The 115,343-nt window shown below is 42.0% G+C and carries 121 protein-coding genes, 1 other RNA gene, 2 pseudogenes and 3 other annotated features (2 of these 127 running past the window's edge); of the genes and pseudogenes, 104 read left to right on the forward strand and 20 right to left on the reverse strand.

All coding sequences use genetic code 11. The annotated features are described in order from the left end of the window. From tig to CSV75_RS02130, 21 genes and pseudogenes are all read left to right on the forward strand, one after another. Nucleotides 1-363, forward strand: the final stretch of a protein-coding gene (gene tig, locus CSV75_RS02030) for a trigger factor (RefSeq protein ID WP_099674537.1). It extends 924 nt beyond the left edge of the window; 363 of the gene's 1,287 nt are visible here — the last part of the coding sequence; its start codon lies off the left edge, out of view; the stop codon is at nt 361-363. 210 nt (nt 364-573) lie between these two features. Further along, nucleotides 574-1,842, forward strand: coding sequence for an ATP-dependent protease ATP-binding subunit ClpX (gene clpX, locus CSV75_RS02035; RefSeq protein WP_099629780.1), 1,269 nt, complete (start codon nt 574-576; stop codon nt 1,840-1,842). Between the two features lie 129 nt (nt 1,843-1,971). Next, nucleotides 1,972-4,293: an endopeptidase La gene (gene lon, locus CSV75_RS02040; protein WP_099674538.1), complete on the forward strand. Its 2,322-nt coding sequence runs from the start codon at nt 1,972-1,974 to the stop codon at nt 4,291-4,293. Next, complete coding sequence (yihA, locus tag CSV75_RS02045; protein ID WP_099629782.1) at nt 4,290-4,871, forward strand: ribosome biogenesis GTP-binding protein YihA/YsxC; 582 nt, start codon at nt 4,290-4,292, stop codon at nt 4,869-4,871. Before lon ends, yihA begins: the two co-directional genes overlap by 4 nt. A gap of 129 nt (nt 4,872-5,000) precedes the next feature. Further along, entirely contained in the window at nt 5,001-6,377 is a 1,377-nt protein-coding gene (gene hemA, locus CSV75_RS02050; RefSeq protein WP_099674539.1) for a glutamyl-tRNA reductase, read from the forward strand. A gap of 221 nt (nt 6,378-6,598) precedes the next feature. Beyond that, nucleotides 6,599-7,429, forward strand: coding sequence for a cytochrome c biogenesis protein CcsA (gene ccsA / locus CSV75_RS02055; RefSeq protein ID WP_099674540.1), 831 nt, complete (start codon nt 6,599-6,601; stop codon nt 7,427-7,429). A gap of 15 nt (nt 7,430-7,444) precedes the next feature. After that, complete coding sequence (gene hemC, locus CSV75_RS02060; RefSeq protein WP_099674541.1) at nt 7,445-8,374, forward strand: hydroxymethylbilane synthase; 930 nt, start codon at nt 7,445-7,447, stop codon at nt 8,372-8,374. Then, complete coding sequence (locus tag CSV75_RS02065) at nt 8,367-9,149, forward strand: uroporphyrinogen-III synthase (RefSeq protein WP_099674542.1); 783 nt, start codon at nt 8,367-8,369, stop codon at nt 9,147-9,149. Before hemC ends, CSV75_RS02065 begins: the two co-directional genes overlap by 8 nt. Continuing rightward, nucleotides 9,130-10,110, forward strand: coding sequence for a porphobilinogen synthase (gene hemB / locus CSV75_RS02070; protein WP_099674543.1), 981 nt, complete (start codon nt 9,130-9,132; stop codon nt 10,108-10,110). Before CSV75_RS02065 ends, hemB begins: the two co-directional genes overlap by 20 nt. Nucleotide 10,111: 1 nt before the next feature. Next, nucleotides 10,112-11,407, forward strand: coding sequence for a glutamate-1-semialdehyde 2,1-aminomutase (gene hemL, locus CSV75_RS02075; protein WP_099674544.1), 1,296 nt, complete (start codon nt 10,112-10,114; stop codon nt 11,405-11,407). Nucleotides 11,408-11,706: 299 nt separating this feature from the next. After that, nucleotides 11,707-12,330: a hypothetical protein gene (locus CSV75_RS02080; protein WP_099672873.1), complete on the forward strand. Its 624-nt coding sequence runs from the start codon at nt 11,707-11,709 to the stop codon at nt 12,328-12,330. Nucleotides 12,331-12,557: 227 nt separating this feature from the next. Beyond that, nucleotides 12,558-12,775 (forward strand) — a binding site (T-box leader). Between the two features lie 53 nt (nt 12,776-12,828). Next, nucleotides 12,829-15,474, forward strand: a complete 2,646-nt coding sequence (locus CSV75_RS02090) for a valine--tRNA ligase (protein WP_099674545.1) — start codon at nt 12,829-12,831, stop codon at nt 15,472-15,474. A gap of 397 nt (nt 15,475-15,871) precedes the next feature. Continuing rightward, nucleotides 15,872-16,051, forward strand: coding sequence for a hypothetical protein (locus CSV75_RS16730; RefSeq protein ID WP_369825338.1), 180 nt, complete (start codon nt 15,872-15,874; stop codon nt 16,049-16,051). 12 nt (nt 16,052-16,063) lie between these two features. Continuing rightward, nucleotides 16,064-16,357, forward strand: a pseudogene (locus tag CSV75_RS16735) (GNAT family N-acetyltransferase); the annotation flags it as partial. Between the two features lie 18 nt (nt 16,358-16,375). Beyond that, nucleotides 16,376-16,633 (forward strand): hypothetical protein, encoded by a 258-nt coding sequence (locus CSV75_RS02100; protein WP_099674546.1) that lies wholly within the window; start codon nt 16,376-16,378, stop codon nt 16,631-16,633. 39 nt (nt 16,634-16,672) lie between these two features. Further along, a complete protein-coding gene (locus tag CSV75_RS02105; protein WP_099674547.1) occupies nt 16,673-17,023 on the forward strand; it encodes a hypothetical protein in 351 nt (116 codons plus the stop codon). Between the two features lie 195 nt (nt 17,024-17,218). Next, entirely contained in the window at nt 17,219-18,250 is a 1,032-nt protein-coding gene (locus tag CSV75_RS02110) for a S66 family peptidase (RefSeq protein WP_099674548.1), read from the forward strand. Between the two features lie 71 nt (nt 18,251-18,321). Then, nucleotides 18,322-18,867, forward strand: coding sequence for a hypothetical protein (locus CSV75_RS02115; protein ID WP_144034757.1), 546 nt, complete (start codon nt 18,322-18,324; stop codon nt 18,865-18,867). Nucleotides 18,868-18,887: 20 nt separating this feature from the next. Continuing rightward, entirely contained in the window at nt 18,888-19,406 is a 519-nt protein-coding gene (locus CSV75_RS02120) for a GrpB family protein (protein WP_099674550.1), read from the forward strand. Nucleotides 19,407-19,545: 139 nt separating this feature from the next. Beyond that, nucleotides 19,546-19,857, forward strand: coding sequence for a hypothetical protein (locus tag CSV75_RS02125; RefSeq protein WP_099674551.1), 312 nt, complete (start codon nt 19,546-19,548; stop codon nt 19,855-19,857). 134 nt (nt 19,858-19,991) lie between these two features. After that, complete coding sequence (locus CSV75_RS02130) at nt 19,992-20,585, forward strand: dienelactone hydrolase family protein (protein WP_099674552.1); 594 nt, start codon at nt 19,992-19,994, stop codon at nt 20,583-20,585. 50 nt (nt 20,586-20,635) lie between these two features. Here the strand turns inward: CSV75_RS02130 and CSV75_RS02135 are convergent, their stop codons facing one another. Next, nucleotides 20,636-21,220, reverse strand: a complete 585-nt coding sequence (locus CSV75_RS02135) for a helix-turn-helix domain-containing protein (protein WP_099674553.1) — start codon at nt 21,218-21,220, stop codon at nt 20,636-20,638. Between the two features lie 158 nt (nt 21,221-21,378). Here CSV75_RS02135 and CSV75_RS16775 point away from each other — a divergent pair, with 158 nt between their 5' ends. Further along, complete coding sequence (locus CSV75_RS16775) at nt 21,379-21,585, forward strand: DUF6980 family protein (protein WP_099674554.1); 207 nt, start codon at nt 21,379-21,381, stop codon at nt 21,583-21,585. A gap of 3 nt (nt 21,586-21,588) precedes the next feature. Then, on the forward strand, nt 21,589-21,756 hold the full coding sequence (locus tag CSV75_RS16195) for a hypothetical protein (RefSeq protein ID WP_158231567.1): 168 nt from the start codon (nt 21,589-21,591) through the stop codon (nt 21,754-21,756). Nucleotides 21,757-21,828: 72 nt separating this feature from the next. Here CSV75_RS16195 and CSV75_RS02145 read toward each other — a convergent pair whose 3' ends face one another. Genes CSV75_RS02145 through CSV75_RS02155 form a run of 3 tightly spaced genes read right to left on the reverse strand, consistent with a single transcriptional unit; the run spans nt 21,829 to nt 24,394 of the window. Next, on the reverse strand, nt 21,829-22,746 hold the full coding sequence (locus CSV75_RS02145; protein WP_099674555.1) for an MBL fold metallo-hydrolase: 918 nt from the start codon (nt 22,744-22,746) through the stop codon (nt 21,829-21,831). After that, complete coding sequence (locus CSV75_RS02150; protein WP_099674556.1) at nt 22,743-23,531, reverse strand: ATP-grasp domain-containing protein; 789 nt, start codon at nt 23,529-23,531, stop codon at nt 22,743-22,745. Before CSV75_RS02150 ends, CSV75_RS02145 begins: the two co-directional genes overlap by 4 nt. Further along, entirely contained in the window at nt 23,528-24,394 is an 867-nt protein-coding gene (locus tag CSV75_RS02155) for an ATP-grasp domain-containing protein (protein WP_099674557.1), read from the reverse strand. The genes CSV75_RS02150 and CSV75_RS02155 overlap by 4 nt, the downstream gene beginning before the upstream one ends. A 59-nt stretch (nt 24,395-24,453) precedes the next feature. Between CSV75_RS02155 and CSV75_RS02160 the strand changes: the two genes are divergently transcribed. The 34 genes and pseudogenes from CSV75_RS02160 (at nt 24,454) to CSV75_RS02325 (ending at nt 53,208) form a co-directional block, all read left to right on the forward strand. Beyond that, nucleotides 24,454-25,665, forward strand: coding sequence for a bifunctional folylpolyglutamate synthase/dihydrofolate synthase (locus tag CSV75_RS02160; protein WP_099674558.1), 1,212 nt, complete (start codon nt 24,454-24,456; stop codon nt 25,663-25,665). 98 nt (nt 25,666-25,763) lie between these two features. Beyond that, on the forward strand, nt 25,764-26,204 hold the full coding sequence (locus CSV75_RS02165; protein ID WP_099674559.1) for a type IV pilus modification PilV family protein: 441 nt from the start codon (nt 25,764-25,766) through the stop codon (nt 26,202-26,204). Further along, complete coding sequence (locus tag CSV75_RS02170; protein ID WP_099674560.1) at nt 26,201-26,680, forward strand: hypothetical protein; 480 nt, start codon at nt 26,201-26,203, stop codon at nt 26,678-26,680. Before CSV75_RS02165 ends, CSV75_RS02170 begins: the two co-directional genes overlap by 4 nt. 17 nt (nt 26,681-26,697) lie before the next feature. Beyond that, a complete protein-coding gene (locus tag CSV75_RS02175) occupies nt 26,698-28,194 on the forward strand; it encodes a hypothetical protein (protein WP_144034758.1) in 1,497 nt (498 codons plus the stop codon). A 20-nt stretch (nt 28,195-28,214) separates the two neighbouring features. Next, a complete protein-coding gene (locus tag CSV75_RS02180; protein WP_099674562.1) occupies nt 28,215-29,696 on the forward strand; it encodes a VanW family protein in 1,482 nt (493 codons plus the stop codon). A gap of 15 nt (nt 29,697-29,711) precedes the next feature. Then, nucleotides 29,712-31,379, forward strand: a complete 1,668-nt coding sequence (locus CSV75_RS02185) for a GspE/PulE family protein (RefSeq protein WP_099674563.1) — start codon at nt 29,712-29,714, stop codon at nt 31,377-31,379. Nucleotides 31,380-31,390: 11 nt separating this feature from the next. After that, on the forward strand, nt 31,391-32,428 hold the full coding sequence (locus CSV75_RS02190; RefSeq protein ID WP_099674564.1) for a type IV pilus twitching motility protein PilT: 1,038 nt from the start codon (nt 31,391-31,393) through the stop codon (nt 32,426-32,428). Nucleotides 32,429-32,430: 2 nt separating this feature from the next. Further along, the gene (locus tag CSV75_RS02195; protein WP_099674565.1) at nt 32,431-33,642 is read left to right on the forward strand and encodes a type II secretion system F family protein; all 1,212 of its coding nucleotides are present in this window, start codon (nt 32,431-32,433) and stop codon (nt 33,640-33,642) included. A gap of 117 nt (nt 33,643-33,759) precedes the next feature. After that, nucleotides 33,760-34,215 (forward strand): prepilin-type N-terminal cleavage/methylation domain-containing protein, encoded by a 456-nt coding sequence (locus CSV75_RS02200; protein WP_099674566.1) that lies wholly within the window; start codon nt 33,760-33,762, stop codon nt 34,213-34,215. A 113-nt stretch (nt 34,216-34,328) separates the two neighbouring features. After that, nucleotides 34,329-34,493: pseudogene (locus tag CSV75_RS16740) on the forward strand (prepilin-type N-terminal cleavage/methylation domain-containing protein); the annotation flags it as partial. A 361-nt stretch (nt 34,494-34,854) separates the two neighbouring features. Continuing rightward, a complete protein-coding gene (gene pilM, locus CSV75_RS02210; RefSeq protein WP_099674567.1) occupies nt 34,855-35,847 on the forward strand; it encodes a type IV pilus biogenesis protein PilM in 993 nt (330 codons plus the stop codon). Between the two features lies 1 nt (nt 35,848). Next, nucleotides 35,849-36,550, forward strand: a complete 702-nt coding sequence (locus CSV75_RS02215) for a PilN domain-containing protein (RefSeq protein WP_099674568.1) — start codon at nt 35,849-35,851, stop codon at nt 36,548-36,550. Further along, on the forward strand, nt 36,543-37,229 hold the full coding sequence (locus CSV75_RS02220) for a pilus assembly protein PilO (RefSeq protein ID WP_099674569.1): 687 nt from the start codon (nt 36,543-36,545) through the stop codon (nt 37,227-37,229). The genes CSV75_RS02215 and CSV75_RS02220 overlap by 8 nt, the downstream gene beginning before the upstream one ends. Nucleotides 37,230-37,240: 11 nt before the next feature. Further along, nucleotides 37,241-37,996 carry a prepilin peptidase gene (locus CSV75_RS02225; protein ID WP_099674570.1) on the forward strand — a complete coding sequence of 252 codons (756 nt, stop codon included), beginning with the start codon at nt 37,241-37,243 and terminating at the stop codon, nt 37,994-37,996. A gap of 91 nt (nt 37,997-38,087) precedes the next feature. Then, nucleotides 38,088-38,714 carry a hypothetical protein gene (locus CSV75_RS02230; protein WP_099674571.1) on the forward strand — a complete coding sequence of 209 codons (627 nt, stop codon included), beginning with the start codon at nt 38,088-38,090 and terminating at the stop codon, nt 38,712-38,714. An 84-nt stretch (nt 38,715-38,798) separates the two neighbouring features. Further along, on the forward strand, nt 38,799-39,395 hold the full coding sequence (locus tag CSV75_RS02235; protein ID WP_099674572.1) for a Maf family protein: 597 nt from the start codon (nt 38,799-38,801) through the stop codon (nt 39,393-39,395). Then, entirely contained in the window at nt 39,395-40,093 is a 699-nt protein-coding gene (radC, locus tag CSV75_RS02240; RefSeq protein ID WP_099674573.1) for a RadC family protein, read from the forward strand. The genes CSV75_RS02235 and radC overlap by 1 nt, the downstream gene beginning before the upstream one ends. Before the next feature lie 169 nt (nt 40,094-40,262). Further along, nucleotides 40,263-41,276, forward strand: coding sequence for a rod shape-determining protein (locus tag CSV75_RS02245; RefSeq protein WP_099674574.1), 1,014 nt, complete (start codon nt 40,263-40,265; stop codon nt 41,274-41,276). Between the two features lie 24 nt (nt 41,277-41,300). After that, a complete protein-coding gene (gene mreC, locus CSV75_RS02250) occupies nt 41,301-42,194 on the forward strand; it encodes a rod shape-determining protein MreC (RefSeq protein WP_099674575.1) in 894 nt (297 codons plus the stop codon). Further along, entirely contained in the window at nt 42,191-42,712 is a 522-nt protein-coding gene (mreD, locus tag CSV75_RS02255) for a rod shape-determining protein MreD (protein ID WP_099674576.1), read from the forward strand. The genes mreC and mreD overlap by 4 nt, the downstream gene beginning before the upstream one ends. 19 nt (nt 42,713-42,731) lie before the next feature. Beyond that, nucleotides 42,732-43,403 (forward strand): septum site-determining protein MinC, encoded by a 672-nt coding sequence (minC, locus tag CSV75_RS02260; protein ID WP_099674577.1) that lies wholly within the window; start codon nt 42,732-42,734, stop codon nt 43,401-43,403. A 1-nt stretch (nt 43,404) separates the two neighbouring features. After that, a complete protein-coding gene (gene minD, locus CSV75_RS02265; RefSeq protein ID WP_099629818.1) occupies nt 43,405-44,205 on the forward strand; it encodes a septum site-determining protein MinD in 801 nt (266 codons plus the stop codon). Nucleotides 44,206-44,305: 100 nt separating this feature from the next. Next, on the forward strand, nt 44,306-44,848 hold the full coding sequence (locus CSV75_RS02270; RefSeq protein ID WP_099674578.1) for a peptidoglycan DD-metalloendopeptidase family protein: 543 nt from the start codon (nt 44,306-44,308) through the stop codon (nt 44,846-44,848). Then, nucleotides 44,845-45,462, forward strand: coding sequence for a metalloprotease (locus CSV75_RS02275; RefSeq protein ID WP_099674579.1), 618 nt, complete (start codon nt 44,845-44,847; stop codon nt 45,460-45,462). The genes CSV75_RS02270 and CSV75_RS02275 overlap by 4 nt, the downstream gene beginning before the upstream one ends. 70 nt (nt 45,463-45,532) lie before the next feature. After that, nucleotides 45,533-45,609, forward strand: a sequence feature (ribosomal protein L21 leader region). 13 nt (nt 45,610-45,622) lie between these two features. Beyond that, nucleotides 45,623-45,931 (forward strand): 50S ribosomal protein L21, encoded by a 309-nt coding sequence (rplU, locus tag CSV75_RS02280; protein WP_085131022.1) that lies wholly within the window; start codon nt 45,623-45,625, stop codon nt 45,929-45,931. 6 nt (nt 45,932-45,937) lie between these two features. Beyond that, nucleotides 45,938-46,264 carry a ribosomal-processing cysteine protease Prp gene (locus tag CSV75_RS02285; protein WP_085131021.1) on the forward strand — a complete coding sequence of 109 codons (327 nt, stop codon included), beginning with the start codon at nt 45,938-45,940 and terminating at the stop codon, nt 46,262-46,264. A 12-nt stretch (nt 46,265-46,276) separates the two neighbouring features. Continuing rightward, the gene (gene rpmA / locus CSV75_RS02290) at nt 46,277-46,570 is read left to right on the forward strand and encodes a 50S ribosomal protein L27 (protein WP_083031825.1); all 294 of its coding nucleotides are present in this window, start codon (nt 46,277-46,279) and stop codon (nt 46,568-46,570) included. 225 nt (nt 46,571-46,795) lie between these two features. Continuing rightward, on the forward strand, nt 46,796-47,329 hold the full coding sequence (locus CSV75_RS02295; protein ID WP_099674580.1) for a Spo0B domain-containing protein: 534 nt from the start codon (nt 46,796-46,798) through the stop codon (nt 47,327-47,329). 3 nt (nt 47,330-47,332) lie between these two features. Beyond that, nucleotides 47,333-48,625 carry a GTPase ObgE gene (gene obgE / locus CSV75_RS02300; RefSeq protein WP_099674581.1) on the forward strand — a complete coding sequence of 431 codons (1,293 nt, stop codon included), beginning with the start codon at nt 47,333-47,335 and terminating at the stop codon, nt 48,623-48,625. A 31-nt stretch (nt 48,626-48,656) separates the two neighbouring features. Next, on the forward strand, nt 48,657-49,112 hold the full coding sequence (locus tag CSV75_RS02305; protein WP_029053700.1) for an ACT domain-containing protein: 456 nt from the start codon (nt 48,657-48,659) through the stop codon (nt 49,110-49,112). A gap of 31 nt (nt 49,113-49,143) precedes the next feature. Beyond that, nucleotides 49,144-50,028, forward strand: a complete 885-nt coding sequence (pheA, locus tag CSV75_RS02310; protein ID WP_099630009.1) for a prephenate dehydratase — start codon at nt 49,144-49,146, stop codon at nt 50,026-50,028. Between the two features lie 435 nt (nt 50,029-50,463). Then, nucleotides 50,464-51,594 carry a LysM peptidoglycan-binding domain-containing protein gene (locus CSV75_RS02315; protein ID WP_158231568.1) on the forward strand — a complete coding sequence of 377 codons (1,131 nt, stop codon included), beginning with the start codon at nt 50,464-50,466 and terminating at the stop codon, nt 51,592-51,594. Nucleotides 51,595-51,600: 6 nt separating this feature from the next. Further along, entirely contained in the window at nt 51,601-52,470 is an 870-nt protein-coding gene (locus CSV75_RS02320) for a phosphotransferase (protein ID WP_099674583.1), read from the forward strand. A gap of 12 nt (nt 52,471-52,482) precedes the next feature. After that, nucleotides 52,483-53,208: a YebC/PmpR family DNA-binding transcriptional regulator gene (locus tag CSV75_RS02325; RefSeq protein WP_099674584.1), complete on the forward strand. Its 726-nt coding sequence runs from the start codon at nt 52,483-52,485 to the stop codon at nt 53,206-53,208. 191 nt (nt 53,209-53,399) lie between these two features. Here CSV75_RS02325 and CSV75_RS02330 read toward each other — a convergent pair whose 3' ends face one another. From CSV75_RS02330 to CSV75_RS02345, 4 genes are all read right to left on the reverse strand, one after another. Next, the gene (locus CSV75_RS02330; protein WP_099674585.1) at nt 53,400-55,148 is read right to left on the reverse strand and encodes a GMC family oxidoreductase; all 1,749 of its coding nucleotides are present in this window, start codon (nt 55,146-55,148) and stop codon (nt 53,400-53,402) included. Between the two features lie 17 nt (nt 55,149-55,165). Then, entirely contained in the window at nt 55,166-56,005 is an 840-nt protein-coding gene (locus CSV75_RS02335; RefSeq protein WP_099674586.1) for a gluconate 2-dehydrogenase subunit 3 family protein, read from the reverse strand. A 74-nt stretch (nt 56,006-56,079) separates the two neighbouring features. After that, nucleotides 56,080-56,283, reverse strand: coding sequence for a twin-arginine translocase TatA/TatE family subunit (tatA, locus tag CSV75_RS02340; protein ID WP_099629827.1), 204 nt, complete (start codon nt 56,281-56,283; stop codon nt 56,080-56,082). A gap of 680 nt (nt 56,284-56,963) precedes the next feature. After that, nucleotides 56,964-57,587: a hypothetical protein gene (locus tag CSV75_RS02345; protein WP_099674587.1), complete on the reverse strand. Its 624-nt coding sequence runs from the start codon at nt 57,585-57,587 to the stop codon at nt 56,964-56,966. A 156-nt stretch (nt 57,588-57,743) separates the two neighbouring features. Here CSV75_RS02345 and CSV75_RS02350 point away from each other — a divergent pair, with 156 nt between their 5' ends. The 7 genes from CSV75_RS02350 to CSV75_RS02380 all read left to right on the forward strand — a co-directional run bounded on the left by CSV75_RS02350 (nt 57,744) and on the right by CSV75_RS02380 (nt 63,323). Then, a complete protein-coding gene (locus tag CSV75_RS02350) occupies nt 57,744-58,310 on the forward strand; it encodes an NADPH-dependent FMN reductase (RefSeq protein WP_099674588.1) in 567 nt (188 codons plus the stop codon). Nucleotides 58,311-58,430: 120 nt separating this feature from the next. Then, on the forward strand, nt 58,431-59,036 hold the full coding sequence (gene ruvA / locus CSV75_RS02355; protein WP_099674589.1) for a Holliday junction branch migration protein RuvA: 606 nt from the start codon (nt 58,431-58,433) through the stop codon (nt 59,034-59,036). A gap of 19 nt (nt 59,037-59,055) precedes the next feature. Continuing rightward, entirely contained in the window at nt 59,056-60,054 is a 999-nt protein-coding gene (ruvB, locus tag CSV75_RS02360) for a Holliday junction branch migration DNA helicase RuvB (RefSeq protein ID WP_099629831.1), read from the forward strand. Between the two features lie 18 nt (nt 60,055-60,072). After that, nucleotides 60,073-61,125, forward strand: a complete 1,053-nt coding sequence (gene queA / locus CSV75_RS02365) for a tRNA preQ1(34) S-adenosylmethionine ribosyltransferase-isomerase QueA (protein WP_144034759.1) — start codon at nt 60,073-60,075, stop codon at nt 61,123-61,125. Beyond that, nucleotides 61,126-62,265: a tRNA guanosine(34) transglycosylase Tgt gene (gene tgt / locus CSV75_RS02370; RefSeq protein WP_099674591.1), complete on the forward strand. Its 1,140-nt coding sequence runs from the start codon at nt 61,126-61,128 to the stop codon at nt 62,263-62,265. A 50-nt stretch (nt 62,266-62,315) separates the two neighbouring features. Next, complete coding sequence (gene yajC / locus CSV75_RS02375; RefSeq protein ID WP_099630010.1) at nt 62,316-62,579, forward strand: preprotein translocase subunit YajC; 264 nt, start codon at nt 62,316-62,318, stop codon at nt 62,577-62,579. 108 nt (nt 62,580-62,687) lie between these two features. Continuing rightward, nucleotides 62,688-63,323, forward strand: coding sequence for a DUF421 domain-containing protein (locus CSV75_RS02380; protein ID WP_099674592.1), 636 nt, complete (start codon nt 62,688-62,690; stop codon nt 63,321-63,323). Here the strand turns inward: CSV75_RS02380 and CSV75_RS02385 are convergent. Continuing rightward, nucleotides 63,320-64,837, reverse strand: coding sequence for a putative polysaccharide biosynthesis protein (locus CSV75_RS02385; RefSeq protein WP_099674593.1), 1,518 nt, complete (start codon nt 64,835-64,837; stop codon nt 63,320-63,322). The two genes, CSV75_RS02380 and CSV75_RS02385, sit on opposite strands and share 4 nt — an antisense overlap. Before the next feature lie 131 nt (nt 64,838-64,968). On the opposite strand from CSV75_RS02385, the gene CSV75_RS02390 reads away from it, so the two are divergent. The 12 genes from CSV75_RS02390 (at nt 64,969) to CSV75_RS02445 (ending at nt 80,515) form a co-directional block, all read left to right on the forward strand. Continuing rightward, the gene (locus tag CSV75_RS02390) at nt 64,969-65,280 is read left to right on the forward strand and encodes a post-transcriptional regulator (RefSeq protein ID WP_158231569.1); all 312 of its coding nucleotides are present in this window, start codon (nt 64,969-64,971) and stop codon (nt 65,278-65,280) included. Between the two features lie 130 nt (nt 65,281-65,410). Further along, on the forward strand, nt 65,411-67,678 hold the full coding sequence (gene secDF, locus CSV75_RS02395; protein ID WP_099674595.1) for a protein translocase subunit SecDF: 2,268 nt from the start codon (nt 65,411-65,413) through the stop codon (nt 67,676-67,678). Between the two features lie 73 nt (nt 67,679-67,751). Beyond that, complete coding sequence (locus tag CSV75_RS02400; RefSeq protein ID WP_099674596.1) at nt 67,752-68,108, forward strand: LapA family protein; 357 nt, start codon at nt 67,752-67,754, stop codon at nt 68,106-68,108. A 176-nt stretch (nt 68,109-68,284) separates the two neighbouring features. Then, a complete protein-coding gene (gene recJ, locus CSV75_RS02405; protein ID WP_483315690.1) occupies nt 68,285-70,639 on the forward strand; it encodes a single-stranded-DNA-specific exonuclease RecJ in 2,355 nt (784 codons plus the stop codon). Further along, nucleotides 70,630-71,142 carry an adenine phosphoribosyltransferase gene (locus CSV75_RS02410; RefSeq protein ID WP_099629840.1) on the forward strand — a complete coding sequence of 171 codons (513 nt, stop codon included), beginning with the start codon at nt 70,630-70,632 and terminating at the stop codon, nt 71,140-71,142. The genes recJ and CSV75_RS02410 overlap by 10 nt, the downstream gene beginning before the upstream one ends. Nucleotides 71,143-71,291: 149 nt before the next feature. Next, entirely contained in the window at nt 71,292-73,490 is a 2,199-nt protein-coding gene (locus tag CSV75_RS02415) for a RelA/SpoT family protein (protein WP_099674598.1), read from the forward strand. 15 nt (nt 73,491-73,505) lie between these two features. After that, nucleotides 73,506-73,946, forward strand: coding sequence for a D-aminoacyl-tRNA deacylase (dtd, locus tag CSV75_RS02420; protein WP_099674599.1), 441 nt, complete (start codon nt 73,506-73,508; stop codon nt 73,944-73,946). Between the two features lie 153 nt (nt 73,947-74,099). Continuing rightward, nucleotides 74,100-74,318, forward strand: a binding site (T-box leader). A gap of 74 nt (nt 74,319-74,392) precedes the next feature. Beyond that, on the forward strand, nt 74,393-75,655 hold the full coding sequence (gene hisS, locus CSV75_RS02425; RefSeq protein WP_099674600.1) for a histidine--tRNA ligase: 1,263 nt from the start codon (nt 74,393-74,395) through the stop codon (nt 75,653-75,655). A gap of 499 nt (nt 75,656-76,154) precedes the next feature. Then, on the forward strand, nt 76,155-77,924 hold the full coding sequence (aspS, locus tag CSV75_RS02430; RefSeq protein WP_099672918.1) for an aspartate--tRNA ligase: 1,770 nt from the start codon (nt 76,155-76,157) through the stop codon (nt 77,922-77,924). Nucleotides 77,925-78,000: 76 nt separating this feature from the next. Continuing rightward, a non-coding RNA gene (gene ssrS / locus CSV75_RS02435) (6S RNA) lies at nt 78,001-78,181 on the forward strand. A 133-nt stretch (nt 78,182-78,314) separates the two neighbouring features. Then, a complete protein-coding gene (locus CSV75_RS02440) occupies nt 78,315-79,082 on the forward strand; it encodes a tRNA threonylcarbamoyladenosine dehydratase (RefSeq protein WP_099674601.1) in 768 nt (255 codons plus the stop codon). A gap of 14 nt (nt 79,083-79,096) precedes the next feature. Then, a complete protein-coding gene (locus CSV75_RS02445) occupies nt 79,097-80,515 on the forward strand; it encodes an NAD-dependent succinate-semialdehyde dehydrogenase (protein ID WP_099674602.1) in 1,419 nt (472 codons plus the stop codon). A 47-nt stretch (nt 80,516-80,562) separates the two neighbouring features. Here the strand turns inward: CSV75_RS02445 and CSV75_RS02450 are convergent, their stop codons facing one another. Continuing rightward, nucleotides 80,563-81,105 carry a GDYXXLXY domain-containing protein gene (locus CSV75_RS02450; protein WP_158231570.1) on the reverse strand — a complete coding sequence of 181 codons (543 nt, stop codon included), beginning with the start codon at nt 81,103-81,105 and terminating at the stop codon, nt 80,563-80,565. A gap of 295 nt (nt 81,106-81,400) precedes the next feature. Next, nucleotides 81,401-82,669, reverse strand: coding sequence for a threonine ammonia-lyase IlvA (gene ilvA / locus CSV75_RS02455; protein WP_099674604.1), 1,269 nt, complete (start codon nt 82,667-82,669; stop codon nt 81,401-81,403). Between the two features lie 699 nt (nt 82,670-83,368). Between ilvA and yhfH the strand changes: the two genes are divergently transcribed. From yhfH to CSV75_RS02480, 5 genes are all read left to right on the forward strand, one after another. Beyond that, complete coding sequence (gene yhfH / locus CSV75_RS02460) at nt 83,369-83,500, forward strand: protein YhfH (protein ID WP_099627541.1); 132 nt, start codon at nt 83,369-83,371, stop codon at nt 83,498-83,500. 283 nt (nt 83,501-83,783) lie between these two features. Then, complete coding sequence (gene arr / locus CSV75_RS02465; RefSeq protein ID WP_099674605.1) at nt 83,784-84,200, forward strand: NAD(+)--rifampin ADP-ribosyltransferase; 417 nt, start codon at nt 83,784-83,786, stop codon at nt 84,198-84,200. Nucleotides 84,201-84,449: 249 nt separating this feature from the next. Next, nucleotides 84,450-84,872 carry a DUF948 domain-containing protein gene (locus CSV75_RS02470; RefSeq protein ID WP_158231571.1) on the forward strand — a complete coding sequence of 141 codons (423 nt, stop codon included), beginning with the start codon at nt 84,450-84,452 and terminating at the stop codon, nt 84,870-84,872. A 19-nt stretch (nt 84,873-84,891) separates the two neighbouring features. After that, complete coding sequence (locus tag CSV75_RS02475; protein WP_099674607.1) at nt 84,892-85,386, forward strand: DUF948 domain-containing protein; 495 nt, start codon at nt 84,892-84,894, stop codon at nt 85,384-85,386. Between the two features lie 218 nt (nt 85,387-85,604). Next, nucleotides 85,605-86,375, forward strand: a complete 771-nt coding sequence (locus CSV75_RS02480) for a CPBP family glutamic-type intramembrane protease (protein ID WP_099674608.1) — start codon at nt 85,605-85,607, stop codon at nt 86,373-86,375. Nucleotides 86,376-86,514: 139 nt separating this feature from the next. On the opposite strand, the gene CSV75_RS02485 is transcribed toward CSV75_RS02480, so the two are convergent. Beyond that, the gene (locus CSV75_RS02485; protein WP_099674609.1) at nt 86,515-86,952 is read right to left on the reverse strand and encodes a DUF948 domain-containing protein; all 438 of its coding nucleotides are present in this window, start codon (nt 86,950-86,952) and stop codon (nt 86,515-86,517) included. 5 nt (nt 86,953-86,957) lie between these two features. Next, on the reverse strand, nt 86,958-87,371 hold the full coding sequence (locus tag CSV75_RS02490) for a DUF948 domain-containing protein (RefSeq protein WP_233191610.1): 414 nt from the start codon (nt 87,369-87,371) through the stop codon (nt 86,958-86,960). 223 nt (nt 87,372-87,594) lie between these two features. Here CSV75_RS02490 and CSV75_RS02495 point away from each other — a divergent pair, with 223 nt between their 5' ends. Next, nucleotides 87,595-88,593 carry an EAL domain-containing protein gene (locus tag CSV75_RS02495; RefSeq protein ID WP_099674611.1) on the forward strand — a complete coding sequence of 333 codons (999 nt, stop codon included), beginning with the start codon at nt 87,595-87,597 and terminating at the stop codon, nt 88,591-88,593. 81 nt (nt 88,594-88,674) lie between these two features. Continuing rightward, nucleotides 88,675-89,427, forward strand: a complete 753-nt coding sequence (locus tag CSV75_RS02500; protein ID WP_099674612.1) for an SDR family NAD(P)-dependent oxidoreductase — start codon at nt 88,675-88,677, stop codon at nt 89,425-89,427. Nucleotides 89,428-89,563: 136 nt separating this feature from the next. Here CSV75_RS02500 and CSV75_RS02505 read toward each other — a convergent pair whose 3' ends face one another. Then, a complete protein-coding gene (locus CSV75_RS02505; RefSeq protein ID WP_099629857.1) occupies nt 89,564-89,989 on the reverse strand; it encodes a MarR family winged helix-turn-helix transcriptional regulator in 426 nt (141 codons plus the stop codon). A gap of 232 nt (nt 89,990-90,221) precedes the next feature. On the opposite strand from CSV75_RS02505, the gene CSV75_RS02510 reads away from it, so the two are divergent. Then, entirely contained in the window at nt 90,222-91,934 is a 1,713-nt protein-coding gene (locus tag CSV75_RS02510; protein ID WP_099636756.1) for a methyl-accepting chemotaxis protein, read from the forward strand. Between the two features lie 107 nt (nt 91,935-92,041). Continuing rightward, a complete protein-coding gene (locus tag CSV75_RS02515; protein WP_158231573.1) occupies nt 92,042-92,392 on the forward strand; it encodes a YolD-like family protein in 351 nt (116 codons plus the stop codon). A gap of 34 nt (nt 92,393-92,426) precedes the next feature. Here the strand turns inward: CSV75_RS02515 and CSV75_RS02520 are convergent, their stop codons facing one another. Beyond that, complete coding sequence (locus CSV75_RS02520; RefSeq protein WP_099629859.1) at nt 92,427-92,804, reverse strand: nucleotide excision repair endonuclease; 378 nt, start codon at nt 92,802-92,804, stop codon at nt 92,427-92,429. 119 nt (nt 92,805-92,923) lie between these two features. Between CSV75_RS02520 and CSV75_RS02525 the strand changes: the two genes are divergently transcribed. From CSV75_RS02525 to CSV75_RS02550, 6 genes are all read left to right on the forward strand, one after another. Continuing rightward, a complete protein-coding gene (locus tag CSV75_RS02525) occupies nt 92,924-93,541 on the forward strand; it encodes a DUF3298 and DUF4163 domain-containing protein (protein ID WP_099674614.1) in 618 nt (205 codons plus the stop codon). Nucleotides 93,542-93,628: 87 nt separating this feature from the next. Continuing rightward, nucleotides 93,629-94,639 carry a proline dehydrogenase family protein gene (locus CSV75_RS02530; RefSeq protein ID WP_099674615.1) on the forward strand — a complete coding sequence of 337 codons (1,011 nt, stop codon included), beginning with the start codon at nt 93,629-93,631 and terminating at the stop codon, nt 94,637-94,639. A 386-nt stretch (nt 94,640-95,025) separates the two neighbouring features. Beyond that, nucleotides 95,026-95,496, forward strand: coding sequence for a GNAT family N-acetyltransferase (locus CSV75_RS02535; RefSeq protein ID WP_099674616.1), 471 nt, complete (start codon nt 95,026-95,028; stop codon nt 95,494-95,496). A gap of 19 nt (nt 95,497-95,515) precedes the next feature. Then, entirely contained in the window at nt 95,516-95,734 is a 219-nt protein-coding gene (locus tag CSV75_RS02540) for a hypothetical protein (protein ID WP_099674617.1), read from the forward strand. Nucleotides 95,735-95,756: 22 nt separating this feature from the next. Beyond that, nucleotides 95,757-95,960, forward strand: a complete 204-nt coding sequence (locus CSV75_RS02545; protein ID WP_099674618.1) for a hypothetical protein — start codon at nt 95,757-95,759, stop codon at nt 95,958-95,960. 184 nt (nt 95,961-96,144) lie between these two features. Next, nucleotides 96,145-96,582, forward strand: a complete 438-nt coding sequence (locus CSV75_RS02550; RefSeq protein ID WP_099674619.1) for a hypothetical protein — start codon at nt 96,145-96,147, stop codon at nt 96,580-96,582. A gap of 30 nt (nt 96,583-96,612) precedes the next feature. On the opposite strand, the gene CSV75_RS02555 is transcribed toward CSV75_RS02550, so the two are convergent. After that, entirely contained in the window at nt 96,613-97,629 is a 1,017-nt protein-coding gene (locus CSV75_RS02555; protein ID WP_099674620.1) for a DUF1646 family protein, read from the reverse strand. A gap of 100 nt (nt 97,630-97,729) precedes the next feature. Here CSV75_RS02555 and CSV75_RS02560 point away from each other — a divergent pair, with 100 nt between their 5' ends. The 8 genes from CSV75_RS02560 (at nt 97,730) to CSV75_RS02595 (ending at nt 106,633) form a co-directional block, all read left to right on the forward strand. Further along, the gene (locus tag CSV75_RS02560) at nt 97,730-97,990 is read left to right on the forward strand and encodes a hypothetical protein (protein WP_099674621.1); all 261 of its coding nucleotides are present in this window, start codon (nt 97,730-97,732) and stop codon (nt 97,988-97,990) included. Between the two features lie 710 nt (nt 97,991-98,700). Continuing rightward, nucleotides 98,701-98,955, forward strand: a complete 255-nt coding sequence (locus CSV75_RS02565) for a hypothetical protein (RefSeq protein ID WP_099674622.1) — start codon at nt 98,701-98,703, stop codon at nt 98,953-98,955. Nucleotides 98,956-99,004: 49 nt separating this feature from the next. After that, the gene (locus CSV75_RS02570; RefSeq protein ID WP_099674623.1) at nt 99,005-99,874 is read left to right on the forward strand and encodes an energy-coupling factor transporter transmembrane component T; all 870 of its coding nucleotides are present in this window, start codon (nt 99,005-99,007) and stop codon (nt 99,872-99,874) included. Next, nucleotides 99,847-101,478: an ABC transporter ATP-binding protein gene (locus tag CSV75_RS02575; RefSeq protein WP_099674624.1), complete on the forward strand. Its 1,632-nt coding sequence runs from the start codon at nt 99,847-99,849 to the stop codon at nt 101,476-101,478. Before CSV75_RS02570 ends, CSV75_RS02575 begins: the two co-directional genes overlap by 28 nt. A gap of 3 nt (nt 101,479-101,481) precedes the next feature. Next, entirely contained in the window at nt 101,482-102,426 is a 945-nt protein-coding gene (locus tag CSV75_RS02580) for an AAA family ATPase (protein WP_099674625.1), read from the forward strand. Then, a complete protein-coding gene (locus CSV75_RS02585; protein ID WP_099674626.1) occupies nt 102,426-103,484 on the forward strand; it encodes a DUF58 domain-containing protein in 1,059 nt (352 codons plus the stop codon). The genes CSV75_RS02580 and CSV75_RS02585 overlap by 1 nt, the downstream gene beginning before the upstream one ends. Then, entirely contained in the window at nt 103,481-105,703 is a 2,223-nt protein-coding gene (locus CSV75_RS02590; RefSeq protein WP_099674627.1) for a transglutaminase-like domain-containing protein, read from the forward strand. Before CSV75_RS02585 ends, CSV75_RS02590 begins: the two co-directional genes overlap by 4 nt. Nucleotides 105,704-105,922: 219 nt before the next feature. Further along, the gene (locus CSV75_RS02595; protein ID WP_369825350.1) at nt 105,923-106,633 is read left to right on the forward strand and encodes an endonuclease V; all 711 of its coding nucleotides are present in this window, start codon (nt 105,923-105,925) and stop codon (nt 106,631-106,633) included. A 169-nt stretch (nt 106,634-106,802) separates the two neighbouring features. Here the strand turns inward: CSV75_RS02595 and CSV75_RS02600 are convergent, their stop codons facing one another. After that, nucleotides 106,803-107,231, reverse strand: coding sequence for a HEAT repeat domain-containing protein (locus tag CSV75_RS02600; RefSeq protein ID WP_099674629.1), 429 nt, complete (start codon nt 107,229-107,231; stop codon nt 106,803-106,805). 422 nt (nt 107,232-107,653) lie between these two features. After that, nucleotides 107,654-108,811, reverse strand: a complete 1,158-nt coding sequence (locus CSV75_RS02605) for a site-specific integrase (RefSeq protein ID WP_099674630.1) — start codon at nt 108,809-108,811, stop codon at nt 107,654-107,656. 989 nt (nt 108,812-109,800) lie between these two features. Here CSV75_RS02605 and CSV75_RS02610 point away from each other — a divergent pair. From CSV75_RS02610 to CSV75_RS02620, 3 genes are all read left to right on the forward strand, one after another. After that, on the forward strand, nt 109,801-110,277 hold the full coding sequence (locus CSV75_RS02610; protein WP_158231574.1) for a GNAT family N-acetyltransferase: 477 nt from the start codon (nt 109,801-109,803) through the stop codon (nt 110,275-110,277). Between the two features lie 125 nt (nt 110,278-110,402). Then, nucleotides 110,403-110,576, forward strand: coding sequence for a hypothetical protein (locus CSV75_RS16200; RefSeq protein ID WP_158231575.1), 174 nt, complete (start codon nt 110,403-110,405; stop codon nt 110,574-110,576). 18 nt (nt 110,577-110,594) lie between these two features. Then, nucleotides 110,595-111,593: a DUF4238 domain-containing protein gene (locus CSV75_RS02620; RefSeq protein WP_099674633.1), complete on the forward strand. Its 999-nt coding sequence runs from the start codon at nt 110,595-110,597 to the stop codon at nt 111,591-111,593. Nucleotides 111,594-111,981: 388 nt separating this feature from the next. Here CSV75_RS02620 and CSV75_RS02625 read toward each other — a convergent pair whose 3' ends face one another. Then, nucleotides 111,982-113,145: a tyrosine-type recombinase/integrase gene (locus CSV75_RS02625; protein WP_099674634.1), complete on the reverse strand. Its 1,164-nt coding sequence runs from the start codon at nt 113,143-113,145 to the stop codon at nt 111,982-111,984. A 17-nt stretch (nt 113,146-113,162) separates the two neighbouring features. Then, nucleotides 113,163-113,405 (reverse strand): MerR family transcriptional regulator, encoded by a 243-nt coding sequence (locus CSV75_RS16395; protein WP_199171284.1) that lies wholly within the window; start codon nt 113,403-113,405, stop codon nt 113,163-113,165. Nucleotides 113,406-113,927: 522 nt separating this feature from the next. Here CSV75_RS16395 and CSV75_RS02635 point away from each other — a divergent pair. Both CSV75_RS02635 and CSV75_RS02640 read left to right on the forward strand, forming a co-directional pair. Further along, nucleotides 113,928-114,140, forward strand: a complete 213-nt coding sequence (locus CSV75_RS02635; RefSeq protein WP_099674635.1) for a DUF7695 domain-containing protein — start codon at nt 113,928-113,930, stop codon at nt 114,138-114,140. Between the two features lie 212 nt (nt 114,141-114,352). After that, a protein-coding gene (locus tag CSV75_RS02640; protein WP_099674636.1) for an ATP-dependent nuclease crosses the window boundary here: on the forward strand, nt 114,353-115,343 show its 5' portion. Its footprint extends 926 nt past the window's final position; the window shows 991 of its 1,917 coding nt (coding positions 1-991); the start codon lies at nt 114,353-114,355; the stop codon falls past the right edge of the window.

Here is a 115,343-nt window from a genome sequence, read left to right on the forward strand (position 1 = left end):
ATCGATTCAGAAACGGATCGTATGATGCAGGACTTCGAACAACGTCTACAAATGCAAGGCATGAACTTGGATCTTTACTTCCAGTTCTCTGGTCAAGACGAGCAAACACTTCGTGATCAGATGAAAGACGACGCACTAAGCCGCGTACGCGTTTCATTGACACTTGAAGCAATCGGTGCTGCTGAAGAAGTAGAAGTGCCAGAAGAAGAAGTACTAGCTGAGCTTGAAAAAATGTCTGAGCAATTCGGTATGGACGTTGAGCAAATCAAGACTACTCTTGGTGGCACATCTGTACTGGAGAACGACCTTCGTTTCAATAAAACAGTACAACTACTTGTTGACAACGCAAAAATCATCGACTAATCTTTCTATATGAATGCAACAAGGTACGGGTTGTCCGTACCTTGTTTTTCTTAAATAAAAGAACTTCATGTATAGTCTTCCGGAAACTCCACAAGCTAGAACACAAATAACCATACATATCTGGCTGGTTGTAATCGGTCATTAAGTTCTAAATAGTTGATTAAGTCATGGTAATCTTGTAGTATATTGACTTGAATAGGGGTGAGCATAATGTTCAAATTTAATGATGAAAACGATAACCTTAGCTGTTCTTTTTGTGGGAAATCTCAAGAGCAAGTCCGCAAATTGGTAGCAGGTCAAGGTGTTTATATTTGTGATGAATGCGTTGAACTTTGTGCGGAAATCGTAGAAGAGGAAGTAGGTCTTGAAGAAGGCTTCGAGCTAAAAGATGTTCCGAAACCAAGAGAAATCCAAGGTATCCTCGATGACTATATCATCGGGCAAGATCGCGCAAAGAAATCACTCGCTGTAGCAGTGTACAATCATTACAAACGGGTAAATTCAAGCAGTAAAATTGATGATGTCGAGCTAGCTAAATCCAACATAGTCTTAATCGGCCCAACTGGTAGCGGTAAAACATTACTGGCACAAACATTGGCTCGTATTTTGGATGTGCCATTTGCGATTGCAGATGCGACTTCATTAACTGAAGCAGGCTACGTTGGGGAAGACGTAGAGAATATTCTCTTGAAATTAATTCAAGCAGCAGACTTCGATATCGATAAAGCTGAAAAAGGTATTATCTACATTGATGAAATCGACAAGGTAGCTCGTAAATCTGAGAACGCGTCGATTACTCGTGACGTATCGGGTGAAGGTGTGCAACAAGCCTTGCTGAAGATTCTTGAAGGAACGGTTGCGAGCGTTCCACCACAAGGCGGCCGTAAGCATCCTCATCAAGAGTTCTTGCAAATCGACACAACGAATATCTTATTCGTTGTAGGTGGAGCATTTGATGGAATTGAAGATATCGTTAAACGTCGTATCGGACGTAAAGTCATCGGCTTTGGTTCTGAATCCAAGCAAGAAATCAATGAAGAAGATAGCCTGTTGGCAAAATTGATTCCTGAGGATCTACAATCATATGGTTTGATTCCAGAATTTATTGGTCGTTTGCCGGTAATCGCAACGCTCGATACATTAGATGCAGATACATTGTATCAAATTCTAACAGAGCCCAAAAATGCGATCGTCAAACAATACCAGAAGATGGTCGAACTGGATGATGTAGATCTTCAATTTGAAGATGATGCATTGATCGAAATCGCAAAAGAAGCGATTGCTCGTAAAACGGGTGCACGTGGACTTCGCTCCATTATTGAAAATATCATGTTGGATGTAATGTACGATCTACCTTCACTTGAAGAAGTGAAGAAATGTATCATTACGAAGGACTCTGTTCTTGGTAAGTCTACTCCGATCTTGCACCGAGAAGATGGATCTGTATACGAATCAGATAACGAAAAAAATACCGCATAACGCCGAAAAGGCAAAAGGCCGGCTCCACCGATGCGTATCTTATACGTTCGGCAGTCGGCTTTTTCTTACATAGGATTTTATTTACGCATTACACATACATATACATAACTTATTTGGAGGTGGCTATTCATGCCGACGATTCAAAAACAGAACATCCCATTATTGCCACTTCGCGGAGTGATTGTTTATCCGACGATGCTATTACATATTGATGTTGGCCGTGAACGCTCGGTTTTCGCTATTGAACATTCATTAGCAGGTGATAGTCAAATTTTCCTTGCAACTCAGAAAGATTTGGGCTTGGAAAACCCTGAAATAGATGATTTATATGAAATAGGTACACTGGCGACTATCAAATCAATGACTCAATTACCAAATGGTACGTATCGTGTATTAATCGAAGGCATACATAGAGCAGCGTGGAGCAGTTACCAAGAAGCTGACCTGTATCCAGTTGTCAATGTCACATGTTATAAAGAAAGCGAAGAAAAAGACGCGGAAGCAGAAGCGCTAATGCGTTCACTTGTTGCACAGTTCAAACGATATGCGAAGAACAGCAAAAGAATTTCCGACGAAACACTGGAGACGGTTGAAAGCATTCAAGAACCTGGTAGGTTAGCAGATATGATCGCATCCAACTTGCCGTTAAAATTAACAGCAAAACAAGAAGTGCTTGAAATACTGGACGTGCCTGAACGTTTGGAATGGCTAATCAGTCGAATGTATAATGAACAGGAAATCATGGAACTTGAACAAAAAATTAATGAACGTGTGAAAGATGCAATGGAACGCACGCAAAAAGAGTTTTATTTACGCGAACAATTAAAGGCGATTCAAACAGAGCTAGGCGATAAAGATGGTAAAGGTCTTGAAGTGTCCGAACTAAAAAAGAAAATTGAAGAAGCGAATATGCCGCAATCTGTTAGAGAGACAGCAGAGCGTGAGTTGGAACGTTATGAAAAGATTCCTTCCGTTTCAGCTGAAAGTGGCATTATTCGTAATTATATTGAGTGGCTCATTATGCTGCCATGGACTCATGCGACAGAAGATCAATTGGATTTGTCTCGGTCAGAAGAAATTTTGAATCGTGATCATGAAGGGTTGGAAAACGTTAAAGAGCGAATTCTAGAGTATCTCGCAGTGCGTCAGATGACAAATTCTCTGCGTGGTCCGATTCTCTGCTTAGATGGTCCACCAGGAGTGGGTAAAACTTCATTGGCCCGTTCTATTGCAGAGTCACTAGGACGTGAATTTGTCCGCCTATCTTTAGGCGGTGTCCGTGATGAATCTGAAATCCGTGGTCATCGTCGAACGTACGTAGGCGCGATGCCTGGGCGTATTATCCAAAGTATGAAAAAGGCCGGCACTGTCAACCCAGTCTTCTTACTCGATGAAATCGATAAAATGTCTAATGATTTCCGAGGAGATCCATCGTCTGCTATGCTGGAAGTACTGGATCCTGAACAAAACAGTACTTTTAGTGATCATTATATAGAAGAGCCGTATGACCTTTCGAGTGTTTTATTCATTGCGACTTCAAATGATCTGGGGGCTATTCCCGGTCCATTGCGTGACCGTATGGAAATCATTTCGATTCCCGGTTATACAGAACAGGAAAAACAATCGATTGCGATCAATCATTTGATTCCGAAACAGATGAAAGAACACGGCCTCAAGAAGTCACAACTTCGTTTCCAGGAAGAAGCAGTTCTCGAAGTCGTACGTTACTATACACGTGAAGCTGGTGTCCGTTCACTTGAGCGAGAAATTGCCAGCATTTGTCGTAAAGCCGCGCGTCAAATTCTAGCAGGTGATAAAAAAAGTCTAACAGTGAGTCCGAAATCTTTAGAAGCCTTACTTGGCAAAAAGCGTTTCCGTTTTGGACAGGCAGAAACAGTCAATCAAGTAGGTATGGCAACTGGGCTAGCCTATACATCTGTGGGTGGAGATACATTGCAAATTGAAGTTTCATTATCACCAGGCAAAGGTAAGTTACTACTGACAGGGAAACTTGGGGATGTTATGAAGGAATCCGCACAAACCGCTTTGTCCTATGTGCGTTCCAAAGCCATGACATTTCAAATAGATCCTGATTTCCATGAAAAATGGGATATTCATATTCACGTTCCTGAAGGCGCCACGCCAAAAGATGGCCCTTCCGCGGGTATAACGATCGTAACGGCACTAGTATCCGCATTGACGGAACGCCCGATTCGCCGTGAAGTCGGTATGACAGGGGAAGTGACACTGCGTGGACGTGTATTACCAATTGGTGGACTAAAACAAAAAACGCTGAGTGCGCATCGTGCAGGATTGCGAACAATTATCATCCCGTCAGATAATGAACGTGATCTAGATGATATTCCAGATAGTGTAAGAAAAGAATTAACATTTAAACTCGTGTCGGATGCTCATGAAGTACTCGATATCGCTTTGGAGGAAAAGAAATGAAAGTCCATAACGTAGAAATGATTATGAGTGCGGTTCGTCCTGAACAATATCCAACAGAAGGTTATCCTGAATTTGCGTTGGCCGGCCGCTCGAATGTAGGGAAATCTTCCTTTATTAATAAAATGATTGGGCGCAAAAGTTTGGCGCGTACATCTTCAAAGCCAGGAAAGACTCAAACGCTCAATTTCTATAAAATTGAGGAAAAATTATTTTTTGTTGACGTACCGGGGTACGGTTACGCCAAAGTGTCGAAAACTGAAAAAGAAAAATGGGGCGGTATGATCGAACAGTACATTACATCACGAGAAGAATTGCGTGCGGTAGTGCAGATTGTTGATTTACGTCACCCACCGACAAAAGATGACTGCATGATGCATGATTTCCTTTCTCATTACAATATTCCGACGATTGTCATAGCGACAAAAGCAGATAAAATACCTAAAGGTAAATGGGAGAAGCATAAGAAAATCGTTCGTACAACATTTAACATGGAGATACACGAGCCGCTCATCCTGTTTTCCTCTGAAAAGGGTATTGGGATGGATGAAGCATGGCATGAAATTGAAAGTCGCATGTAAGTAACGATCTAATTTTATCGAATTGTTACATTATGGCTTCAAACGATGTTCACAATTTGCATTCCGACTAAAGCGCTATGTATGTTATAATGAGTATAAGAAAATGATTCTGAAAGGTGTGAGCACCTAATGTATACAGTCGTTGTCGGTGTTAATCACCGAACCGCCCCTGTCGAAATTAGAGAGAAGCTATCATTCGTCGAGGCTGATTTGCCACAAGCGATGCAAACATTGCAACAGCAAAAGAGCATCTTGGAAAATATCATTATTTCTACTTGTAACCGCACAGAAATCTATGCGGTGGTGGATCAGATTCATACAGGACGATATTATATAAAAAGATTCTTAGCTGATTGGTTTTCTATTCCCATGGAGGACTTTTCGAGTCACTTGATCATTCATGAAGAAGATGGTGCAGTGGAACATTTATTACGTGTAACTGCAGGCATTGATTCCATGGTACTTGGTGAAACGCAAATTTTAGGACAAGTTCGTAGTAGCTTTTTTGCTGCGCAAAATATTGGTACAACTGGTACGGTATTCAACGAATTGTTTAAGCAAGCGATTACGACAGCAAAGAGAGCACATACCGATACAGCAATTGGTGAAAATGCTGTGTCAGTTTCCTATGCAGCAGTAGAACTTGGAAGAAAGATTTTCGGTTCGCTGAAGGATAAGCATATTGCGATTCTTGGTGCAGGTACGATGGGTGAATTAGCAGTTAAGAACTTGCAAGGAAGCGGTGTTGGGAAGATTACTGTAATCAACCGAACATTCTCCAAGGCAGAAATTCTAGCGGCGAAATTTAATGGTGAAGCGAAATCTATGCAAGAGTTGCAGTGCTTATTACTTGAAGCAGATGTTTTAATCAGCTCTACTGGTGCTACTGAATATGTCATTGATTATGAATTGATGGATTTTGTAGAGAAACTACGTAAAGGCAAGCCGTTATTTATGGTGGATATCGCTGTGCCACGTGATCTTGATCCGAAAATCGGTGAACTAAGCAATGTATTCTTGTATGATATCGATGATCTACAAGGCATTGTCGAAGCAAATTTGGCTGAACGTAAGCGTGCAGCTGAAGAGATCGGTCTGATGATTGAACAGGAAGTAGTTGCCTTTAAGGATTGGTTAACAACGCTTGGTGTCGTGCCAATGATTTCTGCATTACGCAAGAAAGCAAGTCGTATTCAGAGCGAAACGATGCAGAGTATCGAAAATAAAATGCCCGATTTAACCGAACGTGAAAAGAAAGTGCTGAACAAGCATACAAAATCCATTATTAATCAATTGTTAAAAGAACCTATTTTACAGGCTAAAGAATTATCTACTGATAAAAAAGCAGCAGAGAAACTCGCTCTTTTCGAACAAATCTTTGGAATTTCTGAAGATGTCGTAACAGAAAAGGAACAGCTGGCATTACAAGCAAAAGAACGTCTTCAAAAGCGCGCTGATCAAAAATCAGATGGTGTGGATGTGACGAACTTACATTATCAACACTAATCCCAGGTGGTTCTGTATCTGTCTTTCACAAGAATGATACAGGCCCACTTTTTTATTGCAGTTAAATAGGCAATACATGCATAAATATTCGGCAAACTAGTAGAAAGATGCTTATTATGGATGCAATTATTTGCAGTAACACCCTCTCATTTGAGACAATATAGACGAACACTCCTTACTAGCAAAAGAGAGGTTTTCGCTTGAAAGGCAGAGAATAGCATATGGTTGATTTAACCGTCGCAAGACTTCAGGAAGTCATGATTGTTCTTTATGCCCTCGGTCTTGTTTTTTACTTAATTGATTACTTGAAGAAGTCAAAAGTTGTTCATCGTACTGCTTTTTGGCTTATCGTTACCGTTTGGATTACACAAACCGCGATTTTATCTCTTTATATAATTCAGATGAAGCGCTTTCCAGTATTATCGCTAGTTGAAGGAATTTATTTTTATGTATGGTTACTGGTTACATTATCTATTGTGTTCCAGTTGATTTATAAAGTGAACTTCATGGTGTTTTTCACAAATATCATTGGATTTGTATTTTTAATGATTCATGTCTTTTCCAATTTGAAATACACAGCATCCACTGTTGGTGATTCGCTTATTTCGGAAGTACTGTTTGTTCATATTACGTCAGCAATCCTCTCGTATGCAGTGTTCGCGTTAGCATTTGTTTTTGCGGTATTGTATTTGATTGTATATAACGTACTAAAAAGTAAAAAGTTTGGAAAACGCTTTTCCAGTCTACCGAATTTGCATCAGACGATGATGGGAATGAAAATGTCGATCTATACTGGCATCCCGATTTTATTCGTCAGTTTATTATTCGGTGTTCAATGGGCGTATGTAGCACTTGAGAATTGGTCTCTATTTGATGTGAAAATAATGGGATCCTTTGCAGTATTACTCATCTATTCTTCGGTTATTTATTTCAACTATAAGGGTAAGCTTCAATCAGTGGAGTTTGCTTGGATGACAATATTTGCATTTCTTTTAACGGTTGTGAATTTCTTTTTGGGCAGCACGCTGTCACAATTTCATTTATGGATATAAGAAAGGAAGAGTTTTTTGAGAAAAATTATTGTAGGTTCACGTAGAAGTAAGCTGGCATTGACTCAAACGAAATGGTTTATTGAACAAATGAAGCAAGCAGGTGCACCATTTGAATTTGAAGTAAAAGTGATTGTGACGAAAGGCGATCAAATCCTAGACGTCATGTTATCAAAAGTGGGCGGTAAAGGGTTATTCGTAAAAGAAATCCAGCAAGCATTATTTGATAAAGAAATTGATTTTGCCGTACATAGCATGAAAGATATGCCTGCGGTAATTCCAGATGGTTTGACAGTCGGCTGTATCCCTAAACGTGTGGATCCACGTGATGCTTACATCGCAAACGACCATGTTCGCTTCATGGATTTACCAATAGGAGCGGTTGTTGGAACATCCAGTCTTCGTCGTAGCTCACAACTATTGATGTTGCGCCCAGATATTGAAATTAAGTGGATTCGTGGAAATATTGATACACGTCTACGTAAGCTCCAAGATGGTGAATTTGATGCAATCCTCTTGGCTGCGGCAGGACTTAAGCGTATGGGCTGGGATGATAGCATCGTAACAGAATACCTATCGCTCGAAGATTGTATTCCAGCAGTAGGACAAGGTGCATTAGCGATTGAATGTCGTGAAGACGATACAGAATTACTAAATGAACTAGCGAAATTAACAGATGAGAGTACATGGATTGAGCTACAGGCTGAGCGCACGTTCCTTAATGAAATGGATGGTTCTTGTCAAGTACCAATCGGAGGATTTGCAAAGTTTGATGGTAATGAAGTGGAAATGACTGGTTTCATCGCGTCTCCGGATGCAATTCAAGTGTTCCGTGAAACGGTGAAAGGAACAGATCCTGTTGCAGTGGGTAAAGAAGTCAGTAAAATTTTACGTGACCAAGGTGCTGCTGAAGTAATCGAGAAAGTGAAGGCGGAAATGGATGCGTAACGCATTACCGTTAGCAGGAGAAACGGTTATTTTCACAGGAACACCAAAATCCACGGAAGCTGCCGAACTGGTGAAAAAGTACGGTGGCATTCCGGTTTCAATTCCACTAATTGAAGTGGGAGAAATACAAAAGAAGGCTGATCAGCAAAAATTGCAACAAGCAATGAAAGCTGATTGGCTCATTTTTACGAGCCAATCAGCAGTTGCTGCGTTCCGTGCAAAAATGTCGCGGTTCAATGTAACAGCAGATACGTTCAACGGAAAAGTGGCTGCAGTCGGAACTCGAACAGCGGCAGCGTTAGATCGACTCGGCTTTGCCGTGTCTTTCATTCCAAGCGTGTTTAGTGCAGATGTTTTCGTCAAACAGTTTAATCCGAAAGAGTCGGAACGATTACACGTGGTCTTTTTGAAAGGTACTCTTGCTGGTAGTTTGATTCGTGAGGAGTTGCCGTTTCATGTTTCAGAATGGACAGTCTATGAAACCAAAAGTGCAACGAGTGAAATAGATAAATTGTGTCGTTTTATACTTCATAAAAATCAAGTGTCCGTGTTGTTCGCAAGTCCGTCGGCGGTGGAAGTGTTCTCTTCACGTATTGCCCCGAAAACAACATGGTTTGGCTTTACGGTTTGCGCGATCGGTCATGTTACGGAACGTGCATTGTTAAAAGTGGGTGCGCCTGTTCACGTCAAGCCCAAAACGTATACATTAGTCGAGCTAGTCCATGAACTGGCCAAACGAAAGGGAGAGTTCACAAATGAGTCCAATAGAATTTAAGCGTCATCGTAGACTTCGTACACATCCTACCGTTCGAGCGATGGTTAGAGAGACAGAGATTAAAGCAGCGGATTTCATTTATCCTATCTTTGTTACAGAAGGCGAGAACGTGCGTAATCCAATCGCTTCTATGCCAGGAGTAGATCAATTTTCTATTGATTTATTATTAAAAGAAACGGACGAAGTCGTCGAATTAGGTATTTCATCTATTATTTTATTCGGTATACCTTCGGATAAAGATGCAACGGGCACTGAAGCATATGACGACGAAGGAATCATTCAACGTGCAACACGTGCGGTGAAAGAACGGCATCCGCAATTGGTCGTTGTAGCGGATACTTGTTTATGCGAGTATACAGACCACGGTCACTGTGGCGTTATTCACGACAATGATGTAGATAACGATGCCAGTCTCGTTCTGCTAGCGAAGACAGCAGTCAGTCAAGCAAAAGCAGGAGCGGATATTATTGCACCTTCGAATATGATGGATGGTTTTGTAGCGGTCATTCGTCAAGCGCTAGATGATGCAGGATTCCAAAACATTCCCATTATGTCGTATGCAGTTAAATATGCGTCTGCTTATTACGGTCCATTCCGTGAAGCGGCGCAATCCACACCACAATTTGGCGATCGTAAAACGTATCAAATGGATCCAGCAAATCGTATGGAAGCAATGCGTGAAGCGGAATCTGATATTCTAGAAGGCGCAGATTTCTTAATTGTTAAGCCAGCATTGTCTTATCTCGATATCATTCGCGACGTAAAAAATCATGTACTCCTACCTGTCGTGGCATATAACGTCAGTGGGGAATACGCAATGGTCAAAGCGGCTGCATTAAACGGCTGGGTAGATGAGAAGAAAATTGTGTTAGAAACATTAACAAGTATGAAGCGTGCAGGTGCAGATATCATCATGACATATCATGCAAAAGATGCAGCTCGCTGGTTGGAGGAGAAATAATATGGGACAAAAAACATATACGAAATCTGAAGAAGCGTTCAAAATAGCAGTGGATTTAATGCCAGGTGGCGTCAACTCACCAGTGCGTGCTTTCAAATCAGTTAATATGGATCCGATCTTTATGGAAAGTGGTAAAGGTGCGATCATTAAGGATATCGATGGCAATGAATATATTGACTACGTTCTATCTTGGGGTCCTCTAATCCTAGGACACACACATCCTGACGTAGTATCTGCCATGCAGAAGGTAGCTGAAACAGGTACAAGTTTCGGAGCGCCTACTCTTCTGGAAAATGAATTGGCAGAGCTTGTAATCGACCGTGTACCATCCATCGAGATGGTACGTATGGTGTCTTCTGGTACGGAAGCAACAATGAGTGCACTTCGTTTAGCACGTGGTTATACGAAGCGTAACAAGATCCTAAAATTCGAAGGTTGTTATCACGGGCATGCGGATTCCTTACTTATTAAGGCAGGTTCGGGTGTTGCTACATTAGGTTTGCCTGATAGCCCTGGAGTGCCTGAAACGATTGCACAAAACACGATCACGGTCCCGTATAACGATCTGGAAAGTGTTAAATTGGCTATTAAAGAATACGGAGACGATCTAGCTGCAATTATTGTAGAACCGGTTGCAGGAAACATGGGCGTTGTAGGACCGGATAGTGGCTTCCTTAAAGGCTTACGTGAGTTAACAGAAGAAAACGGTTCATTATTAATTTTCGATGAAGTCATGACTGGATTCCGTGTAGGGTATAAATGCGCACAAGGTCACTTCAATGTCAAACCCGACCTAACATGTCTTGGTAAAGTTATCGGTGGTGGACTGCCTGTAGGAGCATACGGCGGTTCTCGCGAGATTATGGAACATGTAGCGCCGGCGGGAACTATTTATCAAGCGGGTACACTGTCTGGTAACCCGTTAGCCATGACAGCGGGTATTGAAACGTTGAGGAAATTGACGCCGAAAACATACCAACACTTCATCAAGCTTGGCGATCAGTTGGAAGAAGGTTTCCGCGCAGCAGCGAAAGCTAATAATATTCCACATACCGTCAACCGTGCTGGTTCGATGATCGGGTTCTTCTTTACAGATCAACGCGTCAATAACTACGATAAAGCGAAAACATCTGATTTGAAACTGTTCGCAGAGTATTACCGTCTAATGGCAGAAGAAGGTATTTTCTTACCACCTTCCCAATTTGAAGGTATGTTCTTGTCAGCAGCCCACACAGAAGAGCATATCGCGAAGACTGTGGAAGCATTCCATACAGTGTTTGAGAAGTTGAAACGATAATCTTGAAGCGTCAAGCAGATTTTATTGCTTGGCGCTTTTTTATGTTCATTTTTTATGATGATGGCGCGGTCTTGGCGAGGATTCGCGCGGTTTTCAGATGTTATGGCGCGGTCTTCGGGCTCAATAGCGCGGTGTACGCTGGCTTTTGCGCGGTATGCTGTCCTTTTGGCGCGGTGCTAGGCTTTAATAGCGCGGTTGCGATCGTTTCATTCCCATTCACATTCCACATTATACTTCACTTCTAAATTCCTTTATTTCTTCATATAGTAGCCTGAGTTAAGAAAAGGAGTGAAGCGAAAATGACGACGCATCAATGGACATTGCAAGAGTCTTTTTATTTCCCTGTGGAGTACGGGGCATTTGCCAAATCGGCTGAGGTAAAAGTGACGCCAGGGTTTACGGAAGAACGTACGGAAGATGCAATCCGTTTGCAAGGGATCTATCATATCGCGGCAAACGTTGTATTTGATGCAGACAAGCAAGTAGAATTGGCAACTGAAGATGTATTAGTCATTCATGACGTGGAAGTAGAAAACAATAAAGGATATTTTGAATATGCTGTGCCTTTGAATGTTGATCTACCAGTAGAACTCGATGGCGACTTGCAACTGGAAGTGCGAGATATTAAATCTTCATCACAGGAAGACGGGGGATTGAAACTGGAGTGGACCGTTCACTTGAAACAGGAAGAGCCTGTACAAGAACCGGTTGTAATCGAAGAAGAGCCTGCAGCACCACAGTTCGTAGCTGCCTCGACATCTCATTTAGAATTTCTTGCAAATGCTGATCGTGCGGTTGAACAAGTAAATAATGAAATGGAAGACTTTCTCTTATACATCGCCGAGATGGATGACGATATAACGAGAAAGATCTTCCACTCAAATAATGTTTTTGTAGAAGCAGAAGGACAAAGCAGCGAGTAAGCAAAATACTAAAAAATCGCCAGTGGTCGGGATAAGTAGTAATCGAATCAATTGAAACACGGTGATCGGGATGATACAGCCTTTACAGTAAAATCTTGTTTTCCGAAGCCACGGCGGCAACAGATAGGGATTATAACCTTTTCGCATCGTTCACCATCCTTTCTCTATAGACTACTATTCAGTTGACGGACTCTACATGTTTCGCTTATAATAATGTGTATATGAATATAAATGCGAAGAGTAGGAAAGTACATGTGAACCGTTTTCTTTAGAGAGGGTACGATTGGTGGAACGTACCTGGAAACCGCATATGGAAGTCCCCTATGAGCAGTTTCTGTGAAATATGAGTAGCAGGAACCGGTGAAGACCGTTACCAAATCATGAAGATGTAATGCTTTTTGCGTTCATAAATAAAGGTGGTACCACGAGCTCCTTCGTCCTTTTACCGGGATGAGTGGGGCTTTTTTGTATCCCTTTTTATTTGAAGGAGGAAATGAAATGACTGACGAATTGACGATGCCGACCAAATACGATCCGCAGGCAGTAGAAAAAGGACGTTATGAATGGTGGCTTGAAGGTAAGTATTTTGAATCGAATGTAAAAAGCGAGAAAGAACCGTATACAATTGTGATCCCACCACCGAACGTCACCGGAAAGCTTCACTTAGGACACGCATGGGATACGACTTTGCAAGATATGCTCATCCGCATGAAGCGTATGCAAGGGTATGACGCACTGTGGTTGCCGGGAATGGACCACGCAGGAATCGCGACACAGGCGAGAGTAGAAGAAAAACTTCGCGCTGATGGTAAAACGCGTTATGATCTTGGACGCGAAAACTTTGTACAAGAAACATGGAAATGGAAAGAAGAATACGCGAGCCATATCCGTGCACAATGGGCGAAGCTTGGTCTGGCTCTTGACTACTCACAAGAGCGCTTTACTTTGGATGAAGGATTGTCAAAAGCAGTACGTGAAGTATTTGTCAAGTTGTATGAGAAAAAGCTGATCTATCGCGGAGAGTATATCATCAACTGGGACCCTGCAACGAAAACAGCGATATCTGATATCGAAGTGATTCATAAAGATGTGCAAGGTGCATTCTATCATATGCGCTACCCATTGGCAGATGGCACAGACTCGATTGAAATAGCGACAACACGTCCTGAAACGATGCTTGGTGATACAGCTGTTGCAGTTCACCCGGATGACGAACGCTACCAGCATTTGATCGGCAAGATGGTTAAATTGCCAATCGTAGGACGCGAAATTCCGATCGTAGCGGATGACTACGTAGAAATGGATTTCGGAAGCGGTGCAGTGAAAATTACACCAGCGCATGACCCGAATGACTTTGAAATAGGTAACCGTCATAACTTGCCCCGTGTGCTCGTCATGAATGAAGATGGCACGATGAATAAATTAGCAGGCAAGTACGAAGGCATGGATCGTTTCGAATGCCGTAAACAAATCGTCAAAGACTTACAAGAGATGAATGTGCTATTTGAAATTGAAGACCATATGCACTCTGTCGGACACTCGGAACGAAGTGGCGCAGTAGTGGAGCCGTATTTATCTACACAATGGTTCGTCAATATGCAGCCACTTGCCGAGCAAGCAATCAATCTGCAGAAAAATGAAGAAGAAAAAGTGACGTTTGTTCCTGAACGTTTCGAGAAAACCTACTTGGGTTGGATGGAAAATGTCCACGACTGGTGTATTTCCCGTCAACTATGGTGGGGCCATCGAATTCCGGCTTGGTATCACAACACAACAGGTGAAGTCTATGTGGGTCAAGAAGCACCAGCCGATGAGGAAAATTGGACACAGGATAATGACGTACTAGATACTTGGTTCTCATCTGCTCTATGGCCGTTCTCGACTATGGGCTGGCCAGATGTTGATAGCGAAACGTTCAAAAAGTATTACCCAACAGATGCCCTTGTTACAGGATATGATATTATCTTCTTTTGGGTGTCCCGCATGATTTTCCAAGCTCTTGAATTCACGGAAGAGCGTCCATTCAAGGATGTCTTGATCCACGGATTAGTACGCGCGGAAGACGGGCGAAAAATGTCTAAATCTCTCGGTAACGGTGTAGATCCAATGGACGTAATTGAGCAGTACGGTGCAGACGCATTGCGTTATTTCTTGGCAACAGGTTCTTCACCAGGACAAGATCTACGTTACTCTACAGAAAAAGTAGAAGCGATCTGGAACTTTGCCAATAAAATTTGGAATGCTTCCCGTTTCGCGTTAATGAATATGGACGGCATGACGTATGAAGAAATCGATTTGTCAGGAAAGAAATCTGTTGCAGATGCATGGATTTTAACTCGTCTGAATGAAACGATTGAATCAGTAACTAGCTTGGCTGACCGGTATGAGTTCGGTGAAATGGGCCGCGCGTTATATAACTTCATCTGGGATGATTTCTGTGACTGGTATATCGAAATGGCGAAATTGCCACTATACGGTGAAGACGAAGCAGCGAAAAAAATGACACGTTCGGTTCTTGCGCATGTTTTAGATCAGACGATGCGTTTATTGCACCCATTGATGCCTTTCATTACGGAAGAGATCTGGCAGAACCTTCCCCATGAAGGTGAGTCGATTACAGTAGCACAGTGGCCTGAAGTGGATGTGGCTATGATGGATAAGTCGCGCGCTTCGGATATGAAATTATTGATGGATATTATCAAATCCGTACGTAATATCCGTGCAGAAGTGAATACACCGATGAGTCGTAAAGTCGATTTGTATATTTCTGCGAAAGACGAGAAGACAGTGGCGGTACTTGAAGAGAACCGTAACTATCTTGTGCGATTCTGTAATCCTGAAACATTAACAATTGGTGTGAAGGTGAATGCGCCAGGCAAAACGATGTCAGCAGTTGTGACGGGTGCAGAGCTGTACTTGCCACTTGAAGGATTGATTGATATAGACGAAGAGTTGGCTCGTTTGACGAAGGAACTTGGCAAGTGGCAAGGTGAAGTGAAGCGGGTTCAAGGCAAGTTGTCGAATGAACGTTTTACTGCGAAAGCACCTGAGTCAGTTGTTGAGGAAGAGCGTGCCAAAGAGAAGGATTATTTGGAGAAGTACGCGGCGGTTGAGCGTCGTATTGCTGAACTGAAGGAGATTTAACGTGGTGTAAAGATAGTTAAAGCCCATTTGACAGTGTGATGCTGTTGAATGGGTTTTTTGTATTGGAATTAGTGAAGATGATGGTGAAAGGAGCGGGGATTTCCGTTTCGGAGGGGGCGCTTTCCTAGAGGGCCCGCGGTGAGCCAACCAGTCGCAAGCTCCCTTGGTTGTCTCACCTGATCGGGCTGATCCTCTGGGATTCGCCCCCACCTCCACTTCAATCCCTACATTTTGTGGGAGAGAAGAAATAGTTAAAACCCAAACCAAAATCAAAGTCAAATTTTTCTACGCTAAAATAATCTCAGCAAAATCTAATAATACCCTATGTATAGTATTACTAGATAGTTATGGGTATAATTGTATTCACAATATTTAGAATTGATGTAGGGAGATGTAAATGGATTTTTTTGTTCGCGAGATGGTGGAAACGGATATTGAGAAAGTACGAGATATTGCAATGGAAAGTTGGCATGCTACGTATGCGGCGATTATTCCCCGGGAGATACAGGATGATTTTCTTCGGGTGGCGTATAGTGACGAGATGCTGAAGAAGCGTTTGGAAAGTTCACATATGTGAGTTGCGGAGACTGCGGGTAAAGTTGCTGGATTTGTTGATTTTTCCCCTGCGGATGAGACAGGCAGAGTGGAACTGCGCGCGATATATTTTTATCCCGATGAACAGCGGAAAGGTATGGGGACAGCGTTGTTAAAGAGGGGTATGGATGGGCTTACGAACCCAACGGAAATTATGGTGGAAGTGGAGAAAGAAAATAGCATAGGACGGCAGTTTTATGAAGCGAAAGGATTTAAAGTGGTTAAAGAATTTGATGAGGATTTCGCAGGGCATCTAATGAAGACAGTTCAGATGGTGCTAGTCATTTGATTGAAAGGGGTATGAAGGTTGTTGAGACGGATCATATGGATTGCAGTGAATCTACTTACGGGTGTATTCGTAATACTAAATAGTGTAGTAGGTTATGCAATCAGCGGTATGGGGGAAGGTTCCACCAATAATGCCATGATACTTGGATTAGCAGCTGTTTGGGCAATTGGTCTCATCTTGCAATTGATGAAAAAGGGACGGGCTATCGGATTAATCATCACATTCATTCCTGTAGGGTTCATTGTTTATATATATATCAAGGCTTCTATGATGTAATACAAATCGGAATCAGAACTGAAAGTCGGGAGGTATACGATGAGGCGTTTCGTGTTTATTTTATTGTTGCTGCTTTTATCATGTGCATTGTCGGCTTGTACTGGCAGCCCCTGGGAGCAAGAAGGTGGATATTTAACGAAGAAACAAGTGTTGAAACAAGATTCGAATGCTGATTTGTTGGAGTATGACGGCAAGGTGTATAAAACCAATATTGACTGGACTGAAGTTGAGAAGTTGACTAAAGGAGACAAGCTTGGTGTGGTTTCTAGAGGCATGGCAACGCATATCCCTGACGGAGCTGAGATCTTTGCGTCAAATGAACGCGATGATGTGTTAATTGTGGACTATATGCAAGTGGAGAAAAGGTATTTATTGCAAATAGGTGAGTAAGGATGCGATTTCCCCTGAGATTTGCAGCGCAAATACATTACAGCGGAAAGATAAAGGAATTTGGAGAGTGAAGTATGGAAGAAAATATTTTCGTAAACGAGGATGCCACGATGTTTAGATCGACCGCTATCAAGTGATGTATGAAAACAGGAAAGTTCAACATGGTCAGGAAGGACAATCAAAAGGAGGCTCCATATGCTGAAAAAACCTACTACACTTCAACGGGGAGATACAGTCGCGACGGTAAGTCCATCATGGGGAGGTGCGGGTGAACCGGAGCTTAAGTGGCGTTATGAACAAGGTGTAAAAAGACTGAAGGAAGTCTTTGGATTAACGGTAGTTCCGATGCCAAACAGTTTAAAGGGAGCCGCCTATCTTTATCAGAATCCTAAAGCGCGTGCTGAAGATCTGATGACGGCATTTCGCGACCCTTCTATTAAAGCGATTTTTGCGAATATCGGGGGAGAAGACAGTATTCGATTGCTTCCTTATATAGACTTCACCGTAATACAAAACAATCCAAAGATATTCGTCGGGTATTCTGATATCACGATATCTCATTTATTTTGCCATAAGGCGGGTATTTCTTCATTTTATGGACCAGCTATTTTAACGGACTTCGCCGAAAATGTGGAGATGGATCCTTATACGATTGATATGGTGAATCGGACCCTCTTTTCGAATAAAATAATCGGTGAGATTCAACCTGCCGAAAGTTGGACAAGTGAGCGGTTAGAATGGATTGAACCGAATAAACATACACGTCGTACGATGAATCAGAATGCGGGTTATGAGTTGCTTCAAGGTTCCGGTACTGTAAAAGGCAGACTAATCGGTGGCTGTATTGAAGTGTTAGAGTTTGCGAAAGGGACGGAACTTTGGCCGGATACAGAGTACTGGAATGATAGTATTCTGTTCTTTGAAACGTCTGAAGAAAAACCTGCTCCTAGTTTAATTCGATATTGGTTGAGAAATTATGCCGCGCAAGGAATATTGCAAAAAGCGAAGGGGATTATCTTTGGGAAACCGCAAGATGAGAAATATTATGAGGAATATAAAGTCGAAATTCTTAAAGTGATGAAAGAATATCAGTTGGATCAGCTGCCTATTTTGTATAATTTGAACTTCGGTCATACGGAACCTAAATGCATTTTACCATATGGAGCGTTGGCGAAAATAGATTGTGTACGAAGGACGTTTTCTATTGTAGAGAGTGGCGTTGAGTAAAACAATTAATAAAGGAGGAGTTTATAATTTTTACGGATCGGCAGTTATTGATGTTCATCGAAGGGGAAATTATGGGGGATACTTTTCCTTATGATAGCGATGATGAACAGGAAGTCTTGGCACATATCAAACGGTTATTTTATCGAATCTGTCGTATCCACAATGTGGTCTGCGAAGCGGAATGGGATCATTTCGGTAGTGGCTATACTTCCTTTGTGGAATTTTTTTGTTATCGGAAAGAAGATTATATAACTGTGGAAGAAAAGAATGGAATGCGTGAGATAGAGATAAAAGGTATTATACTTGATTTAAGTCGTCTAGCATCAGTTGCTATAATGGGTGAAGATGTAAGGTATAGAACAATTCGGGTAGAGACGGCTGAGGAAGTGAGTGGTGGACATGGTTCAATACTTGATACACCTACTTCGCTAGCTGTCAGTGAGGAATTGGAAACACTAGCAACAGAATTACAGAAAGCTTTACAAGAGTTTAATTACAAATTATTAGCTGCAAATGAGATGAGTATGCCACTATCGTTTAAAACGAAAATTCCAACGATTTACCGAAATGAGCGACAATATCTAGTCTTGGATGCGATCTTTTATTGGGAAGATTAATAAAGGTAGGGAGGAAGCATATGAGAGTAGAGGTACATGAATACAACAGGAACTGGTCAGAATGGTTTAAAATAGAATCGGAAAAAATCTCCGCTGTTTTTGAAGATGAATTAGTTCATATTCATCACATTGGTAGTACGTCTGTTGAAGGTCTATCAGCAAAACCCATTATCGATATAATGCCTGTGGTGAAGAATATTGAAAAGATTGACGCGTTGACAACTCGAATGAATGAAATCGGTTATGAAGCGCTTGGTGAATTCGGAATTGAAGGAAGACGTTACTTTAGAAAAGGTGAACATATTCGAACACATCAAATCCATGTGTTTCAAGAGGATAATCAATACGATATTTCTCGGCATTTAGCTGTTAGAAATTATCTTCGCGTTCATCCTGAGGAGAGTAAACTCTATGGTGACTTAAAGAAGAAACTAGCTAGCATATTCCCTGACGACTTAAAATCCTATATAGAAGGAAAAAATCTGTTTGTGAAGGAATTGGAGCGAAAAGCGCTAAGTTGGTACGATACAAAAGAGTGATGTTTAGAAGGAAAACTGAAAAATAGAGAGGTGTTAAGGATATTCGTGAAGTTAGGGATCGTAGTATTTTCAACACTTCCAATAACCGAGTTACTTTACATAATATAATTATAAGTCCTATACAGAAAGGAGTTTAGTTATGCAAGCAATTATTGAAATTTTGGGTATTGTATTACCTATTATAATAGCGGGACTGATTGTGGTATTTGTCATTAAGAGGCTGGATCAGAAAACGAAGCAAGGCGCGTTGCCTAAGAAAAAATCGAAGGGCGCTCAGACATTGTTGGACAGTCTGATACCACTTGGAATGTTGGTTGGTTGTATACTTGGTTTGCTAATTAGTACGATCTCTCCCATTTCGTTAGGATTTGCCTTTAGTTTAGGCGCTTCATTTGGTTTATTAGGTGGATATTTTGCGTATGAGAGGTATGGTAAGAGAGAAGAGATGTAATGATAGAGGTTACAATCTAGACAAGAGGAATTCGGTAGGATGAATAAGCAGTATCTACGCTAGTGGCTATACGTATAGTTAAATCAGTAACTTCTAGTAAATAGGTTTTATGAATGATGTGAGGAGAAAACAGAATGAGTAAAACGAAATCTACTTCCGAAACTTGCATCATAGTTCTTCATGAAATATATGGAATCAATCCATTTATGAAAGACATATGTGTTTCGTTGTCTGAGAAAGACTTCGATGTAATCTGTCCAAATCTGTTGCCTCAAGAAACACCTTTTGATTATTCACAAGAAGAGGTAGCTTATGAAAACTTTATGCAACATGATAGTTTCGAAAACAACGCACGTAAGGTAAAAGAGTTAGTGGTGGAGATGAAGCATCAGTATGCAAAAGTATTTATACTTGGATTCAGTGTGGGAGCGACAATTGCTTGGCTCTGCAGCGAGGAAGAGTGCGTAGATGGGATGGTTGGATACTACGGATCACGAATACGAGATTTTGCAGGAATGAATCCCGCTTGTCCAACATTGTTGTATTTTCCGAATACCGAGAAGTCATTTGATGTGAAAGAAATGGTTTTGAAATTAGAAAAGCCGAATGTGGAGGTATATACGTACGATGGGCAGCATGGATTTAGTGATCCATACGCTTTTGCATACAATGAAGAATTAGCTCATATTACCTTTAAACAAACGATAGACTTCTTTAGAAATAATTGAAAGAATTGTGTAGGAGGAAGCACTTCATGAATTGAAGTGCTCTTTGTTGTTTAGATATATTGATAGAATAAACCGAACTGTGTATCGTACCATAACAGTGTGCCATGTTTTCTCAAAGGTAGACGTGTTTGAAAACTCCATTCAGGATACTGTTTGATAATCTGGACATGATCGCCAGTCGCGAATGCGATAAAGGAGATATAATGATCTTTTGTCATCGGGTGGTCGCTTGAGATAAAACGTTCATTATCGACTTCTTCAATCGTAAGTTTTTCTTCGTCGCTCGCTTTCTTCGCTTGTAGCGCTTCGAGTTTCCTGCCACAACAAGATAGTGTAATATTTCCCGTTGCCAATACAATATTATTACAAGATGGACAGACAAAGTACTTTGATTTTTTCATATTTCCTCCTATAAACTCATTAGACAGTATTTCACCGTCTAAAATATTTTCTATATTCACACCAAGTAGCTTAGATAGATTGGATAAAAGTGTTACATCCGGACAACCATATCCGCGCTCCCACTTTGAAATCGTTCGATCCGAAATATTCATTTGATCGGCTAATTGTTTCTGGGTGAATCCTTTTTCTTTGCGTAATGTATATATTAATTCACCAACTTTACTTGTATCCATCGGTTTCCCTCCTGCTCTCTATTATCATAGGCGAATATCCAACAGGCATCAACAAACGTTCCGTGGAGTTTGTTACACTTATATATACTGGCGTGGTTAATTTACTAGAAACTATAAAAAGAGTAGATCTGAGATAGTAGAAAGCAAGGTGAGTAGAAATGAAACAGCATTGTTGTGAAGACATGGCATATCATGCAACTTTTACATGTGACGTACACAAAGACCCGTATGATTGCCCGGATCAATTGATTCTTTTTAATAAAACAGATCAAGATTACGGATTGTTAATTCATGATGGAGGTACTTCAAGTATCGGGATTTCATTTTGCCCATGGTGTGGAAGTACATTATTGGAAAGGGGATAGAAAATGAATAAACTTCAAACGTACGCTGTCGCTATTGCGGTTTTAGCACTCGTCTTTTTCTTCGTTCTTTCAGTAGTAACGAGTAATTGGAAGTTTTTCTTATGGAGTATCATACCGATCCTTTTATGGCTAATGACGGCTTTCCTAGCTAAAGTAAACGCTAGAGATTAAATGGAGTACATCCTTCTACATAAAAGGGCTGTCACAGAAAATCATAATGACTTTCGGTAACAGCCCCTTTTGTTATAACCACAACGTTTCCCCAATTAGTAACTTCTTTAATCGATTTTCATCCAACTGCAATCTTCTCCACTCAGCATCCAGCCTTTCAACAGCTTCGGGCCCTGTATCGTCCGCTAAATGATAAGTTCCATAATGTATCGGAATAAATGTTTTTCCGGCTAGCTCTAAAAACCCTTTCACTGCATCCTCGGGTGTTAAGTGACTTTCCTTCATAAACCATTCCGGCTCGTACGCCCCAATCGGCATGAGCACCGTATCAATAGTGAACTTCTTGGCAATCTCTTGAAAACCTCGGAAATATCCCGTATCCCCAACGAAGTAAATCGATTGCTCAGCACTTTCGATAATCCAGCCGCCCCAATGGGAAGTATTCGTGTCTGTCATGGTGCGTTTTGTCCAATGTTGCGCAGGAACAAATGTGAACTTCGTGTTTTCAAACACAAATGATTCAAACCATTCCGCTTCGAAGACCTTTTTATATCCTCTTATCTGGAACTTACTGCGTAAGCCAACTGGAACAAAATATTTAGGGTGGCCTTTTAGATGTCTGATCGTACCAAAGTCCAAATGATCATAATGTCCGTGTGAAATAATTACGACGTCAATCTCTGGCAATTCAACTAGAGCGACTCCTGGTTCCGTCAATCGTTTCTGAAAGCCCATTCGCTTTGCCCAGACCGGATCCGTAATTATGTTGAGCCCGTTGATTTGAATCAAACATGTGGAGTGTCCAATCCAAGTAATGGATGCTTTCGATCGATTAATAGCGAGTTTTTCTATTTCCCTATCTGGCGCTTGCTCGATTACGATACGTAAATCTTTCTTTTTCTTATTACGTTCTTTCTGCCACCGAATCATTTCTCGCAGTGTTTTACGTGTATCTGCGTTATCTAAATTAGTATAGCGTTTTCTCCTCATGATTCATCACTCAACTGACTTTTGATATACTCCAATAATTTCTTCGCCACTGAAAACTCATGTGTTTGATAGAGTGAACGGGCACCAACGGGATCTTCGATTTCATTCAGTAACCAGCCACCTGAAATAGGAAGAATGAAATCAATGCCGATATAGTCGCTAGAAATTGCCCGGGAAATCGTTTGAACTTGTTTGAGTTCGGTGTCGTTCAACGTATACTTTTCCACGGTGCCGCCTAATGTGTAATTGGATTTGAATGAATCTTTCGCGCCAGTTCGTTTCACTGCACCTAGCACTTCATTACCGAGCATAAATACGCGGATGTCCGTCGCGTCAGATTCAATGAAAGGCTGCGCGATTAGTTTAGTAGGATCGAACTGATTTAGAATGTTTTCTGTTTGCTGTGCAGATTCACATAGAAATACTTCGCTTCCGCCGTGACCTCCGCGAGTTTTCAGTATAAAAGGCAAAGGAGGAAGTTGATCCACTCTGAATGTGGGGACTGCAGGAATACCAAGCAGGGAAGCCAGTTCAAACGTGCGTAGTTTATCATTGGCAATTTTTTGTATACTCGCTCGATTGAACACACGGTAACCGGCTTGTTCCAATTCTAAGGCTAAATCAGGATCACGATCGCGGAATAAAATGAAATCAAGCGGTTCAGTAGGTGAATCCGTTATCAACTCCACGTTCATATCCAGTTCCTTTGCTTCTTTTAATAGATCATCGATAAACGCATGATTTCTCTTCGCTTCCTCCTCATTATAGTAAATTGCACCTTTCATTTAATCTTCTCCAATATATACGCAATCATTGCATCCGCGACGTTAATACCGGTGACATTCAAGAGGTTGCGTATATGCGCTGCGCCGTTCACTTCACAAACCAGTGGCTGTTCATCCGCACCGAATAACAAATCTACTCCTGCGAATTCTGCACCAACTGCTTTTGCAGCTTCCATAGCTAGTGTTTCTTGGGCGGGCGTCAATTCCACAATTTCAGCTACGCCACCGTTTGTAATGTTCGCGCGGAAATCCGTCTCCGAATGACGATACATGGCCGCAATGATTTGATCGCCCACTATATTGACGCGTAAGTCTCGCCCTCTACTTGTCTCGATGAACTCTTGAAAGACATAATCGACACCACGCAACTCATCGACTTTTTCATAGAAAGCTTCTTTCGTTTCGATCAAATACACTTTCATACCAAATGAGCCATGACCTTCTTTAATGATCATGGGCAAGCTGAGAGTTTCAAGGACGTTCTCGTAATATCCGCTATCTACAATTGTGAAGTTAGGATAGACTTTCGGTGCGATGATCGTTTTCGGCATTGCGACACCGTGCTTCGCGAGTTCCAGGTACTGCTTGGCTTTATTATCACATGTCTCAATAACTTCAGGATCATTGAAGACGGGGATCCCTGCATTTTTTAAATACTGTCCAAGCAATGTATCTTTATCGAGGAAGACGACGAAATCAGGGACATCTTTTATCTGAACTTGCACATCCATCTGTATTTCATAATTTTTTAAGATTGTCGCCCGTACACCAGCACGCTCTGCTGCTTCCTGCACAAGCCGTGCTTGATCAGCAAATTTATCACTCGTTAAACTACCATTATAAATAACCCAACAACTTTTCAATCCCCACGCCACCTTTGCTATACTGTATATAACTTAATTTTAGCACAGGAGGAATTTCTTTGATTCCAAAACTTGATGAATATAAAAAACAATTTGACATAATGAGTGACGACGAGATTAAACCTGGATTAGATGCAATAGAAAAGGCATTGGCAAGTGTATTGAACCCTGAGAAAGATTTGCGAATTATTCATGTGGCGGGTACGAACGGCAAAGGTTCGACGATTGCAGTAATGGAAGCGGTGTTACAAGCACATGGATTTGAAACCGGTGTATTTTCTTCACCCGCCATACTGGATGTACATGATCAGATTCGGATCAATGGAAAGCCAATTGCGCAAGAGGAATTGGAGTATGTGTTTGAGGAGATCGAAGCAGCAGGATTGAGCGGTTTGCTGACGGACTTTGAATTGCTGACGGTGGCAGCGTTTTTAGCGTTCCGTAATGCAGGACCGGACTACGTCTTGCTTGAGACGGGGATGGGTGGTAGATACGACAGCACGAATGTGGTGACGCCTTTAGTGTCCGTCATCACGTCGATTGCTCTCGATCATACGGGGTTTCTTGGTAATACAGTTGAAAAGATTGCCGCGCATAAAGCCGGCATTATTAAGCCGTATATTCCAGTCGTTATAGGGGAATTAGCAAAAGAAGCGAAAGAGATTGTCTTGTCAGAGGCGAAGTCGAATAAAAGTTTAGTACGCGCATATGACGAAGAATTCACAATGAAGCAAGGGACTACTGAGATCTTCAGTGGTATGTCTACATTTGAAATTCCAGTGCGTAATATGAAAGGGCCACATCAAGCAATTAATCTTGCGGTTGCTCTAGAAGCTTTATCATTGGCAGGGGTTCCTTTGAAACAAGATCATGTGGCTAAAGCTATAGCAAATGTAGCTTTGCCGTTTAGATTCCAAAAGCTTGCAGAACACGTTTATATGGATGGAGCTCATAATCCTGCTGCTGCGCGTATGTTGGTACGTACTATTTCCGAGCAATTTCCAGGAAAGAAAGTGGACTGGGTTGTAGGAATGTTGAATACGAAAGATTATAAAACTACGTTGGAAATGTTGGCGCCACTTGCGAATAGTTTTACGTTTGTAGATTTTTCGCATGCACAGGCTGCAAAAGCGAAAGATTTGCAAGCAGTTTGCCCGATAGAGGCGAGTCGTGTGATTTCGTTTGAAGAAGTCGATGTAACATGTTCGAAAAAAAACATAAAGGTAGTTGTTGGGTCTCTTTACTTATTAAGTAGTTTAATGAGACAATAGGCTTAATAAAGTTAGTTTTATAGACTATTACGTTTAGGAAAGGGTATTTAGTTTTAGTAGGAGAATATAACGAATATAAACGGGAGGAATGTCATGTCATGAATACTACGAAAGAAAAAGGATTTACACTAGTCGAAATTCTAGCGGCTTTGACAATTTTGGGTATTGTATTCGTTAGTTTCATGACGATTTTTTCTCAAATGAATGTATTTAATACTCGGACAGAATCTAAACTTGAAACGATCCATTTGGCTAAAAAAGAATTGAATTTTTGGAAAGAGAATCCGATGCCGTTAGAAAATAATGAAGGGGTTTCAGTTCTCAAGAAAGATACTGAATCGTCATCTGATTTTATTTTTTATACATATACACGTCAAGATGAACCCAAATACGAATACCGTGTGAAATACCGTGTACCATCAGACTTGAAATCTTTCACAGAAACATCTGTTACACTCCATAGATTACAAATTTCTATTTATGAGAATGGCAAGGAAATTAGTGAGACGTTTGGTTATGTGGAGGATGGGGCTCTATGAATGTAAAGTGGACAATAAGAAAGAATCAGCAAGGAATGTCAGTTGTTGAACTATTAGCAACGCTACTACTTGTCTCTTTAGTTTCAGTAATCATCTGGACAACATTCTCAATAAGTACTCGAATGAATACATCGGAGACGGCAAAATTACGCTTACAGCAAGAGGCAAATTATATTGCCACAGAAGCACAACGTTTACATCGTAAGTGTTCAAGTTATGAATTTGTTGTGAAGCCTCAAAGAGTGAGCGTTCGAAATTGCCGAACGTCATCTCAAACTATAGAAGATTATATTCTTAGTACGAATTTTATGTATTATACAGATCAAAAAAATCCAGAAGCTACTGAAGAAAGATTCTATGTAAACGCAAAGAGAGGGAATTTAGAAATATCAAAGTTTTGGGTTGTAGATCCAAATAACGATAAATTGAAAGTATCCATCCCATTGGAATTATCCAGATATAAGGAAGCCCCTTGAGGAAAGGAAGCGATCGTGTGCAATTACCTAAAAATGAAAAAGGCTATGCATTAGTGCTTGTCTTGCTTGTCATCATATTTATCATGATTGGTAGTGCTGTTTTCATGAGGGGATCGATTAGCAATGCTAAACAGCAACGTATTGTAGATGACAACAACCTGGCATATACTGCTGCTGAAATGGGTGTAGATTATTACAAATGGCTGTATATAAATAAATTTAAAGCAGAAAGACGTAAGATTTGGAACAATACGAAGTTGGACTATGAGAGCGATAAGATCATGATAAATAACAAAAGTATAACACCCGAAAAAAAACAAGAAGAGCTTAAGCAAGCGGCAAAAAACCGGCAAAATCAAATGGTTGATCAACTTCTCAACCTGTACTTCACTAATCTTGAAAAAACGAAGCCAGATACAACAGATTCTTTACATTATAGTATTTTAGAACCTGTAAACTATACTAGAGTAAAAGACTCCGCGGATAGGCATATAGGTTTACTAGTCAAAGGCAAAGTGCGGGGGGAATATGGAAAAGGAAGCAAGCGAGCGAAAAGTTTGGATTTTGAGCTACTGTTTGATTTTCCGTTGCTAGTTGAGGATAGTATTTCCAACCCGCCAAACAATGGAGGGAATTCTTTGACGATTCCCGTTGTGGACATTCAAAGTTTAATTGAAAGCAATAAGCAAACTACACCATGTACTACTAATCCTAACAATGAAAAATGCTTGGGACAGAAATCTACTGATACTCATTTTACCGCAATAAATTCCATTGTGTATTTTCCATTCGGTTATACAAAAGGAAATGGGAATATCGGAATAGATTTTAAGAATACGCAAATATATTCAAAAGGAAACATTGAGCTACCTAATATGAATACTATGAATAACATAACCATGTATGCTGATGGAAATATTGAACTGAAAAACTTAAATGGAGCAAATCAAGCAAATCTATATACAACCGGAAGTATTGAATTTAAGAATGCTAGCTCGGGTTATTCGAATTCTATACTTTATGCAAAAGGAGCTATGGACGGGAAAAATACCGAATTCAAAAACATGAAAATAGTTGTCGACGGTAACTACACTGGAGAAAAATTTGCGCTAACTAGCAAGTCAGTTATGGTAGTCGGTAAAGAACTTACAATGAAGAAAGCAGGTTCTATATACAATTCCAACTTAGTTGTTAAAGGAAATTTAGTTGTAGAGAAGTCGCTTGTCATTAAAAACAATTCAAAAGTTTGTGTTGGTGGAAATATTGATTTTAATAATATTGATCTGAAAACAATGGATTCAAGTAGCAAAATTTATTTCGTGGAAGAAAAAGCCAAACCCCAAAGTATTATTGGCAAATATCCAAACTTAATTCCGATGAAAGAATCTGTATTTAAAGCTAATACAGAAGCGTTATATGATAACTGTGTTGGCGGTGGAAATGGAAGCGATAGTCCAGGCATTTCAGATAACCCTAATTGGGAGCCTCCTGAAATCGATGTTACATATAATTAATCAAAGTCAGGAGATTTACTATGAAACCAAAACAATACAAAATCAGCCTCATCTTAGGTGCTCTATTACTAGTCATCTCCGCTATTTTCGCCCAACAAGCTTACGCAGGCGACGGCTTCTTCTCAAACTTTAAAAAGTTTAGCAAACACACGTATGCAGGGCCGTTTGACATATCAAAGCATAATCGTAAAGATGCGAAAGAGAAGCTAGTAAATAATTTTGTGGAGCTGGAACAGAACTTATCAGTCCAACTAATTGTGCAAGATCATCAAGTAGATGTTCCAGCAGATGTAATAAGTTTTGATCCAGATGCTACATTAAACGAAGCAAAAAGTGGAGTGGATAATGCATTAATCGCAAAAGTCTCCCGTGAAGGACTTCGTACGGTGATGAAACAAAATTTCCATTCGCTTTCATTTAGTGAAGATGATGTGGAGAAAATAGCTGCACAACTCGAAGTTCAGCTGCGGAGCGGTATTATGCCACAACAAGTATATATAGCGAATTTTGTACCTGATTTATACGAGCAGAAACAAGTGATTGCTTCCGCTGCATATGAAGTGGATGAGCTAGAAAAAGGTTTGCGTTTATTGATGGACGATTTGAATGGTTTAGAGATTCAGCCGAATTCTACCTTTTCATTCCGTGAATATTTGGATGGTAAAGAGTCTGCTAGTGCGACAGATGGTCAAATGACTATTATGGCTTCTCTCCTGTATAAATCTGCATTGCAAACGAATTGGGTGATAGATGAACGCAATATTTCTTCTGAATTACCTGCGGGCGTTGAACCAGGATTTGAAGCCGCGATCAATCGTAAGCTCGATTTAGATTTCCTGTTCACGAACCCCAATCAAACCGTCTTCACGATTCGTACGGCTTGGACAGGCGCTCAATTGGAACTGTCGATTGAAGGTCTACCGTTTGTGCATCGTTACGATACCGAAGTGGAGAAAATCACAAAGTATGATCCGAAAACGGTTATCCGTTATAGCGCCTTTGTAAATGCAGGTGCGATTGAAGTGGTGGATAAAGGCAAGAAAGGCATGGAGGTTGCGGTTAAAAGGAATATTCTGTTAAACGGTTCATTGGAAGAAATTGAAGATGTGTCAATTGATTTCTATGCGCCGAAACCTATTATTGAACGACATAGTTTAAAAAAGATAGTAGAGAAAGTTCCTGAAAGTGATGTGGATAGTGCTTCTAGCAATACCGATGGAAACACATCAGGTAATGGCTCGACAGAAAACCCGTCTACTTCATCTAACGGAAAAGGTTCGACTTCTTCAAATGGTGGTGGATCAGGTAGCGATGGAAGCTCAGGATCGGGCAATACGGGTTCTTCTTCAGGTAATGGAACGGGTAGCGGTGGTTTGGGATCAGGTAAGGGAAGTGGTTCAAGTAACACAAATGTCCCGACTGGAAAAGATGATGTGAAATATGATTACGATAAAGGTGGCAATCTTATAAAGGTCGACAAGAATGGTAATCCAATCGATTAATAGAGGGGGATTGAGATGGCGACAACTAGAAAGCGTCTTGGAGATTTATTAATAGAATCCGGCTTGCTGACGGACGAGCAGTTAATGAGTACGTTGAAAGAAAAGTCTCGCGACGAGCGACTAGGTGATGCGTTATTGCAGCGCGGGTATATTACGGAGCAACAGTTGATTGAAGTGTTGGAGTTCCAGCTGGGAATTCCTCACGTCAACTTATTCCGTTATCCGTTTGATCCGAAGTTGTTTAATATTGTACCTAAAGGCTTGGCGCAGCAAAAAATGATTGTTCCGTTGAAAAAAGATGGAGATAAATTATTCGTCGCCATGGCAGACCCGATGGATTATAACACGATTGAGGATTTACGATTGTCTACTGGTTTCCATATAGATACTGCCATCGCGTCAAAAGACGATATTACACGAACGATCACTAGATATTATGATGATGAATTATTTGATGACTTGCTGTTTGATGAGCCTGAAACAACTGCGAGTCAGGCAGAGCAACAGGATGACATCGTAGATAATGATTCTCCTGTTGTACGTCTAGTGAACCAGATTATTTCTAGTGCAGTTTCTATGAAGTCGAGTGATATTCATATTGATCCTCAAGAACACCAAGTCATCATCCGCTTTAGAATTGATGGAAAACTGCAGACTGAACGGGTCATACCGAAGCACATGCAGGCTATGCTTCTAGCCCGAATCAAAATCATGGGGAATTTGAACATTACTGAATCACGCATGCCACAGGATGGGCGCATCAAAGTAATGATTGATTTCCGTCCGATCGATTTACGGTTATCGACTTTACCGACGGTTTTTGGTGAAAAAGTCGTTATGCGTATTTTGGACTTGAGTAGCTCATTGAATGATATGACAAAGCTTGGTTTTGGTCCAACGAATCTAGAGCGTTTTCTTGGAGAAATTGAGAAGCCGAACGGTATTGTGTTGATTTCTGGACCCACTGGTTCGGGTAAATCATCCACGTTATATGCAGCGTTGAATCGGTTGAATAGCGAAGAGGTAAATATTATTACGATTGAAGATCCGGTGGAGTATCAATTAGAAGGAATTAATCAGATTCAAGTAAACACGAATGTGGGATTAACGTTTGCGACGGGGTTACGTTCTATATTGCGTCAAGATCCAGATGTGGTCATGGTAGGTGAAATTCGGGATAAAGAGACGGTAGAAATTGCGATACGTGCTTCTTTGACAGGACATGTAGTTTTGAGCACGATCCACACGAATGATTCGGTTGCATCTATATCGCGGCTACTTGATATGGGTGTGGAGCCGTTCCTTTTGACTGCCTCTCTTAATGCAATTGTAGCTCAACGATTGATCCGACGTGTATGCCGGGACTGCGGCACTACACAGCTAGCTACTGATCGTGAAAAAGAAATTTTCGCAAGACGCGGGAAAACGATTGAAACGATTCACCGTGGTGCAGGTTGCTCGGCGTGTAATATGACAGGATATCGCGGAAGGATTGCGATTCATGAAGTATTGATCATCAATGCTGAAATGCGTAATGCGATCAACAATAGCGCATCGCCTACTGTATTCCGTGAAATCGCAGAGAAGAGTGAAACGATATTCCTGATAGATGATGGTTTGGAAAAAGTGAAACAAGGCATTACAACTACTGAAGAAGTGTTGAGGGTGGCCTTGCTAGATTAGGAGTGTTTGCGGTGACTGAAAGAATTGATCAATTATTAACTGAAGCCTTTACTATCAAAGCGTCTGATATTCATTTGACTGTTGGCGTGCCCCCAGTTTTTCGAGTGCATGGTGATTTGAAACGATTTGGTGAAACCGTTATGACGGAGGAAGACACAAAAGAAATTGCTTATCAAACGATTCCAGAAAAGATGATTCCTGCATTTAAAGAAGCTGGACAGATTGACTATTCTTATGAAATCGCTGGCGTTTCTCGTTTCCGTGTCAACGCATTCCAACAACGCGGCGCGATATCCTTAGCATTTCGAACAATTCCTACAAAAATTCCTACAATCGATGATTTGAATATGCCGGGAACGTTAAAGAGCTTATCTGACACTGCGCAAGGACTAATTTTAGTCACAGGGCCAACGGGTTCAGGTAAGTCCACAACACTTGCGGCAATGATTCGTTATATGAATGAAACGATGCGAAAGCATATTATTACGTTAGAAGATCCAATTGAGTATATGCATGAGCACGGTTCTTCTATTATCGATCAACGGGAAGTCGGTTTTGATACATTGTCGTTTGCGGACGGCTTACGTGCTGCGTTGCGTCAAGATCCCGATGTGATATTAGTAGGTGAGATGCGTGACTTGGAGACGATTTCTACAGCTATCACTGCTGCGGAAACCGGTCACTTAGTTCTGGCAACTTTACACACATGGAGTGCCGCGTCGACAATCGATAGAATTATAGACGTATTTCCTCATGGGCAACAGGCACAAATTCGCGTGCAGTTGGCAGGTGTTTTAAAAGCAGTCGTATCCCAGCGTTTATTCCAGACGATGGATAAGCAAGGAAGACGTGCGGCGACCGAGATTATGATTAATAATCCCGCTGTGTCGAACTTGATACGGTCTGAGAAAATTCACCAGATTCCGAATGTCATTCAGACAAGCCGTGCGCTAGGAATGCATATGATGGACCACTCCGTAAAGAATTTGATGGATCAGAGAATCATTTCGTATGAAGCGGCATTGCCGTTTATGCAAGGGGATGATTAAGAGTGGCTCGTTTTACATATGAAGGGCGAGATGCGAAAGCGATTCGCCGTGGTACGGTGACGGCTACGAATAAGCGAGATGCGGCGATTAAACTTAAAGATCAAGGAATTCGTGTAGTAAATCTTGTTGAGCAGAAAGAAACGATGCTAACGAAAGATATTACTATCGGTAGTCCGGTGAAGCGTGATCAATTGATTATGTTCTTACGGCAGTTTTCGACTCTCCTTCAAGCAGGGGTCACAATTGTGGATGCGGTGAGGATATTATCTATGCAAGTGGAGCAGGCGGCATTTCGGAAGATTTTGACCGCAGTTCAGGAAGATCTACGCACGGGTACAGCGTTATCTATAGCTTTCGGAAAACATCCTAAAGTGTTTGAGCCGTTGATTTTAAACATGGTGGCGGCAGGGGAAGTTTCTGGTACGGTAGATGAATCATTGGATCAATTAGCAGAGCATTTCGAGAAAGCGTATCGTACAAGACAAAAAGTCACATCGGCGATGGCTTATCCAGTAGTAGTAGGCATTATAGCGATCTCCGTAGTTATTTTTCTTCTATGGTTCGTCGTACCGATGTTCGTGGATATGTTTGATAGCATTGGTGGGCAGTTACCTTGGCTAACTCGTGCGGTTATGGCAGCAAGTGCATGGATTGCAAGCTACTGGTACATGTTGATTCTTATAGTTTCAATTCTAGTTGTTGGGTATATCATGTTCAGAAGCAACCCCAAAGGGAAATACATTCTGGATACCATCTTGTTGAAATTACCTATATTCGGTAGCATTGCTCAAAAGTCTTCCCTCGCTATGATGACGCGCACATTAAGTTCCATGTTTTCGAGTTCTGTACCGATTTTACAGGCCCTGTCTATGACAGAAAGAGTGGTAGGGAATGAAGTCATTTCAAAAGTGATTGGTGAGTCTAGAGTATCAATGGAACGTGGCGGATCCTTGACAGAACCTATGTTAAATCACTGGGCATTCCCACCATTAATTCCTCATATGATTGCAATCGGGGAAGAGACTGGTTCTTTAGACTCCATGTTAGCCAAAGTTGCGGATTTTTATGAGAAAGAAGTAGAAGCTGCTACAGACCGCTTAAAAGCTCTGATAGAGCCTTTAATGATTGTTTTCTTAGCTGCTATAGTCGGGACTATAGTTTTAGCCATCATGTTACCGATGTTTAGTATGTTTGAGCAGATAGATAATTTGTAATGGAAATAACAAATGTTAGTAATAGTTTCAGTGTTTTTCAATTAAACTAGTGTTAATTTACTAGTGTCTTTGGTATACTATACTCATAGAGTACGATAAACAAAAGGGGGAAATTATATGAAAAAGTTTATGCAGAAGAAATTGAATCAAAAAGGTTTGACGCTTGTCGAGCTACTAGCGGTTATTGTTATTTTGGGTATTATTGCTGCGATTGCGGTGCCGGCTATTGGGAATATTATTGAGAACACGAAGTATAATGCGGTGAAGTCGGATGCTTTGAATGCTTTGAGTGCGGCTAATCTTTTATATGCGGAAGATCAAAATGCTAAAGATGTTACTGTAAAGACACTTGTTGATGGTGGTTATCTTGACAACAAAGGAAAGTTGACTGATGCTATGACATTCGCTAAGTCAGCTAACAACGTTGTTTCAATTAGTGGTAATACTGCGGAGTATGCAGGCGGTAAAAAAGTGACATTTACGTCAGCAACTGTTGAGATTATTAATACAGATAAAACAAAAGGTAGTGCAGCAGGCGATAAAACAATTAAGGGTGCAGTAGCAACACCATAAAAAAATAAACTTAATAAAGGACGGAAGGCGATTATTTACCCGCCTTCCGCCTTTTTGTTGAATACATACAGGGGCGAATGAATGATATCAAGTTTTTTAAATCCTAGAGAGGACTTACGTTAATTGAACTTCTCGCAGTAATTGTAATTGTAGGAATCATTGGAGCCATCGCTGTACAAACAATCGGCAAGATCTTCAATAAAAGTGTTAATAAAGCAATGAAGAGGGAAGTTATTGTCATGTTGCCGGCTGTTTCACTTCAAAACTTGAGTTCATAAGGGTACATGGAAGACGGTGGCTATTTAAATAGTACATCAGTCGTTACGAATGTAACATCAACCAAAATTTGTGCATTTTCGCCTGGAAAAACAAAGTGATTTTCTATAATGCAACAGCCGAAGAAACTGTCAACTTAGGCAATGAAATAAAGGTAGGAAATCAGGCGGCTGGAGAAAAAATCAAGATGTGCAGAAATAAAAACATTTTCATTTCTGACCTTTGTCTACAATGGCGGTTAGAACTTTTCATTCCCGCCAAATCTTCCCTTCCAACATCACATTTGATATACTTGCCATAACTAATTCACTAGGAAATTATCACCAACCACCTTGCGTTTGCTCATCTGGAAGGAGTTCATTTATGTCGATTTTATCTAATTTTAAACGCCCGCTTTCCAAACTTTCTATGCCTACATTCAGCCGGAAAAAGCGTGTGCATTCATTAACACTTGACGACGATGCGATTCGATACGTGCGTATAAAGTCCTTGAATCCGATCGTGCTGGAAACAGCGAAAGAGATGTTGCTACCCGAACATATCATCATGGACGGCCGAATAGTCGAAGAGGACGTGTTGCGTGAAGTCTTGACTACGACCGTGAAAGATTGGAATCTTGTGAAGCGTGACGTGGCGTTTCTGGCGCCTGATACATATGTCATCATCCGACGCGTTGCGTATCCGGACACGGTGGAAGATGAAGAGCTGAAAAGCCATTTCTTTATCGAAATTGGTTCGACGATTTATTTGCCGTTTGATGATCCGGTGTTTGATGTCGTTCCGTATACAGCTAATAAATCGCAAAATGAAGCGATTTTGATTGCATCTAAAGAAAGTATTATGCAGACCTATGAGGAAGTGCTGAAGTCAGTAAAAGTGGAGCCAGTTGTGGCCGATATTGCACCGCTTTCTCTGTATCGCTTGGCACATCATGTGCACCAATTTGATGGGTCGGAACATATTCTCCTTGCTGATTTGCGTGGTCGTAGCTTGACTGTGTCTATTTTCTATTCCCATTATCCTTTGTTCATTCGCTCGATGGAACTGGAAGTACCGCTTAGCATGACAACAGGCGAAGAGCTAGAGCAACGAGTTGAGCCGGATACGATTGTCATGGAACTCGAGAAGCTAGCGAACTTCTATCGCTTTAATTTGGCGGAGAATGATTCCGCTATTACCCATCTAGTGTGGAATGGTACATATACACAACAAGAAGAATTATTGCAGATGGTACGAGAACGTTTAACGATCGAAGCACTTCCCTTAGTGAACGAGCCGATTAGTTGTGTGGACGGAACCGAAATTACTGCGGATTTCCACCGAGTTATTGGTCTCGCGCTGAAGGAAGAGGTGTAATATGTTAGTTGATATAAATCTACTGCCGGAAAAGATCCGTGAGAAGGCTACATTTCTTTGGATAGCGATTGCGATTCTTATAGTCGCTCTCCTAAGTTGGGCTGTGCTTTATTTCATTGCGCAAAAATATGATGATGAAGCTCAAAAGTTGCAACAATCCACGTATGAAATACAGAAACAACAAGAAGGTATCACGTCGCAAATGCATTTATCTGCATTCGGTCAGGAAAAAGAACAATTAGCAGCGACGGTCGAGTTCTTGAAAGGGTACCAATATAAAACACAATCTCTTATAGAAGATCTTTCGAAAGCCTTGCCAGACCGAGGTTTTTTCCAAGAGCTAACGTTCACTGCACCTAATGAAGTGACATTGCAAGTACAGTTTGATGACTTGATGGAGCCAGCGCTTTATCTAACTCGAATGAAAGCTTCGTCGTTAGTGATCGACGCGACGTTCGAAGGAATTGAAACGGAAAAACTGGACATCGATGAACGGAAGAATGTCTTGCCTAGATATTTCGCTACCTATTTTATTCAGTTTGTTGATGAGCGTGCATTGCCAGGTGCAGATGCAGACGTGGATCCTGATGCGATTCAAGAACCGCAAGAGGAAGCTCCGGCGGATGAGCAACCACAGCAACCTTCTGAAGAACTACAACCTCCTGTAGATGCGAATACGGAAGGAGGCGATATGGTTGAATAAATATTTGTCTAAACGTCAGATGGAGATTGGTTTAGTCGTATTGGCTTCCATTTTCCTTATTGCACTTGTCTATTACACGGTGACGAACGTCTACTTGCCAGCGAAAGAAACGAAGGATCAGACGGCGGCTCAGTTTGCTTCAGAACGTGATGTGTTGTTTTCCTTACAAAAACAATTGGCGAATAGAGATGTGAATGAAACCGTAACATCCGCACCACTTCAAAAAGTTGTGCCTGTCATTCCGTTAGAAGATGCATTGCTGATTCGTCTGGATAGGGCAGAAGTAAAGTCCGATAGTCGGATAGAAGAAATTAATTTTTCGAAGGAAGTATTCGATATAGAACTACTGCCAGAAAATGTACAAAATCTTGAAACCGTGTTGATGGAAGTGACACTCGCTGCAGATACATATAAGCAAGTCGATACGTTCATTTACGAGATTGAAGAAATGATTCGACTGATAAATGTAGAGACGATTCAATTCGAAGCGACTGCCGAGAAAACGGAAGAGGAATCGGATATCGGTGAAATGAAAGTTGTGATTTCATTCCATGCGTACTTCCGTCCGGATCTTGTCAATTTACAAAATGAGGCGCCGAAAGTAGACGCTCCGCCACCTGCGATGAAATTCGATCCTACGACGATCAATAAATTGACAGGTACTGAGAGGGCAGAGTAAGGAGGTAATCCATGGAATGGCTCTATAGTAGTTTTATCTTCCTTTATGGCGTTACGTTTGGCTCGTTCTTTAACGTAGTCGGCATACGTTTGCCGTTAAAGGAATCCATCGTGTCACCACCATCTCGCTGTACGACATGTGATCGTAATTTGACGGCAGTGGATCTGGTGCCGGTTTTCTCTTATATGTTCTTGCGTGGGAAGTGCCGAGGATGTAAAGAAAAGATCAGTGCTCTCTATCCTGTGATGGAGCTGATCACGGGTGTGCTGTTCGTCTGTGCGTATTTACACTTCGGATTTCAATGGGAGCTTGTTGTGGCATGGTTATTTATCTCCATGTTGGTTATTTTAACGGTATCCGATCTAAAATATATGTTGATCCCGAATAAAATTTTATTGCCGTTTGGTATCGCGATTTTCATCTTGCGCTTCGTCAGTCCGCTGACGCCTTGGTGGGATAGCTTGCTCGGTGCTGCGGTCGGGTTCGGTTTGTTGCTGTTGATTGCCATCGTGTCGAACGGCGGTATGGGCGGTGGCGATATTAAGTTGTTTTTCGTTATTGGTTTGGTGCTCGGAACGATGCAGACGTTAGTGACGCTGTTTCTCGCTTCATTGATAGGCGCCATTGTCGGCATGATTTTCTTAAAAAAGACGAAGCAAGGACGTAAAACACCTGTGCCATTCGGTCCTTCGATTGCGGTCGCTGCACTCATTGCTTATTTCTATGGTACGCAGCTTGTCAGTTGGTATACAGGTTTGTTGAACTAAATCGGTAAATGTTTATGGACGAGACGACAACAGTCTCGTCTTTTTTTACGTTCATTTTGATATGGTGGAAGAAAACTAGTGGAGTGATGGAATGAATTTCCGCAGGACGTATTCAAAGAACATTGTGATTCGGGCGTTAGTGCAAGGGATAGCGATCGGCTTGGTCGCAGTACTAGTGATCGGGCTAACGATATCGACTACGGGAGAGAAAAAGGACAAGGCGAATGAGACGGTAGCGACGACTGGGCCGAAGACAGACGAGCAGGAAGGAGCAGCGGAGGGTGGAGATACTATGTTCGTCAAGCAGCATGGTGTGTTTTCCAGTCAGGAGGCAGCGACGGATTTTGTGGCGGACAATCCGAGTCTCGCAAGTACGGCTATCGTGCCAGCTGGGGGGCAGTTCTACGTCTGGGGAGCGGTCTGGCTGAAAGAGAGTGATGTAATTTTGAAGGAAGGCGAAGATGCATTCAAGAAGAGAATTACAGTCGCACCGGGCACTTGCAAGTCTGCAGATGCCGGCGAGGTGAAAAAAGCGTTGTTTGCTGAGGATCTATCGAAAATTGAATTGTCTAAAGCTGCAAAAGACACGAAAAAAGGTGGATACTTTGCGAAGAAAATGACCGCCATTACTGCATTTACAAAGGATTCCTCTGTCGCGAGACTGCATCTGTTGGCGCATTATTCAAATCAAGACCCGTGCTTCAAAATTCAATTTTGATCCAATATACGGGGGAGAATTGAATTTTGCCCTTTTTTCAAATCGCGTGGAATAGCGTACACTAGGAAAAAGGGGGTTGTTCCAATGAAATTTAGTAGTGTAAAACCTATCGTGCTCGCATCGTCTTCGCCAAGACGTAAAGAACTATTACAGCTTGCAGGAATTGATTTTATCGTGAGACCGAGTGATGTAGACGAGAATTTGCCGTTTACACCGGAAGAGCCATATGAGTATGCGGTTCGTCTGTCTGAGCAAAAGGCGCTTGCGGTAGTTGAATCAGAAGAAGAAATCATCATTGCGGCAGATACGATTGTAGTGAAAGATGGCAAAGTGTTCCCAAAGCCAGAAGATGACGCGCAAGCCATTGATTTCTTGATGGAGCTTTCTGGAGAGCTACATGAAGTGATTACAGGTGTGACGATCCTTGCGAAGGGGAAGACGATACAGTTTGCTGGTTTGTCTCAAGTGAAATTTAGGAAACTGGATGAAGAACTCGTTCGTGCCTATGTGAAATCAGGAGATGCTTCAGATAAAGCTGGTGCGTACGGCATCCAAACGCAAGGGATGCTGTTTGTGGAAAATATGGTAGGCGATTATCAAAACATCGTAGGGTTGCCGATCAGTGATTTAGTCAACCGTATGCGTCAAGAAGGGTTGCTGACTTTAGAAGGTGGTGCGTAATGCCGCTTGATTTAGCCCCGCAAATGATGATCCGTGATGTGCATATCGCGGATAGGCCCCGTGAGCGTTTGATACGAGAAGGGGCGGACAGTTTATCCAACCAAGAGCTGATGGCAATTCTGTTGCGCTCTGGCTCACGCTCAGAGTCTGTACTGGTACTTGCCAACCGCGTCTTGTCGACGATTGACCGTTTGGCAGATTTGAAAGAGCTGACAGTGGATGAGATGACGAAGATTAAAGGAATTGGTGAAGCCAAGGCGGTGCAGTTATTAGCCGCAGCAGAACTCGGCAAGCGATTGTACCGGGCAGCCCCGCACGAACGCTATAAGATTCGTTCACCAGAAGATGCCGCGAATTATTTAATGACGGATATGTCGTCGTTGAACCAGGAACATTTCGTGGTGTTATTTTTAAATGTAAAAAATGAAGTGTTACATAAGCAGACGATTTTCATTGGCAGTTTGAATTCTTCCATAGTACATCCGCGTGAAGTGTTCCGTGAAGCTTTTAAACGGTCGGCCGCATCGATGATTATTTCGCATAATCATCCGAGTGGCGACACGACACCTTCGAGGGAAGACATCGAAGTGACGAAACGACTGATGGAAGCGGGTCAGATCATGGGCGTGGATGTGCTCGATCATATCATTATCGGTGATCAGAAATTCATCAGTTTAAAAGACAAAGGGTACATCTAAAAGCGTGAAAATTGTCGCGCGAAAGTAGAGAGACTGGGAAATCAGTCTCTTTTTCGATGTTTTTTGCAAACTGGCCGGGTGACACTGTAAATTAAGTTACCTTTCCGTTATAATGTGGTGTATGCTTTTAAGAATACCGATGATGGTTTTATAGAAAGGGAGAATTGACTTGTTTGGTTTCAGATCAAGAAACGTAGGAATTGACTTGGGGACAGCCAATACTCTAGTTTTTATTAAGGATAAAGGTATTGTGCTAAGGGAACCTTCTGTCGTGGCGAAAAATACGACGACCGGTGAAATCGTAGAGGTAGGCAGTAAAGCCCATGCCATGATCGGACGTACACCGAGTTCAGTCGTGGCAATTCGCCCGATGCGAGAAGGAGTTATTGCAGATTTTGAAACAACAACTGCCATGATTCGTCATTATTTAAAAGAAGCGCTAAAATCAGCAGGAACTTCATGGACGAAACCGACCGTTATGGTTTGTGTGCCATATGGTATTACATCCGTTGAGCAACGCGCAGTGATCGATGCTGCACGTCAAGCGGGTGCGAAAGAAGCGTATACGATCGAAGAACCTTTTGCGGCCGCAATTGGTGCGGATTTGCCAGTTTGGGAACCAACAGGCAGTATGGTCGTCGATATAGGCGGAGGTACGACAGAAGTGGCCATCATTTCTCTAGGCGGCATCGTGACGAGTACTTCGATCCGTGTTGGTGGAGATTCTATGGATTCTGCTATCATAACGTATATCCGTAAAGAATATAAATTGATGATTGGTGAACGCACTGCCGAAAACATCAAAATGCAAATTGGTTCGGCATTTGATTTAGATAAGACGGAGAAAATGGACATCCACGGTCGTGACTTATTGACAGGTTTACCGAAAACGATGGAAATTAATTCGCAAGAGATCACGAAAGCGTTGCGTGAGCCGATGGATTTGATTATTGAAGGTATGAGAAAGACGCTGGAGCAGACACCACCTGAATTGGCGTCAGACGTCATGGAACGTGGAATTGTCTTAACAGGTGGCGGTTCATTACTTCGTAACCTCGATAAAGCCATTTCCGAAGAAACAAAAATGCCAGCATTCGTAGCGGAAGATACGTTAGACTGCGTAGTCATTGGAACAGGTAAAGCGTTGGATAATTTAGAAATCATTAAGAAAATTCAATCATAATATTAATTGGAGGAGATGTAGGCAATGCCGCGTTTTTTTTCCAATAAACGATTAATCATTTTATTAGTAGGAGTAATCGTCCTTGTGGCATTAATTGCATTTTCACTTCGCGACCGAAATCATGCAAATGTACCGGAACAAGCAGTGAAGGATGTCGTAGGTTTCGGGCAGTCGCTCGTTACGAAACCAGCCCACTTTGTGACGGGACTGATTGAAAATATTGATACGATGCTTAATACATACGAAGAAAACAAACGATTAAAAAAGCGTCTGGAAACGTATGCCGCCATGCAAGCGGAGTTGGTGGATGTTAAAGCGAATAATGTGAAGCTGCGTGGAATCATTGATAAGCAAGAAGATCTGCGCGCATTTGAGCCGATACAAGCCACGGTGATTTCACGCAATCCTGATCAATGGGAAGAGAAGATCATTATCGACAAAGGAACGACAGCTGGAGTGGACGTCAATATGGCGGTCATGACGGCGCAAGGTCTGATCGGTAAAGTCATTTTGTCGACTCCATTCACGTCAACAGTCGAATTGATTTCAACGGAAAACAGCGATTTCCGTGTGGCGGCTATGGTAGTTGGCGAAGAAGAAATGTTTGGTTTAATCGAAGGATACGATCGGACTTCGGGACAATTGATCATGAAGAGGCTAGATTCGAGCTTCAATGTAAAAAAAGGGATGCAAGTGATATCTTCAGGGCTTGGAGGAATCTTCCCTAAAGGCATTTTAATAGGGGAAGTAACCGAAGTTTCCACGGACGACTACGGACTGACGAAACTGGCCTATATAAAACCGGCAGCAACTTTCTCACAACTAGATCATGTGATGATCGCAAAGCGTTCCATGACGGTTGTCGATGGGACTGACGGAGGCAACTCCGCAACGACTAAAGGAGACGATGAGTCATGATCCGTTTCATCATTCCTTTAATTGCACTCCTATTATTTTTCCTAGAACCTATCTTCAGTCTGTTTTCACCGATTGAAATTAACGGTAATTTATATGTCACGGTCCCTAGGTTCCTAATTGTCTATTTAATTTTCATTGCGACGTATTATACAAGCAAGCGAGCGATTATTTACGGATTTGTCCTTGGACTGTTGTATGATATGTATCATATTGATATTATTGGATTATACACTTTCATGTATCCACTGATTTGTTATGTTGCGGCGTTAGTAATTCGACAAATTGAGCGTCATACCGTGACGGTTATGGTATTATCAGTAGTAATGATTGTGTTACTGGAATTGTTGTCGTACTTTTTTGCTAGTGTGATTGCGTTAACGTCCATTGATTTCGGCGAATTCTTTACGAGTCGACTCGTTCCGACAATGATTGCGAATTCATTATTTATCGTGATGTTCGGCTATATGTTCCAACAGATTACAGAGAAAAGATTTTTTCAAAAACAAGCAGGTTTTTAAGTATTGTGAGGTGATGTAGGTGACGAAATCACAGTTGATAACGATAAAAGGAACAAAAGACGGCTTAGTATTACGATTGGATGACCATTGCGCATTTACCGAATTGCTAAGTGAGTTGAAAGAAAAAGTGCAGAGCAGCGTACTTGAAGGTGTGTCTGAAGTACAGTTGCATCTGGGGCATCGTTATTGTGACGAGAAAGACATGAACAAGATTCAATCGGTCATTCATACTTCCCCTCATTTGCGAGTTTCGAAGGTACATAGTGACGTCATTTCGTTAAAAGAGTGTGAGAGAAAGTTGATCGAGAAGCAGTCCGAAACCTATATAGGAATCGTTCGATCGGGTCAGGTCGTAAAGGCTGAAGGCGATTTGGTCATTATCGGTGATGTGAATCAGAGTGCGCAAGTCATTGCGGGCGGCAGTATTTATGTACTGGGTCGTGTCAAAGGCATTGCACATGCGGGAGCACAAGGCAATAAAGACGCAGTCATTGCTGCATCTTGGCTGGAGGCGACGCATCTGAAAATTGCGGATAAGATCGAAATCATGACCGACGAATTGACGATTCTTTCTGAGCAACCTGAAATGGAATGTGCGTATCTTCAAAAGAATGGGCAGATTGCGATAGACCGTCTTCAGGAGCTCCGATATTTACGTCCGGACCTTGCTACATTTAAGGGAGGTATATAATTTGGGAGAAGCAATTGTCATTACTTCTGGTAAAGGTGGCGTTGGAAAAACCACAACGTCAGCCAATCTTGGTACCGCTCTTGCGTTACAAGGGAAAAAAGTGTGTTTAGTCGATACAGATATCGGTCTGCGTAACTTGGACGTAATTCTTGGCCTGGAAAACCGGATCATTTATGATTTGGTCGATGTGGTGGAAGAGCGTTGTAAAGTACATCAGGCCCTCGTGAAAGATAAGCGCTTCGAGGATCGATTGTTCTTGCTGCCAGCAGCACAGACGACCGATAAGAGTGCCGTGAATCCGGAACAAATGAAGAAGCTCGTTTTAGAATTAAAACAAGATTATGATTATGTCTTAATTGACTGCCCAGCAGGTATTGAGCAAGGATTCAAAAATGCGATTTCTGGTGCGGACCGCGCGATTGTCGTGACGACTCCAGAGATTTCTGCTGTACGTGACGCAGACCGTATTATTGGACTGCTTGAAGCAGAAGAAGAACTTGAGCCGCCGAAATTGATTATCAACCGCATTAGAAGTGGTATGATGGAAAGCGGCGAAACGTTGGATGTCAATGAAATCACGACGCATTTATCTATTGATTTATTAGGTATCGTAATGGATGATCAAAACGTTATTTCTGCTTCAAATAAAGGCGAACCTGTCGTGATGGACCCGACAAACCCAGCTGCAATCGGTTATCGAAACATTGCACGACGCATCTTAGGTGAGTCTGTGCCATTGATGACGATGGAGAAAAGCAAAGCAGGATTCTTCGGCAAGATCAAGAATATGTTCAGCAAATAATACAATCTCAAAACTCAGTGCCTTTTCTGGTGCTGAGTTTTTTTCATTCGTCATTTAATTCTACTTCTTTTCATACACTGCAGGTAAGGGAGGGGACGTGATGAAATGGAAAACAAAATGGATCATGGCCATTGTGCTGTTGGTATCTGTTGTGGGTTTATCAAAACTAGAAGAACGTCAGCTAATCAATATACCCATTACGCAATATGTGACGACAGGGAAAGATTTTGTGGTGATGAAGAAGTGGGTTTCTTCCTTGATATCAGAAGATGAAGTCATCACGGTATCAGGGAATTCGACATTTAATCCATTAAAGACGTACGAATCGTTCCAACCCTATCAAGACGGAGCTATTATCTCGTATACGCAACCTATGTCGATTACTTCACAAGGAAGCGGACTAGTCGTCTTTACAGGCTATACCAGGCAGTCAGGAAAGACGGTGACTGTTCAGTACGATAACGGTGATGAAGTAACGTATGGGTTTGTAGGCTCGTTCTCAACGCTTCCATACACAGCTGTGAGACTTGGGGATGAGATTGCGGTAATGGCCGAGGAAGCGGTATATATCCGCGTGAAACGTAATGGGATACCGCTGGAGCCTACCGTGCTGGCAACGTATATGTCGGGCGGCCAGCAATGAAGTATCGTATTCATCCGGTATTGTTGCCGATTTTTTTATTTTTCATGATTGTCGGTGGTGTGTCATTGTATGCGATGCTCTTATTCTCTTTACTTTTTCATGAACTTGGACACGTTTTGGCCGCACGACACGTCGGAATGAAAATTAGGAGTTGTACCATCTTACCGTATGGAGGGGAGTTACAATTTGTTAATCGGCAGTTGGCAAATAAACAGCAACGGCTGATCGTGGCGCTAGGTGGGCCTGTCGCGACAGCCGTTTTATTAGTACTTGGCATATGTTTGACATTCCCGGGGGATACGCAGTTTTTAAGGATTCAGATGATCTTGCTAAGCGTGAACTTATTACCCATTCTGCCACTTGATGGTGGACAAGTAGTGTCTATTTTGCTAGAGACGGAAGCAACGAAATACACCACTCGCTCAAATTTCCTACTGTATTCTATCGTCGTGTCTGCATCGCTTTGTGCATTTTTAATTGCGTACTTGCCCGATAGTTTGCCACTCGTAATAATCACCTCTTTTTTAGCAGTGCAAAACATTATTTCCTATCGTTTTAGAAGGTATGAGCGAGTCTTTGAACAGCTCACTAAAAAAGAAACTTCCTTCTTTTAAAAGATTCTAGGAAGAATGCTTGACCTGCTCTTTTCTATGTGATAATATTTTACTGTTATTGATTGTAGCACCCGTGCTACAACCGCACTAAACAGGTTCAAGTATTCGTAGGTTGAATCACCTGTCAAGGCGAGTCTGTATAATTAGAGGAGGTGCAAGTATGTACGCAATTATTGAAACTGGTGGAAAACAAATCAAAGTTGAAGCAGGCCAAGAGATCTTCATTGAGAAGATTGCTGGTGAAGCTGATGAAGTGGTAACTTTTGACAAGGTGCTAATGGTGGGCGGAGATGATGTTAAAGTCGGAGCTCCATTCGTAGAAGGCGCAACTGTAACAGGTAAGGTTGTCAAGCAAGGCCGCGCAAAGAAAATTGTTGTTTTCAAATATAAGGCGAAGAAAAACTATCGCAAAAAACAAGGACACCGTCAGCCATACACGAAAATCGTTATTGACGGAATCAATCTATAATCCGGCATGATACATGTCAGAATTATAAAAGAGCCTTCTGGGCGCATCTCAGTTTTTGAGATGGATGGTCATGCAAACTTTGCTGAACACGGACAAGATCTAGTTTGTGCTGGTGCTTCTGCCGTATCATTTGGTGCGGTAAATGCTATTATGCAGTTGACTTCGATTGAACCCGATGTGGATCAAGGTGCGGATGGTGGATACTTACGTGTGGCGTTTCCAGTAACGGAACAAGATGCGCAAGTTCAGCTACTCCTGCAAGCAATGATTATTTCTTTACAAACGATTGAATTAGACTATGCAGATTATATAAAATTATCCTTTGAAAAGTAGGAGGTGGCAGCTATGTTACGTTTAGATCTTCAGTTTTTCGCATCGAAAAAAGGTGTAGGTTCTACTAAGAACGGTCGTGATTCACATTCGAAACGTCTTGGTGCTAAGCGCGCAGATGGACAAATCGTTTCCGGTGGATCAATCCTTTATCGCCAGCGTGGAACTAAAATTCACCCAGGTGAAAACGTTGGACGCGGTGGAGATGATACTCTATTCGCAAAAATCGATGGCGTCGTTCGTTTTGAACGTCTTGGCCGCGACAAAAAGAAAGTCAGTGTCTACCCAGCAGCAACGCAAGAAGCTTAATTGGATAGCATGACAATGTGAAAAAGGACTGCACTTGTTGCAGTCCTTTTTCTTATGTCAAGATTATCGGTATGAGCGGATGGCAGGAAAGTATAAGCGCTTGGCCCATTTAAATGATGATTGGACATACATTTCATGCAATTTGTCCCTCAATAAAGATTTTTTTAGTGATTTGCGCGCGAAAATGCTATACTAAGAAGTACGAAAACAGCTGGTGGTGAAAATATGGGGAAGAATGAGCTAAATGTGTCGCAGGCAGTGAGATATAGTCGACACGATCACATGAATGATCTGCAATTGATCCTCATGAATATTGATATGGGGAAATATACAGAAGCGCGAAACTGTATACTTGAGAAAACGGCGGACATGCAGCGACAAGCATTGCTTCAGAGATTAGACATGCCTCTTACCGAGGAGTGGATCACGACACTTGGGTGGCGATATCCGGTTCTAAAGGTGCAACTGTATTGTGATATTACTGAAAAAATTGATTCAAGTGTAATTGACCAATTGTTGGTCGAATACTTGGAACAAGTCGTGCTGGCTGTGGAAGCGCAAATCCAGCGTTATGCAGATTGTCCCGTGACGATTGAAGTCACAACGGAAACTGCATCTTGGAGTATACAACTGACATTTACCGAGCTGTACGCAAAGCAACTAGACATCCCAGAACATTCATCTCAGCTTACGGTCGAAGTCCTCGGTGAACCGAATCAATGGACGTTTACCATCAGTGGACAATTAGGAGGATTATAAATTATGTTTGTGGATCACGTGAAAGTATTTGTAAAAGGTGGCGACGGTGGCGATGGAATGGTTTCGTTCCGTCGTGAAAAATATATAGCCAATGGTGGACCATCCGGTGGGGATGGTGGGAAAGGCGCAGACGTCATCTTTGTCGTGGATGAAGGGCTGCGTACGTTAATGGATTTCCGTTATCAGCGTCACTTTAAAGCGGATCGTGGAGAACACGGTCAAAGTAAGAATATGCACGGTCGTAGCGGTAAGCATATGATCGTTAAAGTTCCGCCTGGCACAGTCGTCAAAGACGCGGAAACTGAAACGATTATTGCAGATTTGGTTGAACATGGCCAGCAAGCAGTCATCGCGCGCGGTGGGCGTGGAGGACGCGGAAACAGCCGTTTCGTTACGCCGCAGAACACAGCGCCAGAGCTTTCTGAAAAAGGTGAGCCAGGTGTTAGTAGGGATATCATCCTTGAATTAAAAGTTCTCGCTGACGTGGGTCTTGTCGGATTCCCAAGTGTTGGGAAATCGACGTTACTATCAGTCGTTTCCTCAGCGAAGCCGAAAATCGCGGATTATCACTTTACCACATTAGTTCCTAATCTCGGAATGATTGAAACCGATGATCACCGTACATTCGTCATGGCGGATTTACCAGGGTTGATTGAAGGGGCACATGAAGGAGTTGGACTTGGACATCAGTTCTTACGTCACATCGAACGTACACGTGTTATCGTGCATGTTATCGATATGTCGGGACTTGAGGGCCGTGAGCCGTTCGAAGACTATCAGACGATCAATAAAGAACTGGAACAGTACAATATGCGATTGACTGAACGTCCACAGATAATTGTGGCGAATAAAATGGATATGCCAGATGCACAAGAAAATCTAGAGGTATTTAAAGAGGCACTTGGTGATGAAGAGATTCAAGTGTTCCCGATTTCCGCATTGACAAGAACAGGTTTAGATCCATTACTGTATGCTATTTTAGACCTACTTGAAACCACACCGGAATTCCCTATGTTGACAGATGCGGATGAGGAAACAAGCAATTCTGTATTGTATAAACACGAATCAACTGGACCTGATTTCATTATTTCGCGTGACGATGATGGAGCGTTTATGTTGTCTGGTTATACGTTGGAGCGCTTGTTCCAGATGACCGATTTCAACTTCGATCAATCAGTTCGCAAGTTCTCTCGTCAGATGCGTGGTATGGGAATCGACGAAGCATTGCGTGAACGTGGTGCGAAAAACGGCGATATCGTACGTATCATGAGTTACGAATTCGAGTTCTTGGAGTAAGGTCGAAATGGCTCGTTTTGGGGGGAGCGAAATGGAACAAATCGGGGAAGGCCAGTTTTATTTAGTGCGCGAAGATGTATTGACCGAGTCGATGCAGAAAATGCTCGAAGCTAAACGAATGATGGCAAGGGGCGAAGTGACAACGATCCAAGAAGCAACTAAACGGGTTGGTCTGTCACGAAGTGCTTTCTATAAATATCGTGATGCCGTGTTCCCGTTCGAATCGATTGCACGGGACCGGATTTTGACGATTTTTATTCAACTGGAAGATTTAAAGGGTTCTTTAGCTGTGCTTTTGGAAGTCGTCTCAGAGGCGAAATGTAATGTATTGACGATCCACCAGACGATTCCTGTCCAGGGGCGCGCCAATATTACATTATCGCTGGATGTGACGGAAATGGAAATTAAAGTAGAAGCATTTTTACAGCGACTCAAAGCACCTCGATTTATTGATTCCGTTGACTTAATTAGTTCAGGGGTTTTCTGACCTCTTAAATCAGTGGGGAGATGAAAGAATGATGACCGAAAAGAAGTATGTACCTTCCGTTGCGTTTTTGGGACCAGAAGCATCCTTCACCCATATTGCAGCGTCCGATTTATTCGGCATGGAAGGCTTAACACCACGTCCGACGATTCCGGATTGTATAGAGGCAGTGACAGAAGGACATGTCGCGTATGCGGTTGTTCCATTGGAGAATGCACTCGAAGGTTCTGTACCGTTGACGATTGATTATTTATTCAATAGTGAAGAGTTGTTTATTACAGCTGAAATTTCCATGCCGATTGAACAGCATATGTTAGTGAATAAATCGCAGAAGGATCATTTGGATGAATTGGATTCGATTCAGTCTCATCCGCATGCGTTGGCACAATGTCATAAGTTTTTGCAGTATCGTTACCGCAGGATTCCGTTGATTCAAACGACGTCTACTGCAGCGGCAGCAAAATCTATTTCTGAGCAGCCAGAACTGCGTGTTGCAGCAATTGGCAACCGTTTGGCGGCAGAAACGTACGGTTTACATATAGCAGAAGAGAATATTCATGACTTCCACTTCAACCATACTCGTTTCGTCGTGTTGTCGTTGCGTAAGGAAAAGATGGAGCATTCGAAGCATGCTTCTTCATCTAAGACGACATTGATGGTGAAGTTGCCTGAAGACGACCGTCCAGGGATGCTACATCAAATTCTGTCGGTGTTCTCGTGGCGTCGGTTGAACTTAAGCAAGATCGAGTCACGACCGTTGAAGACGGGTCTCGGTCATTATTTCTTTATTATTGATATTAATGAGTCAGAAGAGCATCCGATGATGAAAGGCGCGATGGAAGAGCTGGCTGCACTCGGTTGTACAGCGCGTTCTTTAGGTACGTATTATGTCTATGAGTCTGGGGAGTTTGTTTCTTGAGATAGGATAGATCGACAATCTCTTGCAATGTGACTAGACAATACCTACCGACATTCATTGTAGGTTGACTTGTGGTAGATAACTTTACTAGAATTGCCCTTGAACTTAACTAAGTTCAAGGGCTTTACTAATTCATACATTCTCGTAAATAAGAGATATATGTCCATCCACTATAAACGTAGGATTGAAGCGGAAGCACGGGCCGCGCCCTCCAGAAAGCGTCCCCCAGCTGGAGTGGAAATCCCATGCCCTATCTTCCTACCTTACTATTAGAACGGACTTAATTCGCAACCATCCTCTATTACCGAGGATGGTTTTTTATTTGGAATAAACAAGTCCCTGATGAATATACATAACAAGAGAGGAGGCCTACACATATTGTCACAAAAGTAGGCGTCCGTTCATACGATGGATTGATGGAAGGGGGAATTGTTAGTGGAAGTTCATATTGTCGTCAAGGGTGATACATTATGGAAGATCGCAAGACAATACGGTATACCGTTCGAGGAATTGAAACGGGTGAATGCGCACCTGGCGAATCCTGACTATATCGTTCCCGGCATGAAAATATTTTTGCCGATGGATAAGAAAAAACCTCATCATAAAGGTGATCACACGAAACCGCATGAAAAACCACACCATGAAAAGCCACACCATGAAAAACCTCATGAGAAACCACACCATGAAAAGCCTCATGAGAAGCCGCATCACCAAGCACCGATGAAGCCGCCACACCAGGAGAAGCCTTCTAAGCCGGCGCCTCCACAAACGAAACCACCGAAGCATCACGTGCCGCCGCTTCCACAAGCGCCACAGATGCCACCGATGCAGCAGAAGCCATTGCCACAAGTACCGCCAATGCAACAACAGCCGGCACCGCCACCACCGCCGATGCCGCAACAGCAGGCTCCACCGGCGGTGCCTCATATGCCGATGCCGCCAAGTATGCCGGCTCCACCGATGTGGCAAGCGGTATTCCCGATTTGCGGATGGATGCCAATTTTTGATGCAGACTGCCATCCTCATATGCCTCAACAGCCGATGCCGCCGATGCAGCCTATGCTACCGATGCCACCGCCAATACAGGCGCCAATCAAACCGATGCCGCCAAAAGAGTCACCGGAGTGGTGTGAAGAGTCATCTCATCACCATAAACCAGTGCCCGCACCTATGCCAGATGGCTGGCAGTTGATCGAATCGAGTTCATTACAGATGAGACCGATGCCTCAACCAATACCACAACCGGAGTCGCCTGAGATGCAACCAATGCCGCAACCGGAGTCGCCTGAGATGCAACCGATGCCGCCTAAAGCAGATGTACCGCCATCATGGTGTCCGTCAAATCAGCCACATTGCTCACCAAATTGGCCGGTTCAACCTCAATGGTCTACACAACCGGAATGCATACCGGCGATGCAGTGGATGCCGTATCCGCATATGATGCCGATGCCAATGCCAATGCCTCCGATGTGGCAACAACCTCCAGGTTATCAGGGTGATTGTGGGTGTAATACACCTCCACATCAACCGATGCCAATACAGGAGGACTGGCACCGAAACCAGTAACCGCGTATGGCAGACAATCAACGATTTACCAAAATCAAAAAGAATGTCTGGAAAATGGAATCCGGCGGAGCGGTGTATTCTGTAAAAAAGTATGCATCACTTGCTCAAGCTGTGAAAGTTCGGCAAGTTCATCAATTACTTAGTGCACAACATTTTCCATATATCTTGCCGATTGTCGATAAATCGGATCCACTGTTGATCATGCAGCCGTGGCTGGAAAATGCGAAAGCGGTCAACTTTAAGCGCAGAATTGACCGTATTGATTCGTTCCGTGCACTGCAAGCATTACATGATACGAAATATACGATTGATTGGCAATCGATTTCCTGTCTACCGCATTATCATATGATTGAAAAGTGGGAAGTCCGGCTTGCGCGGTTTGAAGAGTTGCGGGAAATGTGTGGAGCGTTTCTCGCTTCTACAACGATTGACCAGTTGTTAAAGTACGGACAGGATGCGTTGCACATAGCTAAGAAAGAACCGCCTCCTGTACATTCCTTGACGCTGCTGCATGGTGATGTCGTACATCATAATATTTTGCGTGACTCGAACGGGAATATCCGCTTTATCGATTTTGATTTAGCGTGTCTTGGAACGGAAGAGGATGAACGTGTGTTGTGGATGCATCGTGTGTTGCCACAGATTTCCTATAATCCGACTTTTTTGATGGGTGAGCATCCGGCGCTGCAAACTTTATCAAACCAGTCTCTTGCGAAGCTATTATATCCGAATGAAGTACTTCGCGAATGGTTACATCTGTTGTCGTTGCCATTAGCGCAACAGCAACGGATGGCTAGCAAACTTCTGCATTTCACGGATACCGCGCTCTCACATTGGCCGAGATTATGGTATGATATAGAGCGAATGATGAAGTAGGAGGTTTGATCCATGGCAGGCCATTCCAAGTGGAAGAATATCCAAAATAGAAAAGGCGCACAGGATGCAAAACGAGGAAAGATCTTTCAGAAGATGTCGCGTGAAATTTACGTGGCAGCAAAATCTGGCGGAGATGATCCAGACACGAATCCAGCTTTACGTCTAGCAATCGATAAATCAAAGAGTGCGAATGTCCCGAATGATGTTATTCAGCGGGCAATTGATAAAGCAACAGGTTCAGGTGCGGATGAAAACTATGAAGAAGTAATCTATGAAGGATACGGACCGGGCGGTGTTGCCGTCCTCGTATATACCTTGACAGAAAACCGCAATCGTACGGGACCCAATATGCGCGTGGCATTTAATAAAAATGGCGGTAGTTTAGGAGAGACTGGCTCCGTCAACTATTTATTTGAACGCAAAGGCCGTCTGTTCATCGAACGTACGCAAGAAACGGACGAGGACGCAGTCATGCTGGCGGCTTTGGAAGCAGGGGCTGAAGATGTTATTTCGACAGAAGACGGATTTGAAATTCTGACGGAACCTTCTGAATTCCTGCATGTAAAAGAAGCGCTTGAAGCGGATGATTTGGTATTTATTTCAGCAGAAGTAGATATGGTTCCGTCCGTTTATGCGGATTTGAGCGAAGAGCAGCAAGAACAGTTTATGCAAATGATTGATGCGTTAGAAGATGACGATGATGTCCAGAACGTCTATTCTAATGCATCGGATGAGTAAGGAATGTTAGCCCGTCAACAACTTGTAAGTAAAGTTGTTGACGGGCTTTTTGTTATTCACAATGACAATGGGGTTCATTATCACTCGAGTTAATTGCTTCTGAATGGACTGCAAGATGAATGTGTAGAGATTCGGAAAAAATAATAACCCCTCACTTTCATACTGCCAAGTGAGGGGTTATGTTATAGCTATTATGCTTTGACGCTAGATGCTTTTGGTTGCGTTAAGAGACCGCCGTTTTCTTTTAAGTATTTATCAATACCTTCAGCTGCACGGTATGCAAGCGCACCGATTGTTGGTGTAGGGTGATGACTACCAAAGTGAGGTAGAGCAGATCCGCCAACGACGAATAAGTTTTCCATTTCCCACAGTTGCAAGTAGTTATTTACCGCAGACGTTTCTGGATCTTCACCCATAGCTACGCCGCCAATATAGTGCATACCGAAGTAAGTGTGGTCAAATTGGTCTGGTAATTCGTCCTTATCAATAATATCCGCACCCATCGCTTCAACGATTTCAGCACATTTTTCGATACCGAATTTCGCGATGTTCTTATCTTGGTCTGTTAGTTTGTTTGTAATACGTAATAATGGATCTCCGAACTCATCTTTATAAGTAGGGTCTAAGTCCATAAAGTTGTGCCACCAAGGCATAACAGCTGCCGAGTACCACACCGTTAATGTGCGGAAAGCATAGAAGAGTGATTTCTCTTTAAATTCTTCACCCCATGTTGGTGTGCCTTTAGGAACAAAGTTATTCTTAATTGCCGCATCTCCGTATTGCCGAAGTTCGATTCCGCCACCGTGAATGAAGTCTAAATTAGTGTGGTCAAATAGGTCAGCGTCATAATCGCTTAAAGCGCCACCTAATCCACCAGCACCCATGTAGTAGTTGAATTTTTTCTCGTTAAAGAATCCTGTAGCGCCTAGGAAAGTACTGTTGAATTGACCCGTAAAGTTACGGCCGATTGTTCCTTTTCTAGTCTCAGGGTTATAGATTTCACCGATATCCGATAACATCAGTAAGCGGTTATTTGAGAAAGTGAATGCCGCAAGAACGACAACATCAGCTGGTTGTTCGAATTCTTGACCAGTTCTTGTATCCGTATATAAAACGCCCGTCGCTTTACCATCTTTATGTATAACTCTTCGGACAAGGGAATTGGTTCTGATTTCACAGTTACCTGTTTTCCGAGCAGTCGGAATAACGGTTGCTAGAGGATCCGATTTTGAACCGAAGTCACAGCCGTACATCGTACAGAATGAACAGAACATACATTGGTTCAATGTTTCACCGTCAGGATTCGTATAAGTTTGCGACATGTTTCCAGAAGCCATTTGATACGGGTGTAAGCCGAGTTCTTTTGCCGATTCTTTAAATAGTTTAATCGCAGGTGAAGCTAACATTGGTGGGTTTGGATACTCATTTGATCTCTTGTCGCCAAGTGGATCTGGTTCTCCTGAAATCCCCGCCGTTTGTTCCCATTTAGCGTAATACGGCTCTAGTTCATCATACGTAATTCCCCAGTCACGGATTTGCATCCCTTCTGGAATTTTACCTTCTCCATAACGTTCAATTGTTTTCGAACGAATTTCAAAGTCATAAGAACGCCAGCGGTATACGGAACCCGCCCAGTGCATACTTCCGCCTCCAAGATCCGTCCCCGTATTCATGTCTTTTTGCAAGCGTACAGGTAATGCAGCATCGCCTATTGAAACACGAGACGTAATCGTATCGCCTGTTAATTTTTCAATCATTTCATATCTATTTGAATAACGTAGTTCATCTTTAACACCTATAAAATCTGAACGTGTTTGATCTTTACCGCGTTCCAACATTACGACTTGATAGCCTGCTTTGGAAAGTTCAGCTGAAACGATACCGCCAGCCCAACCACTACCAACGACTACAACGTCTACTTTTTCTAATTTTTTAGCCATTTATGCGTCCTCCTCAATTAAAGCCCTTGGTAGTTACGTAAACTTGAAGGCTCCATTACAATAAACTCTTCTTCTTCAATTTTATCTAAAAAGCTCATGATTGGCCCAGGGTATTCTTTCATCCTCCAAGCTTCCATATTACGATTTCCGCCGTAAACAGGATCTGCATAGACGCCTTCGATAGTTGTCTGACGTAACAGGTTAAAGAAGTCTGAGGAATCTACACCACTGAACTTCACTTCACCTTTTTCAAACATGTGTAAAATTTCATCTTGCTGTTCAGGTTCAAGATTGACAAATCGATCGCCAAATTTATCTTGTGAAGTTTTCTCCATTGCGGTAAGCCCCTCAAGGAAAAATGTGCCTCTCGTCATTTTAGTTTGATAGTTAGCCGTTCCAGCAGGTACTTTCACGACGGAAGACGATGTGATGACTTCGTTATTTGGTCGTTTTTCTTCTTTATATCCGTCAGTTTTTATGACCGTTGGGAAAGGACCGTGCATATAATCATCCGCATTTCTTCCCCAGTTGCTCGCACATTGACGATCAATGAAGTACGGCACACCTAGTTCAATTGCACCCATTCCATTTTTATTCTCTGGATAGATTCTTTCAGTTGCAGCAGATAGCAACGCAAAGTCTTCATTTCGACTGAAAAACGTACGTGCATCAAACGAGACTGGTTTGTCTGCTTGTGGTGTCTTTTCATCCTTCGTTCCTTTTTGGAACTGATTCGTTATCAAGCCACCAAAAAGAGAGCCACCTAAAAGTCCACCAGCGACAAGACCGCCACTCTTCAAAAACTTTCTTCGACTTAAATCTTGAGTATCTTGATTGGAATTTTTATTATTCGTCATAGTTTAGTTCCTCCTTCACATTTGTCATTAAATGTGGCGACATTTGCCGAGGCAAGTGTAATCGCACCGTCTTCTTACTTTATTGACTCAGACTTTTCTAATTCAGTTTTCTTGTCTTTGTCGTCTTCTTCTAAAATGTCATTTGTTGCCTTTTTAAATTCTGCTAACGTCTTCCCGACAGCGGAACCAATTTCCGGCAATTTTCGCGGTCCGAATAAAATTAAGATAATTACTAATATAATTATTAATCCTGGTACACCGATGGACGCCAAACTCATCTAACTCCCTCCCTTTAATAGTAGTTTTACATATTTATAATGTATGGGTAGAGCTCTGGCTAGTTTGCTAAATTCGTAAAGGAATTCTGGCCCTCATATATGATAGTGTTATTCGACAAAAAATGCAAAGTAATTTTACAAAGCATTATACGTATCTTTATTGTATGAATACATGAAATAGTCTGCATAAGTAATTTACTATGAATACCTTGAGATACTCATAGAAGTAGAAGTAAGGCAGCTTTGAAGTTGGCGAATGACATATCTTGCCTAATTGTAAATCTAAGATAAATTAATAAAAAAACCAAATAGTGGGAAAATGATAGGTGTCACATGTGATGAATGGTTGCCATATAAAATAGTACTTCTTTCATTCAATTGAAGCTTTTACTAGATTTAATACAAATATAGAATGGCGATAGGACATAGAAAAGAAGAAAACGTAGCTAATTCAAAGAGAGGAATAGTCTATGTAGAAGAGGGTTTGGAGTTGGTAGATCCTAGCGGTTTGCGAAGTTGACTGGATTGGTGAATAGTATAGGTCCAAGCGAAATCATTTTGCTGTCAACTAAACTACCTAATACGTCTTCATTCCACAGCGAATGAAGACGTATTAGGTAGTGGCTTGCATGTGTACGAATCAATTAAAGATGTCAAGAAATTCTTTTGGTTACTTTTTACTATTTACGCACTTCCAATGTCTCCAACATTTGTTCGAATCGTGCACCATGGCCTTCTTGTGCTTCAAGGAAATAGTTCTCTTTAATAAGCAATGTGCCTCCCTTTACTTCTATTATATAGATCGTAACAACTTCACTATCAGATTTTTCCCCTGCAGTCCCGTGCAATGAAAGTGCGTGTACCGGTGCAGAAATAGTCTGTTCTTCAAGAGGCATTCTGTATTCTTGTTTCACATCTTCCTTTACACTTTCTGGTGTTTGATCTTCGAGGTATAGAAATGTCATATGTACCTCAGGATAATCAGTAGGCATCTTGGCAATCGGGGTGAGTTTATCCTCTTTCTCACTGGTCTCAAACGTATAACGCTCGGGATCGATATATAACGAATACAGTGCACCGCTACCTTCGACGAGGTGCATGGTGATAGTGGAGTCTTCACCTTCGACAGATAGTACAACATCCTTCGTCGGTTCACGTTCTGGCAATGATGTAGGAACATCAGCTGTTTCTTCGATCACCGTATCATCGGACGGCTTCACTTCATGAGTAGGTTTTTTAGTTTCTGAATTGCAGCCGACTAGTAGGAGCGACAGAGCAAAGCTTACGTAAATAGTTTTTCGCATAGAGCTTCCTCCTTTAAGATGGGGCGTGGCACTTCTTTATATGTATACGTTTACATGGTGATCAAGGTTTCAACAGCTAAGCAAATCATTAGAAATAAAAATAAGCAAGCGCTATGATAAAGTCTGCAGAGATTAAACACAAGGGAGATTTTCATCATGACAATTAAAGTCAAAGCGGTAATCGGAAGTACAAGTTCTACTTCATACAATTTAAAATTAGTGAAATTCATGGCCGAGCGTTATAAAGAGGAATTGGAAATTACACCGGTTCTCATCAACGACTTAGAAATGTTCTCTATAGATATTGAGAGCGAACCAACTGTAGCCGTACAAACATTCAAAGATGACGTGAAAGATTCAGACGCAGTGATGTTCGCGACACCGGAATATAACTTCTCTATTCCAGGCGCAATGAAAAACGCATTGGATTGGTTGTCACGTGGCGGCGACTTTACGTTACACGGCAAAACAGGTTTTATTGTTGGGTCATCAATGGGAGTTTTCGGTTCAGTGAGAGCACAGATCCACTTACGCGAAATTCTTTCTAACCCAGCACTAGCGCCAAACTTATTGCCAGGTAATGAAGTATATATCGGTGCTGTTCATACAAAAATGGATGAAGAAGGAAATATCACGGATGAAGCCACGATTGCATACCTTGATACTGTCGTACAGAACTTCATCGCATTCCATAAGAAACAACAAGCAATCGCTCACGCATGAGTAGGATGAATGGACACGAATTTTATGTGTCCATTTTTTTATGCTGGATTCTAGAGGTTGAACAAGTAGAAAACCCGTTCGTATGCTATAATAGCAGGTATACTTTAGGGGGAGAATAATTTGTACGATTACATAAAAGGCCATGTAACACGCGTGACACCTGAATATGTTGTGCTGGAGCAATCGGGAATCGGTTGGCAAGTTATGACACCGAATCCATTTGCGTTCCACATAACCGACGAGGTGCAGCAAGTGTTCACGTATTTGCATGTGCGTGAAGATACGCAGTTATTGATCGGCTTCAAGACGCTGGAACAACGTGAACTGTTCCGTAAACTGATTACCGTCTCGGGAATCGGTCCTAAAGGCGCGCTCGCAATTCTTGCAAACGGCTTGCCTTCTCAAGTAGTGAGTGCGATTGAGCGTGAAGATGAAGCGTTCCTCGTGCAATTTCCGGGTGTCGGCAAGAAGACAGCGCGTCAGATGATTTTGGATTTAAAAGGCAAACTGCATGATTTATTTACGGAAATTGATTTGCCGGATTCAGAAGACACATTGCTAACGCTTGCGGAAAGTGATGAGCTCGATGAAGCGATGCTTGCGTTGACTGCACTTGGTTATTCTGATCGTGAACTGAAGAAAGTGAAGCCGAAACTCGAGAAAGAAGAACTCGATACGGAAGGCTATATGCGAATGGCGTTAAAATTATTATTGAAACAAGGCTAATACGATGGAGGTGGTTCCAATGGATGAACGCATACTGACGAATGAAGTGACGGATTTTGATGAAGGCTTTGAACAATCATTACGCCCGCAATTATTGCAACAATATATCGGTCAGCAGCAGGCGAAAGATAACTTATCCATCTTTATCGAGGCGGCAAAAAAACGGGAAGAATGTTTGGATCATGTGTTGCTGTATGGTCCTCCTGGGCTTGGAAAGACAACGCTCGCTACGGTCATCGGCAATGAAATGGGTGTCAATGTCCGCATGACGAGTGGCCCTGCAATTGAACGTCCGGGTGACTTGGCGGCAGTGGTATCTTCATTGGAGCCGGGTGACGTGTTGTTTATCGATGAAATCCACCGGCTGAACCGGGCCATTGAAGAAGTGTTGTATCCAGCGATGGAAGATTTTTGTCTAGACATCATGGTTGGGAAAGGTCCGACAGCGCGTTCTGTGCGACTGGATTTGCCGCCGTTTACATTAATTGGCGCAACGACGCGTGCGGGGGCATTGTCTGCACCGTTACGTGACCGCTTCGGTGTACCGCTTAGACTAGAGTATTATGAAGTGGAATCATTGACTGAGATCGTGATTCGAAGTGCTAATTTGTTTGACGTGCACATCGATCCGCAAGCAGCTGTAGAACTAGCGAAACGCTCTCGCGGAACGCCGCGTATTGCGAATCGTCTACTGCGAAGAGTGCGCGATTACGCACAAGTGCGCGGTAACGGAATCATTACGCTTTCCATTGCGCAAGAAGCACTTGATATGCTACAAGTAGATCATCATGGACTCGATCAAATCGATCATCAGTTGCTCCATAGCATGATTGAACGGTTCCGTGGCGGTCCGGTCGGTATCGATACTCTCGCAGCGAGTATTGGCGAAGAGTCCGTAACGATCGAAGACGTTTATGAGCCATATTTATTACAAATGGGATTTATTCAACGTACATCAAGGGGGCGGATGGCGACGGAAAAGGCTTACGAGCATTTCGGCTATCCGCTTCCTGAATGACAGATAGGAGTTAGCATGATGGAAGTAGAAGACTTTGATTTTGATTTACCAGAACAGTTAATAGCCCAAACCCCGCTTTTGGATCGCACAGCAAGCCGTTTACTTGTCATGGGACGCGATAACGGTAGCGTGACACATAAGCATTTCCGTGATTTAGTGGATGAACTGGAATCAGGGGATTTGCTAGTGTTGAATGATACAAAAGTATTGCCGGCGCGCTTAATCGGTACGAAAGAAGAAACCGGTGCGACGATTGAAGTGTTATTGTTAAAAGAAACAGGGGATGACCGCTGGGAAACGTTGGTCAAACCTTCAAAACGTATAAAAGTGGGGACGGTCGTGACGTTTGGTGACGGCTTGTTGCAGGCGGAATGTACAGCACTCGGTGAACAAGGTGGGCGCGAGTTCAAATTTAGTTATGACGGCATTTTCTATGAGCTACTTGATCAACTCGGACAGATGCCGTTGCCGCCTTATATTACCGAGACGCTGGAAGATCAGACGCGTTATCAAACGGTTTTTGCAAAAGAGCGCGGCTCTGCAGCAGCACCTACAGCAGGTTTGCATTTCACGGATGAAATCTTAGATGCATTGCGTGAAAAAGGTGTTCAAATCGCTTTCATTACATTGCATGTCGGACTGGGTACATTCCGTCCCGTTAGTGTGGATTCCATTGAAGACCATACGATGCATGCGGAATATTATGTGATGACGGAAGAAACGGCAGCACTGGTTCGAAAGACAAAAGCTAGTGGAGGCAGCGTAGTGGCGGTGGGTACGACGTCTACTCGGACGCTTGAGACAATTGCTTCGGAGAATAATGGAGAAGTAGTCGCAGCAAGCGGCTGGACTTCAATTTTTATTTATCCTGGGTATGAGTTTAAAGCGATTGACGGGTTGGTAACGAATTTCCACTTACCTAAATCTACGTTATTGATGCTGTTGTCGGCATTTGCCGGACGCGATCATGTGATGAATGCATATGAAGAAGCAGTGAAAGAGCAGTATCGCTTTTTCAGTTTTGGGGACGCGATGTTCATCCGCCCTGCTACAAGAAAGGAACGAGATTAATTGGCAGCTATTACGTACGAACATATCAAAACATGTAAACAAACGGGTGCGCGACTTGGAATTGTTCATACGCCACACGGTTCATTTGAAACACCTGCTTTTATGCCAGTCGGAACACAAGCTACGGTCAAAACGATGGCTCCGGAAGAATTGAAAGCAATGGGTGCAGGCATTATTTTAAGTAATACGTATCATTTATGGCTACGTCCAGGTAATGAAATCGTCAAAGAAGCGGGCGGACTACATAAGTTCATGAACTGGGATCGTCCGATTTTGACGGATTCCGGTGGCTTCCAAGTGTTTTCACTTAGTAAATTCCGTGATATTAAAGAAGAAGGCGTTCATTTCCGTAATCATATCAATGGAGATAAGCTGTTTCTAAGTCCGGAAAAAGCGATGGAAATCCAAAATGATCTTGGAGCCGATATTATGATGGCGTTTGACGAATGTCCTCCATTCCCCGCGACGCATGAGTATATGAAAGCAAGTGTCGAGCGTACGTCACGGTGGGCAGAGCGTTGCCTAGAAGCACACGGACGCCCTCATGATCAAGGATTATTCGGTATCGTACAAGGTGGAGAGTTTGAAGACCTACGTAAGCAAAGTGCACGTGATTTAGTATCCATGGATTTTCCAGGCTATGCAATCGGTGGATTGTCTGTCGGAGAGCCAAAAGATATTATGAATAATGTGCTGGATTTCACGACGCCTCTGCTTCCGCAAGATAAGCCTCGGTATTTGATGGGTGTTGGATCACCGGACTCGTTGATCGACGGTGCAATGCGTGGAATCGATATGTTTGACTGTGTCTTGCCGACGCGTATCGCACGTAACGGTACGTTGATGACAAGTGAAGGTCGCGTAGTTGTCAAAAACGCAAAGTACGAAAGAGATTTTGGTCCGCTTGATCCGAACTGTGATTGTTATGCGTGCAAAAACTATAGTCGGGCATATATTCGTCATTTAATTCGTGCGGGTGAAACATTTGGCATACGTTTAACGTCCTACCATAACCTGCACTTTTTGCTGAATTTAATGGAGCAAGTACGCCAGGCTATACGTGAAGATCGCCTCGGTGATTTCCGTGAAGAGTTTTTTGAGCAATACGGCTTTAACAAACCGAATGCAAAAAACTTTTAAATCTTGTATAATAAAAAATGATGTATCAGGAAGGGGGAAGATATATAATGATGGAACAATACGGTGGTATTTTTACACTAGTCATCATGGTAGCTATTATGTGGTTTTTACTCATTCGTCCTGCACAAAAGAGACAAAAGGCAGCGAAAGAGATGCAAACTAGTTTAAAGCGTGGAGACGAAGTAGTGACAATCGGTGGTATTCACGGAACTGTGGATGCAGTAGATGAGACTTCTGTTTTCTTGCGTGTATCTGACACTACAGTTTTGCGTTTTGACAAGCAAGCAGTAGGCAGAGTTGTAACAGCGTCATAAGTAAAAGCGGTTATCTAGTGGTATATCCATAGATTGCCGCTTTTTTGTTTGCGTACGTATAGAAAAAAGATCTGCCGGCACACTAAGTGTGAAGGAGGCAGATATGCTGTGCACGAGTTACTCATCATCGGATTGCGTACGGTATTTTTATATATTTTTCTTCTTGTAACATTGCGTATTATGGGGAAACGAGAAGTCGGTGAATTGGGTGTAATGGATATCGTCGTCTTCATTATTATGGCGGAAGTAGCTGCGATGATTGTGGAATCTCCCGATAAACCGATTATCAAAGGGATCCTTCCTATTCTTCTATTGCTGATCATTCAATATATTTCGTCGATGATTTCTTTAAAAAGTAAAAAGTTTCGAGATCTAGTCGATGGAGATCCTTCGCTGATTATTCGACATGGGGTTATCCAAGAAGAAGAGATGCGTAAACAGCGTTATAATCTCGATGACTTGTTTCAACAATTACGCGAAAATCAAGTCGGTTCGATTCACAATGTAACGTTTGCGTATCTCGAATCTTCCGGAAATTTATCTGTATTCACAAAAGACGGTGACTTGCCGATTGTCGGAATCGTGCTCGACGGTGAAATTCAGCCCGATCATCTGGAGTTGATCGGCAAGACGGAAGAATGGCTGTTGCAAGAGTTGCATGCAAAAAACATCACCGATTTGAGTAGGATTTTCTATTGCTCATATGAACAAGGGCAAATAAGAGTACAATTGAAACGTGATTAATAGCGTTTAACTAAATTTCGTAGCATGACAAAGTCCTGTGTTTTGATTTGTCTTGTCAGCAATAATAAAGCGAACAGGATGCCCGACGTAATGGAGCATTCGATAAATAGATGATGCGAACCGACAGGAATGAAAATCGGGCGGATGATGACGGTTAGCAAGAATACGATATAGGTCATCGCGAACATCGAAAATCCAGTGGCAGTCGATTTGTTTTGACGGAGTGTGGCAATATGCAGGAAAGATGTAACAAGTACACCGAAACCGATTGCGAGAACTGCGCCAGTTTCTTGAAGTCCTGGTTGAGACGCCAAGATGAACATTACCGCAAGTTTTGCAATCCCCCCGTAAACCGAGTTCATCATACCGGCTTTCGCATCGCCCGTCGCTTGTAAAATCGAGTAAAGTGGACTTTGTATATAATAAAAGAAGAAGATCGGTGCAAGCAATGTCATATAGCTGCCGCCATCTACAATGTGGAACAGTTTTTCAGCAAGTGCTTGCCCGTGCATATAAAAAACTGTAGCCGCAAATGCGCCCGTTAAGGCGGATAAACGCAATGCTAAATGAATACGTTCTTGCAACTTTTTGACGTTGCTAGAAGCGGCTGCGCCACTGACCGCTGGAACGAGAACGACAGATAATGCATACGGAATGAATGCGGGAAACAATAAAAGCGGAATAAGTACCCCGGAAATTACTCCATACAAGGATGTTGCGGCTACTGTTCCGACGCCTGCCATAGAGAGAGCGCGTAAAAAGATAATAGGCTCAAGGAACCATGTGAACGTCCCGAATAGACGACTGCCTGACGACGGAAGTGCCACTTCAAGAATGGGCTCCATCGGATATCGCGGTTCTTTTTTTTGTGGCTTCGGTTCTTTCTTTTGCTGCTGACGGTATTTGTACAGAAGATAAAGTACCGATACGACTTCAGCGAGCAATGTCACCGCCATAGCATACGCTGCATTCATCATCGGATCGTCAGGAGCTAGAATGTACGGAAGCATCCATGTGATCAATAAAATCCGGAATATTTGTTCAATGACTTGTGCCCAGGCAGTTTCTTCAATACGGGAAATCCCCTGGAAATATCCTCTGATTAACCCACCAAGTGAAGCGATAGGTACGATGGCGAGGGCTACATATAACGCAGTGGAAGTCGCGCTGTTACCAAGTAAAGTCTCGGCTAGAAAAGGAATGAACAGAATGCATGCGGGAATGAAGACTGCACCGGATAAAATGGTAATAAATGTGGCGGTTCTCATAACTTGTCGTAATTGTACCGTACCACCTTGCGCTTTTATTTCCGCGATGACCTTCGCAATCGCAATGGGTACGCCAAGCTGTACTAAGGAAAGGAAAAAGACGAACGCCGGGTATGCGGTCATATAGATCCCGACAGTTTCTTCTCCTGCAACCCGCATAAATTGAATTCGATAGACGAAGCCGAGTAATTTTGATAAAAACACGGCCGCCATCAAAAAGATCGTCCCCCGAATAAATGATGACACCCTACACCACTCCTTCTGATTTGCCACGTTTTCGGATTTACTATGAATGCTTGTGCAAAACCCAAATATAGTTAAGTGTATGTGATATAATTAAGTTTATTCCGGAACTATTCACGAGGGGGGAAGTGGCATTGGATCAACAGTTGACAGACTTATACAGACAGTTGCTCCCTGCACTAGAAAGCAAAAAGCAAGAATTGACGTTTTACGGCTACTCGGAGATTACGGAAGAAGATTTACTGAGATATTTAGTGGAGAAGAAGTGGCGAAAAAAAGAAGTTTCTACGATGCGTTCGTATGAAATGATTTCAGATGTTTTGGCAATTACTGCGGCACAGTTCATGACGCATACGCAAACAGAGGCTCAACGGAACAGTGAAGACGTTTTGGAGTTGAGTAAAGAAGAATGGTCTGTGTTATTTTCGCCCAAAAAAATGGATTGATTTGCAATTCTTATCATGAAGTATTTGACACCGACAACCTACTGTTTCATAATTGGTATGTTGTACAATGAGAGATGAAAGTACATAACAGGTGCTATGCCGCTCTAGTATATGAGGGGGAAAAGGAAATATGAAAAACAGAGGAAGGATCGTCGCGTTTTTGTTGCTTATCGTCATTTTGGCATCAACGATATTTTCAACGACGAGTCCGATTTTAAAAGATGTCAAGCTAGGTCTTGACTTGCAGGGTGGTTTCGAGGTTCTTTACCAAGTGAAACCATTGAAAGAAGGACAAAAAATTACGGAGTCGACGGTTGCCGATACGGCTCGTGCATTGACGAATCGTATTGACGTGCTCGGTGTAAATGAACCAAGCATTCAAATCGAATCAAACAACCGAATCCGTGTTCAGCTTGCTGGGGTAGAAGATCAGAAAACTGCCCGCGAATTATTATCCACTCAAGCCAATCTTTCCTTCCGTAATGCGGATGATGAGTTGATGCTCGACGGTAATGATTTGAAAGCAGGTAAAGCAAAAGCCAATTTCGATGAAAATAACAATCCTGTTGTTACATTGGAAATGAAAGATCCGAATAAATTTGGAGAAGTTACATCTGAAATCGCAGCAATGAAGCCGAATAACGTGCTAGTCATTTGGTTGGACTTCATTGAAGGTGAAAATTCCTTTGCTGAAGAAGCTGCAAAACCGGACCCCGCATTTATTTCGGCTCCGTATGTTTCTAGCACAATCAACTCTTCAAATGTCGAAATTTCAGGAAACTTCACTATTGAAGAGACGAAAAACTTGGCTGGTATTTTGAACGCAGGTGCATTACCTGTTCATTTAGAGGAAATTTACTCGACTTCTGTCGGTGCACAGTTCGGTGAACAAGCGTTGGATAAAACGATATTTGCTGGAATTGTCGGTATCAGCTTAATCTTTATCTTTATGGCACTCTATTACCGTTTGCCAGGGATTGTGGCAGTTGTCACTTTGTCTGTTTATATCTTTTTAATTTTGCTAGTGTTTACATTGATCAATGGGGTGTTGACGCTCCCTGGTATTGCGGCATTAATGCTCGGAGTCGGTATGGCAGTCGATGCCAATATCATTACCTATGAGCGGATCAAGGAAGAGTTACGTGTCGGAAGATCGGTTAAAACGTCCTTTACGGCCGGAGCGAAGTCTTCGTTCGCTGCAATACTCGATGCGAACGTCACGACAATTCTTGCGGCAGTCGTATTGTTCGTTTTCGGGACAAGCTCTGTTAAAGGTTTCGCAACGATGCTCATCATTAGTATCTTGGTCAGTTTCCTGACAGCGGTTTGGGGATCTCGTCTATTGCTCGGACTACTCGTTCACAGTGGATACCTCGACAATAAAGTTGGCTGGTTCGGATTGAACAAAAAACATCTTCATTCGGCAGATGAAGGCTATGAGACACTTGATCTCACAACCAAATTCGACCGTTTCGATTTCGTTCATTCAAGAAAACGTTTCTATACACTCTCTATTATCCTATTAATTGTCGGTGCGATCATGCTCGGTGTCTTTAAGCTCAACTTGGGGATCGACTTTGCTGGTGGTACACGTGTGGAAATACTTGCTGAACAACAGCTAGATGAGACGGAAGTAACGAATCTTCTTGAAGACATCGGCCACCCAACGTCTGACGTCGTCATTTCAGGCGACGCAAAGAACATTGCGGTTGCACGATATAAAGAAGACTTCACACAAGAAGAAGTCAATAAGATCAAAAAAGAGTTATCTGAAACATTTGGTTCAGAGCCGAACGTTTCAACAGTTTCCAATAAGGTAGGTAAAGAGCTCGTGCGTAATGCGATTTATGCACTTGCATTTGCGGCTATTGGGATTATCATCTATGTAGCGTTACGTTTTGAATGGCGCATGGGTCTGGCGGCGATTATTGGTTTACTACATGACGCGTTCTTCATGATTGCCGTCTTTAGTATCTTGCGACTCGAAGTAGACATCACATTCATTGCGGCGGTGCTGACGATAGTCGGTTACTCCATTAACGATACGATCGTCACCTTTGACAGAATACGTGAGAACTTGAATCGCTCGAAGCATATTAGCGAAGAAAATGAATTGGCAACGATTGTCAATAAATCATTGCGACAGACGCTTGGCCGTTCAGTAAACACAGTTCTGACAGTAGTCTTCGTTGTAGTGGCATTAATGGCCCTTGGTGCAGAATCGATTCGACCATTCTCGATCGCCTTGTTGATCGGTTTACTTGCAGGTACGTATTCTTCCATCTTCATCTCTGCGCAACTTTGGTTCGATTTAAAAAGAAAGCAAATTTTGAAGAGTGGCGGAATAAAAGTAGAAAAAGAGAAAAAACAATGGGGCTCAGACGAACCGGTTGTGTAATACGTTTGAACCATATTCAAAGCAGGGTATACTTCGGTATATCCTGCTTTTTTTGAATGGAGGAACGATCAATATGAAATTTCAGTGGACGGTTTTAGTCGGTTTGTTATTTGCTGTGTTCATTGCATTATTTGCAGTTTTTAATGTAGAATCTGTTTCGGTTAATTATTTCTTTGGTACGGAGATGATTCCGCTTGTGTTAATTATTCTTGGGTCAGCGTTGCTTGGTGCGATTATTAGTGGTTTCTTTGCTATTTATAAGACCTATCGAAATGGACGACGTGTTAAGGAATTGGAGAAGCAGGTGCAATTGAAGGAGAAGGAATTGACTGCGCAGCGAAGGCAGATGCAGGAGATGGAGGAGCGAATCGACGCGTTGATGGAGCCGCCGTTAATTGAGGCGGAGATTGTTCCGCCGAGAGAAGTTTAGTAGCAAGGGGACCACTGCAGTGAGTCGTATGTAGCGACTTGTTGCGGTGGTTTTTTGTGTTCGTTTCCACGCTTCGCCTATGGATACGCAGTGCCAGGATGCCATCCGACTTCCCATCTTTCCATCCCGTTTCCTTTTAGTCTCCATCCACATTAGCTATAATAAGAACAGAGGATGTGAAAGCATTGATTCAATCAAAAAATAGATGGCAAATCAATCGGCCAGATGAAGAACTTGTCAACCAGCTAGCAAAGGACTTGAAACTTTCCACCATGCTAACGAAAATACTTGTCGCACGCGGAATTACTACAAGCGAACAAGCAAACGCGTACTTGTATATGGACGAGTCCAACTTGCATGATCCTTTTTTATTACATGACATGCAAAAAGCCGTCGATCGCATCCAGCATGCAATCGACACACAACAGCAACTTACAATATATGGAGATTATGACGCGGACGGCGTTACAAGCGTCACGGTGCTCACGACAGCGCTCGAACGTCTTGGTGCAAAAGTGAACTTTGCCATCCCGAACCGTTTTGAACACGGTTACGGACCGAACAGCGACTTCTTTGCACAACTACATACAGAAGGCACAGAAGTTCTGATCACAGTAGATAACGGAATTTCAGGCATAGAGCAAGTTGCATTCGCGAAGTCGCTTGGAATGACGATTATCGTGACGGACCACCATGAAATGGGCGACGTCCTACCTGATGCGGATGCGGTTATTCACCCGCGTCATCCGGAAGGCAATTATCCATTCGGGGAACTTGCTGGTGTAGGTGTGGCGTTCAAACTAGCTTCTGCCTTACTTGGAGAGCCACCGCTAGACTTGTTGGAATTCGTAGCTATCGGTACGATCGCGGACTTGGTACCGTTAGAAGATGAAAATCGGTATATGGTGAAAGAAGGGATCCGCAGATTACGCCGAACACAACGTCCTGGCATTAAAGCGTTGATGCAAGTGAGTGGTCATGAGCAGAATGCTTTATCGGAAGAAACGATCGGCTTTACGATCGGTCCTCGTCTAAATGCGCCGGGCCGACTTGGTGATGCAGATCCAGCGGTTGAGTTATTAAAGGCGGAAAATGAGCAGCAAGCACTGGGAATTGCGGAAGAATTGAATGATTTGAATAAAGAACGGCAACAATTAGTGAAAGAAATCGCAAAAGAAGCGCAAGAGCAAGTGGAAGTTCGTTATGGCGATCATGTGCCTCACGTGCTAGTCATAGAAGGTGAAGGCTGGAATCCAGGTGTCGTGGGCATCGTGTCATCGAGACTGACGGAGAAATACTACCGTCCTTCGATTATTTTGTCTCTCGATCGTGAAACGGGAATGGCGAAAGGTTCTGCTCGCAGTATTGAGGGCTTTGATTTGTATAAGGAACTTTCGAAAAATGCATCGGTTTTGCCACACTTCGGAGGTCACGCGATGGCTGCTGGCATGTCATTAAAAATAGAAGACGTCGAATTATTGCGTTCGAATTTGAACGGGCAGGCGAGAGAAGTATTGACGGAAGAGGATTTGCAACCTATTTTATCCATCGATGTACCACTAGCGTTGGATGAAATTGATATTGCCTCTATCGAAGCGCTTGAGAAAATCCGGCCGTTCGGAATGGGATTCCCGAAACCTGTTTTCTTATTGGAACAGCTTGACACGATCTCTGTCCGTAAAATTGGTTCGGCGAAAGATCATTTAAAGCTTGAAATGGGCGATCAAAGTGAACGGCTGGATGCAATATATTTCGGTGCGGGGGCATTGGCTGACGAAATGGCACCGCAAAGTAAGCTGAGTTTGACAGGTGATTTACAAATTAATGAATGGAACGGTAATAAGAAAGCACAGTTACTTGTCGAAGATGTGAAGTGTGACGAGTGGCAGTTATTCGATTACCGTGGAATCCGAGAGCCTGCTAGATGGTTACCGATGATTCCGGATCAAGCCCAATTTATTGCGTTCAGTGAAGAAGCCATTCAACATTTTACTCCATTCTTTAAAGACATTTCGATTGCTTTAGTTGGACGCGATACCCTTCATCCATCTTCTGCTATCGTATTGCTCGATATGCCTCAGGCAGAAGAACAGTTGAAGCAAGTGATGGGCGTGACGCTTGCTGACCGAGTGTATCTTCATCTGCACGTGCATGATTCTATGTACTTCGAAAAAATACCAGATCGCCAACAATTTGGTTGGTATTACAGCTTTTTGAAGAAACGTGAGACGTTTGATATATACAATCAAATCGATATGCTTTCCAAACATAAAGGTTGGAAAAAAGATGTGATAAAGTTTATGACAAAAGTGTTTTATGAACTAGAATTTGTTACACTAGAGAATGGTAAGGTGACGATGCTTACTTCTGCCGGCAAACGTGATTTGGCAGAAGCGCCATCTTATAAAAAACGCCAACAGCAGATCAAACTAGAAGAGTTATTGCTTTATGCGCCGTATCAGGACTTAAAGAACGTATTCGACTCTTTGCGTGAGACGGAAGCTGTTGAGGAGGAAAAATTGTGGACTTAAAAAAGTTTGTAACGACTGTAGACGATTATCCGAAACCGGGTGTGAGCTTTAAAGACATCACGACGATCATGGATAACGGAGAAGCATATAAGTATGCGACAGACCAAATTGTCGAGTATGCGAAGGGATTGGACGTAGATATCATCGTGGGACCGGAAGCACGCGGTTTCATCATCGGTTGTCCTGTTGCCTATGCGCTTGAAATCGGTTTTGCACCGGTTCGTAAGCCTGGCAAATTACCACGTGAAACCATCTCCGTCTTTTATGACTTAGAGTATGGACAAGATGAGTTAACGATTCATAAAGATGCTATCAAACCAGGTCAACGTGTACTCATTGTCGACGATTTACTTGCAACTGGCGGTACGGTCGGTGCGACAGTCGAGTTGATTGAGAAACTTGGCGGCGTAGTAGCTGGCTGTGCATTCTTGATCGAACTATCGTACTTGAACGGTCGAAAAAAATTGACGAATGAAAACATCAAGGCGTTAATTACGTACTGATAGGGGAATCCTTCGCTTAATGCGGAGGATTCTTGTTATATAAATATAGGCACTGGGTTTGATTCGCTTTACATATAGGTGATAATATACATATACTACTAAAAAATATTTTCTAAATATTTACGGAATAGGATGAAAGGGGTAAGTTGATGGCGAAAAATCAAGACCTGACAGAGCAAGACATATACGACCTGGTCGCCAAATATATGAACGAAGAACACGTCGAATTCATTAGACGGGCATATGCAATGGCTGAAAAGTCACATGAAGGACAGTTTAGGACTTCAGGTGAACCGTATATCAACCATCCGATTCAAGTCGCGGGAATTTTAGCGGGCCTTCAAATGGATCCGGAAACGGTCGCAGCCGGCTTCTTGCATGATGTGGTAGAAGATACGGAAATAAGCCGCGAAGACATTATTCGTGAATTCGGTGATGAAGTCGCGATGCTTGTTGACGGTGTAACGAAGCTCGATAAGTTAAAATTTAAGTCCAATGAAGAAAAACAAGCGGAAAATCATCGCAAAATGTTTATCGCGATGGCACAGGATATACGTGTCATTTTGATTAAACTTGCTGACCGTCTGCATAATATGCGGACATTGAGGCATGTTCCGGCAGCGAAACAACGTCGAGTGTCGGAAGAAACTTTGGAGATCTTCTCACCACTCGCACATCGCCTCGGAATTTCCACGATCAAATGGGAACTCGAAGATATTGCGTTGCGCTATTCCAATCCGCAACAATATTATCGTATCGTGAATCTGATGAAGCAAAAGCGGACGGAACGCGAACAGTATTTGAAAGACGTCATGAATCAGATGCGCGTCGAACTAGATGAAATGGGTATCGCCGCAGAAATTCATGGAAGACCGAAGCATTTGTATTCTATTTATCAAAAGATGGTTATCCAGAAAAAAGAGTTCAATGAAATTTATGATCTACTGGCAGTACGTATTGTTGTGAAAAGCATTAAGGACTGCTATGCGGCGCTTGGAATCATTCATACATTATGGAAACCAATGCCAGGACGATTCAAAGACTATATCGCGATGCCAAAACAAAATTTGTATCAATCCATCCATACAACAGTTGTCGGACCTGCAGGAGATCCACTCGAAGTACAAATTCGGACAGAAGAAATGCACCGGATTTCAGAATTTGGTGTGGCAGCTCACTGGGCATATAAAGAAGGTAAACAAGTCGCGAAACTGGCGAGTGATATTGATTCGAAATTGACGTGGTTTCGTGAAATTCTAGAAATTCAAAATGAATCGTCCAATGCTCAAGAATTTATGGAGTCACTGAAGTTCGACTTATTTTCGGACATGGTGTATGTATTTACACCGGACGGGGATGTTGTCGAATTGCCACAAGGGTCGGTTCCGATTGACTTTGCCTATCGCGTGCACTCCGAAATTGGAAACCGGACGACCGGGGCGAAAGTGAATGGTAAAATCGTACCGCTCGATTCATCATTGTCGACAGGTGATATTGTAGAGATTCTGACTTCTAAACAGTCGTTTGGTCCAAGTCGTGACTGGTTGAAATTGGCCCATACATCGCAAGCGAAAAATAAAATTCGCCAATATTTTAAGAAGCAATTGCGTGACGAGAACATCGACAAAGGTAGCGAGATGATTCAGAAGGAATTGAAAGATGAAGAGTATGATATCAAAGAAGCGTTGAGTAAAGAAAATATGCAGCGTACCATTGATAAATTCAGTTTTACTTCTGAAGAAGACCTGTATGCTGCAGTCGGCTCCGGTGGCATTACCGCGCAACAAGTGGTCAATCGCCTAGCTGAGCGAATGCGCAAGGAACGCGTGCAAAAAGAAACGATTGATAAAATCGTCTCGGACATTCAAACGCCAAAACCAGAGAAACAGACGGAATCCGGCGTAATCGTCAAAGACATCGACAATATGCTGATCCGTATTTCGAAGTGCTGTAACCCGGTACCAGGCGATGAAATCGTCGGTTTCATTACACGGGGCCGTGGCGTTTCCGTGCACCGTACCGATTGTCCGAACGTCTTGTCTGAGCAAGGACAGCAAGAACGTATCATAGAGGTCCAATGGGCATTGCCAGACGATCAAGTTCGCAAAGAATTCCAAGTGGATATTGAAATTTCCGCATTCGATAGACAAGGTTTGCTCAACGAAGTGATGATGGTCGTCGCCGATATGAATACGCCAATTATCGCAGTGAGTGGCAAAGCGGATAAGGATGATATCGCGCATATCCATATGTCGATTAAGATCCAAAACATCGCGCATTTGCAACGCACCGTGGATAAGATCAAACAAATCAAAGACGTTTATTCCGTAGAACGGGTCATGAACTAAATAGGAGGTGTGAACATGCGAGTTTTATTACAGCGTGCGAAAGACGCTTCCGTAACAGTTGGCGGAGAAATTACAGGCTCCATTTCAACTGGCTATGTGTTGCTCGTCGGCATCACGCATGACGATACCGAACAAGATGCCAACTATCTTGCCAATAAAATCGCCGGCTTGCGTATTTATGAAGACGACGAAGGGAAATTGAATCGTTCAATCACAGAAGTAGATGGCGCGGTTCTGTCTGTCTCCCAGTTTACTTTGTATGGCAACGTTCAAAAAGGACGTCGTCCAAGCTTTATTGAGGCGGCGAAAACCGATGTAGCAGAACCTTTGTGGGAATACTTCAATGAACAGTTGCGCGGTCTCGGACTTCACGTTGAAACAGGACAGTTTGGTGCCATGATGGACGTGCAGTTGACGAATGACGGTCCTGTGACGCTGATGATTGAGTCTAGGTAAGTGAGAGTAGAGTGTATGAGCGATTGCGGGGCTTGATAGAGCACGGGACGCGGATGTATGAGCACTATCCAATTCCAACCAATATATATAATTCGCCAAAGAAGTTGACAGTAGTAGCGGTTACGACTAACATAGATAGTAATCGAATTAATTCATACACCAATGATGTGGAAAATACCTTTACTATAGGCTGGAAAGAGAACGGGGAACTTGGCTGAAATTCCCTGACAGAACCGTAAAGCGAACAACACCACGGAGGATTCATGCTGAAATTAGTAGGCGTGGACGGAACCGGCCGTTATCCGAATTCGAGTGGGCACTTGTGTGTCAATTTGGGTGGAACCGCGGAAGCTACAAGCTCTCGTCCCTGTTTTATTAGGGATGGGAGCTTTTTTGTGTTCTCGGAAAGTTCACCCATTATCAAATCATCGAAAGGAGTTTTACTAATGAATTTTAAAGTTCCCCGCGGTACACAGGATATTCTTCCTGACGTTTCCTGGAAGTGGCAGCGCGTTGAAAAGATTGCTCGTTCGATTTGTGATGTCTACAACTACAAGGAAATCCGCACACCAATTTTCGAACAAACGGAATTATTCCAGCGCACAGTCGGCGACACGACAGATATCGTGCAAAAAGAAATGTACACATTCACCGATCGAGGAGATCGCTCAATGACATTGCGCCCGGAAGGTACAGCGCCTGTCGTGCGTTCATTCGTCGAACACAAAATGTTTGGTTACGCAGATCAGCCTGTAAAGCTATACTACACGGGGCCGATGTTCCGCTATGAGCGTCAACAAGCCGGCCGTTACCGTCAATTCGTCCAGTTCGGCGTAGAGGCAATCGGCAGTGATGATCCAGCTATCGATGCAGAGGTAATCGAGTTGGCAATGAACATTTATAAGAAAACGGGTCTTTCTGATATCAAACTCGTATTGAATTCACTTGGCGACAAAGAATCACGCGATGCACACCGCGAAGCGTTGATTGCACACTTCAGCCCAAATATTGGGGAATTCTGTTCGGACTGCCAAAACCGTCTCGAGAAGAACCCATTACGAATTCTGGATTGTAAAGTGGATAGAGAACACCCATTGATGAAAACAGCACCTTCACTTGCTGATTATCTCACTGAAGAGTCAAGAGCGTACTTTGAGAAAGTAAAGAACTACTTGGACATTGCAGGTATCGAGTACGAATACGATCCGAATCTTGTGCGTGGACTGGATTACTATAACCACACCGCATTCGAAATCATGAGTACGTCTAAAGGCTTCGGCGCGATCACCACACTTTGTGGAGGCGGACGTTACAATGGACTTGCTGAAGAAATCGGCGGCCCGGCAGCACCTGGTATCGGCTTCGCTCTCAGCATCGAGCGACTTTTACTTGCACTGGAAGCGGAGGAAAAGTCCTTTACAGACGAACCTTCACTCGATGTCTACATCGTCACTCTTGGCGACGCAGCACGAGAAAAAGGCTTCGAGATTCTCGGCAAGCTACGCGAAAACGGTTTACGCAGCGAGATGGACTACATGGACCGCAAGATGAAGGCCCAAATGAAATCCGCTGACCGCTTGAAAGCGAACCACGTCATCGTCATCGGCGAAGACGAAGTGAACGAAAACGTCGTCCAGCTGAAAAACATGGCGGACGGAGAACAGAAAAAAGTTACGGTTGACGAATTGATTGGAGAATTGGAGAAATAAGAGCTGGAACGTTGTGAGGATTTGCGCTTCAGAGGGGACGCTTTCCTGAGGGCCCGCGGTGAGCCAACCAGCTCGCAAGCTCCCTTTGGTTGTCTCACCTGTCGAGCTGATCCTCCAGGAGTCGCCCCTCTTACGCTCCAATCCTGCAAAAAAAGACTTTAGGTAGTAAAAAATGTTATTAAAGTCAATAAGCGAATTTTTTACTGTTCTTGTACTTTTTTATAATACAATTACAAAATCAAATTCAAGTACAGTTACAACGTATTTCATTGGTCTAATTAGGGATTGGAGTGCAGAGCGGCGACTCCCGCTGGAATAGCATGAGCCTTGAGACCCCGCAGGTAGCGAAGCGGACGAGGAGGCTCAAGCCATGCCCGCAGGAAAGCGTCCGCTCGGAACGGAAATCCCCAACCACAACACTAATTTTACTATCTATTTAATCTTTCATTTTATACATTCAAAATAAAAACTCAAACATCAGAAGGGTAGTGTAGTCACTATGCAACGCACACATTATTGTGGGAACTTATCAGAACTACAAATCGGAGAAGAAGTCACGCTCAAAGGCTGGGTGCAGAAGCGCCGTGACCTAGGCGGACTCATCTTCATCGACGTCCGCGACCGTGCAGGCATCGTCCAGACGGTCTTCAACCCGGACATCTCAAAAGAAGCACTCGAAATCGCTGAAACATTGCGTAACGAATACGTCATCGAAGTAACAGGTCTCGTCATCGAACGTGAAGAGCGTACAAAAAACAAAAACATTGCAACAGGTGCAATTGAAGTGCAAGTGGTAGAAGTGAAAGTCATCAACGAAGCGAAAAATCCGCCATTTACAATCGAAGACGAAACGGATGTAGGCGAAGAAACACGACTGAAGTATCGCTACTTAGATTTGCGTCGCCCTGAGCTTGCAAAAGTTTTCAAAATGCGGTCAGACATTACGAAAACTGTACGTAACTTCTTGGATGACGAAGGATTCATGGAAGTAGAAACACCGATTCTAACGAAATCGACTCCTGAAGGCGCACGTGACTATTTAGTGCCAAGCCGTGTTCACGAAGGTGAATTCTACGCTTTGCCACAGTCACCACAGTTGTTTAAGCAGTTATTGATGGTATCCGGCTTCGACCGTTACTACCAAATCGCTCGTTGTTTCCGTGATGAAGATTTACGTGCTGACCGTCAACCGGAATTCACGCAAATCGATATGGAAATGAGTTTTATGTCTATCGAAGAAATTTTGGAACTTAACGAACGCTTGATCAAGAAAGTAATGAAAGATGTTAAACAAGTGGATGTTGAAACTCCGTTTAAACGTATTCCATATGATGAAGCAATGGGGCGTTTCGGTTCAGATAAGCCAGACACTCGTTTCGGAATGGAATTGACGGATGTATCGGAAATCGTCAAAGACTCTTCATTCAAAGTATTCGCTGGCGCAGTTGAAGCGGGCGGACAGGTGAAGTTGATCAACGTTAAAGGTGCAGCGGATAAGTATTCACGTAAAGATATTGATGCACTTGGCGAGTTTGCAAAAGTGTATGGCGCGAAAGGAATGGCGTGGCTGAAAGTGACGGAAGACGGCTTCAATGGTCCAATTGCGAAATTCTTCGACGGAGAAATCGGTGAAGCACTTAAAGCAGCTGGCGACGGAGAACCTGGAGATTTATTCTTATTCGGAGCAGATAAAAAATCCGTTGTAGCGGATTCACTCGGCGCATTACGTCTAAAGCTTGGAAAAGAACTAGATTTGATTGACCAGTCTCAGTATAACTTCCTATGGGTAACGGATTGGCCGTTATTTGAATACGACGAAGAAGATGGCCGTTACTATGCAGCGCATCACCCATTCACGATGCCAGCTGACGTAGAAGAATTGAAAACTAGCCCGGAAACTGTGAAGGCACAAGCTTATGACTTAGTGTTGAACGGGTATGAGCTAGGTGGCGGGTCATTGCGTATTTATCAACGTGATGTGCAAGAAGCGATGTTCAAAGCACTTGGCTTTACGGATGAGCAAGCGCGCGAGCAATTTGGATTCTTGTTGGATGCGTTTGAATACGGTACACCTCCACACGGCGGAATTGCGTTCGGTCTAGATCGTATCGTGATGTTGCTTGCTGGATCTACAAACTTACGTGACACGATTGCGTTCCCTAAAACAGCTAGTGCGAGTGATCTATTGACAGAAGCACCAAGTACGGTGGATGATGCCCAGTTGAAAGAACTTGGGATTAAAGTGGTCGCTGAACCTGTGAAAAAGTGAGTAAATAACTATTTTCTAAAGACTTTATTCAAATTGATTGAATTATAAAAAAGCGTGTGATAAGATGAAGTTAGTAGAAATCCTGAAGTGTTCGTCATTTGTAAATTAGTTTTGACCCAACATCTTATCGTCGGGAGTTCAACGTTATAGCTTGGATGACATGCCTTTAATCGGGACCTCAAAAGAGTTATACAGGACACCCACCTGCTATTAGCGGGTTCAAAGCGATATTCAAAGACGGCACAGTCGGGATTTCACTTTCTAACAACTATTCACCTTCTTGCATAAGCGAGAAGGTTTTTTACTGTCTAAAATGTAGGTAGTTGCGTAAGAGCAGGTGACTGCTTTAGTATAAAGTGAAGACAATTTATGATAAAGGATGCGATCGAGATGTTACATCAATTTTCAAGAAATGAATTATCGATAGGTAAAGAAGGCGTAGAGAGAATGAAAGGAAAGACTGTTGCAATTTTAGGTGTCGGCGGAGTTGGTTCATTCGCAGCTGAAGCGTGCGCGCGGACTGGAGTTGGACGTATTATCTTGGTCGATAAAGACACTATTGATGTCACCAATATCAACCGCCAACTGGTCGCTTATTTATCGACGGTAGGGCGTTCGAAATCCGCTGTTATGAAAGAACGGATTGCGGATATCAACGCAGAGTGTGAAGTCATCGATCTACATATGTTCTACACAGAAGAAACGTCTGAAGAATTCTTCTCGTACGAGCCGGATTATGTAATCGACGCATCGGATACGATCAGCTATAAAATTCATTTGATCCAGCAATGTGTCGAGCGCGGAATTAAAGTGATTTCGAGCATGGGTGCTGCTAATAAAACCGATCCAACGCGTTTCCGAATTGCCGATATTTCGAAAACCCATACGGATCCATTAGCGAAAGTGATACGTCTTCGTTTGCGCAAGCTAGGTATTCCTAAAGGTGTGCCTGTTGTATTTTCTGATGAAAGCCCGATTGTTGTGCGCGAAGATGTCCTTGAAACGGTTGGAAATGCCGATGCATCGATTCGAAAAGCACAAATGCCTCCAGCTTCTAACGCATTTTGTCCATCAGTGGCGGGTTTAATTCTCGCTAGTTGGGTATTAAATGATATAGTGGCAGATATTCCTGTAGAACGTGTCAATGACTCTAAATAAAGGAGAGGTTAACCATGGAAACGACCGAAATGATCATTAACGGGAAGCGACTTGGTGCGGATCTACCGCAAATCGAAGTAGTGAATCCTTCAACTGGTGAGACAATCGGTGCAGTACCTAAAGGCGGAAAAGCGGAAGCGATACAAGCTGTAGATGCGGCTTCTGCGGCTTTTTCAGACTGGGCAGCGTTGTCTGCGTATGAGCGCAGTGCGTATTTAATGAAATGGCATGCGTTGATTGAGAAACATGAACAAAGTGTAGCCGAAATTATGACGACTGAGCAAGGAAAGCCGTTAGCGGAAGCGCTTGGCGAAATGCGTTATTCAAACGGATACATCAGCTGGTTTGCAGAAGAAGGTAAGCGGATTTACGGTGAGACGATTCCCGCTACGCAATCCAATAAGCGTTTATTCGTGCAAAAGCAACCAGTCGGCGTCATTGCATCGATCACGCCATGGAACTTTCCAGCCGCCATGATTGCGCGTAAAGTGGGTCCTGCACTTGCAGCTGGCTGTACAGTCGTAATGAAACCGGCTTCTCAAACCCCGCTAACTGCGATTCGTTTAATAGAGCTAGCACAAGAAGCAGGTATTCCAGACGGTGTGCTGAACATCGTAACGGGCAGTGCGAGTGAAATAGCAGAAGCATGGCAAGAAGACGGTCGTGTGCGCAAGCTGACGTTTACAGGATCTACTGAAATCGGTAAAACGTTGATGAAAGGTGCAGCTGATACGATGAAGAAGATTTCATTGGAACTCGGTGGACAAGCACCCGCAATGATTATGGCGGATGCAGATCTTGATAAAGCAGTAGACGGTGTCATGGCGGCGAAATTCCGCAATGCGGGACAAACGTGTGTCTGCGCGAACCGTATTTATGTTCATTCATCGATTGCTGAAGAATTCACAAAGCGCATTGCAGAAGAAACGGAGAAATTGAAAGTCGGCGACGGTAAAGAAGAAGGTGTCGTAATAGGTCCGTTAATTGACCAGGATGCGATCGATAAAGTGGACGAACATGTGAAAGACGCGAAATCCAAAGGGGCAACAGTCGTTACCGGTGGTGAACATATTAAAGGTCTATTTTACCAACCTACTGTTTTGAAAGATGTAACTGACGATATGCTTTGCATGGAAGAAGAAACATTTGGTCCAGTCTTGCCGATTGCAACGTTTGAGACACAAGAGGAAGTCATCGAGCGTGCGAATGATACAGTTTTTGGACTTGCAGCATACGTCTTCACGGAGAATATCACACAGGGAATTCAGATGTGTGAAGCGTTAGAATATGGGATCGTGGGTCTGAATGACGGCTTGCCATCTGCGCCACAAGCACCGTTTGGCGGTTTTAAACAAAGTGGTCTTGGACGTGAAGGTGGACATCAAGGTATGGATGAATATCTAGAAGTTAAATATATCTCACTAGGTTTATAATAAAAGGAAGCAAAAAGGGAGAACGGTACTCTTCCTTTTTGCTTCTTTTAATTGGTTTGGAATTCGCGTAAAATGCTATTGCCGTCAAGTACTTTAAAATGTGCTGTCATCGTGCGATTTTGTACATTCTCCGCTGCAACGCGATGGCCGAAATCGGGGATATAGACGCGGTCTAGACCGAAATTCACAATATAATGATCGTTCTGGCGATACTCTCGATCGGTCGTCTGCGCCAGCCAGCCCATTAAATAGACACCTTTAGCAGGTTTTTTATCGCTTAATGAAACCAATTCAGCGACACCGTCTTTTTGTTCCAATACGCCAAATACTCGTGTCTGACCGAGTTCATCTGGTTTTTTTAATGTGGTCACTAAACTAGGAGTCATGCGCTCCTTTGGTACTTTTTCGATGTCGTAGCGAAGCATGACATAATTTTCATTAGCATCTTGCTCGGTAATGGTTTCTGATTGAAGGTAGATATCCGTGCCGTCTTGAATCGTTGTGAAGTAAGGAATCGTAAGACTAGCTAATATGAGCAGGGGAACTATGAAGAGTATGGATATACTGAATTTACTATGTTTGGGTCCCATTTCGGAGTCACCGCCTATTCTGCAGTTTTCATAAAAAGTGTTCTTCTTATGTACAGATAGCATGTGCAGTTTATGTGTGTTTTAGTAGTTAATTACCCAGTTTTTTTATTTCAGAAACCTTTCACAATCGTTATGTATACATGGGAGTGGAATGGTTAAGGGGGAGTGATGTGCGGTTTTGATGGGGTGTTTAGTAAGGCGCGGAGTCCAAAGTGCAACACGCCTATCTTATTCACTATTTTCTAACATAAAACTGCCACAACAAGTCGTATGGACTTTTGCGGCAGTATTTTTATTAAATCAACAATCCAAATAACGTACTATCTTTGTTCACTTCTTTGTAAGGAAAACCGTTCTTTTCCATGCGGGCAATCAAGCCGTTGTAGTCTTCTTTGTGTTTAATTTCAATTCCGACAAGCCCTGGACCGCTCTCTTTATTATTCTTCTTCGTATACTCGAACATGGTAATATCATCATCTGGTCCAAGTACACCATCAAGAAACTGGCGTAGTGCACCTGCGCGTTGTGGGAAATCGACGAGGAAATAGTACAGCAAACCTTCGTAAATCATCGATTTCTCTTTAATTTCCTGCATTCTACCGATATCGTTGTTTCCACCGCTGATCACACAGACGACGCACTTGCCTTTGATTTCATTTTTATAGAAATCGAGTGCTGCAATGGGAAGGGCACCTGCTGGCTCTGCGATGATCGCATGTTCATTGTATAGATCAAGAATTGCCGTACATACTTTACCTTCAGGGACACTGACGATATTTTCAAGGTAGTTATTGCAAATGTCGTAATTTAGATTGCCTACGCATTTGACAGCTGCACCATCGACGAATTTATCAATCGTTGCCAACGGTACAATCTTTTGCGCGTCGATAGAAGCCTTCATGCTTGCTGCACCTGCTGGCTCTGCACCGATCATCTTCGTATGCGGAGACAAGTTTTTGATGTACGTGCTAATTCCAGACATCAGTCCACCGCCACCGATACTTGCAAATACGTAATCAATTGGCTCTTCGATATCATTCATGATCTCAACAGCTACTGATCCTTGGCCCGCGATGATATCCTTGTCATTGAACGGATGAATGAAAATACGCTTTTCTTTTTCCATCAATTCGACCGCACTTTCGAAACAATCATCGAAGGTATCTCCGACTAAAATAATTTCAATGCGATCGCGTCCGAACATTTTCACCATGTTGATCTTTTGTCTAGGAGTAGTTTGCGGCATGAAGATCTTGCCGTCAATGTCGAGTTTTGCACATGCGAACGCTACGCCTTGTGCATGGTTTCCTGCACTCGCACAGACAATTCCTTTTTTACGTGCTTCTGTTTCGATGCGTTTCATCTTATAATAAGCACCGCGCAATTTAAAGGAACGGACATGTTGCAAATCTTCCCGCTTAATATACACATGGCAGTCATACTTTTCTGATAGACGATCATTTTTCTGTAAAGGCGTATGAGCTACGACGTCTTTCAGCAGCTGATTGGCGATTAAGATATCTTCTACTTGAATAATTGGAGTTTCCATTTTTTTCACCTTCATAACTTATCTTCTAACCTCCGTTATTGAGTCAACGTTTACTCATAATAACATGAAAAAAACTGAATGAACATATGAAAGTTCTAAATTGTGCATTTACTTTGAGAATAGTGTCTTTATTTTGAACAATCTGGAAATGTAAGCGATTACTTGATTTGCAAGGACTTTCAATAAGTTGGATAGATCAATTTTTGTTTTATTTATATAGAAAGGAAATATTTCCATATCCTGCAATAGCTTTAAAAGAATAGTTTTTTGCATTGTTTATTCAGAATTCTCTTCAGACCGTACACAAATATGTAGTGTTTAATTTGCAAACAGGAGGGAAAACTAATGAATAAGGAACTAACAAGCCAGAAAGGAAGCGTTTATTCATGCAGAAATGGGATAGCAGACCAGAAAAGCCAGACAATATGCAATGGACGGTGTTTGTTATAACTCTTGTCATCATCGCGGCTGTAATAGTGTATGGAGTGATGATGTAAAGAAGCAAAAAATGGTATGTCGCAATATTGACATGCCATTTTTATTTTCACCTTTTGCAATTCCTTCGTTCATCGTGCTCTTTTGGATTCTATCGCAAAATAACACATCTCGTCTGAAAAGAGTGACAAGTCTGACGATACTGTTATATATTAGTATTAAGAAAAGTTGCTGTATCAGTACAGTGAATTACAAAAAAACTGAATGGGGGAATGAATGATGAAAAAGAACACAGAGCAGAAAAGACAAATGGTGGAGAAAGTTTGTACGGAATGTGGGAACCAGTTCAAGGAAAAGCAAGAGTCTGTAATGTACGAATGTGAGCGTTGTGTCGGACGACATGAAGAATAATAAAAAATTCTATGTTCCCTCATATGGGGGCATAGAATTTTTTGTTCTGGGGATCATGTAAAGGAAGCAATTCGCATAAGGCTAGTGATTTCCTAGCAGAAAATTTAAGGAGTCTGTATCAATACGGATTATATGTGAGTTTTAACTGAAAAACATCCCAACAGTAACCTAACGATACATATTGTCATTTCACGCTCTTATCCGGTCTGTTAGAATGAGTAGATATAGCGGGAGGAGTGAATAAATCACTTGAATGTAATTAACATATATAGGGGGTATCAGGATGAATGATCAAAGAGATGTCTTAGATAGTGGTCCTTTCTTTCATGGAACTAAAGCAGAACTAAAAGTTGGAGATTTATTAGAACCACAATTTCTTTCAAATTATCAAGATAAAAAGTCCAATTACATATATTTTACTGCAACATTAGAAGCGGCTAAATGGGGCGCTGAATTAGCAAGATCTAAATCAAAAGAAAGAATTTATGTAGTAGAACCATTAGCTGATTTTGAAAACGATCCAAACTTAACTGACAAACGATTTCCTGGAAATCCAACACGTTCTTATAGATCTAAATTGCCTTTGAAAATAGTAGCCGAATTAAGGTCATGGGAAAGACATTCCGACGAAGAGATAAATCATATGCTTTCTTCTTTAAAAGAGTTAACAGAACAAGGGAAAAATGTAATTGATGATTAATGCTTAATCCCGCTTGAGGCATATCCTCAAATGAAGCATATGTAAAAAGTCTGCGTTCTTAGTATGTAATCGAGAACTCGGGCTTTTTTTTATATCCCCAGAAAGGGTCTGTTAATGAAACTTATTGCGCAGAATAAGTGAAAAAGTTGGTCCGTGTTATAGAACTTCGGATGATTAATGTTTTAGAAAAACTGAGAGTGGTATAGAATGATAAGATGTATTAAGTATGTTGGAGAGGAGGATGTGTGTATGGCGTATATTGGTTTATTATTGATCGCAATCTCCGTATTGATTGTCGCCATCTACCTTTCATTGTTGCTGACGAAGTCTTCGAACTTATTGCTAACAGTTATGGGAACAGTAAAAGGGGTAGAGGCAGAGCTCGATAAAAGCATTGAGCAGTTATATGGAACCTTAAATGAGACTGAACAACTGGCGACAGATGTTCAAGTGAAACTTGCTGCAACGACGCCTTTATTTTCTACTATCGAAAATATCGGACGATCAAGCCAGTACTTGAGTGAAGAAGTAAACAAGCGGACAAGACAGTTTGAAGAGGATGGTTCTCTTCCGGGAACAGAAAAGTTTGTCCAAGCCATCCAATATGGAGAGTTTGGTGCCCAAGTTTACGAATCATGGCAACGCGGCAAGGAGAGTATAAAAAATACGTAAAAGGAAATGAGGGTTGAGAATGGATCTCGTTGGAATTGGCGTCATACTTATCGGTATCGCCTTCGTCATTTTAGCTATCTATTTCGCTAAGGTATTACAACAAGTTGGAAATATTCTACAGGACGTCGACAAGACAGTAGGAGCGCTTCCGAAACAACTTGACGGTATCTTGGATGAAACAGGAAACCTAATTAAAAACAGTAATGATTCACTAGCAGACATCAATACAAAAATTGAGAATCTGACTCCATTGTTCCAAGTAATCGGTGACCTTGGAGAATCTACACACCAACTAACGTCTTCATTAGTGGACGTGTCTTCGTCTGTTCAACAAAAGGGAGATCACACGGACACATCAGAGCAAAACAAGAAACTAGGTGGCCTCTACGGTTCCGCTATGTTAGGTTATTATATCTTTAAGAAGCGTAAACAATCTGTGAGTGCGGCGAAGGATCGTGCAGAGCAGGCGGACCCACGAAAAAAGTTACCAGCACCGGAAAATGCGTCCTACTAAGTACTGACAAAGACTGAAGGTCAAGCCCGATTGGGATTGATCTTCAGTCTTTTTTAGTTCGGGGGAGTGGATTGCGCATGGAACTCGCTACGATAGTATGGGGAATTTTTTACGAATTATGGTTTGGGGACCCAGTTGGAAGATTCCTAGTATATTAGTTATTATTGATGTAATTGCCATCGGATGACATCAAATGGGTGATTGAAAGGAGTGTAGACATGGGAAAATGGAGAATGAAGTTAGTCCTGTTACTTGTGATAGTAAATACAATAGGAATATTCGCTATCATTCCATATGGGCTAACTATAATGGGTAATCAATCCATACCGGGGGATATGCCCACTTCACTAATAGTTGGTATAAATTCAACTTTCCAAGCCGTATATATGTTTGTCATGATAGTGATTGGGTTAAGGCTTCAAAATCGTACAGGGTTGAACGCTCCCATATTAAATGGAATGGTTTATCCTAAGACACGAGTACGTATCTCAAAAAAATGGTTAATCTATAGTATTGTTGGGGCATTAATTGGAAGCATTAGTATCATTCTTCTTGATGTATTGGTATTTAACCCTTTGATGGGATCGCCAATGGTTCAACTTCCTTCCCCAAATTGGTGGCAAGGTTTACTTGCTTCACTATACGGGGGAGTTACAGAAGAAATCATGCTTCGATTGTTTGGCATGACGTTCATTGTATGGTTATTGGCCTGGATAACAAAAAAAGAAAAAGATCACATCCCCAATAGTTTTTACTATGTGGCAATATTTCCTGCGGCCATAGTATTCGGATTAGGGCATTTGCCAGCGACACTAGAAGTGTTCGGCGATCTATCGAGCATTCTTGTCATACGCGCATTGGTGTTAAATGGGCTCTTAGGTTTGTGGTTTGGTTACTTGTACTGGAGGAAGGGCTTGGAATATGCCATAATTGCACATTTATCAGCAGATATCTTTCTTCACGTTCTATTTGTATCCATACTCAATTAAGCCATTTTGTGCTCATTACTAAACGGGCTAGTTTGCGGAAGGAACAATAGATGTATAGGCATATAAAAGACCACTAATTCATATACGAAATAGTGGTCTGTTTTATGTTTTATATGAGTGGACGGAACAAGTCTTCCACTTACGGGCGCATCTTTTTAAGCTCTTTACGCTGCTGCATCAAATAAAACACCAACGTAGCTACTCCATACAACCCTTTATACTCTTTCTCGCGAACGAACTCACTCGCATTCCCTACACGATCCTTAAACCGAATCGTTGTATCGAGTGCGGCATTCGTCACTTCACGTGAAGCCTCGCCGACATCTCCGACAATCTGAAAGACCGGTGTCACTTCATAAATTTGCTTGTTTACATTGCTGATTGTATCATTCGTCGTATGAAGAATTTGCTGGGTCTGACCCGTCACTTCCTCTACCGTTGACGGTAGGGTATCGGTCGTCTTCTTGACACTTTCCAATACTTCGGTCAGTTTCCCAAGTGGTTTAATTAACACGATAGAGACAATAATTAGCGCGATGCCGATAAGCAATACGCCTATACCTAGTACCCAATCCATCAAATTCACCCCTCTCTGTTATTCTGTTTCATCTTATAGTACATTTTTGACGCTACCTCAGACAATGCAGTCGTTTGCTCCATCAACTTGGCATACTTGCCAGGGGGCGCTGATACTTGATCCGCCATTTTAGCGATAGAGTTCTGCACATACTGGGTAGACTCGCGAAGTTCTTTCGCTGAAGCTGCCAATCCTTCAACTGATTGCAGTTTTGCGTTCGCATCATCCGCAATTTGATTCGTCTGAGTCATGAGCTGATCGGCTTTATCTGTGATACCGCCGACTTTCAGTTCCACACGTTTCATCGTTTCTTTTACATCTGTCATTGCTTCTTTGACCGCTTTGGCTGTTTTAATAATAGCAATTGCGATAACTACTAAAGCCGCAACGGCGACTATGGCACTAATATACAAGAGCACCTTCAATCTAGTCACCTCCACATAATAAGTGCGTTTCTAACTTGAACGCCTAACTTCCGTCGAAACGGGTAAACGTTCTATATCCTTGTCATTCCACAAATGAAAGTAATCTAAACACTGGTATGCTAATTAACTAGAAAAACTATATTTCTATACCTACATGGGAGTACAACACCTGAAATATGATATAATCTTCAAAACAAACATTAAAGGGGTGAAATGAATGCCTTGTAAAGGTTGCGTTATCCAGGACATTGTGTATGAAGTGTCATTTGATAAGTGTAAGCAAACAGCATTATTCGATTCAATAGAAAATCATTTGAAGCGAGTCCTTATGCTGGTGAACCAGGAAGATCAAACATTTCATGTAAAAGAACAAGGGATAAAAGAATTATACGACTTTTGTGTCGATCATGCAGTAGAAATGGATTCTATTCGTTTTCGTCTCAACCAAACCGACTGGCGGCCGCTCTCTGAAGTCATGCAAGTAGTCGAAATGCAGTGGATTGATCAAGTCATTTCAAATCAACAATTAACGAGCCATTATCAGCCTATTGTTACACCTGACCTCGAAATTTATGCGTATGAATTACTCGCGCGTTTCTATCATAAAGACGGTAGAGTGATTTATCCGAATGAAATTTTCACCGCGGCAAAAGAACGCGGTAGATTATATGCTCTTGACAGAGTATGTCGTCTGACGGCAGTCCGCTATGCAAAACATATTACGCAAAAAGCATTTATTAATTTCATTCCAACATCTATCTATTCGCCGGAGTTTTGCTTGCGATCGACGATTAATGTAGCCAACGATTTGGGAATTGACCCACATCGTTTGATTTTTGAAGTAGTGGAGTCGGAAAAAGTGGAAGACATGGACCATTTAAAAACCATTTTGGAGTACTATCACTCAAGAGGATTCGAATATGCGCTCGACGATGTGGGAGAAGGCTATAACACGGTTGAAGTGCTCTCTTTCCTTCGTCCGAACTATATGAAGCTTGATATTAAGTATGTACAAGGTGTCGCGACTGATTCCGATAAGCAACTTATAGCAGCGGAGTTTCTAGAAAAAGCGCTGGCAGTGAATTCGATTCCGTTAGCAGAGGGGATTGAAACGGTAGAAGATTTTGAATGGTTGAAAGCGAAAGGGTATCAATTATTCCAAGGCTATTTATTTGGTAAACCATCAGCCGTTCCGCAAGTTGAAATTACCATCTAGTGTAGGCGAGTTGTCGAGGACAATTCGTTTACACGGAATTTAGTTTAATGTTAAACTAAATAGGAAAAGGAGATGGTATATATGAAATTAAATAAAAAAATCGCAATGATCACAGGCGGTGCTGGCGGCATCGGATTAGGAATCGCTACAGCCTTTGTGAAAGAAGGAGCGACCGTCGCCATCGTCGACTTGAACAAAGATGCAGGCGAACTGGCTATTGAACAACTGCAGAAAATCTCTCCGCAATCGATCTTTCTTCAAGCGGACTTATCGGTACAAAAAGAATTACCGTCACTTGTTGAGCAAGTCGTAACAACACTCGGTAAACTGGATATTTTAGTAAACAACGCACATGCTTCACGTATGAAATCCATCGAAGAGATGACGCAAGCAGACTTAGATCTTTCATTTAATACAGGATTCTATCCGACGTTTTATTTGATGCAAGCCGCTCTTCCACACTTGAAAGAGTCAAAAGGAACCGTTATCAACTTCGCTTCTGGCGCAGGATTAAATGGCGATGTGAACCAAGGTTCATACGCTGCAGCGAAAGAAGCCATTCGCGGGATCACTAGAGTGGCGGCGAATGAATGGGGACAATACGGCATCACGTGTAATCTGATTTCACCCATTGCCAAAACACAAGGAATTGAGCAATGGGGACAAGAGAATCCCGAATCTTATAAAGCGATTCTTGCGAAAAATCCACTTGGGCGCCTTGGTGATCCAGAACAAGACATCGGTCGCACCGCAGTATTCCTAGCAAGCGAAGACGCTTCTTACATCACAGGTCAAACGATGATGGTAGACGGCGGTTCTATCAAATTACGATAAGATACTTTCCAGGCTGTCCTGATTTTTGGGGTAGCCTTTTTTTGTATGTGGGAGTATGAGCGCACCCGCAACGACTTTTACCCATTATCCCCCCAATCCTCTCAAAAAAGCTGCTCCATTAACGGAACAGCTTTTTTCAAACGAATGTGTTATTTAACTTAGTGTAAATTTGGACTAAACTATTTCGTTCAGCAGCCGATAAATGACTGAAGAACTCCGAACGCACCTGTATTCCGAATTTCTGCGCTTCGGTCAAAATTTCTAAGCCTTCGGGTGTTATATTCCAATACTTTGTTCGACGGTCTTGTTCATCATTACGTAACGTAATATACTCGCTTTTAATGAGTTTTGATGACAAATGTGTTAATGAGGCGGGTGTGAAGCCTAGTGTCTCAGCTAAATCAGAGGGACGTTGCTCACCTTTTTTATGTAACTCTAGCAACACTAGAATATGGGAGATTCCTAGAGACAGCTTGGATTCTTGCTGGAAACGGATCAACATTTTATTTGTCACTTGATCCATCAAATGTACCAAATTGAAAATTGTCTGGTCTTCATTCAAAAAAGAACACCTCCCTTTCCTTCAAAAAACTTTATGCTTATATATTATTATCATACCTATAGTATATATGAAATAAAACAGTTGTGACACGATTAACATACTTACATCCCACACAATATGTTAAAATCAAGAATTTTTTCATTTTCTCCTTTTTAATTATAGACTGATAGCGTATGATAAAGACAACGAATGAACTAGATGAAACAAATAGGAAGGGTGGGCATAAGGTTTGATGAAAGTTAAAGATTCGTTAACATTTCAGCTAGGTACGATTATAGCTGGGATCTTGGTAGTGATGTTAGCCATTACATCACTAGCTACATATAAGACGGCTTATGATAAATTGTATGACGCTGCAGGAATTGAGGCATACGGCTGTGCCAATATTACTACTGGATTGATTCGACCTGGTGATTTGGAAAAGGCATTGGCTGGCGATGTCGATACACAAGAAGAGCTGGGAAAGACGTTGAACTGGACAACCGAACATAAGAATATATTTGAAACACAATATATTTTGGATTTGGATGGAAAGCTCGTTGCTCTAGATGATAATTTGAGAGCTAAAGGGTTTAAGCCGGGAGATCAGTTCCATTTAGATGAAGAAGCGATTGCAGATCTACTCGAACATCGACATTCGACATATTCTCAACCTTACGAGTATGGCGACATGGAGCGGCTTTCAGGTTATGCGCCACTATATAAAGATCAGGATGCCAGTAAGGAAATCATCGCATTCAGCGTAATTGATTTCGATGCCGACATTGTCAAACACCGTACATGGGATGTCGTTCGCGACGGAATTTTGATCAGCATTATTCCTATGATACTTGCTTCAATCGGAACAGGATTCCTCATTCGCCGGAAGACGAAGCCGATTACAAGCTTAATTGAGCAGGCGAAGAAAATTGCGGATGGCGACTTGGCGGTTCAACCGACAGAAGTGAAGTCACAAGACGAAGTGGGAGACTTGGCTCGTACACTGAATCGTATGACGGCGAATCTACAAGACATGATCGCGACGATGAATACGACATCGCAGCATTTATCTGAAAACGCGGGAGAAACTTCTGCATCACTTTCTGAAATGCGTGAAGCGATTACGATGGTTGCGAATAATATCGAAGAAGTCGTCACGGCCGTCACGGATGGTACGTCAAATGCCCAGCATGCAACAGGTATTCTTGCGGGATTGGCAAGTGGTTTGAGCAACACGAAACAAAGTGCCGATTCGATGCTCGTTAACTCCAATGAAACGATGAAAATTGCACTAGAAGGCGCAAAACGCGCAGAAGAAATTAGCCACGATATGGAATTAATTCGAAATGGATCGCAAGAAGTTGGAGATACAATCCAAAACTTGGTTGAATCTACGACGAAGATCCAAAATATCACGGGGTCCATCGCGGGTATCGCAGCTCAAACGAATTTACTTGCGCTGAATGCATCAATTGAAGCGGCACGTGCAGGTGAACATGGTAAAGGCTTTGCGGTAGTGGCGGAAGAAGTACGGAACCTGGCTGAGCAATCGAATCAGGAAGTACTTGAAGTAGAGAAGCTGGTGAAGGATATTTCTGATCGTATCCAGCAAGTCATTACTTCCACATCGGAAAATACGAAACACATCACGAAGGGTACAGAAACAGTGAAGCTTACGTCTCAATCATTGAGTAATATTTCCGTGGCGGTTGGAGAAACCGTTAAGGAAATCAAGAATATCTCGAACTTGATGACGTCGGAAGCTATGAAATCAACAGAAGCAGTGCAGTTGATCGAACATTTAACACACGCTGTACAAAATATTGAAGACATGACGAATAATATTGCAGCAGCCGCTGAGCAAACGACAGCGAGCATAGAAGAAATTTCAGAACGTTCTACGCAGACCAATCAAATGGCGCGTGAACTAGAAGTGTTTGTCGGTTCATTCAAATTACCTAAATAAACACTCGGCCATCGCTCGCAAAGCGATGGTCTTTTTAACCATTGATTTTAGAATGTATGTTCTGTATAATACGAACGTACATACGCTTGAGAAATGGGGAATATCTGATGGAAAGGAACCGAGATAGAGGGAAATTGAAGTGGACGTCGCTCATGCTGCCTGAACACCTTGAAAGACTACGTGATTGGCAACGGGAAGATGAGTATATAGAACGGCCTGAGTTAACCGATTGGGAGCTACAAACGATGCAGGAGACACTTGAAGTGGCGTGGCGCAGGCGTGTCGAGACATCGATTAAAACTTGGCATGATGGGGAAGTTCGCTTTCATCAGGGAGAGATTGAAGCGCTCGACTTGCGGACGATGACGATCAGGCTGCGTGATCCATTCGGAACGGAAAGAATTCATGTAGAGAATGTGATAGACGTCCAGTTATCGAAAGAGGCGGGTGGTGTATAGGCAAAAATAAAAGCCGTCTGCGAAGGCAGACAGCTTAATCTCTGAAAAATACTTTTTCTACGTTGTACTTTGCTTGCTCTGTGTTGATTACGTACGTTTCGTAGATTTCGCGTTCCATTGGATCATCGATGATAATAGCAGAAATTTTCGCTACTTCTTCACGGTGATTACGTAATGGAGACACCTGGTCTTCAAAATGTTTTTTCAGACGTGGACGCAATTTTCGTGCTTTTCCTACGAATAACAACTCGTCGCTTTGGTTGAAGAACAACAAAAGGCCGCCTTTATCACGTGGAATATCATGAAAATCGATGAAACCATAGATTGGCTTAATTGGTGTTTCATCCGGTCCCATTTCTTGTTTTCTGCGAACGATTGTTACGTCCGGTTTAGGTAATGTAATATTGATCATTTTACTTCACATCCTTATATCAGTCAGTGTTTATCCTATCATACGGCCAAAAAAAAAGCGAGAAACTTTCTTTACATCCCTTGCATATAGTAAACAAATGTCTCGGGAAGGATGAACTGATGAAAAACCCTGCCGTTATAGTAACGTATCACATATCGAATACCAAGCCGAAAGTGGATGTGTATTATCCCGTCATCACGCAGCTGGATGATCCGAAAATTCAACAGAAGCTAAATCAAGTGCTATTCAAGGAAATGAACAACATGCTAACAGACAATAATTATTATGATCCAAGTCTTGTCGAGATGATCGCAACGTATGAAATTAAAAATAATCAACGTGATCTTTTCAGTATCAACTTGATCGTCTACTCGTTTACTGGTGGAGCGCATGGAATGACTTACGTTAAATCTCTGACATTTGATACGAAGACGGGAAGGCAATACAAGTTGCAAGATATGTTCAAGCCAGGCAGTCCTTATGTGCAGCGGATATCTGAATATATTAGACGCCATATTCAGCAATGGAAAACTCCAGTGCTTGAGCCATTCACTAAAATCAAGCCTGATCAGGATTTCTATATCGCAGACACGAGTCTGGTTGTCTATTTCCAACTATACGAAATTTCACCTTACGTAGCCGGCTTCCCTTATTTTCCGATACCTTTGCTTGATTTACAAGATATCATCAAACCAAATAGTCCAGCAGACCGAATGTTGCCGTTTATAGGAAATTAAAAGATCTGTATAAACAAATGTATGGGCTTACATGACAGAGTAGTGTTATAATTTTGATATAAGAACTACACAAAAGAGGTGGAAACTATGCTAAGAAATTTCTTTATCGGTTTATCTGAAAATCAACTACTGAATCAAGCTGCCCAAAAATACGGCTTCCAATTAGGAGCACAACAAGTGGTGGCGGGAACTAACATCGAAGAAATGATTGACAGTGTCAAAGAGCTTAATCAAGCAGGTATTTCATGTACGATTGATAATCTAGGTGAATTTGTGTACGAAAAGAGCGAGGCTGTTGAAGCGAAAGAACAAATCTTAAGCGTAGTGGACGCAATCCAAGAACATCGAGTGGATGCGCACATCTCGATCAAACCATCACAACTCGGTTTGGATATTGATTATGCATTTTGCAAAGAACAGGTAGAAGAAATCGTTAAATATGCAAATCAAGTAGGTATATTTGTTAATTTAGACATGGAAAATCACTCACGACTTGAACCAACGTTCCGTTTAGTAGACGAATTAAAAGCAAAAGGCTTTGAAAACGTCGGAACCGTTATCCAAGCCTATTTTCATCGCGCATTAGATGATACGAAAAAATACAACGACACACGCATGCGTCTAGTAAAAGGTGCGTATAAAGAGTCACCGAATGTTGCGTTTATCAATAAACAAGAAATCGACGAAAATTATATAAAAATTATTGAAGAACACTTATTACATGGAAACTTCACGTCGATTGCGACGCATGATCATACTATTATTCATCATGTGAAGCAGTTTGTAAAAGAGCATGATATTTCATATGATCAATTCGAGTTCCAAATGCTATACGGTTTTCGCCATGATTTACAGCTACAATTAGCGAAAGAGGGCTATAATTTCTGTACATACGTGCCGTTTGGCGAGGACTGGTACGGGTACTTCATGCGAAGATTGGCGGAGCGTCCGCAGAATATGAACTTGATGGTGAAGCAAGTGTTTAACAAGAAGACGAATACTATGATTGGCTTAGTCGCCGGCGCGTTTGTGCTGGGGCGATTGAGCAAGCGTAAAAGTGAAGAGAAACCAGATGATGGTTGGGTAAAGTATCGCTAAACTGCAGGATAGGGTGACGTGGATCCCGAACTACTCTTTACCTATCTCTTTCTTCAATGCATTCCAAAACACTGTTTCCCTGCAGTGTTTTTTTGTAGTTACTTTACATAAAACATGGGAAATAGTAGTGTTATAGATAGATATTCATTCCTCATAAAGTTAAAGGAGGAGCGTTGTTGAAAAAAGGCTTACAGTTCCCTGTGCAGTATTCCTCGTTAGATGTGACTTGAATCAAGACAAAGGTAAATCGTTTTTTTTTGAGAAACAGTAATTCCATAAAGCACAAATAGACAAGAAGTATAAGAACATCGAACTGTTTGGAAATGGAGACGTGGCAGCATGCACTTCTGTCTTTCCACAACGTAAAAAACGAAATGAGGACGGTTATGAACATTATCGAAGCGAACATTTCCGATATCCCTGTCATCCGTGACGTGATGATCCGGGCGTTCCGGGAATACGAGAAGGCCACACCACCGACGAGTGCGTTGAAAGAGACTGTCGAGAGTATCACGGCTGAAATGCAAAACGGTGTACAGGCGTTGATTGGCTACATGGAAGAAGAACCCGTCGCGATGGTCCGTTTTCGATTGGAAGGCGAAAGCCTCTATTTCTCTAGATTTTCTGTCGTGCCGGAAAGACAAGGACAAGGTATTGCGAAAAAAATACTGCGGTTTTTAGAGGAGTATGCGACGCAACAAGGAAAGAGAGTAATAGCATGCAAAGTACGCGCGGATGTGCCGAAAAACATCTCACTCTATCAATCGATCGGCTATCACGTGTGTGAGAAATCGGTATTACATAGAACGGATGGCACGTCGATTGCCGTAGTTTCCATGGAGAAATCACTTTCCTGAGCAATGGGAGGTAGTGCAAGTGGCGAAACACAAGAAAATTACTCGCGATGTATTGCAATATTTGGGACTTTTTATTGTGTTGGGAGCAAATATTGTGCGTCTGGCACTCTACAGTACTGGGGTTGCGTATACGATTCTAGAAACGACGTTTAATTTGTGGACGTATACAGCAATGGGAGTAGGAATGGCTTTGTTGCTAGTGTCTTATCTGTTTCCGAAAAGGAAGCAGTCAGTATAAATTGTGAAAGGAGGAGATACACATGCATCACCGCAATATATATGATCCGTCGCATCACCACAATATGTATGATCCATTTCTATCTTCTGGAAATGTATTCATATACATCATTCCGCTAGTATTCCTACTGTTCAATATATGGTTCGTGCTGAAATTCCTTAAACTACAAGAACGCAAGAATGCAATCCTTCAATCGATCGCAGAAAGACTAGATAAGCAGAAATAAGAAGAACCATATTCAAATCAAATTCAGCATGTCTCGGATGTATCGGGTCAACATCAGATGTCCGTTTCATGCTCATTGAAGAAAAGAAAGAACGTATTTTTTGACGACAACATAAGAGAATCAAATGAGGATTGAATATAGCCGACAATAGGCTATTCAATAAAATAGATAAGGAGAGGATTTCATGCTTCGAAAACTATTTTATATTACGTTTTTGGCAGTCATATTGGTAGGTTGCCAGACAGCAGATAAGAATACTACATCGAACACCCCACGAGAGGCACTAGAGCAGCTTCATGCAGAGGAAGGTTTTGCGGAAGTGGTGAAAGTTTATCGTACGTTGGAAATCGATAATAATAAAGTAATCAATGTCTATAAAGGGATATTGGACGGCACAGAAGAAATATTTATTGCAAAGTTGAACAAAGAGAAAAATGACACGTGGACGGTAACGGATGCGATTGGCATCGGCATGCCTTCCGAGAAGAACTTAGGTGAAAGTGTCAAAACTTCTTCGTTTGAAGCAGGTTTTACAAAGAAGAATAACGCACCGAGCCCAAATACTAAATTGGTACAGACTGATGATAAAAAGTATCGGGTATGGGTGAAAGTCATCGACTAACAAGAAAAGACCGCCTGCGCGGTCTTTTTCTCATTGTCTGCCAAGTAAAATAACGAAATAGACAACCATCGCAAGCAATCCAAGCGGTACGCCGACACGCGCCCATTCCCCACTGCGAATATTGAGTTTACCTGCCGCAATGATATTCGGGATATTTCCGGGAATCAACATCCCGCCACTAATTAACAAGCCGAGTAGTAGCGCTTGGATTGTTGATGCGTCCATCGCGGGACTGATTTCCGCAGCAGCCAGTGTCGCGTTATCGAGCACAGCAGAAATCATATTGATCCAGTAAAGCGTTAATGGCTGAAGATCGAGTAAGTAAAGGGTGATCAATGGCTCAAATCCTGCACCGAGCAATGTCAATGCCAAAACAAATATATACACTTTTACGCCGCGTCCGAAAATACTTATGTACGACTCTGCCGCTTGTCCGGAAGAACGGTACCGCGAGCGGTTGCGTGGGCGAATCAGGAAGAATGCGAGCAGTCCAAAGACGAAGACACCGGCTATAATATCGGTTCCAAGCAGGTTCATTAAATAATAGAAATCTTCATCGAGTTTATTCGTCGCAATCGTAGAAAGTGGCTCGCCGATTGGTGTCAGCACCGCGCCCATGCCGATTGCGTAACACGCTAAGATCACAAAACGAATTTCTGAACGTCTGTCCATTTGCAAGACGGACGCGATGGCCACGAGGACTAACGCTGCAATAATGGCCGTGATAACACTAGAAATCAATCCCAATCCCATAATAATCAACGCCAAGAATAATTGGAATGGAATAATTCGGCTACCTGCTACAACCGCTTTCTCAAATGGATGTCGTATCCAGCGAAAGACTATTCCCGCTACAAGAACGGCGAGCGTAATATGCAATGGATCGCGTAACGCCTTATTCCACAACTCCCACTGCAACACCCCACTAACAAATGCCGCAGCACACCCCATAACGAATAAAAACAGCTCCAAATTACGTTCAATACGAGGGACCGTAAACGGCAGCAATAACACCAAACCTAAAATAATGAGCAAACCAGTGACCATAGGTATCTCCTTTCATCAATCTTTCTTCTACACTGTATGCAAAAAGCCGATTCATCTTGCATAGAGTCTGAATAGAATAGATAAAGAGGAGGGACACGCATTGGAAGTTTCAGATATTGTACTGATCCCAGTTATTATCGGATTAACGGAAATTTTAAAGATGTATGGTCTGCCGAAAAAATTGATTCCGATCTTTTCCCTACTATTAGGCATCGGTGGCGGGATCTTCTACTTGTTTCCAAATGATTGGAAGTCTGGGATACTGGGCGGAATTATTATGGGATTGTCGGCGAGCGGGTTGTATTCGAGTGGGAAGACGATTGTTAAGAAACCGCCGTGTGATGAGGAAGATGACAAGTGATAGGCGCATTTTTATAGGCAGTATAAAGACCCTTGTGTGTTGTGATTTGACATGAAAGGGTCTTTTAATTGGATTCTACTAAGTTAGGCATAAAGATGATAAAGGACGTGATGAAATTCTTTCATATACAAAATACATAATGGCTAGCGAGTGACGCATTGACTCTCAGTACACCGTCTATTGATTTCACCCTGCAAAAACTATAAGCTAGTTAACAGTTACAAAGAGTATTATAGTTCATTGTCCCACAAACAAAGAGTAAATAGGAATTAGGTGAAAATCCTGAGTGTTCTGGCCACCGTAATGGGGAAAAATGACACTAAGTAAGAGGGATTACCAAAATATATAAGTATGAAAACTTCATGGTCCCCATCTCATTCAGGAAGTGGGGATTTTTTGAATTCAAAACTACACTGCCACTGAAGAAACTGCTACGTTTAATTTCAATGAAAAGGTAGAGGCTTCTACGCTAAAAACTAGCTGTCGGAACGATTCACTATACGTTGTCACTGTAAATCATTTGGACGAATCTCTCATTCCCCAGGAAATGAACGTGATGCTAAATGGCAAACGACTAAATAATTTTACAGCCAAAATCACATTAATTGAAGGTATGAATGACATTCAATTCCCAGATTGTCGCAGGTTTGGTCATCGTGGTAATGAGCAGGATGAAAAAAAGAAGGCATCAAAGAGATTAGAGCGATATAATGAAGAAAGATCGGGTCGCTCGTCACGGAAATAAAGATTCGATCGGTGTAAGAATAGTATTTGATACGTATCAACGTGATCACGGAAGACTCGAAGTCAGTGACACCATCCTGGATTCCATGGACAAGTTGAAACTGGGTCTTGAGAAAATGGAGAAACAAGGTGCTGACTACAATATTTACAACAGTACGTACAAGGCATCGCTTATTTGTGTGTACTCCAATGCACCCTACTGTGCTAGTGAGATGTACTAGGTAGAGATCTAGACAGCTATATACGAAAATAAAGAAAGTAGGAAACTAGATGAGCGCATTCTCAAACTTTCACCCACTATTGCTACTTGTCTACGTTACAGTCGTTTTAGTCACGATGTTCAGCTCGTTTCATCCGATCATCGTGGCGCTGGCCATGATCGGAGGCGTTCTGTATTTCCTTATGTTGCACGGTGTACGGACAGCAACTAAAGACTTAATCTATTACTCTTTCGTTTTTCTACTAATTGCCGTAGCGTATCCAGCAACTGTACATAACGGTTTCACTCCGTTATTTTTCCTCCATGAACACGCGGTAACGCTGGAAGCTGTGACGAAAGGACTCGTCATTGCGGGAGCCGCAGTTGCAACCAGTTTCTGGACGAAGAGTTATTTTGAGATTTTCACGACGAACACACTACTTGCCGTACTGACGAAAGTGTCCGCTAGCCCCAGAATTCTCGTTTCCATGCTGTGGCGATTCATTCCGTTATTCAAAATAAAATGGCGTGAAAAGCAACTGGCACAACGCGGAATCGGCTATTACAAAGTAGGGAGCAGAGTGGAAAAATTCCGTCGCGCGTTCGCATTGTGGCGGCGGACGCTCGTTCAGACAGCGGAGTTTAGCATTGTTAAGCCAGATGTCATGAAGGCGCGAGGGTATGGTATCGCGAAAGAGAGAACGCGGTATAAGACGAGGCGATTCACAAAACGGGACGGAATATTGACGGCTGGACTCGTTCTGTTTCTTCTTTACTACATTGGATACTTCACACAGCACCAGACGCAGTATTATCCAGAAATCAGTGAACAGACACTAGGTGCAGGGCATTACGTCATCATCGGCTTGCTCATGTTATTACCGTTTATCTATGAAGCGAAGGAGAGGGTCAAATGGCGATACTTACAGTCGAAAATCTGAACTTCCATTATGGAGGACAGCATGTGTTGCGAGACGTGAGCTTTTCGATTAAGCGTGGAGAATTCATAACGCTATTCGGTCCTACCGGTTCAGGAAAGTCCACGTTATTGAAAATGATGAAACGGGAAATGCGGCCGAACGGTAAACTTAGCGGCACGGTGTATGTTAACGGCGAAAAAATCGATGAACTGCCCGCGTCGACTACATCGACAGCTATTGGCTATATGATGCAAAAGCCAGAGGAACAAATAGTCATGGAAAAAGTGTGGCAAGAGTTGGCATTTGGTCTTGAGAATATAGGCGTGTCGACGGTAGACATGCAACAAAAAATCGCTGAAGTCGCCAGTTTCTTCGGTATTCACAACTGGTTGCATGAAAGTATCAGTGATCTATCAGGTGGACAGAAACAACTCGTTAATCTAGCAGCAGTGCTAGCAATGGAGCCAGATATTTTATTACTCGATGAACCGACGTCCCAACTTGATCCCATTGCGGCTTCCATGTTTCTGATGCTACTTGAGAAAATCAATCGTGAACTTGGCATGACAATTTTACTTGTCGAGCATCGATTAGAAGAGTTATTGCCGGTATGCGATCGAGTGTGGTTCATGGAAAACGGCTCACTCCTTTATGACACGACACCGAAAGCAATTGGCAACTCCTTGCTAGAACATCCAATGCTCGACGCACTTACGACAGCAATGCGTGTCTATTATAAGCTCGGCTTCCGTGATGAGACGCCGATTACGGTGCGCGAAGGGATGGATTTCATTCGGCATTATCCACCGGCAATACTACCGACGGATCCGATGAGAAAAAAGCATCCACCGCTCATCACCGTGAAAGATTTGTATTTCCGATACAATCGAAAAAGCGATGATCTACTAGCGGATATGACGTTTACCGTACATCGAGGCGAAATCTTCACGATTGTCGGGGGAAATGGAGTCGGCAAGTCTTCGTTACTAAGGTTACTCGCCGGACTGCATAAGCCGTATGCAGGTAAAGTAAGGATAGATGACGTCGCACCAGGCAAGTGGAAAGGGAATATCGTCTTATTGCCGCAAAACGCACAAGCATTATTCATGTACTCAACAGTGAAAGAAGAGCTAATTCATGCGGTTCCTATGCAAAAAATGCCGAAAGAACAGAGGGAAACGACGGTGTCGAGTATGATGAAACAGTTACATATCGAACATCTTTCGGAAAGAAATCCATTTGACTTAAGTGGCGGAGAGCAGCAGAAGGCCGCGCTTGCAAAATTATTGCTGCTTAAACCGGATATATTATTGCTGGATGAGCCGACTAAAGGAATGGACGTCATGTCGAAAAAAGAAGTGACGGAGTGGATTCGAACGCTTCAAAAACAGAATATCACGACGATTATCGTGACGCATGATATTGAATTTGCAGCTGAAGTATCTACACGTGTTGGCATGCTGTTCGATCAATCACTCATCGCGATCAATCATCCGAAAACCTTTTTCACGTCCAACCGCTTTTACACAACCGCCGCTAGCAAAATCGCACGCGGATTATTCCCATATGCCATCACAGCCGAAGACATCGTAGACGCAGTGAACTTGAACAACAGGAGGAACTAAACAATGAGCAATCCATCAACACATGTACTCAATGAAATGAAAAAGGTAATGAACGGTAAAGACGATGTCATCCAAAACGTGTGGATGACGTTCCTAGCCGGCGGGCATGTATTGCTAGAAGATTTACCGGGAGTCGGGAAAACGACACTCGCGAAAGCATTCAGCCGAGTTGTCGGTCTTGATTCGAACCGCATCCAATTCACACCGGACGTCGTCGCCTCTGACGTCATCGGATTCACGATGTTCGACAAAGAGAAAAACGAATTCGTCTTTAAAGAAGGCGCGGTCATGTGCAACTTATTGCTCGGCGATGAAATTAACCGGACGTCTTCGAGAACGCAAGCAGCGCTCTTAGAAGCGATGCAAGAGAAACAAGTGACAGTGGACGGTGTGACCTATCCGCTGCCGAAACCGTTTCACGTCATTGCGACGCAAAACCCGTACGGTACAATCGGTACACAACCACTACCGAGTGCGCAAATCGACCGTTTCATGACGAAATTGAGCGTAGGGTATCCAGATTTTGAAGACCAGGTAGAAATGCTGAGAAATCGTCAGCAGGCGGATCCATTATCATCACTGACACAAATTATTACGAAAAACGAATTGCTCGCGCTACAACATCAAGTACAGAACCTATTCATTGACGATGAAATCTTGCGCTACGTCACGGCACTAACCGAGAAAACGAGAAATCATTCGTCGATCCATCAAGGAATCAGCCCGCGTGGCGCACTCGCACTTTGCCAGATGGCGAAAGCACATGCCTTCTTACAACAACGCGATTACGTCATTCCGGAAGATGTCCAGGCTGTGTGGTTGCCGACGAGCCGACACCGCATCGTCATGTCAGGCGTACTAGGTACTGAACATGAGCAGGATACGCTACTTGAAAAAATACTGCACAGTGTTGCCACGCCCGACCAAGCAATGCTTGCGACATTTTAATGGCTGATCGTATGATAGGGACACTACTCATTAGCGTCGTGTGGCTGCTGTTTACGCTCGCGTTTTTCATCTTCACGACGACGCATTTCGCTCTATTATTCGCAGTCGGTTCGCTTATTGTCTGGCTGTGGCTCGTGTTGAGCGTCTATCAAGTCAAAGGGAAAATTCAATGCGAAATTATCACGGCGAATGAAATTTATAAAAATGAACAAATGAGTTATCAACTGCGCGTACAAAATACGAGTCGCATACCCGTTACACACCTACAAATACATCTCGTCACCGAGCATCTATTTACAGGCAGACAAGAGAGTCATCAGCACGACTTGTCCATCCGATCGAAAAGTACGGAAGAATTTTCGTTCGTGTTGCCGCGGAACTATATGGGGCAAGTGAATATACGAATCACACAACTGACGATCAAAGACCATTTCACGTTCTTCCGTTCGATGCAGAAAATGGATACGCAATCCACACTATTGATCATGCCGAATCCGTATTTACTAAAACTTCAACACATCGAGCAAAATCAACATGTGCTACAAACGCCGGGCATGATTCCGACGAAGAAAATCGCTGGCGAAGAGCTGGTGGAATTGTCGATGTACAAACCGGGCGACTCGGTCAAACAAATTCACTGGAAACTATCAAGTAAAGTCGATGATTTGCTCGTCAAACAGTATGAAACGCTGACAGGGAATGCTGTTATGATGACGATCGATTTTACAACGTTCACCAATCGGGTGACACTCTATGACGAATTCATTGAGACGTTTTCCGCTCTGCTTTATTCCTATGTCGCAGGCGATCACGAAGTCCAACTTCTAGTGGATCATTCGACAGCTGAGCAGTTGACGATCGACAATGAACGGGATGCAGCGAACGCTATAAAAGAAGTGTTGACGAGAAGTGTCGCGCAAGTTTCGATGTCGGACGAACAGTGGAAAAAGCTCAGACGAACCTCTCCAAACTGTATCGTAATGACGACCAATAGTGCGCGTAGTACCGACTACCAGACCGTCGTGATCTCGGATAAGAAGGAGGGATCCGTCGCATGAAATGGCTGGATGGAGTAGTTGCGTATAGTGTCCTTGTATCGGCGTTCCTCGTAGTTCGTTCGATGCTGTTTCCTGAGATGAGTAGCGTACCCGCGCTCATACTCGTCTTGCTGTGGATGGTCGCGCGTATACTGTGGAAACAGCGTGGCGGCGACATCGTTTTGATTGCGAGCGTCGTTTTTAGTTTGATTTTCCTATCAACGTACATAGACGACGTGAAACGAACGATCAACGCGTTGTTCATCGCACTCTCAGAACACAAACATATTTATATAGATCTATTATCCGTCAATGAAACGACTTCGTGGCTAAACGGCATGATCCTCGGTCAAATCGCTTTGCTGATCGGCAGTGCCATGTATTATGCCATCGCGAATCAAAAACGTTGGATTCCTGTTGCGCTCGCTATCGTGATTTGGTCGATACAAATACTTCTCGGCACATCACCCGCATTAATCCTTGATATTCTATTTTTTACGGTGCTGATTCTTACATTGCTGTATATGAATCAACGACCAGTACGCTGGTGGAAACGGATGGCGGTCGTGCCCATTTCATTGGTCGTGCTAATGTTCGTCTACACGGCGATGAATCCAAACGGTAATGAAGAGTTTACAGGCAGTTTGAAAATGGAAGATACTGTACGTTATCAAGGCGAAAAGTGGCGTTATTTTAAAGGTGAAGAGCCCGTGTTGACAGCCGGAAACTTCCATCGACTTTCCACGTTTACACCGGGCGATTATACCGCGCTAAAAGTCGCAATGGAAAATCCGAGTCCACTGTATTTAAAAGGATTCGTCGGTTCGACTTACACGCCTAGTGGCTGGAAGGAAATCGATGGAGAAGCATATATGGAAGAGAAGTCACTGCTTGAAGCATTACAAAAGGAAGATTTCACCGGAGCGAAACAACTGAGCTTGGCAGCAGAAAGTAGTTTGCCGGATGAATATGCAGAGGCGAAACTCGTCATTCAAAACGTAGCTGCATCCAGTCGATATATTTATGCACCGTATGAATTAGCAGACATAGATGGCAATCTTATCCGTTCCAAACAAGCCGACGCGCTGCAGGCGACAGGGGTTTTCGGCAGACGTACAGTGGAAATGAACTATATGCTGACGCCGTACACCGATTATCCGCAAATCGCGAATGCAGTATACGCGACAAAAGACACCGACTATTTACGTCGTGAAAGTCATTATAACCAATATGTCTACAACAACTATTTCGCGGTGCCGCAGGACAGTTTGAACGTCTTGCGCAATCATATGGACGAAAGCATACTCGATGTAGAAACGCGTTTACCGTACGAACAAACGATCCAGGAGGTGGAACGTTTCCTTGCACAGTCGATGCGTTATAACGAACATGCCGAACCGATAAAAGATCAGGATTTCGTAACGGGAATTTTGGAAGAGTCGAAAGAAGGCTATTCCGTTCACTATGCGACAGTTGCTACATTGGCATTCAGAATGCTCGGCACGCCTGCGCGTTATGCGGAAGGCTATATCGTCGGACTAGATGACGTGAAAGATGTACAGTCATTCAGTGAAATCAACATCAGCGAGAAAAATGCCCATGCGTGGACAGAAATCTATATCGACATGGTCGGCTGGGTGCCGATTGAAGTGACACCGGGCTATGCTGAGAAAATGCCTGCGATTAATAAACAAGACTATCCAGCACCGGGCGGTTCCGATTCACTGGACGAAAATGGCGGAAGCACGGCTGAACCTGAATCGAATGACACGACAGAAGTGCAGGATGATCAAGACAAGCCGGAAGACACGCAACAAGTGAATCCAAACACGGTTTTGTGGTTCTGGTTGAATCTGATCAGCGTAGTGATTATGTTAATCCTGTTCGTGCTGTACGTCTTGAGAAAAAGAAAACGTCAACAAAAACTCCAAGTAAAAGATCATCGATTAGCCGTTGTACACCATGTTCAGTACATGGTGCAGATGCTAGAAAAAGAACAAGTCGTGGCGAAGCGGCCTTCATTCGAAACGCTACCTGAAGCAGTTGGCAAAATCGATCCGCAACTTCGACAAGACTTCGAGGATGGGTTGAAAATCTATCAAAAAGCTAAGTATAGTCCGCATGGCGTGACTCATGAGGAACGCGCAAAGGTAGAGAAGTTATTTGCTCATGTTCATACTGCGGTGAAGGAATCGAAAAAAGGATTAAAGAAGTTACGATTTATCGTACGTCATCAATAAATAGGGAATTTGAGTAAAGCATCGCATACCGCGGTGCTTTTCTTTTTTTATAACGGAGCGAGGAGTAACGGGAAGAACGAGAATGAATCTTAAAAAAATGAAACATCTCTTACATAGTGGAAGTATATATATAAATAACAACGAACATATTATGGGTAAAAGTATGCTGACCGATTTCTCGATAGAATTACATAATTAAGTCATCTAGGAGGAATGAACATACATATACGGGAAATCCATCCGCTATCAACCGACAATAAGAAATGGAATGCCATTCAAATCTGTTTAAATGAAAAGATAAGGTTGGTAAATAGATTGACTGCTACTGATATCAAGTTCATTGCGGGTGTGGATGTAGCTTACTGGGAGGATGAAGGAATTGAATGGGGTGTTTGTAGCATAATCGTCATGGACTATGCGACAAAGGCGGTTATTGAAGAAACACATAGCACCGGAATTGTCGAAGTCCCTTATGTACCAGGATATTTGGCATTTCGGGAACTTCCCCTAGTTATTGAAACGGCCAAAAAGCTTATACATACGCCAGATCTATTTATGTTTGATGGTAATGGCTATTTGCATCCGAGGCATATGGGAATCGCGACTCATGCTTCTTTCTTTCTAAATAAACCAACTATCGGCATCGCCAAAAGTTACTTGAAAATAGCCGATGCAGAATTTGACATGCCTGAAAATAGGGCGGGCTCGTATGTAGAGATAGTCATAAATAGGGAGATATACGGCAGAGTTTTACGAACACATCAAGATGTAAAACCTATATTTGTTTCATGTGGGAACTATATAGACTTACCAACAGCAACTACTATTACTAAGGAATTAATAAATAGTGAAAGTCGATTACCCATACCGGTTAGACTGGCAGATTTGGCAACAAAGAGAAATAGAAGACAGCTTAGGAATAATAAATGAGATACTTTTATTAAATGAAAGAATCAATTTCATAACTCCAACTCCATGTAAAAAGACGAATATCATACAATCTTAGCAGTTTCGGCGAATCACGCTGTAACATAAGAAAAAGCCATCCACTCCAAAAACGGAGAGAATGACTTTCCTTTATACATCACAAAACTACGTATTACAGTTTTGCCCAACGTTCCTCTAACCAACTCATAAATTCTACACCTTTGTCGCCTTCATACGCATCAAAGACATCTACACGCATACGTTTTAATTTATCCGCAAAGTCTGCCACAGTATGGTCCTTCGGCAAGCTCTTTTTTACGCGAAGGAAGATTTTGTCTGTGTTTTTGATAATATCAAAACGTGCAGGTGATGGCTTCTCTACGTCCTCGCCAAATGCCACAAGTGCTTCATAGGCTGCTACTTGCACCTGGTGGACAGTATCATGCTGCATACGATTTTTTAATAAATCTATGACTTTGTCATGTTGATAATCCGATAATATGTTGACTGCTTCCAAACGCTCTCGCCAGCTAGACGTATAATTGGCCTGTTTCTTTAATGTTTCATACTGCTCAGGTAATGCTGTTTCAAACTGTTTCAAGTAAGTGCACCTCTTTTTTTTACTAAAGGAAGAATGGATTCTTCTCCTGCTGTTCTTATTATACGTTGTCTGGGTGGAAATAGCGATGGATTGCTGGTTAGGTTGTATAGGGGGAAGGGAAACAGACTACATTAAGGTGAATTGCATTGCGCCGACTTTTCTAGGAGATGGGTTCGACTCCCGCCGTCTCCATAGTTTAATTTCATGGAGTTTCATTGAACGTCATAAACCTTGTATTATCAAGGTTTGTGGCGTTTTTTTATGTCATACGATTTCATTGGATTTCAACGAAATATAGTCAAAACATAGTCAATCCATAGTCAAAACCATAGTCAAAAACAGGACCGAAACATCGATGAAATCAGGCTTTGTGAAATTGAATGATCAACGGAAATTCATCAAACCATAGTCAAAAGTCGAATTTAGTTTGAAAGGTAGTTATTGAACTTTTCAATCGTGCTTGCTTTTGCTTTTTTCGTAACGTGAGCATAAACATCTAACGTTGTTTTCACGTCTTTATGTCCTAAACGAACCTGTACTTCTTTAATCGTCGCACCCGCCTCAAATAGCAAAGAACAATGGGTATGACGTAAACCATGGGTTGTAATAGGTTCAAGCTGATACTTATCTAAAACACGTTTAAGCCATTGATATGTTTTATTGGGTTCGTGTAATTCATTTTCTGTATTTGGAAATACAAGTTGATTTTTTTTCAACGTGTTAAAACCGCGTTCTAAATATTTTTTTGCTTGTTCCTTCTTCCAACTCTTTAAGAGTATCATCGTCGTATCGTCCATCTTTATGGTGCGTGGTAATCCGTTTTTAGTTGGTCCAAGGTAAAGACCTTGCTCACCACGTGCAACGGCTTTATTAATGCGTATTTCGTTGTTCACGAAGTCGATGTCCCGCCACATCAATCCAAAGCCCTCGCTCTTACGCATACCGGAAAACGAGAGTAAATGGAAGAAAGCATATCGTCGTAAATTATTTTCCCTTTTAAAGCAATTCAGCAACTCGATCAATTGTTCGCGCGTATAAAAGTTTTCCTCTTCGTCTTCCTCAAGAGAGATTCTTTTCTTCAGGATTGGGATTTCAACCAGGTCAAAAGGATTTTTATCAATCAAACCCCGGCTTATAGCAAATGTAATAACCATCGCTGCATACGCTTTAACCATATTAAATCTTTTTAACTTCTTGGCCCATTGATCCACGTGTTTTTGACACACAACCACATCAATCTTGTTAATTTTATATTCGCCCATTGCCGGTAAAATATGATTTTTAAAAATACGAGAAGTTTTTAAAAATGTACTGTCTTGGACTGTGTTTTCATAATGATCAATCCAAATGTGATAAATATCTTCGTACGTTTCTACAGCTTGTTTTTTATACGTTCCATTGTTCACCTGTACTCTTAATTCGGTTAACGCATCCTGGGCTTCTTTCTTCGTTTTAAAGCCACGTCGTGTTGTTGTCATCTCTTTTCCCGTTAACGGATCTACACCCATATAGAGTCTAAACATATAGCGGGTCTCATTGTTTTTAAGTGTATAGCTTTTAATAATTGTGTTATTACTCATCTGTATATCCTCCCGACGCTTACGGAGACAAGAGGATGTAGCGATACCGCCACATGTCCATTCTATACAACTATAGCTGTCTTAACAAATCGGAGAAAGAGGGAATGGATCATTGCTTTCAAAATAAATCTTGATGAACAACTTTCAGTTGGAATTTTGAATAATTTTTCAGAGATCTAAATTTATTGTGTTAAGATACAGATAAGTATTCAACAAACGGGCCCGATTATTGAACAGCACTTTATATTGAAATTTAGGTAGTTTGTGAAGAAACGTACTTTAATTAGATAAGGGAAAGTTTTATTAAGGAGATATAAATATATTATATAAATAATAATAAATAAATAACTAGTTAGGCTATTTTAGTGAAAAACAGTGCATATTTCAGGGGCATATGGAAAAATTCGATAATCAAACAAATAGGAGAAGTAGATCAATGGAGAGGAAAAATGGACTATATAGCGAGTTGCAAAATGAGTTCAATGGAAAATCAATTTATGAACTAGAAAAAGATAAAGTCACAGTTGTTAGTAGATAATATGATAATGAGTACATCAAATATAAGAGATAAAAGATTTATACTAAGGTCAACCTTTCTAACATGGTCAAAATTCTTAAATGAAAATATACCAAATACACAAGAATCTTAGATAACAAAAGCTATTCAATTCTTAATTAAAGAGAAACAAGTTCCTCGGAATTTAACTATTGACAAGATATTTTTCGACAAACTAAAAAATAGAAAAATAGAATTGGAAAGAATACAGTATGTTTCAGGTATGATAAATGAAATCTTTGAACTAGAAGATGGGATATTAAATGTAAAAGGTCGGGCGGAAGCCTTACTTAAATTGATTGAATCCTGAGAAAAGATTGAATGAATTTAAAGTGAATACAAAACAGCATTCAAACTGTATTAAGAACCAAGCTTCTTTACTATATCATTTGGTAGTGGCGTAATCAAAGTATGCATTATGAGGAAGGTAATTATGGAGTTATTAAAAGAAGAAGTACATTCAATTTGGGACACTGAAAAGGAAAATATTTTTGCTGAGATAGCTGAAGGGACCTTTGAGGATTTAAGTAATTTGGAATTGGGTACACCACTTTACCAAGAATGGTGGAAACTTATCGATGAAAATGGAAGAATATTAGGCTATGGTTGGGTAAGCTATAGAAATGATGATTTTGAGATTTCATTGGTCGTTGATACGAAACATCAAGGGGTTGGATTAGGCTCATTTATTATGGATAAATTAGAAGCTATTGCAGTGGAGAAAGGCTTCAATGAAATCGTAGCCATTGTAAAAAATACTAATCCAAATTCCGAAGTAATGATAAAATGGCTATTCAAAAAAGGTTATGTTCCTTATTGGCTAGGGTTTGAAGGACTCGAACCGAAAAGCCAGGAATTTGCCATTAGCGGGGTTAAAAAGTCCGATATTAGACTAATCAAAAAGTTATGAGCCGGAGCATATTGAAATAAGGGGGTCAACCATGGGTCAACGTTGACAGAGTGGAAGTTTATATAGACTTATTTATAAAGAAGGAACCCATCTTGCACCATCCAAGGATACAGAAGGGGCATTTCGTGGTTCCCTTTTGGATAACGAAACAAATCGGATTGCAGGCCAAGCTGAGTGGGTTAAAGTCGATGAAAGCGAATATAGAAAATGATGCCCCCTATGATTACCAAGACCCCCGCCAGAAGAAAGAGTTATCTCCCGTAGCGCAGGAACATGCGCAGTTGGTAGGTATAAAGTAGTTTATGGAGGAATAATCTATGATTGAGACACAAGCAAAATACCATCATCTTGTTCCACAAACATACATGTCGGCATGGATGCATGGAAATGGGACGCTTAATGTGGAATTTCTTGATGCCCCTGGTGATATTGTCAAACGTAATAAAGAGAGAATTGCAGGAATAACAGATTTTCATTCAATAAAGGCTGGAATGCCTTTATGCACAGAAATTGATGCGAATATAATTTTTGAGCCGGTTTCATCGTATACTGTTGAATATAAAGGTAATATCCTTCAATCATCTCTTGATATGAATAGATACTATTATGATTTCGAAAATTGGATCGTTAAGCGAGTAGATGGTAGTCTTGTAAGTAAAAAAAGTATAAAGCGAGAAATTGAAAAAAAAAAAATTAAAGATATTGAGACTAATTGGTCTACTAAGTACGAAAATAACTGGGCTTCAGAAGTTACGAAGATTGAAGCAGCTGTGTTGCATGCTCCAAATGGTAGTATCCCTATGTTTGACCTAGAGTATCTAATGAAGTTTTTTACTGCTCTGGACTGGAGAGGCTTTAGGTCAAATCATTATTTTGAAGAAATGTATAAAACTTTAACAAGCGGTTTGCTAGATGACATTGAAATACCGGTAGATGAAAGAATCTTGCCGTCACTAAAAACTGCAGCATATGAAATTCGGTACAATTTATTATTGCAATTTTATCGGCAGTATCTGAGTGACTCTGGCGTGATTTTTAAAGATGTAATGGCAAATTTACAGCATACAAATTTTCATTTTCTGATAGCAGACGGTCCTACAAAATTTATTACGAGTGACAGTCCTGCATTCATGCATAGAAGAGATGATAAGAAATTGGTTGGCCTACTTCCGATAACCCCCAGAATATTAATGGCAAAGGGTAAACGTACAGAAGAAGATGGCTTATACTACGTGACGCATATCACTGATGAAGCGGTAAAAAGGTATAATGATGTTATTCGCTCTAATGCAGAGGAGTTTATAATCCATCAATGAGTAGTGGAACTATTATCTATTACGACTAAATCGATATACATGTTCAAGTACTGAAAAAGGTTGATATGTTCTCGATTACGAAGCCATCAATAATGAAATGAATGGCCGCCTCGTGGATGTTTCATACAGATAGGTTAAAAGAGAAGGAAGCAATCCAATAAGAGGATTTATAATAAATGAGTTTGTAAATAAATGTACCTAGCGAAAGGGTGCTTTTATTGAATAACGAACTTCGGCGCGATTGTGGAAGTGAATAACGATGAACAATATTAAAATAGCCCAGAGTTGTGTGTACTCTGAGCTATTTACTGTTTTATGGAGGGATACCATACCCCACGGTTGATGTCATTCCGAGTATACGATTTTAGCGGAACTCATTAATACATAGTCAATTTGCTAAATAGTTATCGAATTTTTTAATGGTTCCAGCCTTTGCTTTTTTTGTCACATGGGCATATACATCTAACGTTGTTTTCACATCTTTATGGCCAAGGCGAACTTGTACTTCTTTAATAGTTGCTCCTGCTTCAAATAATAAAGAACAATGTGTATGACGTAAACCATGGGTTGTAATGTGATCAAGATTATATTTATCTAGAATGTTTTTAAGCCATGGGCATGTTTTATTTGGATCTTGTAACTCATTTTTCGTATTTGGAAAGACGTATTGATTTTGTTTACGTGTATTAAAGCCAAGTTTTAAATAGGTTACTGCTTGCTCCTTTTTCCACTTCTTCAAGAGTCGAATAGTCTTTTTATCCAGCTCAATCGTGCGGGGTAAGCCGTTTTTGGTTGGACCTAAGTAAAGTCCTTCTATGCCGCGTGCAATGGCTTTATTGATACGTATCTCGCTAGTTGCAAAGTTAATATCCTTCCACATAAGTGCTAACGCTTCACTCTTACGCATACCAGAACACACAAGTAAGTTAAAGAAAACATAGAGTCGTAAATCCTCTTCTTGTTTAAGTGAATCTAGGAACTCGATAAGTTGTTCTCTTGTATAGAAGTTCTCAACAGGTTCTTCGTCAAATGAAATTCTTTTTTTGTCGATTGGAATCTCAACAAGTTCGAATGGATTTACATTGATGTTAATATAACCTCGGATCATAGCAAACGTAATAACCTTTGCAGCATATGATTTAACCATCTTGAACCCCTTTAGTACCTCAGCCCATTGCTCGACGTGTTTCTGACATATTGCAACGTCGATTTTATCAATTTTGTAATGACCCATTGCGGGTAAAATATGATTCTTAAATAAACGGGATGTTTTTAAAAAAGTACTATCTTGAACCGTTTTTTCATAACTCTTAATCCAAATAAGGTAAATATCGTTGTATGTTTCTGCCGTCTGTTTTCTAAAAGTTCCATTACGAAGTTCAAACTTTATTCGATCATATGCTAGCTGTGCCTGTTTTCTTGTTCTAAACGAACGCCGAGTTGTGTTTTTTTGTTTTCCGGTGAGCGGATCCGTGCCAAGGCTGATACGGAACATATAGCGAGTATCGCCATTCTTTAATTTATAAGGTTTAATAGGTGTTTGTTTACTCATTCCAACTTTCTCCTTTATTAAAAACTATTTTCAATCAAAAAGTTATCAATTTCCGTTTTTGAAATACGCTTAACCCCATCGATCTCGGCAACTTTCAATCCCATTAGGCGGAACTTCATAAGTGTGTTATATGAAACGCCGGCATAGGCTGCTCCTTCTTTGAGCGTCATCCACTCTTTATTAGCCGATAATTTTTTTTCAAAGTCTTTCTTCAAATTGTTTAACCCTTGAACTATTTCTTTTAAATCTTCAATGTGCATTTTTATTCTCCTTATTGTTGTAGTTCTAGTAAAAATGATGTTTATCTAAAGGTGAAAACATTGTAGTCGTGGAATTTTAATATTTTAAGAGTAAATACGATTTATTTTTAAGAAGGAAGCCATTAATAGAATGCGGGTACGGCTATCCTGTGAAAAGTATGGTCTGAGTACGGTATTTTTGTAAAAGGGTTGGTCGTAGGAACGGGATTTTGTAAAAAGTATGGACTGGGTGCGGCTTTTATGTAAAAGGTAGGATCACTAGTACGGGGATTATGTAAAAATACTCTGCGGATTATATGGCGCTGGTACAGTATTTGTGTAAAACACTTGAACTTTCAACATTATAAAAAGATGATTTCAAAGCCTTTTTTAGAGGAGAAATACACAATGCTATTCAGTACTTCTTGAAATGAATAAGCCCTGAATAGTTTTAAACACAGCTGTATTAAAATAACAGTAATTTTTAAGGTGTATGAAAAATCAGACGTTCAGGAATGGTACAATGTAAAAAGGAGTGATTTTATGAAAAAGGTCTTAGTAAATAAAGTTCGTTGCAAAAAGTGCAATGATGTCATTGAATCAACACATAGCTATGATTTTAAGAGATGTAGCTGCGGAGCTATATTCATTGATGGAGGAACGGATTACCAGCGTTTTGGCTGGGGGATGATTCAGGATGAAGGGGGAGAACTAGAAGACTATATTGATTTTAGCTATTCGGTTTATAAGGATTGAAGAATAAAGAGGAAAAACGATATAGCTGTGTTGTCAGAGTAAAATGAGTTAATTCAATTTTATTTAAACGATGTAAGTCTTAATATTAATGCTTCCGAAAAAGAAGTTGAAAACAGAGGTCTTATGACTCGTAAAACATAAATAGTGTAGCAGTTGGACTATCTATATAATTCCAGGCAGAATTTCAAATTAATTAAAGGGGAATCGAGCCAATGTATTTATCTGAACTTAGAATATGGAATTTTAGGAAATATGGACTAAAGGAAAAGGATAATGAAATATGTCCTGGTCTTACATTGCAATTTAATAAGGGCTTTAATTTATTGGTCGGAGAAAATGATTCAGGGAAAACTGCAATAGTTGATGCTATTAAATACACGCTACTTACTCAGAGCTATGATTATATTAGGCTTGAGCAAGAAGACTTCCATTTGCCTCAAGGGCTTGATGAGAGTGAAAGGGCTTCGGAAATGCGGATTGAGTGTGTTTTCAGAGGATTTACCAATGATGAAGCAAAGAATTTCTTGGAATGGTTGGGAATGGAGAAGATTGATGATGAGTTTCAATACTTACTTAAAGTCTTCTTAGTTGCAAAAAGAAAAGGGAGAAATATTTTTTATGATATAAAAGCTGGACCTGACAAAGAAGGTAAATTGTTGAGTGGAGAAGCGAGAAATTTACTGCGATCAACATACCTAACTCCATTACGTGATGCGGAGAGAGAATTAGCCCCCCGTCGAAACTCTAGGTTATCACAAATCTTAGACAGCCATGAATCGTTTAAGGATAGAGAAGAAGACCATTATCTTTTCGAAGTAATGGAAAAAGCTAATTTAAGGATTAAAAAATATTTTGAAGGTCGAAATGAACATGAAGAATCTTTAGAAGACTTGCAAGGTGAAAAACTGCTAAAAGAAATCAATCAATACCTGGGAGAATTTTCGGGTGTGAAAAATAACTTAAACTCCAATTTCTCAATTTCAGATATGAAGTTAAAAACCATCCTTGAAAAATTGAGTTTGAATTTATTGTCTACAAAAGCGGGTTTAGGTTCCCATAATTTGTTGTTTATAGCGGTGGAGCTTTTGCTATTAAAAAGAGAAGGTTATTCAGGTCTCAAACTGGCTTTAGTGGAGGAGATTGAGGCACATATACATACACAGGCACAAATTAGATTGGTTGAATTTCTACAAAAAGAAGCAA

It is taken from the genome of Sporosarcina sp. P18a (assembly GCF_002743135.1).
Taxonomy (GTDB): Bacteria; Bacillota; Bacilli; order Bacillales_A; family Planococcaceae; genus Sporosarcina.

Excerpts from the sequence above, each read along its gene's own strand:
- CSV75_RS02215 (WP_099674568.1), top strand. The coding sequence starts at position 35,849 with ATGTTAGTTGATATAAATCTACTGCCGGAAAAGATCCGTGAGAAGGCT.
- CSV75_RS02535 (WP_099674616.1), top strand. The coding sequence starts at position 95,026 with ATGAACATTATCGAAGCGAACATTTCCGATATCCCTGTCATCCGTGAC.
- rpmA (WP_083031825.1), top strand. The coding sequence starts at position 46,277 with ATGTTACGTTTAGATCTTCAGTTTTTCGCATCGAAAAAAGGTGTAGGT.
- CSV75_RS16395 (WP_199171284.1), bottom strand. The coding sequence starts at position 113,405 with ATGCACATTGAAGATTTAAAAGAAATAGTTCAAGGGTTAAACAATTTG.
- CSV75_RS02110 (WP_099674548.1), top strand. The coding sequence starts at position 17,219 with ATGCTGAAAAAACCTACTACACTTCAACGGGGAGATACAGTCGCGACG.
- obgE (WP_099674581.1), top strand. The coding sequence starts at position 47,333 with ATGTTTGTGGATCACGTGAAAGTATTTGTAAAAGGTGGCGACGGTGGC.
- hemL (WP_099674544.1), top strand. The coding sequence starts at position 10,112 with ATGGGACAAAAAACATATACGAAATCTGAAGAAGCGTTCAAAATAGCA.
- CSV75_RS02180 (WP_099674562.1), top strand. The coding sequence starts at position 28,215 with ATGAAACCAAAACAATACAAAATCAGCCTCATCTTAGGTGCTCTATTA.
- CSV75_RS02545 (WP_099674618.1), top strand. The coding sequence starts at position 95,757 with ATGCATCACCGCAATATATATGATCCGTCGCATCACCACAATATGTAT.
- CSV75_RS02495 (WP_099674611.1), top strand. The coding sequence starts at position 87,595 with ATGCCTTGTAAAGGTTGCGTTATCCAGGACATTGTGTATGAAGTGTCA.
- CSV75_RS02620 (WP_099674633.1), top strand. The coding sequence starts at position 110,595 with ATGATTGAGACACAAGCAAAATACCATCATCTTGTTCCACAAACATAC.
- CSV75_RS02520 (WP_099629859.1), bottom strand. The coding sequence starts at position 92,804 with ATGATCAATATTACATTACCTAAACCGGACGTAACAATCGTTCGCAGA.
- hemB (WP_099674543.1), top strand. The coding sequence starts at position 9,130 with ATGAGTCCAATAGAATTTAAGCGTCATCGTAGACTTCGTACACATCCT.
- yhfH (WP_099627541.1), top strand. The coding sequence starts at position 83,369 with ATGAAAAAGAACACAGAGCAGAAAAGACAAATGGTGGAGAAAGTTTGT.
- ruvB (WP_099629831.1), top strand. The coding sequence starts at position 59,056 with ATGGATGAACGCATACTGACGAATGAAGTGACGGATTTTGATGAAGGC.
- CSV75_RS02565 (WP_099674622.1), top strand. The coding sequence starts at position 98,701 with ATGAAGAAAGATCGGGTCGCTCGTCACGGAAATAAAGATTCGATCGGT.
- lon (WP_099674538.1), top strand. The coding sequence starts at position 1,972 with ATGCCGACGATTCAAAAACAGAACATCCCATTATTGCCACTTCGCGGA.
- CSV75_RS02440 (WP_099674601.1), top strand. The coding sequence starts at position 78,315 with ATGTTACATCAATTTTCAAGAAATGAATTATCGATAGGTAAAGAAGGC.
- CSV75_RS02480 (WP_099674608.1), top strand. The coding sequence starts at position 85,605 with ATGGGAAAATGGAGAATGAAGTTAGTCCTGTTACTTGTGATAGTAAAT.
- hemA (WP_099674539.1), top strand. The coding sequence starts at position 5,001 with ATGTATACAGTCGTTGTCGGTGTTAATCACCGAACCGCCCCTGTCGAA.
- dtd (WP_099674599.1), top strand. The coding sequence starts at position 73,506 with ATGCGAGTTTTATTACAGCGTGCGAAAGACGCTTCCGTAACAGTTGGC.
- CSV75_RS02185 (WP_099674563.1), top strand. The coding sequence starts at position 29,712 with ATGGCGACAACTAGAAAGCGTCTTGGAGATTTATTAATAGAATCCGGC.
- CSV75_RS02120 (WP_099674550.1), top strand. The coding sequence starts at position 18,888 with ATGAGAGTAGAGGTACATGAATACAACAGGAACTGGTCAGAATGGTTT.
- CSV75_RS02570 (WP_099674623.1), top strand. The coding sequence starts at position 99,005 with ATGAGCGCATTCTCAAACTTTCACCCACTATTGCTACTTGTCTACGTT.
- CSV75_RS02165 (WP_099674559.1), top strand. The coding sequence starts at position 25,764 with ATGAATACTACGAAAGAAAAAGGATTTACACTAGTCGAAATTCTAGCG.
- CSV75_RS02635 (WP_099674635.1), top strand. The coding sequence starts at position 113,928 with ATGAAAAAGGTCTTAGTAAATAAAGTTCGTTGCAAAAAGTGCAATGAT.
- CSV75_RS02335 (WP_099674586.1), bottom strand. The coding sequence starts at position 56,005 with ATGACGAATAATAAAAATTCCAATCAAGATACTCAAGATTTAAGTCGA.
- CSV75_RS02515 (WP_158231573.1), top strand. The coding sequence starts at position 92,042 with ATGGAAAGGAACCGAGATAGAGGGAAATTGAAGTGGACGTCGCTCATG.
- CSV75_RS02575 (WP_099674624.1), top strand. The coding sequence starts at position 99,847 with ATGGCGATACTTACAGTCGAAAATCTGAACTTCCATTATGGAGGACAG.
- CSV75_RS02150 (WP_099674556.1), bottom strand. The coding sequence starts at position 23,531 with ATGAAAGGTGCAATTTACTATAATGAGGAGGAAGCGAAGAGAAATCAT.
- CSV75_RS02510 (WP_099636756.1), top strand. The coding sequence starts at position 90,222 with ATGAAAGTTAAAGATTCGTTAACATTTCAGCTAGGTACGATTATAGCT.
- CSV75_RS02475 (WP_099674607.1), top strand. The coding sequence starts at position 84,892 with ATGGATCTCGTTGGAATTGGCGTCATACTTATCGGTATCGCCTTCGTC.
- CSV75_RS02625 (WP_099674634.1), bottom strand. The coding sequence starts at position 113,145 with ATGAGTAAACAAACACCTATTAAACCTTATAAATTAAAGAATGGCGAT.
- CSV75_RS02305 (WP_029053700.1), top strand. The coding sequence starts at position 48,657 with ATGGAACAAATCGGGGAAGGCCAGTTTTATTTAGTGCGCGAAGATGTA.
- CSV75_RS02200 (WP_099674566.1), top strand. The coding sequence starts at position 33,760 with ATGAAAAAGTTTATGCAGAAGAAATTGAATCAAAAAGGTTTGACGCTT.
- hisS (WP_099674600.1), top strand. The coding sequence starts at position 74,393 with ATGAATTTTAAAGTTCCCCGCGGTACACAGGATATTCTTCCTGACGTT.
- yajC (WP_099630010.1), top strand. The coding sequence starts at position 62,316 with ATGGAACAATACGGTGGTATTTTTACACTAGTCATCATGGTAGCTATT.
- CSV75_RS02345 (WP_099674587.1), bottom strand. The coding sequence starts at position 57,587 with ATGCGAAAAACTATTTACGTAAGCTTTGCTCTGTCGCTCCTACTAGTC.
- CSV75_RS02230 (WP_099674571.1), top strand. The coding sequence starts at position 38,088 with ATGAATTTCCGCAGGACGTATTCAAAGAACATTGTGATTCGGGCGTTA.
- CSV75_RS02090 (WP_099674545.1), top strand. The coding sequence starts at position 12,829 with ATGACTGACGAATTGACGATGCCGACCAAATACGATCCGCAGGCAGTA.
- CSV75_RS02275 (WP_099674579.1), top strand. The coding sequence starts at position 44,845 with ATGAAGTATCGTATTCATCCGGTATTGTTGCCGATTTTTTTATTTTTC.
- CSV75_RS02130 (WP_099674552.1), top strand. The coding sequence starts at position 19,992 with ATGAGTAAAACGAAATCTACTTCCGAAACTTGCATCATAGTTCTTCAT.
- CSV75_RS02585 (WP_099674626.1), top strand. The coding sequence starts at position 102,426 with ATGGCTGATCGTATGATAGGGACACTACTCATTAGCGTCGTGTGGCTG.
- CSV75_RS02400 (WP_099674596.1), top strand. The coding sequence starts at position 67,752 with ATGAAATTTCAGTGGACGGTTTTAGTCGGTTTGTTATTTGCTGTGTTC.
- CSV75_RS02065 (WP_099674542.1), top strand. The coding sequence starts at position 8,367 with ATGCGTAACGCATTACCGTTAGCAGGAGAAACGGTTATTTTCACAGGA.
- mreD (WP_099674576.1), top strand. The coding sequence starts at position 42,191 with ATGATCCGTTTCATCATTCCTTTAATTGCACTCCTATTATTTTTCCTA.
- CSV75_RS02125 (WP_099674551.1), top strand. The coding sequence starts at position 19,546 with ATGCAAGCAATTATTGAAATTTTGGGTATTGTATTACCTATTATAATA.
- CSV75_RS02605 (WP_099674630.1), bottom strand. The coding sequence starts at position 108,811 with ATGAGTAATAACACAATTATTAAAAGCTATACACTTAAAAACAATGAG.
- pilM (WP_099674567.1), top strand. The coding sequence starts at position 34,855 with ATGTCGATTTTATCTAATTTTAAACGCCCGCTTTCCAAACTTTCTATG.
- CSV75_RS02170 (WP_099674560.1), top strand. The coding sequence starts at position 26,201 with ATGAATGTAAAGTGGACAATAAGAAAGAATCAGCAAGGAATGTCAGTT.
- radC (WP_099674573.1), top strand. The coding sequence starts at position 39,395 with ATGCCGCTTGATTTAGCCCCGCAAATGATGATCCGTGATGTGCATATC.
- CSV75_RS02105 (WP_099674547.1), top strand. The coding sequence starts at position 16,673 with ATGAGGCGTTTCGTGTTTATTTTATTGTTGCTGCTTTTATCATGTGCA.
- CSV75_RS02610 (WP_158231574.1), top strand. The coding sequence starts at position 109,801 with ATGGAGTTATTAAAAGAAGAAGTACATTCAATTTGGGACACTGAAAAG.
- ccsA (WP_099674540.1), top strand. The coding sequence starts at position 6,599 with ATGGTTGATTTAACCGTCGCAAGACTTCAGGAAGTCATGATTGTTCTT.
- CSV75_RS02550 (WP_099674619.1), top strand. The coding sequence starts at position 96,145 with ATGCTTCGAAAACTATTTTATATTACGTTTTTGGCAGTCATATTGGTA.
- ilvA (WP_099674604.1), bottom strand. The coding sequence starts at position 82,669 with ATGAAGGTGAAAAAAATGGAAACTCCAATTATTCAAGTAGAAGATATC.
- rplU (WP_085131022.1), top strand. The coding sequence starts at position 45,623 with ATGTACGCAATTATTGAAACTGGTGGAAAACAAATCAAAGTTGAAGCA.
- CSV75_RS02350 (WP_099674588.1), top strand. The coding sequence starts at position 57,744 with ATGACAATTAAAGTCAAAGCGGTAATCGGAAGTACAAGTTCTACTTCA.
- CSV75_RS02450 (WP_158231570.1), bottom strand. The coding sequence starts at position 81,105 with ATGGGACCCAAACATAGTAAATTCAGTATATCCATACTCTTCATAGTT.
- CSV75_RS02590 (WP_099674627.1), top strand. The coding sequence starts at position 103,481 with ATGAAATGGCTGGATGGAGTAGTTGCGTATAGTGTCCTTGTATCGGCG.
- tatA (WP_099629827.1), bottom strand. The coding sequence starts at position 56,283 with ATGAGTTTGGCGTCCATCGGTGTACCAGGATTAATAATTATATTAGTA.
- CSV75_RS02445 (WP_099674602.1), top strand. The coding sequence starts at position 79,097 with ATGGAAACGACCGAAATGATCATTAACGGGAAGCGACTTGGTGCGGAT.
- CSV75_RS02285 (WP_085131021.1), top strand. The coding sequence starts at position 45,938 with ATGATACATGTCAGAATTATAAAAGAGCCTTCTGGGCGCATCTCAGTT.
- pheA (WP_099630009.1), top strand. The coding sequence starts at position 49,144 with ATGACCGAAAAGAAGTATGTACCTTCCGTTGCGTTTTTGGGACCAGAA.
- CSV75_RS02485 (WP_099674609.1), bottom strand. The coding sequence starts at position 86,952 with ATGGATTGGGTACTAGGTATAGGCGTATTGCTTATCGGCATCGCGCTA.
- clpX (WP_099629780.1), top strand. The coding sequence starts at position 574 with ATGTTCAAATTTAATGATGAAAACGATAACCTTAGCTGTTCTTTTTGT.
- CSV75_RS02580 (WP_099674625.1), top strand. The coding sequence starts at position 101,482 with ATGAGCAATCCATCAACACATGTACTCAATGAAATGAAAAAGGTAATG.
- CSV75_RS02500 (WP_099674612.1), top strand. The coding sequence starts at position 88,675 with ATGAAATTAAATAAAAAAATCGCAATGATCACAGGCGGTGCTGGCGGC.
- CSV75_RS02470 (WP_158231571.1), top strand. The coding sequence starts at position 84,450 with ATGGCGTATATTGGTTTATTATTGATCGCAATCTCCGTATTGATTGTC.
- CSV75_RS16775 (WP_099674554.1), top strand. The coding sequence starts at position 21,379 with ATGAAACAGCATTGTTGTGAAGACATGGCATATCATGCAACTTTTACA.
- CSV75_RS02145 (WP_099674555.1), bottom strand. The coding sequence starts at position 22,746 with ATGAGGAGAAAACGCTATACTAATTTAGATAACGCAGATACACGTAAA.
- CSV75_RS16730 (WP_369825338.1), top strand. The coding sequence starts at position 15,872 with ATGGATTTTTTTGTTCGCGAGATGGTGGAAACGGATATTGAGAAAGTA.
- mreC (WP_099674575.1), top strand. The coding sequence starts at position 41,301 with ATGCCGCGTTTTTTTTCCAATAAACGATTAATCATTTTATTAGTAGGA.
- CSV75_RS02320 (WP_099674583.1), top strand. The coding sequence starts at position 51,601 with ATGGCAGACAATCAACGATTTACCAAAATCAAAAAGAATGTCTGGAAA.
- CSV75_RS02225 (WP_099674570.1), top strand. The coding sequence starts at position 37,241 with ATGGAATGGCTCTATAGTAGTTTTATCTTCCTTTATGGCGTTACGTTT.
- queA (WP_144034759.1), top strand. The coding sequence starts at position 60,073 with ATGGAAGTAGAAGACTTTGATTTTGATTTACCAGAACAGTTAATAGCC.
- CSV75_RS02530 (WP_099674615.1), top strand. The coding sequence starts at position 93,629 with ATGCTAAGAAATTTCTTTATCGGTTTATCTGAAAATCAACTACTGAAT.
- yihA (WP_099629782.1), top strand. The coding sequence starts at position 4,290 with ATGAAAGTCCATAACGTAGAAATGATTATGAGTGCGGTTCGTCCTGAA.
- secDF (WP_099674595.1), top strand. The coding sequence starts at position 65,411 with ATGAAAAACAGAGGAAGGATCGTCGCGTTTTTGTTGCTTATCGTCATT.
- CSV75_RS02135 (WP_099674553.1), bottom strand. The coding sequence starts at position 21,220 with ATGGATACAAGTAAAGTTGGTGAATTAATATATACATTACGCAAAGAA.
- CSV75_RS02270 (WP_099674578.1), top strand. The coding sequence starts at position 44,306 with ATGAAATGGAAAACAAAATGGATCATGGCCATTGTGCTGTTGGTATCT.
- CSV75_RS02235 (WP_099674572.1), top strand. The coding sequence starts at position 38,799 with ATGAAATTTAGTAGTGTAAAACCTATCGTGCTCGCATCGTCTTCGCCA.
- CSV75_RS02525 (WP_099674614.1), top strand. The coding sequence starts at position 92,924 with ATGAAAAACCCTGCCGTTATAGTAACGTATCACATATCGAATACCAAG.
- CSV75_RS02325 (WP_099674584.1), top strand. The coding sequence starts at position 52,483 with ATGGCAGGCCATTCCAAGTGGAAGAATATCCAAAATAGAAAAGGCGCA.
- CSV75_RS16195 (WP_158231567.1), top strand. The coding sequence starts at position 21,589 with ATGAATAAACTTCAAACGTACGCTGTCGCTATTGCGGTTTTAGCACTC.
- CSV75_RS02330 (WP_099674585.1), bottom strand. The coding sequence starts at position 55,148 with ATGGCTAAAAAATTAGAAAAAGTAGACGTTGTAGTCGTTGGTAGTGGT.
- arr (WP_099674605.1), top strand. The coding sequence starts at position 83,784 with ATGAATGATCAAAGAGATGTCTTAGATAGTGGTCCTTTCTTTCATGGA.
- CSV75_RS02555 (WP_099674620.1), bottom strand. The coding sequence starts at position 97,629 with ATGGTCACTGGTTTGCTCATTATTTTAGGTTTGGTGTTATTGCTGCCG.
- CSV75_RS02080 (WP_099672873.1), top strand. The coding sequence starts at position 11,707 with ATGACGACGCATCAATGGACATTGCAAGAGTCTTTTTATTTCCCTGTG.
- CSV75_RS02295 (WP_099674580.1), top strand. The coding sequence starts at position 46,796 with ATGGGGAAGAATGAGCTAAATGTGTCGCAGGCAGTGAGATATAGTCGA.
- CSV75_RS02115 (WP_144034757.1), top strand. The coding sequence starts at position 18,322 with ATGGGGGATACTTTTCCTTATGATAGCGATGATGAACAGGAAGTCTTG.
- CSV75_RS02415 (WP_099674598.1), top strand. The coding sequence starts at position 71,292 with ATGGCGAAAAATCAAGACCTGACAGAGCAAGACATATACGACCTGGTC.
- aspS (WP_099672918.1), top strand. The coding sequence starts at position 76,155 with ATGCAACGCACACATTATTGTGGGAACTTATCAGAACTACAAATCGGA.